The organism is Pseudomonas baetica (genome assembly GCF_019733355.1).
GTDB lineage: Bacteria > Pseudomonadota > Gammaproteobacteria > Pseudomonadales > Pseudomonadaceae > Aquipseudomonas > Aquipseudomonas baetica_A.
Genome location: NZ_JAIHLQ010000004.1, coordinates 57,672 through 173,014 on the forward strand (window position 1 = coordinate 57,672; position 115,343 = coordinate 173,014).

The 115,343-nt window shown below is 58.5% G+C and carries 99 protein-coding genes and 3 pseudogenes (2 of these 102 cut by a window edge); 48 read left to right on the forward strand and 54 right to left on the reverse strand.

What is annotated here, in order from left to right:
• Both ptsP and nagE read left to right on the forward strand, forming a co-directional pair.
• On the forward strand, positions 1-676 hold the 3' portion of the coding sequence (ptsP, locus tag K5E40_RS04960; protein ID WP_221729903.1) for a phosphoenolpyruvate--protein phosphotransferase. The gene continues 1,838 nt to the left of window position 1, outside the view; only the last 676 of its 2,514 coding nucleotides appear in the window; its start codon lies off the left edge, out of view; the stop codon is at positions 674-676.
• 36 nt (positions 677-712) lie between these two features.
• The gene (gene nagE, locus K5E40_RS04965) at positions 713-2,428 is read left to right on the forward strand and encodes an N-acetylglucosamine-specific PTS transporter subunit IIBC (RefSeq protein WP_221729904.1); all 1,716 of its coding nucleotides are present in this window, start codon (positions 713-715) and stop codon (positions 2,426-2,428) included.
• A 171-nt stretch (positions 2,429-2,599) separates the two neighbouring features.
• On the opposite strand, the gene K5E40_RS04970 is transcribed toward nagE, so the two are convergent.
• Positions 2,600-2,959 carry a DUF6124 family protein gene (locus K5E40_RS04970; protein ID WP_221729905.1) on the reverse strand — a complete coding sequence of 120 codons (360 nt, stop codon included), beginning with the start codon at positions 2,957-2,959 and terminating at the stop codon, positions 2,600-2,602.
• Positions 2,960-3,567: 608 nt separating this feature from the next.
• Between K5E40_RS04970 and K5E40_RS04975 the strand changes: the two genes are divergently transcribed.
• A complete protein-coding gene (locus tag K5E40_RS04975; protein ID WP_221729906.1) occupies positions 3,568-3,798 on the forward strand; it encodes a hypothetical protein in 231 nt (76 codons plus the stop codon).
• A 517-nt stretch (positions 3,799-4,315) separates the two neighbouring features.
• On the opposite strand, the gene K5E40_RS04980 is transcribed toward K5E40_RS04975, so the two are convergent.
• Positions 4,316-4,627, reverse strand: coding sequence for a YqfO family protein (locus tag K5E40_RS04980; protein WP_221729907.1), 312 nt, complete (start codon positions 4,625-4,627; stop codon positions 4,316-4,318).
• A gap of 5 nt (positions 4,628-4,632) precedes the next feature.
• The gene (gene purL / locus K5E40_RS04985) at positions 4,633-8,529 is read right to left on the reverse strand and encodes a phosphoribosylformylglycinamidine synthase (protein ID WP_221729908.1); all 3,897 of its coding nucleotides are present in this window, start codon (positions 8,527-8,529) and stop codon (positions 4,633-4,635) included.
• A 285-nt stretch (positions 8,530-8,814) separates the two neighbouring features.
• On the opposite strand from purL, the gene mltF reads away from it, so the two are divergent.
• Positions 8,815-10,275 carry a membrane-bound lytic murein transglycosylase MltF gene (gene mltF, locus K5E40_RS04990; RefSeq protein WP_221729909.1) on the forward strand — a complete coding sequence of 487 codons (1,461 nt, stop codon included), beginning with the start codon at positions 8,815-8,817 and terminating at the stop codon, positions 10,273-10,275.
• 66 nt (positions 10,276-10,341) lie between these two features.
• On the opposite strand, the gene pdxJ is transcribed toward mltF, so the two are convergent.
• From pdxJ to lptF, 8 genes are all read right to left on the reverse strand, one after another.
• Positions 10,342-11,085: a pyridoxine 5'-phosphate synthase gene (gene pdxJ, locus K5E40_RS04995; RefSeq protein ID WP_221729910.1), complete on the reverse strand. Its 744-nt coding sequence runs from the start codon at positions 11,083-11,085 to the stop codon at positions 10,342-10,344.
• 46 nt (positions 11,086-11,131) lie between these two features.
• Positions 11,132-11,821: a DNA repair protein RecO gene (recO, locus tag K5E40_RS05000; RefSeq protein WP_221729911.1), complete on the reverse strand. Its 690-nt coding sequence runs from the start codon at positions 11,819-11,821 to the stop codon at positions 11,132-11,134.
• 169 nt (positions 11,822-11,990) lie between these two features.
• A complete protein-coding gene (era, locus tag K5E40_RS05005; RefSeq protein WP_221729912.1) occupies positions 11,991-12,893 on the reverse strand; it encodes a GTPase Era in 903 nt (300 codons plus the stop codon).
• Positions 12,886-13,575: a ribonuclease III gene (rnc, locus tag K5E40_RS05010; RefSeq protein WP_221729913.1), complete on the reverse strand. Its 690-nt coding sequence runs from the start codon at positions 13,573-13,575 to the stop codon at positions 12,886-12,888. The genes era and rnc overlap by 8 nt, the downstream gene beginning before the upstream one ends.
• A 169-nt stretch (positions 13,576-13,744) precedes the next feature.
• Positions 13,745-14,599: a signal peptidase I gene (lepB, locus tag K5E40_RS05015; RefSeq protein ID WP_221729914.1), complete on the reverse strand. Its 855-nt coding sequence runs from the start codon at positions 14,597-14,599 to the stop codon at positions 13,745-13,747.
• Positions 14,600-14,608: 9 nt separating this feature from the next.
• Positions 14,609-16,405 carry a translation elongation factor 4 gene (gene lepA, locus K5E40_RS05020; RefSeq protein ID WP_221729915.1) on the reverse strand — a complete coding sequence of 599 codons (1,797 nt, stop codon included), beginning with the start codon at positions 16,403-16,405 and terminating at the stop codon, positions 14,609-14,611.
• 172 nt (positions 16,406-16,577) lie between these two features.
• Positions 16,578-17,639, reverse strand: a complete 1,062-nt coding sequence (gene lptG, locus K5E40_RS05025; protein WP_221729916.1) for an LPS export ABC transporter permease LptG — start codon at positions 17,637-17,639, stop codon at positions 16,578-16,580.
• Positions 17,632-18,753, reverse strand: a complete 1,122-nt coding sequence (lptF, locus tag K5E40_RS05030; RefSeq protein ID WP_221729917.1) for an LPS export ABC transporter permease LptF — start codon at positions 18,751-18,753, stop codon at positions 17,632-17,634. Before lptF ends, lptG begins: the two co-directional genes overlap by 8 nt.
• A 308-nt stretch (positions 18,754-19,061) precedes the next feature.
• Between lptF and K5E40_RS05035 the strand changes: the two genes are divergently transcribed.
• From K5E40_RS05035 to rlmF, 5 genes are all read left to right on the forward strand, one after another.
• Positions 19,062-20,552 carry a leucyl aminopeptidase gene (locus K5E40_RS05035; RefSeq protein ID WP_221729918.1) on the forward strand — a complete coding sequence of 497 codons (1,491 nt, stop codon included), beginning with the start codon at positions 19,062-19,064 and terminating at the stop codon, positions 20,550-20,552.
• Between the two features lie 60 nt (positions 20,553-20,612).
• Positions 20,613-21,041, forward strand: coding sequence for a DNA polymerase III subunit chi (locus tag K5E40_RS05040; RefSeq protein ID WP_221729919.1), 429 nt, complete (start codon positions 20,613-20,615; stop codon positions 21,039-21,041).
• A gap of 8 nt (positions 21,042-21,049) precedes the next feature.
• Positions 21,050-21,445 (forward strand): DNA polymerase III subunit chi, encoded by a 396-nt coding sequence (locus K5E40_RS05045; RefSeq protein WP_221729920.1) that lies wholly within the window; start codon positions 21,050-21,052, stop codon positions 21,443-21,445.
• 203 nt (positions 21,446-21,648) lie between these two features.
• Positions 21,649-24,495 carry a valine--tRNA ligase gene (locus K5E40_RS05050; RefSeq protein ID WP_221729921.1) on the forward strand — a complete coding sequence of 949 codons (2,847 nt, stop codon included), beginning with the start codon at positions 21,649-21,651 and terminating at the stop codon, positions 24,493-24,495.
• Between the two features lie 254 nt (positions 24,496-24,749).
• Positions 24,750-25,769, forward strand: a complete 1,020-nt coding sequence (gene rlmF, locus K5E40_RS05055; RefSeq protein WP_221729922.1) for a 23S rRNA (adenine(1618)-N(6))-methyltransferase RlmF — start codon at positions 24,750-24,752, stop codon at positions 25,767-25,769.
• 202 nt (positions 25,770-25,971) lie between these two features.
• Here the strand turns inward: rlmF and K5E40_RS05060 are convergent, their stop codons facing one another.
• Positions 25,972-26,253 carry an HU family DNA-binding protein gene (locus tag K5E40_RS05060; RefSeq protein WP_003221909.1) on the reverse strand — a complete coding sequence of 94 codons (282 nt, stop codon included), beginning with the start codon at positions 26,251-26,253 and terminating at the stop codon, positions 25,972-25,974.
• Between the two features lie 396 nt (positions 26,254-26,649).
• On the opposite strand from K5E40_RS05060, the gene yejK reads away from it, so the two are divergent.
• On the forward strand, positions 26,650-27,654 hold the full coding sequence (gene yejK / locus K5E40_RS05065; protein WP_221729923.1) for a nucleoid-associated protein YejK: 1,005 nt from the start codon (positions 26,650-26,652) through the stop codon (positions 27,652-27,654).
• Entirely contained in the window at positions 27,654-28,004 is a 351-nt protein-coding gene (locus K5E40_RS05070; protein ID WP_221729924.1) for a glutaredoxin family protein, read from the forward strand. The genes yejK and K5E40_RS05070 overlap by 1 nt, the downstream gene beginning before the upstream one ends.
• A gap of 48 nt (positions 28,005-28,052) precedes the next feature.
• Here the strand turns inward: K5E40_RS05070 and K5E40_RS05075 are convergent, their stop codons facing one another.
• From K5E40_RS05075 to K5E40_RS05095, 5 genes are all read right to left on the reverse strand, one after another.
• On the reverse strand, positions 28,053-28,988 hold the full coding sequence (locus K5E40_RS05075; protein ID WP_221729925.1) for a glutathione S-transferase family protein: 936 nt from the start codon (positions 28,986-28,988) through the stop codon (positions 28,053-28,055).
• Between the two features lie 84 nt (positions 28,989-29,072).
• The gene (locus K5E40_RS05080; RefSeq protein WP_221729926.1) at positions 29,073-29,375 is read right to left on the reverse strand and encodes a GIY-YIG nuclease family protein; all 303 of its coding nucleotides are present in this window, start codon (positions 29,373-29,375) and stop codon (positions 29,073-29,075) included.
• 39 nt (positions 29,376-29,414) lie between these two features.
• A complete protein-coding gene (locus K5E40_RS05085) occupies positions 29,415-29,885 on the reverse strand; it encodes a nuclear transport factor 2 family protein (RefSeq protein ID WP_221729927.1) in 471 nt (156 codons plus the stop codon).
• A 147-nt stretch (positions 29,886-30,032) separates the two neighbouring features.
• The gene (locus K5E40_RS05090) at positions 30,033-31,337 is read right to left on the reverse strand and encodes a CynX/NimT family MFS transporter (protein ID WP_221729928.1); all 1,305 of its coding nucleotides are present in this window, start codon (positions 31,335-31,337) and stop codon (positions 30,033-30,035) included.
• Positions 31,327-31,986, reverse strand: coding sequence for a FadR/GntR family transcriptional regulator (locus K5E40_RS05095; protein ID WP_221729929.1), 660 nt, complete (start codon positions 31,984-31,986; stop codon positions 31,327-31,329). The genes K5E40_RS05090 and K5E40_RS05095 overlap by 11 nt, the downstream gene beginning before the upstream one ends.
• Before the next feature lie 156 nt (positions 31,987-32,142).
• On the opposite strand from K5E40_RS05095, the gene K5E40_RS05100 reads away from it, so the two are divergent.
• Together K5E40_RS05100 and K5E40_RS05105 are read left to right on the forward strand one after the other, a co-directional pair.
• Entirely contained in the window at positions 32,143-32,409 is a 267-nt protein-coding gene (locus tag K5E40_RS05100; RefSeq protein WP_260455534.1) for a type II toxin-antitoxin system MqsR family toxin, read from the forward strand.
• On the forward strand, positions 32,406-32,891 hold the full coding sequence (locus K5E40_RS05105; protein ID WP_221729931.1) for a type II toxin-antitoxin system MqsA family antitoxin: 486 nt from the start codon (positions 32,406-32,408) through the stop codon (positions 32,889-32,891). Before K5E40_RS05100 ends, K5E40_RS05105 begins: the two co-directional genes overlap by 4 nt.
• Before the next feature lie 52 nt (positions 32,892-32,943).
• On the opposite strand, the gene K5E40_RS05110 is transcribed toward K5E40_RS05105, so the two are convergent.
• From K5E40_RS05110 to K5E40_RS05125, 4 genes are all read right to left on the reverse strand, one after another.
• Positions 32,944-33,708 (reverse strand): amino acid ABC transporter ATP-binding protein, encoded by a 765-nt coding sequence (locus K5E40_RS05110; RefSeq protein ID WP_221729932.1) that lies wholly within the window; start codon positions 33,706-33,708, stop codon positions 32,944-32,946.
• Between the two features lie 10 nt (positions 33,709-33,718).
• Positions 33,719-34,816, reverse strand: coding sequence for an amino acid ABC transporter permease (locus tag K5E40_RS05115; protein ID WP_221729933.1), 1,098 nt, complete (start codon positions 34,814-34,816; stop codon positions 33,719-33,721).
• A 10-nt stretch (positions 34,817-34,826) separates the two neighbouring features.
• Entirely contained in the window at positions 34,827-36,008 is a 1,182-nt protein-coding gene (locus K5E40_RS05120; protein ID WP_221729934.1) for an amino acid ABC transporter permease, read from the reverse strand.
• A gap of 65 nt (positions 36,009-36,073) precedes the next feature.
• Positions 36,074-37,105: an amino acid ABC transporter substrate-binding protein gene (locus K5E40_RS05125; protein WP_221729935.1), complete on the reverse strand. Its 1,032-nt coding sequence runs from the start codon at positions 37,103-37,105 to the stop codon at positions 36,074-36,076.
• 467 nt (positions 37,106-37,572) lie between these two features.
• On the opposite strand from K5E40_RS05125, the gene K5E40_RS05130 reads away from it, so the two are divergent.
• The 5 genes from K5E40_RS05130 (at position 37,573) to K5E40_RS05150 (ending at position 42,883) form a co-directional block, all read left to right on the forward strand.
• Entirely contained in the window at positions 37,573-38,229 is a 657-nt protein-coding gene (locus K5E40_RS05130; RefSeq protein ID WP_221729936.1) for an alpha/beta hydrolase, read from the forward strand.
• A 96-nt stretch (positions 38,230-38,325) separates the two neighbouring features.
• Positions 38,326-39,804 (forward strand): ATP-dependent RNA helicase RhlB, encoded by a 1,479-nt coding sequence (gene rhlB, locus K5E40_RS05135; protein WP_221729937.1) that lies wholly within the window; start codon positions 38,326-38,328, stop codon positions 39,802-39,804.
• A 138-nt stretch (positions 39,805-39,942) separates the two neighbouring features.
• Positions 39,943-40,887 carry an ornithine cyclodeaminase family protein gene (locus K5E40_RS05140; protein ID WP_221729938.1) on the forward strand — a complete coding sequence of 315 codons (945 nt, stop codon included), beginning with the start codon at positions 39,943-39,945 and terminating at the stop codon, positions 40,885-40,887.
• Between the two features lie 149 nt (positions 40,888-41,036).
• Positions 41,037-42,179, forward strand: coding sequence for an FAD-binding oxidoreductase (locus K5E40_RS05145; protein ID WP_221729939.1), 1,143 nt, complete (start codon positions 41,037-41,039; stop codon positions 42,177-42,179).
• A 77-nt stretch (positions 42,180-42,256) separates the two neighbouring features.
• Entirely contained in the window at positions 42,257-42,883 is a 627-nt protein-coding gene (locus K5E40_RS05150; RefSeq protein WP_221729940.1) for a transcriptional regulator, read from the forward strand.
• Between the two features lie 122 nt (positions 42,884-43,005).
• On the opposite strand, the gene K5E40_RS05155 is transcribed toward K5E40_RS05150, so the two are convergent.
• From K5E40_RS05155 to K5E40_RS05180, 6 genes are all read right to left on the reverse strand, one after another.
• The gene (locus tag K5E40_RS05155; protein ID WP_221729941.1) at positions 43,006-43,782 is read right to left on the reverse strand and encodes an ABC transporter substrate-binding protein; all 777 of its coding nucleotides are present in this window, start codon (positions 43,780-43,782) and stop codon (positions 43,006-43,008) included.
• Between the two features lie 277 nt (positions 43,783-44,059).
• On the reverse strand, positions 44,060-44,512 hold the full coding sequence (gene moaE / locus K5E40_RS05160) for a molybdopterin synthase catalytic subunit MoaE (protein ID WP_221729942.1): 453 nt from the start codon (positions 44,510-44,512) through the stop codon (positions 44,060-44,062).
• A gap of 3 nt (positions 44,513-44,515) precedes the next feature.
• A complete protein-coding gene (locus K5E40_RS05165) occupies positions 44,516-44,758 on the reverse strand; it encodes a MoaD/ThiS family protein (RefSeq protein ID WP_221729943.1) in 243 nt (80 codons plus the stop codon).
• Positions 44,755-45,228 (reverse strand): cyclic pyranopterin monophosphate synthase MoaC, encoded by a 474-nt coding sequence (gene moaC / locus K5E40_RS05170; RefSeq protein ID WP_221729944.1) that lies wholly within the window; start codon positions 45,226-45,228, stop codon positions 44,755-44,757. The genes K5E40_RS05165 and moaC overlap by 4 nt, the downstream gene beginning before the upstream one ends.
• Positions 45,229-45,469: 241 nt before the next feature.
• Entirely contained in the window at positions 45,470-46,864 is a 1,395-nt protein-coding gene (locus tag K5E40_RS05175) for a PhoH family protein (RefSeq protein ID WP_221729945.1), read from the reverse strand.
• Between the two features lie 348 nt (positions 46,865-47,212).
• Complete coding sequence (locus K5E40_RS05180) at positions 47,213-48,337, reverse strand: polysaccharide deacetylase family protein (RefSeq protein WP_221729946.1); 1,125 nt, start codon at positions 48,335-48,337, stop codon at positions 47,213-47,215.
• Positions 48,338-48,603: 266 nt separating this feature from the next.
• On the opposite strand from K5E40_RS05180, the gene yaaA reads away from it, so the two are divergent.
• From yaaA to K5E40_RS05245, 13 genes are all read left to right on the forward strand, one after another.
• Positions 48,604-49,383: a peroxide stress protein YaaA gene (gene yaaA, locus K5E40_RS05185; RefSeq protein ID WP_221729947.1), complete on the forward strand. Its 780-nt coding sequence runs from the start codon at positions 48,604-48,606 to the stop codon at positions 49,381-49,383.
• An 811-nt stretch (positions 49,384-50,194) separates the two neighbouring features.
• Positions 50,195-51,511: a nucleotide sugar dehydrogenase gene (locus K5E40_RS05190; RefSeq protein WP_221729948.1), complete on the forward strand. Its 1,317-nt coding sequence runs from the start codon at positions 50,195-50,197 to the stop codon at positions 51,509-51,511.
• 85 nt (positions 51,512-51,596) lie between these two features.
• Complete coding sequence (alg8, locus tag K5E40_RS05195; RefSeq protein WP_221729949.1) at positions 51,597-53,078, forward strand: mannuronan synthase; 1,482 nt, start codon at positions 51,597-51,599, stop codon at positions 53,076-53,078.
• Positions 53,079-53,113: 35 nt separating this feature from the next.
• Positions 53,114-54,283 (forward strand): alginate biosynthesis protein Alg44, encoded by a 1,170-nt coding sequence (locus K5E40_RS05200; RefSeq protein WP_221729950.1) that lies wholly within the window; start codon positions 53,114-53,116, stop codon positions 54,281-54,283.
• A 9-nt stretch (positions 54,284-54,292) separates the two neighbouring features.
• Positions 54,293-55,816, forward strand: coding sequence for an alginate biosynthesis TPR repeat lipoprotein AlgK (gene algK, locus K5E40_RS05205; protein WP_221729951.1), 1,524 nt, complete (start codon positions 54,293-54,295; stop codon positions 55,814-55,816).
• Positions 55,813-57,300: an alginate export family protein gene (locus tag K5E40_RS05210; protein ID WP_221729952.1), complete on the forward strand. Its 1,488-nt coding sequence runs from the start codon at positions 55,813-55,815 to the stop codon at positions 57,298-57,300. The genes algK and K5E40_RS05210 overlap by 4 nt, the downstream gene beginning before the upstream one ends.
• 26 nt (positions 57,301-57,326) lie before the next feature.
• A complete protein-coding gene (gene algG, locus K5E40_RS05215; protein WP_221729953.1) occupies positions 57,327-58,898 on the forward strand; it encodes a mannuronan 5-epimerase AlgG in 1,572 nt (523 codons plus the stop codon).
• Between the two features lie 10 nt (positions 58,899-58,908).
• Positions 58,909-60,369 carry an alginate O-acetyltransferase gene (locus K5E40_RS05220; RefSeq protein WP_221729954.1) on the forward strand — a complete coding sequence of 487 codons (1,461 nt, stop codon included), beginning with the start codon at positions 58,909-58,911 and terminating at the stop codon, positions 60,367-60,369.
• 8 nt (positions 60,370-60,377) lie between these two features.
• Entirely contained in the window at positions 60,378-61,502 is a 1,125-nt protein-coding gene (locus K5E40_RS05225; RefSeq protein WP_221729955.1) for a mannuronate-specific alginate lyase, read from the forward strand.
• Positions 61,503-61,696: 194 nt separating this feature from the next.
• Positions 61,697-63,262 (forward strand): MBOAT family protein, encoded by a 1,566-nt coding sequence (locus K5E40_RS05230; RefSeq protein WP_221729956.1) that lies wholly within the window; start codon positions 61,697-61,699, stop codon positions 63,260-63,262.
• A gap of 10 nt (positions 63,263-63,272) precedes the next feature.
• Complete coding sequence (locus K5E40_RS05235) at positions 63,273-64,448, forward strand: alginate O-acetyltransferase (protein ID WP_221729957.1); 1,176 nt, start codon at positions 63,273-63,275, stop codon at positions 64,446-64,448.
• Positions 64,449-64,462: 14 nt separating this feature from the next.
• Positions 64,463-65,119 carry an alginate O-acetyltransferase AlgF gene (locus tag K5E40_RS05240; protein ID WP_221729958.1) on the forward strand — a complete coding sequence of 219 codons (657 nt, stop codon included), beginning with the start codon at positions 64,463-64,465 and terminating at the stop codon, positions 65,117-65,119.
• 216 nt (positions 65,120-65,335) lie between these two features.
• Positions 65,336-66,787 carry a mannose-1-phosphate guanylyltransferase/mannose-6-phosphate isomerase gene (locus K5E40_RS05245; RefSeq protein WP_221729959.1) on the forward strand — a complete coding sequence of 484 codons (1,452 nt, stop codon included), beginning with the start codon at positions 65,336-65,338 and terminating at the stop codon, positions 66,785-66,787.
• A 100-nt stretch (positions 66,788-66,887) separates the two neighbouring features.
• Here K5E40_RS05245 and K5E40_RS05250 read toward each other — a convergent pair whose 3' ends face one another.
• The 3 genes from K5E40_RS05250 to K5E40_RS05255 all read right to left on the reverse strand — a co-directional run bounded on the left by K5E40_RS05250 (position 66,888) and on the right by K5E40_RS05255 (position 72,363).
• Positions 66,888-68,852 (reverse strand): RHS repeat-associated core domain-containing protein, encoded by a 1,965-nt coding sequence (locus K5E40_RS05250; protein WP_260455526.1) that lies wholly within the window; start codon positions 68,850-68,852, stop codon positions 66,888-66,890.
• 6 nt (positions 68,853-68,858) lie between these two features.
• Positions 68,859-69,554 (reverse strand): hypothetical protein, encoded by a 696-nt coding sequence (locus tag K5E40_RS34915; protein ID WP_260455527.1) that lies wholly within the window; start codon positions 69,552-69,554, stop codon positions 68,859-68,861.
• Positions 69,555-69,630: 76 nt separating this feature from the next.
• Entirely contained in the window at positions 69,631-72,363 is a 2,733-nt protein-coding gene (locus K5E40_RS05255; RefSeq protein ID WP_221730080.1) for an RHS repeat-associated core domain-containing protein, read from the reverse strand.
• A 178-nt stretch (positions 72,364-72,541) separates the two neighbouring features.
• Between K5E40_RS05255 and K5E40_RS05260 the strand changes: the two genes are divergently transcribed.
• The 3 genes from K5E40_RS05260 to K5E40_RS05270 all read left to right on the forward strand — a co-directional run bounded on the left by K5E40_RS05260 (position 72,542) and on the right by K5E40_RS05270 (position 75,116).
• Positions 72,542-73,006 carry a multidrug transporter gene (locus K5E40_RS05260; protein ID WP_221729960.1) on the forward strand — a complete coding sequence of 155 codons (465 nt, stop codon included), beginning with the start codon at positions 72,542-72,544 and terminating at the stop codon, positions 73,004-73,006.
• Between the two features lie 35 nt (positions 73,007-73,041).
• On the forward strand, positions 73,042-73,866 hold the full coding sequence (locus K5E40_RS05265; RefSeq protein ID WP_221729961.1) for an SDR family oxidoreductase: 825 nt from the start codon (positions 73,042-73,044) through the stop codon (positions 73,864-73,866).
• A 248-nt stretch (positions 73,867-74,114) separates the two neighbouring features.
• Positions 74,115-75,116, forward strand: a complete 1,002-nt coding sequence (locus K5E40_RS05270) for a sel1 repeat family protein (RefSeq protein ID WP_221729962.1) — start codon at positions 74,115-74,117, stop codon at positions 75,114-75,116.
• A 90-nt stretch (positions 75,117-75,206) separates the two neighbouring features.
• Here K5E40_RS05270 and K5E40_RS05275 read toward each other — a convergent pair whose 3' ends face one another.
• The 4 genes from K5E40_RS05275 to K5E40_RS05290 form a co-directional block, all read right to left on the reverse strand.
• Entirely contained in the window at positions 75,207-76,076 is an 870-nt protein-coding gene (locus K5E40_RS05275) for an HlyD family secretion protein (RefSeq protein ID WP_221729963.1), read from the reverse strand.
• Positions 76,077-76,101: 25 nt separating this feature from the next.
• Positions 76,102-76,302, reverse strand: a complete 201-nt coding sequence (locus tag K5E40_RS05280) for a DUF1656 domain-containing protein (protein WP_221729964.1) — start codon at positions 76,300-76,302, stop codon at positions 76,102-76,104.
• Positions 76,292-78,484 (reverse strand): FUSC family protein, encoded by a 2,193-nt coding sequence (locus tag K5E40_RS05285; protein ID WP_221729965.1) that lies wholly within the window; start codon positions 78,482-78,484, stop codon positions 76,292-76,294. The genes K5E40_RS05280 and K5E40_RS05285 overlap by 11 nt, the downstream gene beginning before the upstream one ends.
• A gap of 142 nt (positions 78,485-78,626) precedes the next feature.
• Entirely contained in the window at positions 78,627-80,126 is a 1,500-nt protein-coding gene (locus K5E40_RS05290; RefSeq protein WP_221729966.1) for an efflux transporter outer membrane subunit, read from the reverse strand.
• Between the two features lie 194 nt (positions 80,127-80,320).
• Between K5E40_RS05290 and K5E40_RS05295 the strand changes: the two genes are divergently transcribed.
• The 4 genes from K5E40_RS05295 (at position 80,321) to K5E40_RS05310 (ending at position 84,246) form a co-directional block, all read left to right on the forward strand.
• Positions 80,321-81,289, forward strand: coding sequence for a LysR family transcriptional regulator (locus tag K5E40_RS05295; RefSeq protein ID WP_221729967.1), 969 nt, complete (start codon positions 80,321-80,323; stop codon positions 81,287-81,289).
• Between the two features lie 406 nt (positions 81,290-81,695).
• The gene (locus K5E40_RS05300) at positions 81,696-82,064 is read left to right on the forward strand and encodes a DUF6124 family protein (protein ID WP_221729968.1); all 369 of its coding nucleotides are present in this window, start codon (positions 81,696-81,698) and stop codon (positions 82,062-82,064) included.
• A 553-nt stretch (positions 82,065-82,617) separates the two neighbouring features.
• Complete coding sequence (locus K5E40_RS05305; protein WP_221729969.1) at positions 82,618-83,592, forward strand: D-glycerate dehydrogenase; 975 nt, start codon at positions 82,618-82,620, stop codon at positions 83,590-83,592.
• Between the two features lie 144 nt (positions 83,593-83,736).
• On the forward strand, positions 83,737-84,246 hold the full coding sequence (locus K5E40_RS05310; protein ID WP_221729970.1) for a DUF2165 family protein: 510 nt from the start codon (positions 83,737-83,739) through the stop codon (positions 84,244-84,246).
• A 20-nt stretch (positions 84,247-84,266) separates the two neighbouring features.
• Here the strand turns inward: K5E40_RS05310 and K5E40_RS05315 are convergent, their stop codons facing one another.
• The gene (locus K5E40_RS05315; RefSeq protein ID WP_221729971.1) at positions 84,267-85,169 is read right to left on the reverse strand and encodes a DMT family transporter; all 903 of its coding nucleotides are present in this window, start codon (positions 85,167-85,169) and stop codon (positions 84,267-84,269) included.
• Positions 85,170-85,308: 139 nt separating this feature from the next.
• On the opposite strand from K5E40_RS05315, the gene K5E40_RS05320 reads away from it, so the two are divergent.
• Positions 85,309-86,184, forward strand: a complete 876-nt coding sequence (locus K5E40_RS05320; RefSeq protein WP_221729972.1) for an AraC family transcriptional regulator — start codon at positions 85,309-85,311, stop codon at positions 86,182-86,184.
• 242 nt (positions 86,185-86,426) lie between these two features.
• Here the strand turns inward: K5E40_RS05320 and K5E40_RS05325 are convergent, their stop codons facing one another.
• The 8 genes from K5E40_RS05325 to K5E40_RS05360 form a co-directional block, all read right to left on the reverse strand.
• Positions 86,427-88,856 carry a TonB-dependent receptor gene (locus K5E40_RS05325; protein ID WP_221729973.1) on the reverse strand — a complete coding sequence of 810 codons (2,430 nt, stop codon included), beginning with the start codon at positions 88,854-88,856 and terminating at the stop codon, positions 86,427-86,429.
• Positions 88,857-89,070: 214 nt separating this feature from the next.
• Positions 89,071-90,060: a FecR family protein gene (locus K5E40_RS05330; protein ID WP_221729974.1), complete on the reverse strand. Its 990-nt coding sequence runs from the start codon at positions 90,058-90,060 to the stop codon at positions 89,071-89,073.
• Entirely contained in the window at positions 90,057-90,623 is a 567-nt protein-coding gene (locus K5E40_RS05335; protein WP_221729975.1) for an RNA polymerase sigma factor, read from the reverse strand. Before K5E40_RS05335 ends, K5E40_RS05330 begins: the two co-directional genes overlap by 4 nt.
• 1 nt (position 90,624) lies before the next feature.
• Positions 90,625-90,951, reverse strand: a complete 327-nt coding sequence (locus K5E40_RS05340) for a DUF3325 domain-containing protein (protein WP_221729976.1) — start codon at positions 90,949-90,951, stop codon at positions 90,625-90,627.
• A complete protein-coding gene (locus K5E40_RS05345; RefSeq protein ID WP_221729977.1) occupies positions 90,951-92,537 on the reverse strand; it encodes a PepSY domain-containing protein in 1,587 nt (528 codons plus the stop codon). The genes K5E40_RS05340 and K5E40_RS05345 overlap by 1 nt, the downstream gene beginning before the upstream one ends.
• Entirely contained in the window at positions 92,534-92,839 is a 306-nt protein-coding gene (locus tag K5E40_RS05350) for a DUF3649 domain-containing protein (protein WP_221729978.1), read from the reverse strand. Before K5E40_RS05350 ends, K5E40_RS05345 begins: the two co-directional genes overlap by 4 nt.
• Before the next feature lie 226 nt (positions 92,840-93,065).
• A complete protein-coding gene (locus tag K5E40_RS05355) occupies positions 93,066-93,470 on the reverse strand; it encodes an HPF/RaiA family ribosome-associated protein (protein WP_221729979.1) in 405 nt (134 codons plus the stop codon).
• A 200-nt stretch (positions 93,471-93,670) separates the two neighbouring features.
• Entirely contained in the window at positions 93,671-94,618 is a 948-nt protein-coding gene (locus tag K5E40_RS05360; RefSeq protein ID WP_221729980.1) for a LysR substrate-binding domain-containing protein, read from the reverse strand.
• A gap of 135 nt (positions 94,619-94,753) precedes the next feature.
• On the opposite strand from K5E40_RS05360, the gene K5E40_RS05365 reads away from it, so the two are divergent.
• Complete coding sequence (locus tag K5E40_RS05365) at positions 94,754-96,130, forward strand: L-serine ammonia-lyase (RefSeq protein WP_221729981.1); 1,377 nt, start codon at positions 94,754-94,756, stop codon at positions 96,128-96,130.
• Between the two features lie 258 nt (positions 96,131-96,388).
• Positions 96,389-96,706 carry a DUF3509 domain-containing protein gene (locus tag K5E40_RS05370; protein WP_221729982.1) on the forward strand — a complete coding sequence of 106 codons (318 nt, stop codon included), beginning with the start codon at positions 96,389-96,391 and terminating at the stop codon, positions 96,704-96,706.
• Here K5E40_RS05370 and K5E40_RS05375 read toward each other — a convergent pair.
• Positions 96,703-96,966, reverse strand: a pseudogene (locus tag K5E40_RS05375) (phosphate-starvation-inducible PsiE family protein); the annotation flags it as partial. The gene K5E40_RS05370 and the pseudogene K5E40_RS05375 sit on opposite strands and share 4 nt — an antisense overlap.
• A gap of 165 nt (positions 96,967-97,131) precedes the next feature.
• On the opposite strand from K5E40_RS05375, the gene K5E40_RS05380 reads away from it, so the two are divergent.
• The 4 genes from K5E40_RS05380 to K5E40_RS05395 all read left to right on the forward strand — a co-directional run bounded on the left by K5E40_RS05380 (position 97,132) and on the right by K5E40_RS05395 (position 100,411).
• Positions 97,132-98,328 carry a hypothetical protein gene (locus K5E40_RS05380; RefSeq protein WP_221729983.1) on the forward strand — a complete coding sequence of 399 codons (1,197 nt, stop codon included), beginning with the start codon at positions 97,132-97,134 and terminating at the stop codon, positions 98,326-98,328.
• 128 nt (positions 98,329-98,456) lie between these two features.
• Positions 98,457-98,819, forward strand: a complete 363-nt coding sequence (locus K5E40_RS05385) for a hypothetical protein (protein ID WP_221729984.1) — start codon at positions 98,457-98,459, stop codon at positions 98,817-98,819.
• Between the two features lie 405 nt (positions 98,820-99,224).
• Positions 99,225-99,782, forward strand: a complete 558-nt coding sequence (locus tag K5E40_RS05390) for a DUF488 family protein (protein WP_198708895.1) — start codon at positions 99,225-99,227, stop codon at positions 99,780-99,782.
• A gap of 11 nt (positions 99,783-99,793) precedes the next feature.
• Complete coding sequence (locus tag K5E40_RS05395; RefSeq protein WP_221729985.1) at positions 99,794-100,411, forward strand: dual OB domain-containing protein; 618 nt, start codon at positions 99,794-99,796, stop codon at positions 100,409-100,411.
• Between the two features lie 377 nt (positions 100,412-100,788).
• On the opposite strand, the gene K5E40_RS05400 is transcribed toward K5E40_RS05395, so the two are convergent.
• Both K5E40_RS05400 and K5E40_RS05405 read right to left on the reverse strand, forming a co-directional pair.
• Entirely contained in the window at positions 100,789-101,253 is a 465-nt protein-coding gene (locus K5E40_RS05400) for a phosphate-starvation-inducible protein PsiE (RefSeq protein WP_221729986.1), read from the reverse strand.
• 94 nt (positions 101,254-101,347) lie between these two features.
• Positions 101,348-101,617: pseudogene (locus K5E40_RS05405) on the reverse strand (phosphate-starvation-inducible PsiE family protein); the annotation flags it as partial.
• A gap of 286 nt (positions 101,618-101,903) precedes the next feature.
• On the opposite strand from K5E40_RS05405, the pseudogene K5E40_RS05410 reads away from it, so the two are divergent.
• Positions 101,904-102,158, forward strand: a pseudogene (locus tag K5E40_RS05410) (YebG family protein); the annotation flags it as partial.
• 145 nt (positions 102,159-102,303) lie between these two features.
• Here K5E40_RS05410 and K5E40_RS05415 read toward each other — a convergent pair.
• Entirely contained in the window at positions 102,304-103,323 is a 1,020-nt protein-coding gene (locus K5E40_RS05415; protein ID WP_221729988.1) for a Glu/Leu/Phe/Val dehydrogenase dimerization domain-containing protein, read from the reverse strand.
• 185 nt (positions 103,324-103,508) lie between these two features.
• Here K5E40_RS05415 and K5E40_RS05420 point away from each other — a divergent pair, with 185 nt between their 5' ends.
• Positions 103,509-104,312: a SirB1 family protein gene (locus K5E40_RS05420; protein WP_221729989.1), complete on the forward strand. Its 804-nt coding sequence runs from the start codon at positions 103,509-103,511 to the stop codon at positions 104,310-104,312.
• Positions 104,313-104,411: 99 nt separating this feature from the next.
• Here K5E40_RS05420 and maiA read toward each other — a convergent pair whose 3' ends face one another.
• The 3 genes from maiA to hmgA are packed head-to-tail and all read right to left on the reverse strand — an operon-like array spanning position 104,412 to position 107,672.
• Positions 104,412-105,047: a maleylacetoacetate isomerase gene (gene maiA / locus K5E40_RS05425; protein ID WP_221729990.1), complete on the reverse strand. Its 636-nt coding sequence runs from the start codon at positions 105,045-105,047 to the stop codon at positions 104,412-104,414.
• Positions 105,048-105,059: 12 nt separating this feature from the next.
• Positions 105,060-106,364, reverse strand: coding sequence for a fumarylacetoacetase (fahA, locus tag K5E40_RS05430; protein WP_221729991.1), 1,305 nt, complete (start codon positions 106,362-106,364; stop codon positions 105,060-105,062).
• A 3-nt stretch (positions 106,365-106,367) separates the two neighbouring features.
• Positions 106,368-107,672 carry a homogentisate 1,2-dioxygenase gene (gene hmgA / locus K5E40_RS05435; protein WP_221729992.1) on the reverse strand — a complete coding sequence of 435 codons (1,305 nt, stop codon included), beginning with the start codon at positions 107,670-107,672 and terminating at the stop codon, positions 106,368-106,370.
• 163 nt (positions 107,673-107,835) lie between these two features.
• On the opposite strand from hmgA, the gene K5E40_RS05440 reads away from it, so the two are divergent.
• Complete coding sequence (locus tag K5E40_RS05440) at positions 107,836-108,633, forward strand: IclR family transcriptional regulator (RefSeq protein ID WP_221729993.1); 798 nt, start codon at positions 107,836-107,838, stop codon at positions 108,631-108,633.
• Between the two features lie 7 nt (positions 108,634-108,640).
• Here K5E40_RS05440 and K5E40_RS05445 read toward each other — a convergent pair whose 3' ends face one another.
• From K5E40_RS05445 to K5E40_RS05460, 4 genes are all read right to left on the reverse strand, one after another.
• Positions 108,641-111,034 (reverse strand): dermonecrotic toxin domain-containing protein, encoded by a 2,394-nt coding sequence (locus tag K5E40_RS05445; RefSeq protein ID WP_221729994.1) that lies wholly within the window; start codon positions 111,032-111,034, stop codon positions 108,641-108,643.
• 175 nt (positions 111,035-111,209) lie between these two features.
• On the reverse strand, positions 111,210-113,768 hold the full coding sequence (locus tag K5E40_RS05450; protein WP_221729995.1) for a LuxR C-terminal-related transcriptional regulator: 2,559 nt from the start codon (positions 113,766-113,768) through the stop codon (positions 111,210-111,212).
• A 139-nt stretch (positions 113,769-113,907) separates the two neighbouring features.
• Positions 113,908-115,275 (reverse strand): DUF1329 domain-containing protein, encoded by a 1,368-nt coding sequence (locus K5E40_RS05455; protein WP_221729996.1) that lies wholly within the window; start codon positions 115,273-115,275, stop codon positions 113,908-113,910.
• A 23-nt stretch (positions 115,276-115,298) separates the two neighbouring features.
• On the reverse strand, positions 115,299-115,343 hold the 3' portion of the coding sequence (locus K5E40_RS05460) for a DUF1302 domain-containing protein (RefSeq protein ID WP_221729997.1). The gene runs 1,749 nt beyond the window's last position; 45 of the gene's 1,794 nt are visible here — the last part of the coding sequence; the start codon falls outside the window, past its right edge; it ends in the stop codon at positions 115,299-115,301.

Consider the following 115,343-nt stretch of genomic DNA (forward strand, 5'->3'; position numbering starts at 1 on the left):
CTATCTGCCGCTGCCCGCCGAAGCCAACCCGGTGCTCGGTTTGCGCGGCATTCGTCTGGCCCAGGCCCGCCCGGAAATCCTCGATCAGCAACTGCGCGCGCTGCTGCAAGTCAGCCCGTTGCAGCGTTGCCGGATCCTGTTGCCGATGGTCACCGAAGTCGATGAGTTGCTGCATATCCGTCAGCGGGTCGATGCCTTGTGTCTGGAACTGAACATCACTCAACGCCCGGAAATCGGCGTGATGATCGAAGTCCCCGCCGCCGCATTGCAAGCCGAACAACTGGCCGAACACGCGGACTTCCTGTCCATCGGTACCAACGATCTCTCCCAATACACCTTGGCCATGGACCGCGACCACGCCGGCCTCGCCGCACGGGTCGATGCCTTGCACCCGGCGCTGCTGCGCCTGATCGCCATGACCTGCGAAGGCGCGGCGGTGCACAAACGTTGGGTCGGTGTGTGCGGCGCCCTCGCCTCGGACCCGTTAGCGACACCAGTGCTGATCGGCCTCGGCGTTACCGAACTCTCGGTGAGCCCGGTGCAGATCGGTGAAATCAAGGATCGCGTGCGCCAGTTGCACGAAGCCGAATGCCAACGCCTCGCCCGCGACTTGCTCAAGCTGAGCAGCGCCTCGGCCGTGCGTCACGCCTGTCATCAACATTGGCCTCTGCGCTAACAAAAAAGCTCTCTATAAAAGAGCAGGGAGAACCCCATGTACCAACTCTTCATCGAAGGCCTGCAACGCCTCGGCCGCGCGCTGATGTTGCCGATCGCGATCCTGCCGATTGCCGGGCTGCTGCTGCGCCTGGGTGATACCGACCTGCTGAACATCGCGATCATCCACGACGCCGGCCAGGTGATTTTCGCCAACCTGGCGATGATCTTCGCCATCGGCATCGCCGTCGGTTTCGCCAAGGACAACAACGGCACCGCTGGCCTGGCCGGGGTGATCGGTTATCTGGTGATGATCTCCACCCTCAAAGTGCTCGATGCGAGCATCAACATGGGCATGCTCGCCGGGATCGTCAGCGGCCTGATGGCCGGCGCGCTGTACAACCGCTTCAAGGACATCAAACTGCCGGAGTACCTGGCGTTCTTCGGTGGCCGGCGTTTCGTGCCGATTGTCACCGGGTTTGCGGCGGTTGGCCTGGGCGTGGTGTTCGGCTATATCTGGCCGCCGATCCAGCAAGGCATCAACAGCTTCGGCAGCCTGATGATGGAAAGCGGCAGCTTCGGCGCCTTCGTCTTCGGCGTGTTCAACCGCCTGCTGATCGTCACCGGCCTGCACCACATCCTCAACAACATGGCGTGGTTCGTGTTCGGCAACTTTACCGACCCCACTACTGGCGCACTGGTGACCGGCGATCTGTCGCGTTACTTCGCCGGCGATCCAAAGGGTGGCCAATTCATGACCGGCATGTTCCCGATGATGATCTTCGGCCTGCCCGCCGCGTGCCTGGCGATGTACCGCAACGCCCTGCCGGAACGGCGCAAGGTCATGGGCGGGATCTTCCTGTCGATGGCGCTGACGTCATTCCTGACAGGCGTGACCGAGCCGATTGAATTCGCCTTCATGTTTCTGGCGCCGTTGCTGTATCTGCTGCATGCGCTGCTGACCGGGTTGTCGATGGCAATCACCAATGCGCTGAACATCCATTTGGGCTTCACCTTCTCCGGCGGTTTTATCGACATGGTGCTGGGCTGGGGCCGGTCGACCAATGGCTGGTTGGTGGTTCCGGTCGGGCTGGCATATGCCGTCGTGTATTACGTGGTGTTTGATTTCTGCATTCGTCGTTTCAACCTGAAAACGCCGGGGCGTGAGGACGTGGCGACGGCTGAAAAAACCGTGTTAGCCGAAAACGAACGCGCCGGGGCTTACATCAAGGCACTCGGTGGTGCAGAGAACCTTGTGACTGTCGGTGCCTGCACGACCCGTCTGCGCTTGGAGATGGTGGATCGCAACAAAGCATCCGATGCCGATCTGAAAGCGTTGGGTGCGATGGCCGTTGTGCGCCCGGGCAAGGGTGGCAGTTTGCAAGTTGTCGTAGGGCCGATGGCCGACAGCATTGCTGATGAAATTCGACTGGCGATGCCGGCGTTGGGGCGTGCTCTGGTGGCGACGCCTGCGGTGGTTGCCGAAGAGCCGAAAGCGCTTGTGGTCGCGGGTTCGGAAGCTCAGCAGTGGCTGAATGCGCTGGGCGGCGGCGACAACGTGCTGCAACTCGATTGCATTGCCATGAGCCGAATTCGACTGCTGCTGGCCGATGGCAAGGCCCTGTCGGAGGCGCAGTTGAAAGAGCTGGGTTGTCAGGGTGTCAGCCAGTTGGAAGGCGGGGTCTGGCATTTGTTGGTGGGGGATAAAGCAGCGAGTTTGAGTGGAGCGCTTGAGGCGTTGGTCAATCGCAGTGAGGTCGGTGCAAAGGTTTAAATCTACAGCGTCTGAGCGGTCCTCTTCGCGAGCAAGCCCGCTCCCACAAGGTGATTGCATTCCAGATGGGGAGCTGGCTTGCCAGCGATGACGCCCGTCGAGCCTCTACTCAATCAAAACTGTGGGAGCGGGCTTGCTCGCGAAGAACGATGACACGGTAAACCTGATCAATCAGGTTTGCGGGTCTACCCGATCCAGTGCCCGGTTTACCGCCAGTTCGGCGAGCATGACGATTTGCTGGATGCCTAACGCCGTGCTGCGCTGCGAACCGCTTAGCTCATCGGCGAAGTGGCTGGCGGCAGTGCTTGCCGAGGCTAACGATTCGCAGGCGTGAGCGAGCAGGCTTTCGGTATCGACCTCTGGGCAGACCATGAACATGGTGCTCGGTCGGCGTGGCTTTGCGGGTTCGGGGCACAGGTAGAAGTCGAGGGCGCGTTTGATGGCTTCGCGGTTTCGGGCCAGGTCTTCAGCGCGGAGGGCTTCTTCGAGTGGGGTTTTGGTTTCGGGTGGGTCGGGTACGGGCTTGGTCATTGAAAAACTCCTTAATGATCGGAGCCATCCAATTGCCGTTTCTCACGCGGCGAAATGGTGGCAGCTATGTGCGGGGTGAGAAACCGGGCAAGGAGCAGAACTTCCGGCCAGACCGAAGTCTGCCCGCACACAGCCGCCATAAATTGATTGCAGGCAGCAATAAGCTGGCGGCGATTATGACGTACCGATGCTGGAATAACACTTCTTGCCCGGGTTCTCACACCCGATCACCGATTTGCGGTGACAGCCAAAGACTAGAGACCCGACGTCCGACGGACAACCTGAAAACCTTGTGGGAAGGTTCTGGCGATCTCACATCCGATTAAACAACGCCAATCGCCTCCCTCGTGTAGGCGCTGCCGAAGGCTGCGATCTTTTGACTTTGACGTTTCAACATCAAAAGCAGGATCAACAGATCGCAGCCTTCGGCAGCTACACACGTGAGCCGGTGCATTCAGGAATGAAATCGCCCCCACATTGCCGGCACTGTCAACTGTCAGGTCTGACAGTTGACCGCCTCGGTCGACCTTATTACGTTGACTGAATCAGGCCGTTTTATGTCGTAGCCTCGATAACTCAACGCTCAACTCATCAAGGATGGCTATGACATGACAGAGAAAATGACAGACGCAGAACAACGAGAACACCTGATCAAAACCTACAGAGACCTTGACGCAAACCAGGACGGAAGCGTTTCTCTCGAGGAATTCACAAAAGGCACCAAGGGCTACAGCAAGTTACTCAGAGAGACGGTTTGGGATGCATTCAACAGAGATCAGGATGATGGTTTAAGCCTGGAAGAGTACCTGGACAGCCAAAATGCGAAGCCTGCTGAATAGTTAACCGCCATCGCTGACAAACCACACAGAAAAGCAAAAGCAGCGCCCCCTCGCCCGCTTCGCCCCACACACTCAACAGGATGAGCGTTAGCTCGGCTGCAGCTCTTGATCTTGATCTTGATCTTGATCCACAGGCCCCGTCGGCAGGCTGAGCGCAGGGATTCATCCGGGGAGAACATCGAGAGGAGGTGCAGCGAAGCAAACCGGAGGCGATGCCCCGGATGGATCCCGGAGCGAAGGAACCCCGAGCCTTAGCGAGTGGGCCGAACGTTGGGGCAAGCCTTTTGGGTTACCTTTTCGGCGTTTGGAAAAGGTGACCCGCCGTAAGGGCGGAACCCTAAGCCGCCGTGACCACAGCAATGGATATGTACTCAGTCAGCCAGAACATCATTGCCTGAGCCGACGCCTTCGCGAGCAAGCCCGCTCCCACATAGGAACCCCATCGCGCAAAAAATCGGGGGCAACAAAAAACCCGCAGACAATCACTCATCTGCGGGTTTCTTGTAATAAGCGGCTATCAGAAATCTTCCAGCCGCCACACTTCATAAGCCGGTGTCTCGTACGGGTGGCTCAACTTCAAAGCCGCCACTACAGAGCGAATCAACTCATCCGCCACCACAAGCTCAACCTTCCATTCCTCAACCTGCTCGACCTGCCCTGCTTGCCCAATAAACGGCTGGCTGCCGTCCAAAGGTCGAAACTGGCCCAAACCGAGCACCTGCCAAGCACAGTGGTCATAGTCCCCGATCCGCCCACCACCGGCAGCGAATACGGCTTCCTTGACCACCTCGACATGACTGTCAGGAACAAAAAACGCCAGCTTGTACACGGACCTTAGTTAACCCACACACGAGCATTACGGAACATACGCATCCAAGGCGCGTCTTCGTTCCAGTCTTCCGAACGCCACGAGTTCTGCACTGCACGGAACACACGCTCCGGGTGCGGCATCATGATCGTCACGCGGCCATCACGGCTGGTGAGACCGGTAATCCCGCGCGGCGAACCGTTCGGGTTAGCCGGATAGCGCTCGGTGACCTTGCCATGGTTGTCGACAAAACGCATCGCCACACAACCCGACAGATCCGCTTCCAGCAGTGCTTCTTCGCTGGAAAACTCGGCGTGACCTTCACCGTGAGCAATGGCGATCGGCATACGCGAACCGGCCATGCCCTGCAGGAAGATCGAGTTCGACTCCTGAACCTGAACCATCGCCACGCGCGCTTCGAACTGCTCGGAGCGGTTGCGCACGAAGTGCGGCCAGAACTCGCTGCCCGGGATCAGTTCGTGCAGGTTGGACATCATCTGGCAACCGTTGCACACGCCGAGGGTGAAGCTGTCGTTGCGTTCGAAGAAGCCCTGGAACGCATCGCGGGCGCGGCTGTTGAACAGCGCCGACTTGGCCCAGCCTTCACCGGCACCCAGTACGTCGCCGTAGGAGAAACCACCGCACGCCACCAGACCTTTGAACTCGTTCAGGTCGACACGGCCGGCCAGAATGTCGCTCATGTGCACGTCGATCGCGTTGAAACCGGCGCGGTCGAACGCTGCCGCCATTTCAACCTGACCGTTGACGCCCTGCTCACGCAGTACGGCAACCTGTGGGCGGATGCCTTTTTTGATGTAAGGCGCGGCGACATCCTGGTTGACGTCGTAGCTCAGCTTGACGCTCAGGCCCGGGTTGTCTTCTTCCAGCAGCACGTCGAACTCTTGTTCGGCGCAGTCGGCGTTGTCACGCAGACGCTGGATCTGGTAGCTGGTCTCGGCCCACTGACGTTGCAGCAGACGACGCTGGCCTTCGAACACGGTGTCACCGTTGAAGGTGATGTTGATCTGGCCATTGTTGATCGGCTGACCGATCACCGAAACACAGTCGCCCAGACCGGCCGCGCTGAACTGCGCGAGGATGTCTGGCGTGGCGTCCTGACGAACCTGAATCACGGCACCCAGTTCTTCGTTGAACAGGATGGCGGCGATTTCAGCGGAGCTTTCGGCAACGCTGTCCAGGTTAAGACTCAGACCGCAGTGGCCAGCGAAGGCCATTTCCACCACAGAAGTCAGCAGACCACCGTCGGAACGGTCGTGGTAAGCCAGCAGGTGACCGTCGGCGTTGAGGCCCTGGATCACGGCGAAGAAGGCTTTCAGGTCTTCGGCGTCATCGACGTCCGGCGCGTGCTTGCCGAGCTTGCCGTGTACTTGCGCAAGGATCGAAGCACCCATGCGATTCTGCCCGCGACCGAGGTCGATCAGGATCAGGTCGGTGGTGCCCTTGTCCATGCGCAGTTCCGGGGTCAGGGTCTGACGGATGTCAGCCACTGGCGCGAAACCGGTCACGATCAGCGACATCGGCGAGGTCACGGTTTTTTCTTCGCCGTTGTCGTTCCAACGGGTGGCCATGGACATCGAGTCCTTGCCCACCGGAATGGTGATACCCAGCTCAGGGCACAGTTCCATACCGACCGCTTTCACGGTGTCGTACAGACGTGCGTCTTCACCCGGGTGACCGGCAGCGGACATCCAGTTCGCCGACAGTTTGATGTCGGAGAGCTTGTTGATGCGCGAAGCGGCAATGTTGGTCAGGGTTTCGCCGATGGCCATGCGGCCCGACGCCGGAGCGTCCAGCAGCGCCAGCGGAGTCCGCTCGCCCATCGCCATGGCTTCACCGGTGTAGACGTCGAAACTGGTGGCGGTAACGGCCACGTCGGCGACCGGAACCTGCCATGGACCGACCATTTGGTCACGGGCCACGAGGCCGGTGATGGTGCGGTCACCGATGGTGATCAGGAAGCTTTTGCTCGCCACGGCCGGGTGATGCAGAACACGTTCGATGGACTCGGTGATGTCGAGGTTCGACGGATCGAAGTCATCGCCCAGCTCGGCTTCACGCACCACCGAACGGTGCATGCGCGGGGCTTTGCCCAGCAACACTTCCAGTGGCATGTCCACCGGGTTATTGCCGAAGTGGCTATCCGTGACAGTAAGCTGCGGCTCGGCGGTGGCTTCACCGACTACCGCGAATGGGCAACGCTCGCGTTCGCAGATCGCCTGGAAGCGCTCGAAGTCTTCCGGGCCAACGGCCAGCACGTAGCGTTCCTGGGATTCATTACTCCAGATTTCGTGCGGGGCCATGCCCGGCTCGTCGTTTGGAATGTTGCGAAGTTCGAAACGGCCACCGCGGTCGCCGTCGTTGACCAGTTCCGGGAAGGCGTTGGACAGACCGCCCGCCCCCACGTCGTGGATGAAGCTGATCGGGTTCTTGTCGCCCAGTTGCCAGCAACGGTCGATGACTTCCTGGCAGCGACGCTCCATCTCAGGGTTTTCACGCTGTACGGAAGCGAAGTCCAGATCCGCCGAGCTGGTGCCCGTGGCCATGGAGGAAGCCGCACCGCCACCCAGACCGATCAGCATCGCTGGGCCGCCGAGTACGATCAGTTTGGAACCGACGACGATCTCGCCTTTCTTGACGTGTTCTTCGCGGATGTTGCCCATGCCGCCAGCGAGCATGATCGGCTTGTGGTAACCGCGAACTTCGTCACCGTGCGGGGTGGTGATCGCTTGTTCAAAGGTACGGAAATAACCGGTCAGGGCCGGACGACCGAATTCGTTGTTGAACGCGGCGCCGCCGAGCGGGCCTTCGATCATGATGTCCAGCGCGGTGACGATGCGCTCAGGCTTGCCGTACGGCACTTCCCACGGCTGTTCGAAGCCCGGGATTTGCAGGTTCGACACGGTGAAACCGGTCAGGCCAGCCTTAGGCTTGGCGCCACGACCGGTTGCACCTTCGTCACGGATCTCGCCACCGGAACCGGTGGATGCGCCCGGGAACGGGGCAATCGCGGTTGGGTGGTTGTGGGTTTCAACCTTCATCAGGATGTGCACCGGCTCCTGCACCGCGCCGTACTGGCGGGTCTCAGGGTTCGGAAAGAAACGGCCGGCAACGTTGCCGACGATCACCGAGGCGTTGTCCTTATAAGCCGACAGAACGCCTTCGCTGTGCATCACGTAGGTGTTCTTGATCATGCCGAACAGGCTTTTTTCCTGGCTCTGACCATCAATATCCCAACTGGCGTTGAAGATCTTGTGGCGGCAGTGCTCGGAGTTGGCCTGGGCGAACATCATCAGTTCGATGTCGTGCGGGTTGCGCTGCAAACCGTTGAAGGCGTCGACCAGGTAGTCGATCTCGTCTTCGGCCAAGGCCAGGCCCAGCTCGGTGTTGGCTTTTTCCAGCGCGGCGCGACCGCCGCCGAGGATGTCGATCGCGGTCAGCGGCTTCGGCTCGGCGTGGCTGAACAGGCCGGCAGCCTGTTCGAGGTTGGCCAGAACGATCTGGGTCATGCGGTCATGCAGGACATCGGCAATCTGCTGTGCTTGGGCGTCGCTGAACTGACCGGCCACGTAGAACGCGATGCCGCGCTCCAGGCGCTGGATCTTGCTCAGACCGCAGTTACGAGCGATGTCGCTGGCCTTGCTCGACCATGGCGAGATGGTGCCAAAACGCGGCAACACCAGGAACAGACGGCCGGTCGGCTCTTGAACCGGAACACTTGGACCGTACTTCAGAAGGCGCGCAAGCACCTGCTGTTCGTCGCCGGTCAGGACGCCGGTGACTTCGGCGAAGTGAGCGAATTCAGCATACAAGCCACTGACAGCCGGAACCTTCTGGCTCAGTTGCTCAAGGAGTTTGCTGTGGCGAAAGGCAGAAAGGGCAGGAGCGCCGCGCAGGATCAACATCTTCGGGACAGCCTCGGGAAGGGGTGTGCTTTGAGGCCGTGCATTCTAGCCTAAACCGCCCTCAACATCACCCGAAACGCTACGCACGGTTGCACCCGGACGTCGATCTGTGTTTCTGATTCGCAAGTCAAATTTACCCAGCCCGCGACAACGGCTTATTTTTGCTGTAACAAAATGCCCGGCAGGCCCGTTTCTGTGGGGTTTCGCTCGGTTTTGTGATCGCTAGCAGACAAGCCCTGCACTGTCGAGATATGGCGCCCGCGGTCCTTTGCGTATACTGCGCAAATGTTTTTCCCAAAGGCTTTGCGTCCGCGGTACGCCAAATGGCTGATCGCAACCGGACTCTTCCTGTTGCTCGGTGGCTGTGTTGATAAACCCAACACACTCGAGCGCGTAAAGGAGGATGGTGTGCTGCGGGTGATTACCCGAAACAGCCCCGCCACCTACTTTCAGGATCGCAGCGGTGAAACCGGCTTCGAATACGAGCTGGTGAAGCGCTTTGCCGAAGATTTGGGTGTCGAGCTTAAAATCGAGACTGCCGACAACCTTGACGACCTCTTCGACCAGATCGGCAAACCGAACGGCCCGGTCCTGGCTGCCGCCGGGCTGGTCAGCAGTGACCAGCGCAAGAAACAGGTGAGGTTTTCCCACGCCTACCTCGAAGTCACCCCACAGATCATCTATCGCAACGGCCAGTCACGGCCCACCGACGCCGGTGACCTGGTGGGCAAGAAGATCATGGTGCTCAAGGGCAGCACCCACGCCGAGCAACTGGCCGAACTGAAACAGAAATACCCCGCCATCGAATACGAAGAGTCCGACGCGGTTGAAGTGGTCGACCTGTTGCGCATGGTTGATGAAGGCCAGATCGACCTGACCCTGGTCGACTCCAACGAAGTGGCAATGAACCAGGTGTACTTCACCAACATCCGCGTGGCCTTCGACCTCGGCGATGCGCGCAGCCAGAGTTGGGCCGTCGCACCGGGAGAAGACAACAGCCTGCTCAACGAGATCAACAGCTATCTGGACAAGGTGCAGAAGAACGGCACCCTGCAACGCCTCAAAGACCGCTATTACGGGCATGTCGACGTCCTCGGCTACATGGGCGCCACCACGTTCGCCCAGCACTTGCAGCAACGCCTGCCCAAATACGAACAGCACTTCAAGACCTATGCCAAGAAAGAGAAAGTCGACTGGCGCCTGCTCGCGGCCATCGGTTATCAGGAATCACTGTGGCAACCGACGGTCACCTCGAAAACCGGCGTACGCGGGCTGATGATGCTGACCCAGAACACCGCTCAGGCCATGGGTGTGTCCAACCGACTCGATCCGAAGCAGAGCATCATGGGCGGCGCGAAGTACCTGGCTAACATGAAGGATCAGCTCGACGATTCGATTCAGGAGCCGGATCGCACCTGGTTTGCCCTGGCGGCGTACAACGTCGGCAGCGGTCATCTGGATGACGCCCGCAAACTGGCCTCCAAAGAAGGCCTGAACCCGAACAAGTGGCTGGATGTGAAGAAAATGCTGCCGCGCCTCGCGCAGAAGCAGTGGTACAGCAAGACCCGCTATGGCTACGCCCGGGGCGGCGAGCCGGTGCATTTTGTCGCAAACATTCGTCGCTACTACGACATCCTCACTTGGGTGACCCAGCCGCAGCTTGAAGGTGATCAGGTGGCTGAAGGCAACCTGCATGTACCGGGGATCGACAAGTCCAAACCGACTCAAGAGCCAGCCCCGCTCTAGCCCAGATACCTTCAATCAAATGTGGGAGCCAGCCTGCTGGCTCCCACATTGGTTTTGCGATGAGGCTTAAGCTTTTGCAGCCGCCAGAATCAGCGCTTTCATTTCAGAGACGGCAGACTTGAAGCCAACGAACAACGCATGCGCCACCAGCGCATGGCCGATGTTCAGCTCGTTGATGCCCTTGATCGCGGCCACGGCCTCAACGTTGTGGTAATGCAGACCATGACCGGCATTGACGATCAGCCCCTGAGCCAGACCAAACGCCACACCGTCCGCCACTCGCTTCAGTTCTTCAGCGACGTCGGTCGGGGTTTCGGCATCGGCATAACGCCCGGTGTGCAGCTCAATGGCCGGCGCACCGACGCGCTTGGAGGCCGCAATCTGACGCTCGTCGGCATCGATGAACAGCGACACCTCGCTGCCGATCTTCGACAGACGCTCAACCGCCGCTTTGATGCGTTCTTCCTGCCCTGCCACATCCAGACCGCCTTCGGTGGTCAGCTCCTGACGGGTTTCCGGGACCAGGCAGATGTGCGCAGGACGGATGCGTTCGGCAAACGCCATCATTTCTTCGGTGACGCCCATTTCGAAGTTCATGCGGGTTTGCAGCACGTCCTTGAGCAACAGTACGTCGCGCTCCTGAATGTGCCGACGGTCTTCGCGCAGATGCACCGTGATGCCATCGGCGCCCGCCTCTTCCGCGTCCAGCGCAGCCTTGACCGGATCCGGGTAACGCGTGCCACGGGCCTGACGCAGGGTGGCGACGTGGTCGATGTTCACGCCAAGAAGAATGCGATTGCTGGTGGTCACGGATGCGCTCCTGAATGGAAAGATTCGGCGCACAGCATACACGGGGCTAGGGCTTGCGAAACAGCTCGCGACTGACCAGAGGGCGACCGCCGAGGTGAACGGCCAAGGCCTGACGCATCAAACGCTTGGCGGCGGAGAGTGCGCCGGGAGCCGACCAGTCGGCTTCGGCCATGGCGAGTAATTCAACGCCGTTGAACAGGCCGGGTTGCAGCAAGTAAACGCGCTCAAGGCCGGCGTCCACTTGCAGACGGTAGAGACCATCGGGCGCAACAGGCTCGCCGTGAATATCGGTATTCATGGAAAAGCCGTAACCGAGGTCATCGAGCAGACGCCATTCGAAAGAGCGCAACAACGGTTCCAGCGGCCGGCCTTCGGCCAGAGCCAGCAGGGTTGCTGCGTAGTGATCGAACACCGCCGGGTGCGGATCTTCGGCAGGCAGCAGGCGGATCAATAGCTCGTTGAGGTAAAGACCGCTGAACAGCGCCTCGCCATTGAGCCAGGCGCAAGTGCCGGCACTTTCCATGCGCCCGACATTCTTCAACTCGCCCTTGCCGCGAAACTCGACTTCCAGCGCCACGAACGGCCGCGCCAACGTCCCGGCCTTGCCCCGCGCACTGCGCAGCACCGCTCGCAGCCGACCTTGCGGCGTGAGGAAGTCCACCAACGCGCTGGTTTCGCGGTAGGCGCGCGAATGCAGGACGTAGGCGCGTTGGGCAGGAGGTGGGGTTTGCGACATGGAATTCTCGATGAAGAAACGCGGTTTTACTCACAACCCAAAACTACTGTGGGAGCGGGCTTGCTCGCGAAAGCGGTGAATCAGTCGAAGTGTATGTCGACTGACACTGCGCATTCGCGAGCAAGCCCGCTCCCACAGGGGGGTTCTCTGGAGTATCAGAAAACCGGTATTACAGGTCGCCGTAACCCAGCGAACGCAGCGCACGCTCGTCGTCGGACCAGCCGCCCTTCACCTTGACCCACAGGTTGAGCATGATCTTGGAGTCGAACAACAACTCCATGTCCTTGCGCGCTTCGGTGCCGATGCGTTTGATGCGCTCGCCCTTGTCGCCAATGATGATCTTCTTCTGGCCGTCACGTTCGACGAGGATCAGCGCATGGATGTGCAGGGTCTTGCCCTGCTGCTTGAACTCTTCGATTTCGACGGTGATCTGGTATGGCAGCTCAGCGCCCATCTGGCGCATGATTTTCTCGCGCACCAGTTCAGCGGCAAGAAAACGGCTACTGCGGTCAGTGATCTGGTCTTCGGGGAAGAAGTGATCGTTTTCCGGCAGGTGATCGGCAATCACCTTTTCCAGCGCGTCGAGGTTATGCCCGTGCTGCGCCGAAATCGGGATGATCTGCGCGTTCGGCAGCTGTTCCTGCAACCAGCTCAGGTGCGGCATCAGCTCGGCTTTGTCTTCGATACGGTCGGTCTTGTTCAGTGCGACGATCAGCGGGCCGGTCACGTATTGCACACGCTCCAGCACCATCTGGTCTTCTTCGGTCCACTTGGTGCGATCGACCACGAAGATCACCACGTCGACGTCTTTCAACGCCGCCGAAGCGGTCTTGTTCATGTAACGGTTCAGCGCCTTTTCGCCACCCTTGTGCATGCCGGGGGTGTCGACGTAGATCGCCTGCACGCCACCCTCGGTCTTGATCCCGAGCATGTTGTGACGAGTGGTTTGTGGCTTGCGCGAGGTGATCGCCAGCTTCTGACCAAGAATGTGGTTCAGCAGCGTGGACTTGCCCACGTTGGGACGGCCGACGATGGCAACGTAGCCACAGCGAGTTGCGTTTGTATCAGTCATTGCCATTCTCCACGCCCAGGGCAATCAGTGCTGCGGCGGCCGCTACCTGTTCGGCAATACGACGGCTCACACCCTGACCTCGGCTTTTTTCATTCAGTAAGACAACTTCGCACTCGACGAAGAAGGTTCGGCAGTGCGGCTCGCCCTGGATATCCACCACCTCGTAACGAGGCAGGTCGCAACCGCGTGATTGCAGGAATTCCTGCAGGCGGGTCTTCGGATCCTTGTTGGTGTCGACCAGGGTCAGACCTTCGAACTCACCCGCCAGCCAGGCCAGTACGCGCTCGCGAGCCATGTCCATGCCGGCGTCGAGGTAAATCGCACCGATCAAGGCTTCGAGGGCATCGGCCAGAATCGATTCGCGACGGAAACCGCCACTTTTCAACTCGCCGGAACCCAGACGCAGATAATCACCCAGGTCGAAACCGCGAGCCAGCACGGCCAGCGTCTCACCTTTCACCAAGCGTGCGCGCAAACGCGATAACTGGCCTTCACGGGCGAGCGGGAAGCGATCGAACAGCGCCTCGCCCGCAACGAAGTTGAGGATGGCATCACCGAGGAATTCCAGGCGTTCGTTGTTACGCCCGGCGAAACTGCGGTGTGTGAGGGCCAGGAGCATCAGCTCCTGATCCTTGAAGGTGTAACCGAGCTGACGCTCGAGACGGCTTAATGAGGCGCTCACGGTTTACCCACGCTGAGATCAAAGCTGGATTCCACCGCCATCGCCGGGGTACGGCGCAGGCCTGGGACAATTAACGCTGTGTTCAAAAATTACATCCTGGCTATTGCGAAGCCGATTGTGTCGACTCCAGAAATGCATTCGGCGCTGTGGTCAACAGCGCCGTGTGTGATTACTTGATCAGGCCAACCCGCGAGAAATTCGGCAGGTGGCTGAGTTTCGGTTCCGGCCAGCTCATCCAGACTGCAAAGGCCTTGCCGACGATATTCTGGTCGGGAACCATGCCCAACATGTCCTTGGGAATGTTTGGATCATCCCAGTAGCGACTGTCGTTCGAGTTGTCGCGGTTGTCGCCCATCATGAAGTAGTGCCCGGCCGGCACGGTCCACGAATGATCCGGGGTCGCGCGGTAGCGGCTCATTTCCTTGCGGATCAAGTGCTCGGCGGCGCCGAGTTTTTCCTGATAGAGCTCAGCGCTGCCCAAGGTGCCCGGCTCGGAGCCGACCAACTGCTCGGCAATCGATTCGCCATTGACGAACAGACGCTTGTCAGCGGTGTAACGCACTGTGTCGCCCGGCAGGCCGACTACACGCTTGATGTAGTTGACGCTCGGGTCGCTTGGGTAGCGAAACACCATCACGTCGCCCCGCTGCGGATCACCGACTTCGATGATTTTCTTGTCGATCACCGGCAGGCGGATCCCGTAAGAAAACTTGTTCACCAGAATGAAGTCGCCGACATCCAGGGTCGGCTTCATCGAACCGGACGGGATCTGGAACGGCTCCACCAGGAACGAACGCAGCACCAGCACGATGAACAACACCGGGAAGAACGACTTGCCGTATTCCACCAGCAGCGGCTCTTTGTTCAGTTTCTCAACCACCACCACATCGGGTTGGCTGACACTGCCTTGATAAGAGGCAATGGCAGCGCGCCGACGCGGCGCGAGGATCAACAGATCAAGCAACGCCAACAGGCCGCAGACGAACACGGCGATGACCAGCAACAGCGGGAAATTTAGTGACATAGGACCTGACTATTCCAACCTGAGCACGGCGAGGAAGGCTTCTTGTGGAATTTCCACGTTGCCGACCTGCTTCATGCGTTTCTTACCGGCCTTTTGCTTCTCGAGCAGTTTCTTCTTACGGCTGACGTCACCACCGTAGCATTTGGCCAATACGTTCTTTCTGAGCGCCTTGACGGTTGTCCGTGCAACGATCTGACCGCCAATGGCGGCCTGGATGGCCACGTCGAACATCTGTCGCGGAATCAGTTCTTTCATCTTCTCGGTCAACTGGCGACCTTTGTAGTGCGAGTTGTCACGGTGCACGATCAACGCCAGAGCATCGACCTTGTCGCCGTTGATCAGCACGTCCAGTTTCACCAGATTAGCCGATTGGTAACGATCGAAATGGTAGTCCAGCGAAGCATAGCCGCGGCTGGTGGATTTGAGACGGTCGAAGAAGTCCAGTACCACTTCGTTCATCGGCAGGTCGTAAGTGACTTGCACCTGATTGCCGAGGAACAGCATGTCGACCTGTACGCCGCGTTTCTCGATGCACAGGGTGATGACGTTGCCCAGGTGTTCTTGCGGAACCAGGATGTTGGCACGCACGATCGGCTCGCGCATGTCTTCGATGGCCGAGACATCCGGAAGCTTGGACGGGTTGTCGACGTAAATCGTTTCGCCGGTTTTGAGCACCAGTTCGAAGATTACCGTCGGCGCCGTGGTGATCAGGTCCAGGTCGTATTCGCGCTCCAGGCGCTCCTGGATGATTTCCATGTGCAGCATGCCGAGGAAGCCGCAACGGAAGCCGAAGCCCAGTGCGTCGGAGCTTTCCGGGGTGTATTGCAGCGACGAGTCGTTGAGGGTCAGCTTCTGCAGCGCTTCGCGGAAATCTTCGAAATCGTCGGAGCTGACCGGGAACAGACCGGCGTAAACCTGTGGCTGGATGCGTTTGAAGCCCGGCAGTACCGGAACATCCGGGGTGGAGCTGAGGGTCAGGGTGTCACCGACCGGAGCACCGTGGATGTCCTTGATGCTGGCGATGATGAAGCCCACTTCACCGGCCTTCAGGTCAACCGTGGCGGTGTGTTTCGGATTGAACACGCCGACGCTGTCGACCAGGTGGATCTTGCCGGTGGATTTCACCAGGATCTTGTCGCCCTTCTTCACACGGCCGTGGCGCACGCGAACCAGGGAGACAACGCCCAGATAGTTGTCGAACCAGGAATCGATGATCAACGCTTGCAGCGGATCTTCGATGTTGCCGGTCGGCGCAGGAATAGTGTGCACCAGACGCTCGAGCACTTCGTCGACACCCAGGCCGGTCTTGGCGCTGCAGGTGACGGCGTCGGCGGCGTCGATGCCGATGATCTTCTCGATCTCGTCCTTGACGCGGTCCGGTTCGGCCTGCGGCAGGTCGATCTTGTTCAGGACCGGCATGACCTCAAGGCCCTGCTCGATCGCGGTGTAGCAGTTGGCCACGGACTGGGCTTCAACACCTTGACCGGCATCGACCACCAGCAAGGCACCTTCACACGCAGCCAGGGAACGGCTGACTTCATAGGTGAAGTCGACGTGGCCCGGGGTGTCAATGAAGTTCAGTTGGTAGGTGACGCCATCTTTGGCTTTGTAATAGAGGGTAACGCTGTGGGCCTTGATGGTGATCCCGCGTTCACGCTCCAGATCCATGGAATCCAGTACCTGGGCTTCCATTTCACGCTCGGCCAGGCCGCCGCACATCTGGATGAAGCGATCGGCCAGCGTCGACTTGCCATGGTCAATGTGGGCGATGATGGAGAAATTGCGGATATGACTCAAATCACTCACGGATCAACACTCAAAAAGGCTGCAGGCTTGGCCCGCCGAAAAATAGCCGGGAATTGTACCTGATACACGGCGCAAGCGTCACGTTCACCTGTCACCCGGATTGCATACAAAAACGCCCCGATCGGTTGATCGAGGCGTTTTCAGGGTTAAACGGCGGATGAAAGCTTGTTCATCAACCCGCTCGTCGCAGCAGCCAGACACCGGCCAGCGCACAGACTCCGGCCGGCACCAGCACCGCGAACAGCGGTGAGAAACCGAATACCAGGCTCGATGGGCCGAGCAAATCCTGAACGATGCGAAAGGTGAAGCCGACCAGCACGCCAGTGAAGACACGCTGACCCAAGGTCACCGAACGCAGCGGGCCGAAGATAAAGGAAATGGCCATCAATACCAGTGCGGCGGTGACCAATGGCTGCAACACCTTGACCCAAAATGCCAGCCAGTAACGGCCGTTGCTCAGGCCCTGCTCCGCCAGATAGTGGATGTAACCCCACAGGCCGGTGATTGACAGCGATTCCGGAGCCATGACCACTGTGCTCAGCAATTGCGGGCTCAGGGACACGTCCCAACGCTCAGTGGGCGTGTTTACAACCTCGGTGCTGCGGTCATGGAAAACGGTGGTTGCAACGTCGGTGAGTTCCCAGTGATCTTTATCGAACTCGGCCTTTTTGGCGAAGCTCGAACTCAGCAGATGGCGCTCTTTGTCAAAGCGATAGCGCGTCACGCCATACAACAGGCCATTGGGTTGAACGGCGTTGATGTGAATGAACTCTTCACCCTGGCGGTGCCACATACCGTGCTTGGCGCTTTGCGCGTCGCCACTGCCCTGAGCCAGCGAGCGGTTGGCCTGGGCCATGCTTTCGGTGGCAGGGGCAACGTACTCACCGATCAGCACGCCGGCCAGCATCAGCACCAGCATCGGCTTCATCACCGCCCAGACGATCCGGCCGATGGACACGCCGGCAGCGCGCATCACGGTCAGTTCACTGCTGCTGGCCAGACTGCCGAGGCCGATCAGGCAACCAATCAACGCTGCCATCGGCAGCATTTCATAGAGCCGGCGTGGCGCGGTCAGCAAAACGAACCCCAGGACATCAACCAGGGTGTAGGTATCGCTGACGTCGCCCATCTCATCGATAAAGGCGAACAGGGTCGCCAGACCGAGAATGATTGCCAGCACGGCGATGATCGCCATGAAGACGCTGCTGCCGATATAGCGGTCGAGTTTAACCACGGGCCACCTCCAGTGCAGCGGCGCGACGGCTGGCCATCTTCAGGCGCAGCGGCTCCCAGTACAGCAGGCCGATACCGATGAACAGGAAGATCGCATGCACCCACCACAGGCCGAGGGCGGGTGGAATCTTGCCTTTTTCAAGGGCGCCGCGGGCGGCAATCAGGATGGTCAGGTAAGCCATATAAAGAAGAATCGCCGGCAGCAACTTGAGGAAACGCCCTTGACGCGGATTGACTCGCGACAGCGGCACCGCCATCAGGGTCACGATAAACACCAGCAACGGCAGGGACAGACGCCATTGCAGTTCGGTTTTGGAGCGGATGTCATCATTGCCCAGCAAGGTCGATGTCGGCATCGCATCGCGGTCAGTGACTTCTTCGCTGACGTCCGGCTTGGGCAGCAAAACGCCATAGGTTTCGTAATGGATGGCGCGGTAATCGGCCAGCCCTGGGCTGCCGTCATAACGATAGCCGTCTTCGAGAATCAGATAGCGATTGCCGTCAGGACGAACTTCCTGACGCCCCTTCTCGGCCACCAGTACGGAAATCCCGCGATCCTTCTGATCGGCGCCGAGGTTCTTCTGCGAGATAAACACGCTGCCCAGATTGACGCGGTCATCGCTCAGCGTTTCGGTGTAGGTCACGCGGGTGCCATCACGCAGAGCCTGGAAGCGACCTGGCTCGAGCGTATCGAATTCGGTGAGCGCGTCCTGCTTGTTGAGCAGCAACTGGAACTGGTTGGCACCTTGCGGGGCCAGGCCCAGGCTCAGCCATGCCACGACCAGTGCAACCAGGGTGGCCGGAAACAGCGTGATGCGAAACAGCTTCTGCTGGCTCATGCCGGTGGCCGAGAGCACGGTCATTTCGCTTTCGAGGTACAGGCGACCGTAGGCCAGCAGGATCCCGAGGAACAGGCCCAGCGGCAGAATCAGTTGCATGAACCCCGGCAGACGATAGCCCATGATCAGGAACAGAGAACCCGGATCGAGCTGGCCGGCAGCGGCCTGAGCGAGGTATTTGATGAAGCGACCGCTCATGATGATGACCAGCAGCACAGCACTCACAGCGCTGAGGGTCAACAGGACTTCGCGGGACAGATAACGGAAGACGATCAAACCAGACACTCCAGGGTTGTCAGGCTAAGGCGGCCAAACAAGCAAACACATCAACCGGCCCGCAAGGCAGAGCCGTCGAAAAAAGATGCGGCATTATCCTGTGATTGAGGGCGCCTGTCACTGCGCACACTCATCCGTGGGTGCAATCGGTTGAAGATCGTACAACCGAGGGTTGTCAGGCGCGGTGAGCGAGGTTCAAACTGCGGCCCTTGTCGCAGGCCTTGGCCTGCGCCTCTTCTATCTATAAGCAGGCGACTGCGAACACCGTCGAACGCCTGTGTGTTGATCATTCATTCAGGGATCCGGACATGGAACTGGTTGTAAAAAGCGTTAGCCCAGAAACGTTGAAAACCGCCACCCTGGTGGTTGCCGTCGGTGAAGGCCGCAAGCTCGGCGTCGCCGCCAAGCAGCTCGATGAACTGAGCGGCGGCGCGATCAGCGCCGTACTCAAGCGTGGCGATCTGGCCGGCAAAGTCGGCCAAAGCCTGCTGCTGCACAGCCTGCCGAACCTCAAAGCCGAGCGCGTGCTGCTGGTCGGTGTGGGCAAGGATGAAGAACTGGGCGACCGCCCGCTGCGCAAAATCGTTGCCGGCATCCTCAACACGCTGAAGGGCCTGGGCGGCAGTGATGCCGTACTGGCGCTGGATGAAATCATTGTCAAAAACCGCGACAGCTACGGCAAAACCCGTCTGCTGGCAGAAACCCTGCTGGACGGCGAATACACCTTCGACCAGTTCAAGAGCCAGAAAGCCGAACCGCGCGCCCTGAAGAAAATCACCCTGCTGACCATCAAGGCTGCCCAGGCCGAAGTGCAGCGCGCCGTGACTCACGCGACTGCAATCGCGAACGGCATGGCCTTTACCCGTAATCTGGGCAACCTGCCGCCGAACATCTGCCACCCGACGTTCCTCGGCGAGCAAGCCAAGGATCTGGGCAAAGCGTTCAAGGATCTGAAAGTCGAAGTCCTCGACGAGAAGAAGATCAAGGCGCTGGGCATGGGTTCGTTCTACGCCGTCGGCCAGGGCAGCGCCCAACCGCCGCGCCTGATCGTCATGCAATACAACGGTGGCAAGAAATCCGAGAAGCCATACGCACTGGTCGGCAAAGGCATCACCTTCGACACCGGCGGTATCAGCCTGAAGCCGGGCGCCGGCATGGACGAAATGAAGTACGACATGGGCGGTGCTGCCAGCGTCTTCGGTACCGTGCGCGCCGTGCTCGAGTTGAAGCTGCCGATCAACCTGGTGTGCATCCTCGCCTGCGCCGAAAACATGCCGAGCGGCAATGCCTCGCGTCCGGGCGACATCGTCACCACCATGAGCGGCCAGACCGTGGAAATCCTCAACACCGACGCCGAAGGCCGTCTGGTGCTGTGCGACGCCCTGACCTACTCCGAGCGCTTCAAGCCGCAAGCGGTGATCGACATCGCCACCCTGACCGGCGCCTGCGTCGTGGCACTGGGTGCACACACTTCCGGCCTGCTGGGCAACAACGACGAACTGATCGAGCAACTGCTCAGCGCCGGCAAAACGGCCGACGACCGTGCCTGGCAACTGCCGCTGTTCGATGAGTATCAAGAGCAACTGGACAGCCCGTTCGCCGACATCGCCAACATTGGCGGCCCGAAGGCCGGCACCATCACAGCAGCTTGCTTCCTGTCGCGCTTCACCAAGAACCTCAACTGGGCGCACCTGGACATCGCCGGCACCGCATGGACCAGCGGCGGCAAGGACAAGGGCGCCACCGGCCGTCCGGTGCCACTGCTGACCCAGTACCTGCTCGATCGCGCCAAAGCCTGAAACCGCTGACGGGCGGCGGCGTCACTTTAGGGTGACGCCGTTTGCCGCTCTGGAACCGCAATGACCAAAGTCGACTTTTATATCCTGCCCAGCGCCGATCCCTCGGCACGCCTGGACTTTGCCTGCAAGCTCACTGAAAAAGCCTGGCGCATGGGCCACCGCATCTACCTGCATTGCAGCGATGCCGCTCAGCGTGACGATCTAGATGCTCGCTTGTGGGCGTTCAAGGGCGAAACCTTCGTGCCCCACGGCCCGGCCGACAGCGAACCAGACGGTTTGATCGTGCTGGGACTGGGCGCTGACTGCGGCGAGCATCAGGATCTGCTGGTCAACCTCGACCTGAAAGTCCCGACTTTCGCCAGCAAATTCGCCCGGGTGGCGGAAGTGGTGGTAGAAGATCCAACCATACGAGCGGCTGCGCGGGAGAGTTTCCGTTTCTACCGCGAACAGGGCTATCCTCTGCAAGATCACCGTTTACAGCGACTCTGAGCATTCCGATGGACACTCCGAAACCGCAGCAAAAGTCCGCACACTTGCTGGACGATCTTGAATCGATCCGCCAGTTGCTCGGCGATGACAACCTGCAACCGCCGCTGCTGACCGACACGGTCGACGACGGTGAACAGGAACAGATTCCGATGCTGTTCGACTCAGCCGGCACCGAGCCGCCAGCCGTCGAACCCCCACCCGCTCCCTCTGCGACACCTGCCGCGCAACCTTCGGCGACCATCGACAAAGGCCCGGATGCGCTGCTGCACCTGGACAGCGAACTGCGCGCCGCCGCACAGTTGATCATGCAAGACGTGATCGACGACTTCGCGCCCCACATCGAAACCGAAATCAAACGCCGCCTCGATGCACGGATGGAACGGTTGCTTAGCCAGTACGAATAACGCCCACCACCCCCTGAGGGAGCCAGCCTGCTGGCGATGGCAACACCGAGGTTTTCCCGCAGAACCGCAGTGATGCCATCGCCAGCAGGCTGGCTCCGACAGTTTAGATCTCCAGCGGCCCCTCCCCCCGCTCGCCCTCGGCCCCATGCCCCGCTATACTTCCCGGCTTTTCCTGAATAAATGCCAATAGGGTCCCGCCGCGCATGGATAAGACCTACCAGCCGCACGCCATTGAAACTTCCTGGTACAACACCTGGGAGTCCGAGAACTATTTCGCACCGCAAGGCGCGGGCGATTCCTACACCATCATGATCCCGCCGCCGAACGTCACCGGCAGCCTGCACATGGGGCACGGTTTCAACAACGCGATCATGGACGCCCTGATCCGTTTCCGCCGCATGCAGGGTCGCAACACCCTGTGGCAGCCGGGCACCGACCACGCCGGTATCGCCACGCAGATGCTGGTGGAGCGTCAACTTGAAGCCCAGGGCCAGAATCGCCACGATCTGGGCCGGGACAAATTCCTCGAGAAAGTCTGGGAGTGGAAGGATCAGTCGGGCGGCAACATCAGCCGTCAGATCCGCCGCCTCGGTTCATCCGTGGACTGGAGCCGTGAGCGCTTCACCATGGATGACGGCCTCTCGGAAGCCGTTAAAGAAGCCTTCGTACGCCTGCACGAAGACGGCTTGATCTATCGTGGCAAGCGTCTGGTCAACTGGGATACCAAGCTGCACACGGCGATTTCCGACCTCGAAGTGGAAAACCACGACGAGAAAGGTTTCCTGTGGAACCTCAAGTACCCGCTGGCCGACGGCGCGAAAACCGCTGAAGGCAACGATTTCCTGATCGTCGCGACCACCCGTCCGGAAACCATGCTCGGCGACTCCGCCGTGGCCGTAAACCCGAACGACGAACGCTACAAAGCCCTGATCGGCAAGTTTGTCGAGCTGCCACTGGTTGGCCGCCGTATCCCGATCATCGCCGACGATTACTGCGACCCTGAATTCGGCACCGGTTGCGTGAAAATCACCCCGGCTCACGATTTCAACGACTACGAAGTCGGCAAGCGCCACAACCTGCCGCTGCTGAACATCTTCGACAAGAACGCCGCCGTACTGCCGGCCTGTCAGGTGTTCAACCTCGACGGCACGCTGAACGACAGCATCGACGGCAAGATCCCGGCTGAATACGCCGGTCTCGACCGTTTCGAAGCGCGCAAACAAATCGTTGCTGCGTTCGACGCCGCCGGCCTGCTGGTCAGCGTCGACGACCACAACCTGAAAGTGCCGAAAGGCGACCGCTCCGGCACGATCATCGAGCCGTGGCTGACCGACCAGTGGTACGTCTCCACCAAACCTTTGGCTGAACCTGCGATTGCTGCCGTTGAAGACGGTCGCATCCAGTTCGTGCCGAAACAGTACGAAAACATGTACTTCTCCTGGATGCGCGACATCCAGGACTGGTGCATCAGCCGTCAGCTGTGGTGGGGCCACCGCATTCCAGCCTGGTACGACGAATCGGGCAAGGTCTACGTCGGCCGCGACGAAGCCGAAGTGCGCGCCAAGCACAACCTTGGCCCGGACGTGGCGTTGCAACAGGACAACGACGTGCTCGACACCTGGTTCAGTTCCGGTCTGTGGACGTTCTCCACGCTGGGCTGGCCTGAGCAGACCGAATTCCTGAAGAAATTCCACTCCACCGACGTACTGGTGACGGGCTTCGACATCATTTTCTTCTGGGTTGCCCGGATGATCATGATGACCATGCACTTGATGAAGAACGAGGACGGCACGCCGCAAGTGCCGTTCAAGACCGTTTATGTGCATGGTCTGGTGCGTGATGGCCAGGGCCAGAAGATGTCCAAGTCCAAGGGCAACGTCCTTGACCCGCTGGACATCATCGATGGCATCGACCTGGAAACGCTGGTGCAGAAACGCACCTCGGGCCTGATGCAGCCAAAACTGGCGAAGAAGATCGAGAAGCAGACCCGCGACGAGTTCGCCGACGGCATCGCCAGCTATGGCACCGACGCCCTGCGCTTCACCTTCTGCTCGCTGGCCTCGACCGGTCGAGACATCAAGTTCGACATGGGCCGCGTCGAAGGCTATCGCAACTTCTGCAACAAGATCTGGAACGCCGCGCGTTATGTTCTGGACAAGGGCGAAGACTGCGGCCAGAACGGCGAGGCCTACGAGCTGTCGCTGGCGGATCGCTGGATCATCTCGCAACTGCAACGCACCGAAGCCGAAGTCACCCGCCAACTGGATCAATTCCGTTTCGACCTCGCCGCGCAAGCGCTGTACGAGTTCATCTGGAACCAGTACTGCGACTGGTATCTGGAATTGTCCAAGCCTGTGCTGTGGGACGAAAACGCCCCGGTTGAACGTCAGCGCGGCACCCGTCGCACGCTGGTGCGCGTACTGGAAGTGGCGCTGCGTCTGGCGCACCCGTTCATGCCGTTCATCACTGAAGAAATCTGGCAGCGCATCGCACCGCTGGCCGGTATTCAGGGCAAGACGATCATGCTGCAACCTTGGCCAGTGGCCAATGAAGAGCGCATCGATCCGGCTGCCGAGAGCGACATCGAGTGGCTCAAGGAACTGATGCTCGGCACGCGTAACATCCGCGGCGAAATGAACATCGGCCCGGGCAAGCCACTGCCGATCTACCTGAAGAACGTCAGCGCCGAAGACCAGCGCCGTTTGACCGAGAACGAAGCGCTGCTGAAGAAGCTGGCGCGCCTGGAATCGATCACCGTCCTGGCCGCTGGCGAAGAAGCACCGCTGTCCGCCACCGCACTGGTCGGCGAGATGGAAGTGCTGGTGCCAATGGCCGGCCTGATCGACAAGGCTGCTGAACTGGCGCGCCTGGACAAGGAAATCCTGCGCCTGCAGGGCGAAGTCCAGCGGGTTGGCGGCAAGCTGTCAAACGCCGGTTTCGTCGACAAGGCCCCGGCCGAAGTCATCGAGAAGGAACGCGCCAAACTGGCCGAGGCCGAACAGGCCCTGGGCAAACTGGCCGAGCAACACGCGCGGATTGCCAGCCTGTAACGGCAAATCACAATGAAAAAGGGAGGCCACATTGGCCTCCCTTTTTTATTTCTGCAGCACGATACCCCCTCTGTGGGAGCGGTCTTGCTCGCGAAAGCAATTTCACATCCAACCTATTTATGGACTGACATACCGCCTTCGGGAGCAAGCCCCCTCCCACAGTTGATCGGCATTGTCCGCACTTTTGTCATCAATACCGAGCCGATGTGGGACAATAGCCGCCACTTTCAGCCATACCCGAATCGACCACGCCCATGAACGCCCCTCGCACCCCCAAACCTGCGCGCAAGAAGCCTGACTCCGCGACCCCGGCCAAAGCCGTTGAGCCGCGTGAAAAGGCCAGCCTGCACCCGCGCAATCGCCATCAGGGTCGTTACGACTTCCCGGCGCTGATCAAAACCACGCCGGAACTGGCGAAGTTCGTGATCATCAACCCGTACGGCAAGGAAAGCATCGACTTCGCCAATCCCGATGCGGTGCGCGTGTTCAACCGGGCGCTGCTCAAGTCGTTCTACGGCATCCAGCATTGGGACATTCCGGCGGACTACCTCTGCCCACCCGTGCCGGGCCGTGCCGATTACGTGCATTTTCTCGCTGACCTGCTGGCCAGCATGAACGACGGCAAAGTGCCGCGCGGTGCGATCGTCAACGTGCTGGACATCGGCATGGGCGCCAACTGCGTTTATCCGCTGATCGGCAATAGCGAATACCGCTGGCACTTCCTCGGCTCGGAGATCGACCCGACCGCCGTGGCCGCCGCCAGAGCCATTGTTCAGTCAAACGACCTGAACAAGGTGATCCAACTGCGTCAGCAGGAAAACCGCAAGCACATCCTGATTGGTCTGCTGGAGCCAGGTGAGCGCTTTGACCTGACCATGTGCAACCCGCCGTTCCACGCCTCAATGGATGAAGCGACCAAGGGCAGCGAGCGCAAATGGCGTGCGCTGGGCCGCGCTGATCCGAAACGCAAATTGCCGGTGCTGAACTTCGGCGGCCAGTCGGCGGAGTTGTGGTGTGAGGGCGGCGAAGCACGCTTCGTGACGCAACTGATCGCCGAGAGCGCGAACTTCCAGCACAAAGTGCTGTGGTTCAGCACGCTGGTGTCGAAAGCCTCGAACCTGCCCGCCATCGAAACCGCGCTGAAAAAGGCCGGTGTGCTGGAAAGCCAGGTGGTGGAGATGTCTCAGGGGCAGAAACAGAGCCGCTTCGTCGCCTGGACCTTCCAGACCAAGTCCGAGCAGCAGATCTGGCGCCGCGAGCGCTGGACGCGCTAAACATTGCATAGACCGACGCAGGTCAATTGTGGGAGCGAGCCTGCTCGCGAAGGCGGCGTGTCAGTTAACTTCAATATTGACTGGCACAGCGCTTTCGCGAGCAGGCTCGCTCCCACATTGGATTGCGTGGCGCCGCCAAATCGCAGACACAAAAAAACCGTGCCCGGATTGCTCCGGTGCACGGTTTTTTTATCGCTGCGTCTTACTTGTTCACAGCGTCGGTCAGGCCTTTGGCCACAACCAGCTTGATCACTTTCTTGGCAGGGATTTCGATGGCAGCGCCAGTCGAAGGGTTACGGCCAGTGCGGGCAGGACGCTCGGTCACTTTCAGCTTGCCGATACCTGGCAAGGTGATTTCGCCGCCGTTTTCCAGCTGATCAGCAACGATTTGGCCCAGCTGGTCCAGAGCGTTACGCGCGGTGGTTTTCGGCGCGTCGATAGCTTCAGCGATGTCGGCGATCAGTTGGTCTTTAGTAAGAGCCATGTAGTGTTCCTTCCCTATCAAATTCATATGGATTGCAGAGTGCAGTGTCAGCCATCGAGCCCGATCTTCTGGATCTGGCACCCTCGGCGATAACCACGACGAGTCGGGGTTATAGATACCGAAATCAGGGTTTGGTTCGACCTGACAAATGCTGAATGCACGCTTAACGCAGTGACTTCGCGTAAGACCGGGCAAAACTAGCACAGAGGCGGGGAAATATCCGCCTCTAGCTACCCATTTGGTCAGCTTTATTGCTCTAAATCGGTAAAAAACTGCATAAGCGCCTTCGAGCCCCCCGGTTTTGCCCTTCAACCCGCGCCAAAACCAGTGGTTGCGGTACACTGGGCGCTTTTTCGGGGGAGCCTGCCCTCCTCCCTTCCAACAGCCGAGAAGCCCATGCCGATCCGTCATTGCATCGTCCACCTGATCGACAAAAAACCCGACGGCACGCCCGCAGTTCTGCACGCCCGTGACTCTGAACTGGCTGAGTCCGCGGCCATCGAGAACATGCTCGCCGACCTCAACGAGAGCTATAACGCCAAACAGGGCAAAGCCTGGGGCCTGTTCCACCCGGAATCCGGTGCATTCCCGTTCAGCGGCTGGCTGAAGGAATACATGGAGGGCGCTCATGACTTCACCGCGTTCAGCAAAGTCGCGGTCGAGCATCTGCAAAAGCTGATGGAAGAGTCCAACCTGTCAGTCGGCGGCCACGTGCTGTTCGCCCACTACCAGCAAGGCATGACCGACTACCTGGCCATCGCCCTGCTGCACCACAGCGAAGGCGTGGCGGTGACCGATGAGCTGGACGTGACGCCGTCGCGCCACCTCGACCTCGGTCAACTGCACCTGGCGGCGCGGATCAACGTCTCCGAGTGGCAGAACAACAAACAGTCCAAGCAGTACATCTCGTTCATCAAAGGTAAAAACGGCAAGAAGGTATCGGAGTACTTCCGCGACTTCATTGGCTGCCAGGAAGGCGTCGATGGCCCGGGCGAAACCCGCACTCTGCTCAAGGCGTTCAGCGACTTCGTCGAGAGCGAAGACCTGCCGGAAGATTCCGCCCGGGAGAAAACCAAGACATTGGTGGATTACGCCAGCAGCCAGGCCAAGCTCGGCGAACCGATGGGCCTGGAAGAGTTGTCCGAACTGATCGACGAAGAGCGTCCGAAAGCCTTTTACGATCACATCCGCAACAAGGACTACGGCCTCTCGCCAGAGATTCCGGCAGACAAACGCACCTTGAATCAATTCCGCCGCTTCACCGGCCGCGCCGAGGGCCTGTCGATCAGTTTTGACGCGCACCTGCTGGGTTCGAAGATCGAATACGACGAGGAGGCCGGCACCTTGGTGATCAAAGGCCTGCCGACGTCGCTTACCGATCAGTTGAAGCGCCGCAACTGATGCTCGCCAATGTGCTGAAGAAGGTCGCGCTGGTACTGCTCGTGGTAGTGGTCTATCAGAACTGGGGCAAGATCGAGCGGGTGTTCAATCCGTCGCAGATGGTTTCCGAGCAGACCCGCGCGCAGGCCAGTGTCGTGCTATACGCGACCGACTGGTGCGGCTACTGCAAGCAGACCAAGCGCTTTCTCGACAGCAAGGGCATTCCTTTCAAGGAATTCGATATCGAGAAGGATGCCGAGGCGCGCAAGGCGTACGAGGCATTGGGCGGACGCGGGATTCCATTGATCGACGTGAATGGCACGTTGATTCGCGGGTTTGATCCGGATGAGATCCTCGCCGCCCTGAAATAAATGTGGGAGCTATCGCGCTCCCACGGGTTTTGCAGATGACCGGATTAATCAGCGTGCTTCGAGACGGAAACCGAAGCGTGGGAAGTGCACATGCACCACACCACCGCGTGGGTCTTCGCGACGAAGGATCAGCTCTTCACTGCCTGCAAACAACAATTCCCCAACCACTGGATCAACCCCGTAATCCGTCGCGGCAATTGCCACTTGCTGTCCGGCCTTGAAGCCGTTCGGATCTTCGAATTGCTCATTCGGCAACGCTTGCGGCGTCGAGCTACGTGCCACCTCCAGCGCCTCCTCGGCCGTCATCTCGCTCGCGGCGCCATGACCAAAGCCCAATACGCGGCCCACCCACGCAGACACAGCCGGATACTCATCCACCAGCGGCGCGGTGACAGGCGTCGCCTTGAGGAACCACATCGAGTGCGCCAGAGCGAAGTCGGCGATCGATGGCTCACCAAACAGATAGTCACCCTGCTCACGCTGCAACTGCTGCTCCAGGCGTGCCATGATCGTCGGCCATTGGTGTTTGGCCAGTTCGGTGGACAAACGCGTAGCACTGCCACCGCTGAACAACCCGGCGCGGTCGGCGAGGAAGGCCTTGATTGCTTCCGGCGGCAGTTTGCCGAAACGCACCGCTACCGATTCAGGTTGAAACACCAGGCTGACCGCATGTTGGAATACCACCGAATCCGCCCATGCAGCGAAACTGGCGGTAATCATTTCCTGACCTTCAGGGAAAAATGCCGGCAAGGCTTTTTCCTGCTCTAAACGGCGAGCAATCAGTGACGTGTCGCAGTAGATGTCGGCACCGATCTGCAACACCGGCGTTTTGCGGTAACCACCGGTCAGGGCGGTCAGGTCCGGCTTGGGCATCACCGGTGAAATATGCACAGAGCGCCACGACAAGCCTTTGAAACCCAACAGCAGGCGGGCCTTTTCAGCAAATGGTGAGGTCGGGTAATGATGCAGAATCAACTCGGGCATGCTCGGCTCCGCCGCTCAGATAGTGAGTCGGCAGCTTAGCGCGCATTGGCTTGGCAGCCTACAGATCTGGCTGATAGGAACCAATCAGTCAGATTGATAAGACGCCACCAGGCATTCCTTGGCGCTCTTTTTGAGTTTTTTGATCAACCGCTCCTGGCGCAGCGCATCGCTCTTGTCTCGGCAAAGTTCGGTGTAGACCAAGGCCATGGCCGGGCTGGAGAGGAAGAACCGCGCGCCCTTGCCACTTTGATGCTTGGCAAAACGGCGCACGGGATCATCGCTGATCCCGCAATACAGCGAACCGTTGGCCGCACGAACGAGGTAGACGAACCAGGACTTGCTCACCGGCTCGACAACATCGACAGATTTTTCGCTAAGGCTGGTCACTTCGGGATCAAGGCGTGTAGGAAACAGGCCGCAATCTTATCAGCGACCAGCCTGAAATACCTTCAGTCCCTTAAGGGCCTGAGCACGTACGGCATTGCTCACCAGCGGCGTCCAGCCCAGGAGCAAGCCTTTGAAACCCAAGGCCTGACGTGACCAGCGCCACAGGTCGAAATGATCGTGGTGTTCACAGATCTTGCCGTCGCGGAACACGAAGCGCGCCTGGATGTCATTGACCACGACATTGCCGGTCTGGCTGAACAGATAGGTCGCGACCCAGTGCGCGCCACCGCTGCGCTCATCGGCGCGGACATTATCGAAGGTCAGGGAGAAGTCCTTGGCCCGCGTGGTGAGCATGCGCCACATGTCGCCGGCATCGCGTCCGCGCAGCTCACCGAAGGCCGGATCGCTGAACACGACGTCATCGGTGTAACACGCGGCCATGGCGTCGGCATCAAGGTTCTGAAAGGCCTGGTAGAACCGGGTGATCAGCGCGGCGTGGGCTTCACTCATGGGCAAACTCCAAAAAATGGACAGATTGCCAGCACGATAATCCGCAAACCGCGCAAACACTATCGGCATTCGCAAACCGAATACCCGCAGCACACAAAACCTATGTGGGAGCGAGCCTGCTCGCTCCCACATCTGAAATCAGCGCATTCAGATTTTTTCGCTTGTGACCTGCACATACAACGCACGCCCTGCACCCAGGCCGGCGAGGATCGCGCCACAGCCGATGATGCCGAAAATCCAGCCCAGCGCATTCCAGCCACCGGTCAAGTCATGCACCACACCGACCGCGAACGGCCCCATCGACGCCAGCGTGTAGCCGAAGCCCTGGGACATGCTCGACAGATTCGCCGCTACATGAGCATCCCGCGAGCGCAACACGATCAAAGTCAAAGCCAGACTGAACGTACCGCCCTGCCCCAGCCCCAGCAGAATCGCCCAGCCCCACAGGCCTTCGATCGGCGCATAAAGGCAACCGAACAGACCGCCGAGGGTCAGCGCCATCACCACCACGATTGCCAGGCGCTGATCCTTGCCACGGGTCGCCAGCCACGGCGCGGCCAGCGAACTGGCGAGCTGGATGATCACCGAGCCAGACAGCACCAGGCCGGCCTGAGTCGGTGTCAGCCCACGACCAATGAGGATCGAAGGCAACCATCCGAAAACGATGTAGGCCAGCGACGATTGCAGGCCCATGTACAAAGTCACCTGCCAGGCCAGCGGGTCACGCAGCAAACCACGCACGCGGTAGGCGACGTTGTGCGCACCGTGTTTGCGCCCGACTTGCGGCAACCAGAAAACCGCCGCGACCAGCGCCGGAATCACCCAGAAGCCCAGGCCCATGGCCCAGCTGTGACCGAAGTGTTCGCTCAGCGGCACGCTCGAACCTGCCGCCATCGCTGCGCCCAGGCACAAGGCCATGGTATAGACACCGGTCATGGTTCCAGCGTGTTTGGCGAAGTCGCGTTTGACGATCCCGGGCAGCAAAACGCCGATGATGCCGATGCTCGCGCCACCCAAGACGCTGCCAGCGAACAGGCCGATCTCACCAAAGTTGCTGCGCAGGATAATGCCGGCCGCGAGCGTCAGCAGAATGCCCAGCACCACCCGTTCGGCACCAAACCGGCGCGCCAGAATCGGCGCCAACGGTGCGAACAAACCGAGGCAGAGCACCGGCAACGTTGTCAGCAAACCCGCCTGCGCCGCCGACAGCCCGAGGCTTTTGGAAACATCGCTGAGCAACGGCGCCATGCTCGACAGCGCCGGACGCAGGTTCAGCGCGACCAGAATCAGGCTCATCAGCAACAGCCACGGCCGACGTACCAAGGGGTGATTTTGTTGCACCTGCTCGTCATCGGCCTCGGCGTCGATCAGCAGTTCTTCAAGCTCTGCCGTGCGCTTGGAGGCTGTGGATATCTCACTGCGGGACATGGACTTCTCGGTTTCAAGGTTCATTGATCAACTGCCTGGACAAAGCTTTGGCCCGTTCCGGGTCGCGTTGTTCGACCGCATCGAGCAACTCGATGTGCAGGTCGAACACCTCCTGACGACGCGGGACGATGTTCAGGGTCTGGCGCAATTGCGCGCCGACGATGCTGGAAAAATAGCGATACAACTCGCTCAGAGTCGGGTTGTGCGCGGCGTCCACCAGCCGACGATGGAACACCAGGTCGCAGGCGATGTAGGTGTCGAGATCGCCGTGGTAATGGCTGCCGCTGGTGCCCAGCGCCTCGCGCAAAGCGACGAGGTCTTCGTCGGTGCGGCGCAGCGCCGCCAGACCAATGGCCTCGACCTCAAGGATGTGCCGGGTTTCCCGGGCCTGCTCCGGCGAGCAGCGCGACAGCGCCTTGAGCGTATCCAGCGGATCGACCACCGCGCGCAAATAACTGCCGTCACCCTGACGAATCTCGATCAGCCCGGAAAACGCCAGTACACGCATGGCTTCGCGCACGGTGTTGCGGCTGACGCCCAGTTCGGCGCACAGCTCAGGCTCGGTGGGCAGACGCTCGCCGACCTGCCAGACGCCGCTGTTGATACGCTGGCGAAGCTGATCCAGGGCCTGATCGACCAGGGATCGTTTGATGAGTGGAGAAATATCTGACATAGGATTCGCCCTTTCATCCAATCATAGGATGAATTTTCTGACATGTTAGTCAGACCCTTGTGGGACGGCAACCACCTAGGGTCAATCGGAGACACATGGAGCGGCATTTTCGATTGGTCAAAATTACCCTTTAAGGGTAATTTCAGGGACAGGGTTTTGGTCAGGAGACTCGGCTGGAGGGCATTCACGCACACGGCGAAAAAGACGGGGACTGCACTCGGACTGTCTCTTGAGGAGATGCAAGAAATCGTTCTCAAACTGCAGCGCAGCATGTTTTACAAATCAATGACGACTTATGACGATCACCGTATTTGGCAAGACGTCTATCACATCCAATCACATGGTTTGGAGATCTACATCAAGGTGTCATATCACTGCGACAGGCGCCCACCCGTGATCTCTTTCAAGGAGAACCATTCATGAACACGCAACAGTGTGTCAGTTGTGGCGCCCCTGAAGGCATGGTGCGTTTCAACGGTCGAGGCGAAACCGTGCGCGCTAAGGGAATGGAGCGGCGGATCGACGATTTGTCGGGCTGGGAGTGCCAGAAGTGCGGTGAGATCGAACTGGATAAAGAGTGCGGACAGCGATATTCAGACGCATGCGATGAACTCGTTATCGCCTGTCGAAAAATGGTAGGTAACGAAATGAAAAAAATCCGTCGTAAATTGCACCTGACGCAAAAGGAAACGGTGCAATTGCTTTCAGGGGGCGGACACAACGCTTTTTCACGATACGAGCGCGGCGAGGTACTTCCACCGAAAGCATTGATACTGCTCATGCGCCTGCTGGATCGCTATCCACACTTGCTCGCCGATGCGAGAATTTTGGCCCAAGGTACTGATTTGAGAGGCGCTTTCAAGTTCACTGAGCACAAAGAGCAGGAACCTCTCGCCGCATCCTGAGCCACAAAAAAACAACCCGGCACTAGGCCGGGTTGTTTTTACGCACAAACCATCAATGCAAAATCTGACTCAAGAACAACTTCGTCCGCTCATTCTGCGGATTATCGAAGAAGTCATTCGGCGCAGCCTGCTCTACGATCTCGCCCTTGTCCATGAAGATCACGCGATTGGCCACGGTGCGGGCGAAGCCCATTTCATGGGTCACGCAAAGCATGGTCATGCCGTCTTCAGCGAGCCCGATCATGGTGTCCAGAACCTCTTTCACCATCTCCGGATCGAGCGCCGAGGTCGGTTCGTCGAACAGCATGATTTTCGGCTTCATGCACAGCGCCCGGGCAATGGCCACACGCTGTTGCTGACCGCCGGACAGTTGCCCCGGAAATTTATGCGCCTGCTCCGGAATGCGTACGCGCTCCAGATAATGCATGGCGATTTCTTCGGCCTTGCGCTTGGGCATCTTGCGTACCCACATCGGCGCCAAGGTGCAGTTCTGCAAAATGGTCAGGTGCGGGAACAGGTTGAAGTGCTGGAACACCATGCCCACTTCACGGCGGATCGCTTCGATCTGCTTGAGGTCGTTGGTCAGCTCCACGCCATCGACAACGATGCGGCCCTGCTGGTGTTCTTCCAGGCGATTGAGGCAACGAATGGTGGTCGACTTGCCGGAACCCGACGGGCCGCACAGGACGATACGCTCGCCCTGCTTGACGTTGAGGTTGATGTCCTTGAGCACGTGGAACTGGCCGTACCACTTGTTGACGCCCTGCATCTGAATGATGCCTTCAGGGCTCACAGGCTTTTTGCTTGCTTCAGTCATTACACAACTCCTAACGCTTGTGGCCAGTGTCGAGCTTGCGTTCCAGATGCATGGAATAGCGCGACATACCAAAACAGAAAATCCAGAACACCAGGGCGGCGAACACGTAGCCTTCGGTGGCCATGCCCAGCCATTTTGGATCTGCAGCGGCTTGCTTGACGCTGTTGAGCAGGTCAAAGAGGCCGATGATGATCACAAGGCTGGTGTCCTTGAACAGCGCGATGAAGGTGTTGACGATGCCGGGAATCACCATTTTCAGGGCTTGGGGCAGGATCACCAGGCCCATCGCACGCCAATAACCGAGTCCCATCGCCGAAGCCGCTTCGTACTGACCTTTGGGGATCGCTTGCAGACCGCCGCGCACCACTTCAGCGACGTAGGCCGACTGGAACAGGATCACGCCGATCAGCGCCCGCAGCAGCTTGTCGAAGTTCATGCCTTCGGGCAGGAACAGCGGCAGCATCACCGAAGACATGAACAGCACCGTGATCAACGGCACGCCGCGCCAGAACTCGATGAAGGTCACGCAGACCACACGAATCGCCGGCATGTTCGAACGACGACCCAGTGCCAGAATGATCCCCAGCGGCAACGCACCGGCAATACCGACGGTGGCGATCACCAACGTCAGCATCAGACCACCCCACTTAGGCGTCGGGACGTTGGTCAGGCCGAAGAGCCCGCCGTGCAGCAGAAAGTAGGCAATGATCGGGTACAACACCAGAAAGCTCAGCCCGTACACCGCTTTACGCGGAAAACGCGAGATGAACAGCGGTGCCGCGCCAATGACCGCTAGCCACACCGTCAGATCCACCCGCCAGCGCAAGGCCGTCGGGTAATAGCCATACATGAACTGGCCAAAGCGCTGCTGAATGAACACCCAGCAGGCGCCATCCTTGGTGCAATCGGCGCGAGTGGTGCCGACCCAGTTGGCATCGAGAATCGCCCAACTGAGAATCGGAGGAACCACCAGATAGATCAGATAGAACGCAAACAGGGTCAGCAGGGTGTTGAGCCAGCTGGAGAACATGTTCGCGCGCATCCATGCAATCACACCGATGCTACTGCTCGGTGGAGGCATGTCGGGTTTGAAAGTATGAGTACTCATGCGCTTTTCCTTACCGCTCGATCAGCGCAATGCGCTTGTTGTACCAGTTCATCAGCAGGGAAATGCTGATACTGATCGCCAGGTACACGCTCATGGTGATGGCAATGACTTCGATCGCCTGACCGGTCTGGTTGAGCACGGTGCCGGCGAACAGCGAAACCATTTCCGGATAACCGATACCGGCCGCCAGCGAAGAGTTCTTCGCCAGGTTCAGGTATTGGCTGGTCAGCGGTGGAATGATCACGCGCAAAGCCTGCGGGATAATCACCTTGCGCAGGGTTGGGCCGTTTCGCAAACCCAGAGAGTGCGCCGCTTCGGTTTGCCCGTGGCTGACAGAGGCGATACCCGAACGCACGATCTCGGCAATAAACGCCGCCGTGTAGACCGTCAGGGCCAGGGTCAAGGCCAACAGCTCAGGAATAAGCACCCAGCCATCGACAAAGTTGAAACCTTGCAGGTGGGGGAATTCCCAACGCAGCGGCGCGCCGAAGATCAGTGCGCACAACGCAGGAATCACGACAAACAGCGCCACCCCGGTCCAGAACTTGTGGAACGGCACACCGGTCGCTTCGAAGCGCTTGTTGGCCCAGCGGCACATCAGCACGACAGCAACGATGGCCACGACGACGCTGACCACAAACGGCCAGAACCCGTCCGCCGCCAACGCCGCAGGCATATTCAAGCCGCGACTGCTGACAAAGAAGGTGTCACCGAAGTTATGACTGTTGCGCGGCCCTGGCATGGTCAGGAACACCGCGAAGTACCAGAACAGGATTTGCAGCAGAGGCGGGATGTTACGGAAAACCTCAACATAAACCGTCGCCAGTTTGTTGATGATCCAGTTCTTGGACAGCCGCGACACACCGACGATGAAGCCGAGGATCGTCGCCAGGATCACGCCGATGATGGTCACCAGCAAGGTGTTGAGCAGGCCGATGACAAAGACTCGGGCATAGCTGTCCGATTCTGTGTAGTCGATCAGGTGTTGTGCGATGCCGAACCCGGCACTGCGCTCCAGAAAGCTGAAACCGGAAGTAATGCCCCGGTGTTGAAGGTTGGTTTGCGTGTTATCGAACAGATACCAACCCATACTGACCACCGCGACAACCGTGATGATCTGAAACAGCCACGCACGCACACGTGGATCGCTGAGGCTGAACCTCTGCTTTGGTGCGCCGATTGAATTTTGCATGAAGTGCCCCGCAAAGAATGGAACAGAACATCACCCGGTGGTTGGCCCACCGGGTGATAGAACCATCAGCGCACTGGTGGTGCGTATTGAATGCCGCCGTTGGTCCACAGGGCGTTCAGGCCGCGGTCGATTTCCAGCGGAGTGCTCTTGCCGAGGTTTTTCTCGAAGATCTCGCCGTAGTTACCGACTTGCTTGACGATTTGCACAACCCAGTCTTTGGGCAGTTTCAGGTCTTTGCCGTATTCACCGTCAGCGCCCAGCAGACGAGCAACGTCCGGGTTCTTGGTGGATTTGGCTTCAGCTTCAACGTTTTTCGAAGTGATACCGGCTTCTTCGGCGTTGAGCATTGCATAGCCAACCCAACGAACGATGGCCAGCCATTCGTCGTCACCGTTACGCACGACCGGACCCAGAGGCTCTTTGGAAATGGTTTCCGGCAGAACCACGTAATCCTTCGGCGAGGCCAGCTTGGTGCGTTGTGCATACAGCTGCGATTTGTCGGAGGTCAGCACGTCGCAACGACCGGATTCCAGCGATTTGGCGCTTTCATCGGAGGTGTCGAAAGTGATCGGGGTGTACTTCAGGCCATTGCCACGGAAGTAATCGGAAACGTTCAGCTCGGTGGTGGTACCGGCTTGAATACAGATCGTCGCACCGTCCAGTTCCTTGGCACTTTTCACGCCCAGCTTCTTGTTAACCAAGAAGCCGACACCGTCGTAATAAGTGATGAAACCAGGAAACTTCAGACCCATGCCGGCGTCACGCGAGCTGGTCATGGTGGTGTTGCGCGACAGAACGTCGATCTCGCCGGATTGCAGCGCGGTGAAGCGCTCCTTGGCATTCAACTGACTGAACTTGACCTTGGTCGCGTCGCCGAATACGGCAGCGGCCACAGCACGGCAGACGTCAGCGTCGATCCCGAGGATCTTGCCGGTAGAGTCCGGCACCGAGAAGCCCGGCAGACCGTCACTCACGCCACACTGCACGAAACCTTTCTTCTGCACGGCATCCAGAGTTGCACCCGCCTGAGCGAACCCGCTGACGCCGAGAACTGTTGCTGCAGTCACGATCGCCAGAGTGGATTTCAACATCTTCATTCAAACCTCCAGTTTTGCTCTTGTTGTGTCGGAGCTTGAGTCCTGTCGCACCCTTTTGAGGCGTTGTTGACCCGTGTTGGCTTTTTTTAGGGTCAACCGACGTATGACCTTCGCTATGAGTCTAGTAGGAGAAAATCCACATCATGGACAACTCACTTCTCACCAGTCGGCCGAACGGGCTGTAGCCCTTTCACGTTCGCTAAGCCCGAAGCGGCCATTGGCGAACATCCATCACCGGATTCTTTGCTATCCCGTCATCAGGCGTTCACTGATAGTGTTACCGCCAGACGCGAGATCGATTGCACGACTACCTCAAAGCAAAGCCCGTACCACACCAGCCGCTGAAGCGATTGAGCGACAGGTCAATAGCAAAACTTGTAGCCTTGCGACATCTTCTTAACGGATCAACCGGGCGCGCACGCAAATCACGCACTCAATGAGAGCGCCCGCACACAATTGGAGCAGCCATGACCGAGCCCTTGATTCTTCAGCCTGTTAAGCCCGCAGATGCCTGCGTGATCTGGCTGCACGGCCTCGGCGCCGATCGCTACGACTTTCTGCCCGTGGCTGAAGCGCTGCAGGAAAGCCTCTTGAGCACGCGCTTCGTGCTGCCTCAGGCGCCGACCCGGCCAGTCACCATTAATGGTGGATATGCCATGCCGAGCTGGTACGACATCAAAGCCATGAGCCCGGCGCGAGCGATCGACCGCGATGAACTGGAAGCGTCCGCCGAACGCATCATCGAACTGATAGAAAACGAGCGAGCCAGCGGAATAGACGCCTCGCGGATTTTTCTTGCCGGTTTTTCCCAGGGCGGCGCCGTGGTTTTACACACCGCGTTTTTGAAATGGCAGGGACCATTGGGCGGGGTGCTGGCGCTGTCGACGTATGCGCCAACGTTCAGCGATGCACTGGAGTTGTCCGCCAGCCAGCAGCGCATTCCAGCGCTTTGCCTGCACGGTCAATTCGACGGTGTGGTGCAGAACTCGATGGGCCGTAGCGCGTTTGAGTATTTAAAGCAGCATGGTGTCACCGTGACATGGCAGGAATACCCAATGGAGCACGAAGTGTTACCCGAAGAAATTCGCGACATCGGCGTTTGGTTGAGTGAACGCCTGCGCTGATTTTGCGCGCCAGCCCCGCCCTTTGATCATCCCACTACGCCGCGCCCGATTCTTGCATTACACTGGCCGGCGTACATTCCTTAACCAATTGATGAGATGACCGTGCTCAAAGCACTCAAGAAAATGTTCGGTAAAAGCGAGGCTGAGCAGCTCGCGCCAGTTCCCAGTGCGCCCTCGAGCGCCCCCGGTCATCGCGCCGATGCGCCTGCGGCCGACCGCCATGCTTTTGTAGCGGCAGCCAAGCAAGCGTCAAAACCTGCCCCGACCGTACCCGTTGCCGCAACGCCGGCAATGAGCGAAACGCCGAAACCGGCCAAACCGCGTCGCGAGCCCAAGCCCAAGGCACCGGTCATCCCGTGGAAACTCGAAGACTTCGCCGTCGAGCCACAGGAAGGCAAAACCCGCTTCCACGATTTCAAGCTGTCCCCGGAACTGATGCACGCCATCCAGGACCTGGGCTTCCCGTATTGCACGCCGATTCAGGCGCAAGTGCTGGGCTTCACCCTCGCAGGCAAAGACGCCATCGGTCGCGCCCAGACCGGCACCGGCAAGACGGCCGCGTTTTTGATCTCGATCATCACTCAGCTGTTGCAGACGCCGCCGCCGAAAGAGCGCTACATGGGCGAACCCCGCGCGCTGATCATCGCGCCGACCCGCGAGCTGGTGGTGCAGATCGCCAAGGACGCCGCCGACCTGACCAAATACACCGGTCTGAACGTGATGACGTTTGTGGGCGGCATGGATTTCGACAAGCAACTCAAACACCTCGAAGCGCGCCATTGCGACATTCTCGTCGCCACACCGGGCCGTCTGCTTGACTTCAACCAGCGCGGCGACGTGCATCTGGACATGGTCGAAGTGATGGTGCTGGACGAAGCCGACCGCATGCTCGACATGGGCTTCATCCCGCAAGTACGCCAGATCATTCGCCAGACGCCACCGAAAAGCGAACGCCAGACGCTGCTGTTCTCCGCGACCTTCACCGAAGACGTGATGAACCTGGCCAAGCAGTGGACCACCGACCCGTCGATCGTCGAGATCGAGTCGCAGAACGTCGCCAACGAAAACGTCGAACAGCACATCTATGCGGTGGCTGGCGCCGACAAGTACAAACTGCTCTTCAACCTGGTCAACGATAACGGCTGGGAACGCGTGATCGTGTTTGCCAACCGCAAGGACGAAGTGCGGCGCATTGAAGAACGTCTGGTGCGAGACGGCATCAATGCCGCGCAACTGTCCGGCGACGTACCGCAACACAAACGCATCAAGACCCTGGAAGGCTTTCGCGAAGGCAAGATTCGCGTGCTGGTGGCCACCGATGTTGCCGGTCGCGGTATCCACATCGACGGTATCAGCCATGTGATCAACTTCACCCTGCCGGAAGTTCCAGACGACTACGTGCACCGTATCGGCCGTACCGGTCGCGCTGGCGCCGATGGTGTGTCGATCAGCTTCGCCGGCGAGGACGATTCCTACCAGTTGCCGTCCATCGAAGAAAAGCAGGGCCGCAAGATCAGTTGTGAAACGCCGCCAACACATCTGTTGCGCGCCGTTGAGCGCAAGCGTCCACAGTAAGCGACGCTATAAAGAGAAGCGCAGCCGGTAACGGACTGCGCTTTTTTTACGCCTGATTTTTTTCAACAGGCGCTTGCTCGACAAAACTAAAAGTCCATAATGGACAAATTAGTTTAAATTTTGTCTCCGGAGCCTGATATGTCCAGTACGCCTTACGTGATCGACCAAGCCCAGGCTCAGGAACTGCTGGCCCGCATCGATGTACCGCAGATTCTGCGCAAGCTGTTCCGCGATCTCGCTGCTGGCCATGCGGTGCAACCGCCGCAGCAACAGGTGGAATTCCCGCAGGGCGCCGGAGACTTCATCAACTATCTGGGCGTGCTGGCCGAGGACGGCGTGTACGGTGTGAAGACTTCGCCTTACATCGTTCGCGAGCAAGGCCCGCTGGTTACCGCGTGGACGCTGCTGATGTCGATGAAAACCGGTCAACCGTTGCTGCTTTGCGATGCCGGCGAACTGACCACCGCACGCACGGCCGCGACCACCGCCGTCGCCGTCGATGCGCTCGCCCCGCTGGATGCGCAGCGTCTGGCGATTATCGGCAGCGGCAAGGTCGCCCAGGCGCATCTGCATTACGTCAAATCGTTGCGCGACTGGCAGAGCATCAGCCTTTACTCGCCGAGCCTGCGTGAAGATCCTGAAACACAGGCAGTGTTGAAGGCCCTTGCCCCAACCCTGAAGATCGCCGACAACGTTGAAGCCGCCATCGCCGATGCGGATGTGATCATGCTCTGCACCTCGTCCGCTGGCCCCGTGATCGACCCGGCAACCTTGTGCAAGCCGGCACTCATCACCTCGATCAGCACCAACGCCCCGCGCGCCCACGAAATACCGCCGCAGAGCCTCAACGGTATGCAGGTGTTCTGCGACTATCGGCTGACGACGCCGGGTTCGGCGGGTGAGATGTTGATTGCCGCTGAACAGCATGGCTGGGACAAAAGCTCGATCATCGGCGATCTGGCAGATCTGCTCAGTGAAAAAGTGCAGCGTCCCGGTTACGAACGTCACGTATTTTTCCGTTCAATCGGCCTGGGTCTGGAAGACATCGCCCTGGCCAATGCGGTTTACCACCAGCAGCACTGACACCTCGCTCCCCTGTGGGAGCAGGCTTGCTCGCGAAGAGGGAGTATCAAACACCGTTGGTGTCGTCTGACACACCGCTTTCGCGAGCAAGCCCGATCCCACGGGGAAATCGTCGAACTTCCCGATATTGCGCCTTACTGGAGACATTCATGAGCCAGGCAGATTTCATCATCATCGGCGGCGGGATTGCCGGCGCCTCCACCGGTTTCTGGCTATCGCCGCACGCCAAAGTGATTGTGCTCGAACGTGAATCGCACCCGGCCTATCACTCCACCGGACGCTCCGCGGCACTGTTCACCGCCGCTTACGGCACGCCGCAAGTACGCGCACTGACGCAAGCCAGCCGCGCGTTTTTCGACCACCCGCCCGCCGGTTTCTGCGAGCATCCATTGCTCACGCCACGCGGCGAAATGACCGTTGATTTCACCGGTGACGCCGCCGAACTGAGCAACCAGTACCTCAGCGCAAAAGCTACAGTGCCGCAGATGCAACTGCTCAGCGCCGACGAAGCGTGTGCACGGCTGCCGATACTGCGCCGAGAAAAAGTCCACGGCGCGATCTACGATCCGAGCGCCAGCGACATCGATACTGACGCGCTGCATCAGGGCTATCTGCGCGGTATCCGCCGGAACAATGGCGAAGTGCTCACCGATTGCGAAGTGCTCAGTCTGAGCCGCGATGCCGACGGACTCTGGCAGGTGCAAACCAATGGTCAGACGTTCAGCGCGCCAGTGATCATCAACGCCGCCGGCGCCTGGGCCGACAAAATCGGCGCATTGGCCGGGGCAAAACCGCTGGGCCTGCAACCGAAGCGACGCGCCGCGTTCATCTTTGCCGGACCCGAAGGCGTCGACATTCATCACTGGCCCATGCTGGTCAGTCTCGACGAATCCTTCTACATGAAACCCGACGCCGGAATGTTTCTCGGGTCACCCGCCAACGCCGATCCGGTCGAAGCACACGACGTACAGCCGGAAGAACTGGACATCGCGATGGGCATCTACCAGATCGAAGAGGCGACCACCCTGACCATCCGCCGGCCGACTCGCACCTGGGCCGGTCTGCGCAGTTTCGTCGCGGACGGCGACCTGCTCAGCGGTTTCGATCAACATGTACCGGGGCTGTTCTGGGTCGCGGGACAGGGCGGTTACGGCATTCAGACGTCGCCGGCGATGGGGCAGGCCAGTGCGGCGCTGGTGCGCGGTCAGCCATTGCCCGAGCAACTGCATCAATTCGGTCTGAATAGCGCCATGCTCTCCCCTGCCCGGCTGTCTGAGCATCGCCCCGGATGACGCGCTCCACCGATTGCGGCAAACTCGCAGCGCCTCCTGTTTACGGGGGCGCTGACGCTGCCTGGAGCTCCACTGTCATGACCGCCACCGAACTCGACCCGGCACTGGATAACTTCCGTGCCATCGCCGACGCCATCGCCACCCTGTTCTTCCCGCACGCCGAGGTGGTGCTGCACGACCTGCGCACGCAGAAAGTCGACTACATCGCCAACAACCTGTCGAAACGGGAAATCGGCGACGACTCATCCCTGGAGGACATGCTCAGCGAGGAGGTCAGCGAGCGGAATATCGGCCCGTACGAAAAGTTAAATTGGGACGGTCAGAAGATTCGCAGCCTGAGCACCGTACTGCGTAACAGCGAAGGCCATCCGCTGGCGGTGCTGTGCATCAATCTGAATATTTCGCTGTTCGAGAACGCCAAGGCCGCGCTGGACCTTTTTCTGTCGCCGAGCAAACTGATCCCACAACCAGACTCACTGTTTCGCGATGACTGGCAGGAGCGCATCAACACCTTCCTGCATGCCTGGCTGCGCGAACGGCAACTGAGCCTGAATCTGCTGACCCGCGATCACAAACGCGAACTGGTGCTGGCGTTGCACGCCGAAGGCGCGTTCAAGGGCAAGAGCGCCTCGAACTATGTGGCCAATGTGCTGAACATGGGGCGGGCGACGGTGTACAAGCATTTGAAGGAATTAAAGGGCTAGAAATTTGCGGAGACACTAGCGGCCTTTTCGCAAGTTCAAGCTCGCTCCCACAGTGACCGAGCCGTACACCGGTTTCATGTACGACGCCATCACTGTGGGAGGGGGCTCCCTAAGGCGGATTATCAGTCGCCGTAGATATCGGACTTGAAATACTTCTCGGAAATCTTCTGGTACTCGCCACTTGCGCGAATCCCGTCGATGGCCGTATTCAACTGGCTGACCAACTCGCCGTTGCCCTTGCGCACTGCAATCCCCGCCCCCTCGCCCACATACTTCGGATCTTTCAGTTCCGGCCCGACAAACGCATAACCCTTGCCACGCGGCATCGACAGAAAGTCACTCAGCGGAATGGTGTCAGCAAAAATTGCGTCGAGGCGCCCGGCCGCCAGGTCCATGTAGATTTCTTCGTTGTTGCTGTAGCGCTTGACGTTGATGCCCTTGGGTTCAAACACCTCGGTCGCGTAACGGTCGGTGGTGGTTGCGCGCTGTACGCCGACGTTTTTGCCCTTGAGGCTTGCGTACTGGTCATCGACGGTGGCGCCGTCCTTCATCACCAGACGCGATGATGTGAAGTAGTACTTGTGGCTGAAATCCACCGATTTTTTGCGATCTTCGTTGATGGTCATGGAAGACAGCGCCATGTCGATTTTCTTCACCTTGAGGGAAGGAATCAGACCGTCGAACTCACCTTCAACCCACACGCACTTGGCCTTCATCTGCGCACACAGGGCGTTGCCGATGTCGTAGTCGAAACCAACGATTTCACCTTTGTCGGTTTTCGAGGCGAAGGGTGGGTAAGCGGCTTCGATGCCGATGCGCAGGGTTTTCTCGGCAGCGAATACGTTACTGCACGCCAGCAGGCTGAACGCCAGACCGGTGATGAGGGGGAGCTTCTTCATATTCGTTCTCTCGCGGGTTGTTGTTGGTTTGGCAAGACAGAAGAAAGAGTTGAAACAGGGGAATGCCTTTGTTGTACTTATAATTCCATACTGGACTTTAATGTATACAGCGTCAATCGGGTGTGTGCAGATCGTAGCGGCCGGTGGTCGGGTGATTCAGGATGTTTATGCGGTAAGACTGAGGGCCCTTTCGCGAGCAAGCCCGCTCCCACAAAGGAACGCATTCCAATGTGGGAGCGGGCTTGCTCGCGAAGACTGACTTGAGGGTGACGCCGGTTTAAACCTTCCAGCGACCTGCGGCGGCATGATCACTGTCACGCCCCTCAACCCAGCGCGAGCCATCACTGGTGTTTTCTTTCTTCCAGAATGGCGCACGGGTTTTCAGGTAATCCATGACGAAAGCGCAGGCGTCGAACGCCGCCTGGCGGTGGGCGCTGGCAGCGCCGACGAACACAATCGGCTCACCCGGCTCCAGTGCGCCAATGCGATGCAGCACCTCCAGCTTCAACAGCGGCCAGCGCTGTTCGGCTTCGACGGCAATTTTGCCAAGGGCCTTTTCGGTCATGCCGGGATAGTGTTCGAGGAACATGCCGGCGACATCGAGGCCATCATTGAAGTCGCGCACGTAGCCGACAAAACTCACCACCGCCCCCACGCCGACATTGGCCGCGTGCATCGCGTTGACTTCAGCACCCGGATCGAATGGCGTGGCCTGCACACGAATGGCCATGGCTCAGCCCCCGGTCACGGTGGGAAAAAAAGCTACTTCGTCGCCATCGACCACCGGTTCGTCGAGCTGGCAGAGGTCTTCGTTGCGCGCACACATCAGGTTCTGCTCGCCCAACACGTCGGCGCCGTGACGCTGGACCAACAACGCACGCACGTCATCGACCGTGGCGAAATCACCTTCGACCTGCAGCGAGTCCATACCCAGCGCTTCACGGTATCGGGCAAAAAACTTCACGGTCAGGTTCATGGCTGCTCCGCCTGGAAATGCCCGCTCTTGCCGCCGACTTTCTCCAGCAGGCGCACGCTTTCGATGGTCATGCCGCGATCCACCGCTTTGCACATGTCGTAGATGGTCAGGGCGGCGACGCTGGCAGCGGTCAGCGCTTCCATCTCGACACCAGTCTGGCCGGAGAGCTTGCAACGGGCAACGATGCGCACCGCGTCATCGCCTTCAGCGCTGAGCTCGACTTTGACGCCGGTCAGCATCAGCGGGTGGCAGAGGGGAATCAGATCGCTGGTTTTCTTCGCCGCCTGAATGCCGGCAATACGCGCCACGGCGAACACATCACCCTTGGGGTGACCGCCGCTGACGATCATTTGCAGGGTTTCGGGGAGCATGCGCACCAGCGCTTGGGCCGTTGCTTCACGGAACGTCACGGCTTTTTCGGTGACGTCGACCATGTTGGCGCGACCTTGGGAATCGAGATGAGTCAGCACGGGATTACTCCTGATCAGGAGCGGGGATTGTAAACCTGCGAGTCAAATTTCCGCACGCTTGATTACGGCTACGGCGCAAATCCCTTGTGGGAGCGAGCCTGCTCGCGAAAGCGGTGTGCCAGGCAACATTGATAGTGACTGATACAGCGCATTCGCGAGCAGGCTCGCTCCCACATTTGGTTTTGTGTTCAGGCGTAAAAAAACCGGGCGGCTGTTGGGCCGCCCGGTTTTGTTTGCAGGGTTACAGGTGCGATTCGGCGTATTCGGCCAGGATCGAGCGAGGCACCCCTTGCAGGGTGATGTGCACACCGTTGGGGAAGTCTTTGAAGCGTTCGGTCAGGTACGTCAGCCCGGAGCTGGTCGCGGACAGGTAAGGGGTGTCGATCTGTGCCAGGTTGCCCAGGCACACCACTTTGGAACCGGCGCCGGCTCGGGTGATGATGGTTTTCATCTGGTGCGGCGTGAGGTTCTGGCATTCGTCGATCAGGATCAGGCTTTGCTGGAAGCTGCGACCGCGAATGTAGTTAAGCGATTTGAATTGCAACGGCACTTTGCTGAGGATGTAGTCGACGCTGCCGTGGGTGTTTTCGTCATCCATGTGCAAGGCTTCGAGGTTGTCGGTGATGGCGCCCAGCCAAGGCTCCATTTTTTCCGCTTCGGTGCCGGGCAGGAAGCCGATTTCCTGATCCAGCCCTTGCACGCTGCGGGTCGCGATAATGCGGCGATAGCGCTTGCTGACCATGGTCTGCTCGATCGCAGCCGCCAGCGCCAGAATGGTTTTACCCGAACCGGCAGCCCCGGACAGGTTGACCAGATGAATGTCCGGATCCAGCAACGCATACAGCGCCAGACTCTGATAGATATCCCGTGGCTTGAGCCCCCAAGCCTCTTGATGGAGCAGCGGTTCCTGATGCAGGTCGAGGATCAGCAATTTGTCTTCCTGGATTTCCTTGATCCAGCCGACAAAGCCCTGTTCGTCAATGATGAACTCGTTGATGTGGACCGCCGGCAGGTTGTCGATCAGTTGCACCTGATGCCAGGTGCGGCCATGGTCCTGGCGGGTGTCGACCTTGCTCACGCGGTCCCAGAAAGAGCCGGTCATGTTGTGATAGCCGTTGGGCAGCAGGGAGACGTCATCGACCAGTTGGTCGGTGCTGTAGTCTTCGGCCGCAATCCCGCAGGCGCGCGCCTTGAGGCGCATGTTGATGTCTTTGGTGACCAGCACCACAGGTTTCTTCGGATCGCGCGCGTGCAGGTCGATCAACTGGTTGATGATTTTGTTGTCGTTCAGGTGCTCGGGCAGAATCAGATGCGGCTCGGCGTGCTTGCTCATCAGAATTGACAGCAAGCCCTTCGGCCCGCCCTTGCCGCGCTGGATCGGCACACCCAGTTCAACGTCTTCGGGGGAAGCATCGCCCAGGGTCTTGTCGATCAGCCGGATGGCCTGACGGCATTCGGCGGCCACGCTGTGATGCCCGCTCTTGAGCTTGTCGAGCTCTTCCAGCACGGTCATCGGGATGGCGACGTGATGTTCTTCGAAATTAAGCAGGGCATTTGGATCGTGAATCAATACGTTGGTATCGAGTACATAAAGGATTGGCTGGTTGGAAGAAGGGCTACGTCCGTGATCATCCATACTCGGTCACCTTTGTGGGAGCCATTCGACGCAATACCTGGGCGGTGCTGCGCCTCGAAGTGACTACCGAATTCACCTGCGAAGCTCTTGGTGAGGAGCAGATGAACTGCACACAAAATGGGTCTTGGAAGACGCCACCTGTGTTGCAGGTTTCGGCGGTCTGTCTTCGTAATACTCCAAAACCCATGACATAAAAAAGCACTTTGACGGTTTTTTTAAGTTTATTTTGCAAAGTGACGAAAAGCCCTTGGCGGACTCTGTCGACACCGTTAGAGTCGGAAGTCCGCCTGCATCGATTCCTCGAAAAAAATCACCCCAAGCCCAATATTTCCGGGCTTTTTCCATTTTTCAGCGAAACCCGTCCTGACAGTCTTCCCAACCAATGCCGCTTTGCGCGGTTTGCGTGATCAGCCACGGTAGCGAGGTCTTCACCGCATCCTGTTTCATGTTGAAATTGATCACCCCGTGCCGCCACAACAACATCAGGGTCAGCACTCGCTGCGCGCTTGGATTGCCCTTGAGCTTGCCCGCACCGTCCTGCGCATCGATGTCCCACAGTGCCACTTGCAGGCCCTGGCTATTGAAGAACCCTTGTGCATCGCTGCGACGCTGACCTTCCGGTGGACGGAACAGCGGCACGTAGTTTTCCGGCAATTTGTTCCTCACCAGATCGGCGCTGCGGCGCACCGAATCCTGCCAGTCCTGCCAGTAGCTATGGGAACGAAACTCCCAACCCTGCACGCCTACGCACTGTTGAGAGAACGCCGCTTGCAGGCTGCTCACCGAACGATCGGCCAGCCGCGCCTGAATATCCTTGCCGAGCATGAAGAAAGTACCGCTCAAGTTTGCCTTGCGCAGGTACTCGGTGAGCCAGTCGGTGTTGTCCGGTTGCACATTGGCAGCGCTGTCGAACGTCAGCAGAAACAGTCGGTCGTGCATCTCGTCGCCATTGCGCTCGTAGTCGCCAAAACGATCGAATTCGTTGCTGGTCTGCGGTGACAGCGCAGCCTTTCGCATCAACTCGTTCAGATACTGCAAATGGAAGATCCGGCTCGGCTCTGCCCACTTGGTGTAAAAGCTGTCGTCACTGACCACAAACTTGGCGGCCTGCTCGCGCAACGTCGGCAAGTCCTCAACGAGGAAGCAGAACGAGGCATCCTGATCGCAGCTTTGCTGGGCGTAGTTATAGCTGCTCAGCAAGCGTTGCCAGAGACGCTGGCGCAGGCTGTTGATCGCGTCGATATTGACCGTACGCAGTCCCAGGCGCTGAGCCAGTGCAGCTTCGTCCATAGACTCGGTGCCGAGCAAGCCGCGAGCGAACATAAGGATTTCCGCACGCGAAGCAACGTCGAACAGGGTCGGGCTGCTCAATTGCTCAGGCCAGGTGCTGCGATCCAGCGTCGCCGCATCTCCCGGCGCCGCGACGGCACCGAAGCTCAATAGCCACGCGGTGAATAAAAGAACAATACGCAAAGAGGTGTCTCCATAACAAAACCCGCGCGGCACTATAGCTGATCCCACACAGTTCCCTCAGCAACACCGCTCCCCTTGTGGGAGCGGGCTTGCTCGCGAATGCGGTGTGTCATCCAACAGATAGGTAGGCTGATACGGCCCCTTCGGGAGCAAGCCCCCTCCCACATGGAGATTGTGTCAGGCCGTCGATCACCTATGGACTTGATAGCTGGAGTCATCCGCCCCAACCCCCTAGAATCGCCCCCACGATTAAAGGAGACGACTTCATGCTGATGGTGATTTCCCCCGCCAAGACCCTCGATTACGAAACACCGCCGGCGACCCAACGCTTTACCCAGCCGCAATACCTCGACCATTCTCAGGAGCTGATCCAGCAGTTGCGCGAGTTGTCGCCAGCGCAAATCAGCGAGTTGATGCACGTCTCCGACAAGATCGGTGGCCTCAACGCCGCGCGCTTCGGCAGCTGGACGCCCGCCTTCACCCCGGAAAACGCCAAGCAAGCCCTACTCGCGTTCAAGGGCGACGTGTACACCGGTCTCGACGCGCAGTCCTTCAGCGAAGCCAACTTCGACTACGCGCAAAAGCATCTGCGCATGCTCTCCGGCCTTTATGGCCTGCTGCGCCCGCTGGACCTGATGCAACCGTATCGTCTGGAAATGGGCACCAAACTGGCCAATGCCCGTGGCAAGGACTTGTATGCCTTCTGGGGCACACGCATCAGCGAGTGGCTGAACGAGGCACTGGCCGATCAGGGTGACGACGTGCTGCTCAACCTGGCGTCCAACGAGTACTTCTCAGCGGTCAAACGCAGCGCCCTGAACGCGCGGATCATCAACACCGAGTTCAAGGACCAGAAGAACGGCCAGTACAAGATCATCAGCTTCTACGCGAAAAAGGCCCGAGGCCTGATGAGCCGCTTCGTGATCCAGGAACGCATCAACGACCCTGCCCTGCTCAAGCAATTCGATGTGCAGGGTTATCGCTACAGTACCGAGCAGTCGAAACCGGACACTCTGGTGTTCTTGCGCGACCACGCCCCCGAATAAAGCATGCTCAATGCACGACGCTTTCCATAAAGAGTCGTGCATTGAGCACGATGTCAAAAATCCCTCCCTCGATATCGCCATTTTAATGGCGCCATAAAATCAACACCCTCTTTTCTAATATTACTTTCACTCGACACTGATCATTTTTTTCAGTAGTGGCACGTAAATTTTTTCGCAGTAGTGGCACAAAACTATCTAACGTGATTATTCGCCTGTTAATAAAGGTCGAAAACGAAAGTGCTATCAAATTGAGACTAGTGCCATCTTTGACAATATTTCAAGAAATTTCAGATTTCGCGATGAGCGGGCTGGAACTATGTCCAAATGCATAGCTCATACCACCGGTAACCATTCTCGCCGAGTTTGTACGAGATAACTTACGCTAGGCAGATAGCCATGTAACCAAGTTGTCACAGCAACTTGCCTAGATGACTAACTAGTCTGAAAGCAACTTGATGGACAGGAGATAGGCACCATTAATATCCCCTACAAGGCCATGGCCGCGCCCCTATAAACGTGCTCGCCTGAGCACCCAACCGCTTGATACACAAGGCTTAAACCTGAGATCAAGCGCGTAAAAACGACTGCACCAAGATCTTCAAACATGAAGATTGGCTGCAAAACAGGGCACGTCATAACAACAAGGCCTGGTTGCGCACATCTTGAGTGCACTTATTTAGACACTCGAAACTTATTATGCCTGCACACGGCATTGTGGCGCCTGTATGCCGCACTTTCGAGTGCACTAATGAACGCTGAACACCATTAACTCCGGCCCTCTAACGGCCTGATATATACAGAGGTAATTGCGATGCGCATCAGCATATTTGGTTTGGGTTACGTTGGCGCAGTGTGTGCCGGTTGCCTGTCTGCACGGGGCCATGACGTGGTTGGCGTCGATGTTGCCAAAGACAAGATCGACATGATCAACGCTGGCAAATCCCCCATTGTTGAACCGGGCCTGGGCGAACTTCTGGCACAGGGTGTCCAGACCGGTCGTCTGCGTGGCACGACCAACTTCGCCGAGGCGATTCGTGACACCGATCTGTCGATGATTTGCGTCGGCACGCCGAGCAAGAAGAACGGCGATCTGGAACTGAACTACATCGAAGCGGTGTGCCGCGAGATCGGTTTTGTCCTGCGTGAAAAAACCACCCGCCACACCATCGTCGTGCGCAGCACCGTACTGCCGGGCACCGTTGCCAACGTGGTGATTCCGATCCTGGAAGACTGCTCCGGCAAGAAGGCCGGCGTTGATTTCGGCGTCGCGGTCAACCCTGAGTTCCTGCGTGAATCCACCGCCATCGCCGACTACGACCTGCCACCGATGACCGTCATCGGCGAGTTCGACAAGGCTTCGGGCGACGTTCTGCAAGCGCTGTATGAAGAACTCGACGCGCCAATCATCCGCAAGGACATCGCTGTCGCCGAGATGATCAAGTACACCTGCAACGTCTGGCACGCGACCAAAGTGACCTTCGCCAACGAGATCGGCAACATCGCCAAAGCCGTCGGCGTCGATGGCCGTGAAGTGATGGACGTGGTCTGCCAGGACAAGACCCTCAACCTGTCCCAGTACTACATGCGTCCGGGCTTCGCGTTCGGCGGCTCGTGCCTGCCAAAAGACGTCCGCGCGCTGACCTACCGTGCCGGTTCCCTGGACGTCGAAGCGCCGCTGCTCAACTCGCTGATGCGCAGTAACGAATCGCAAGTGCAAAACGCCTTCGACATTGTTGAAAGCCATGACAAACGCAAAGTCGCCCTCCTCGGTTTGAGCTTCAAGGCCGGCACCGACGACCTGCGCGAGAGCCCGCTGGTTGAGCTGGCAGAAATGCTGATCGGCAAGGGTTACGACCTGAGCATCTACGACAGCAACGTCGAGTACGCCCGTGTTCACGGCGCGAACAAGGACTACATCGAATCGAAAATCCCGCATGTGTCGTCCCTGCTCAACGCGGACTTCGATTCGGTGATCAACAACTCCGACGTGATCATCCTCGGCAACCGCGACGAGAAATTCCGCGCGCTGGCCCAGCAAGCACCGCACGGCAAACAGGTCATCGACCTGGTCGGCTTCATGGCCAAAGCCACCGACGCCGGTACGCGCACCGAAGGTATTTGCTGGTAACGCAGCGCCAAGCGACAAGCCTCGAGCTGCAGCTAGCAGCTCGAGGCTTGCAGCTCGAAGCCTCTAATACCTTCGGATGACGTTGATGACCAAGCTCAAACATTTTTTTCTGCAATCCGCCGGCTGGCTTTTCTATTTGAGCCTGCTGATGGGCCTGGCCTTGATGCTGCCCACGTCCACATTCGACTCCGAGTCGAAGGACTTCATTTTCCTGATTGGCGCCGTGGGTATCTGGCGCTACTCGATGGGTGCAACGCACTTTGTGCGCGGCATGATTTTTCTCTACATCGTCTATCCGCACCTGCGCCGTAAAGTGCGCAAGCTGGGTAAAGCAGCGGACCCCTCGCATGTGTTTCTGATGGTCACCAGTTTCCGTATCGACGCGCTCACCACCGCGCAGGTCTACAGCTCGGTGATCCGCGAAGCCATCGACTGCGAACTGCCGACCACTGTGGTCTGCTCGATCGTCGAAATGTCCGATGAGCTGTTGGTGAAAGCGTTGTGGGCGCGGATGAATCCGCCCGAACGCGTCAAGCTCGACTTCGTGCGCATTCCCGGCACCGGCAAACGTGATGGCCTGGCCTACGGTTTCCGCGCGATCTCCCGTCACCTGCCGGATGACCGCGCCGTGGTCGCCGTGATCGATGGCGACACCGTGCTCGGCGAAGGCACCGTGCGCAAGACCGTGCCGTGGTTCCAGTTGTTCGGCAACGTCGGCGGCCTGACCACCAACGAATTCTGCGAAGTGCGCGGCGGCTACATCATGAGCGAATGGCACAAGCTGCGCTTCGCCCAGCGTCACATCAACATGTGCTCGATGGCCCTGTCCAAGCGCGTGCTGACCATGACCGGGCGCATGTCGGTGTTCCGCGCCACCGTGGTGACCAACCCGGAATTCATCGCCGACGTGGAGAGCGACTCGCTGCAGCACTGGCGCCTGGGTCGTTTCAAGTTTTTGACCGGCGACGACAAGTCGAGCTGGTTCAGCCTGATGCGTCTGGGTTACGACACCTTTTACGTGCCTGACGCGGCGATCAACACCGTTGAACATCCGCCGGAAAAGAGCTTCATCAAGGCCAGCCGCAAACTGATGTTCCGCTGGTACGGAAACAACCTGCGGCAGAACTCCCGCGCGTTGGGTCTGGGTGTGAAACGCCTCGGCGCCTTCACGTCGGTGGTGCTGTTTGATCAGCGCGTATCGATGTGGACGTCCTTGCTCGGCCTGACCGTGGCGATCATCGCCAGCTTCAAGTACGGCACCGCATTCATTCTGGTTTACCTGCTGTGGATCGGCATCACCCGCCTGATTCTGACCTTGCTGTTGTCCTGCTCCGGTCACCGGATCGGCCCGGCCTACCCGGCGATTCTTTATTACAACCAGATCGTCGGTGCGCTGGTGAAGATCTACGTGTTCTTCCGCCTCGACCAACAGTCCTGGACTCGCCAGCCCACGTCCCTGACCCGTGATCTCGCCAGCTTTCAACGTTGGTTCAACACCTGGTCGTCTCGGACCATGACCTTCTCCGCCGGCAGCATTTTCGTCGCCGTGCTGCTGATGATGGTCTGACCCGCCCCTCTTGAATTAACAAGGAAATCGCCCCTATGAATACCGCCGTCAACGCCAATGTAGTGCATGAATCCGAAGCCCAGCGTCAGCACGCCCGCGTAAAAATCCCGGCCAAACTGCGTTTCTTCGGCCCTGACCGGGCGCCCGTTGAAACGCGGGTCCTGGACCTCTCGGCCGGCGGCCTGGCGTTCAACGCCGGGCAACTGCCGCTGACTCTCGGCGAGGTGTACAAGGCCCGCCTGCAATTTGTCATCGACAACCTCGGCCTGGCCATGGACGTCGAACTGCAGGTGCGCTCTTACGACCGCCCGAGTGGCCGCGTTGGCTGCCAGTTTCAGAACCTTGAGCCGCAGGATATTTCCACCCTGCGTCACTTGATCACTTCGCACCTGGCCGGCGACATCGTCAGCATGGGCGAAGTGCTGGCGACCCTGCAGCGCGACAACTTCACCAAGGCCCGCAAGGTCAAGGACGGCGGCCACGGCATGACGCCGTTCGGCCGTTTGAAGGCCGTGACGTTCAGCGCCGGTGTTTTTGTCGTCGGCCTGGTCGCCGCCGGTTTCATTTTCAAATCGGTGTACGGCATGTACTTCGTCAGCCACGCGCAGGCTGGCCTGGTCAGCGTACCGGGCATGAACATCACCATGCCGCGTGACGGCACCGTGCAGAGTCTGGTCAAGTCCGACGGCGTCGCCGCCAAAGGCGCACCGCTGGCGACCTTCAGCACCAGCATGCTCGACGTGCTCAAGGGTCATCTGGAAGAAGACCAACTGACCCCGGCCAAGGTCGAGGAACTGTTCGGCAAGCAAATGACCGGCACCCTGACTTCGCCGTGCGATTGCACCGTGGCTCAGCAACTGGTGGCCGACGGTCAATACGCGAGCAAGGGCGACGTGATCTTCCAACTGGTGCCGCGCAACACCCAGGCCACCGTTGATGCGCGGTTCTCCTATCGCCAGTTCGGCGACGTGCGTCCGGGCACCCCGGTGAGCTTCCAGATCGCCGGCGAAGACAAGGCCCGCACCGGCAAGATCGTCAGCAGCACCAGCCTGAAAAGCGCTGACCTGTCCTCCGACATCCGCGTGCAGATCCAGCCTGACGAGCCGCTCGACAGCCGCTTCGCCGGCCGCCCGGTGGAAGTGAACAGCGACCGTGGCCCGAACCTGAACTGGCTGATCGACAAAGCCATGGCTGCCGGTCTTTAAGTCGAGGACATGCCTGTGACTATCACCAGTCTTTTCAGAACGCCACGATCCCTGTGGGAGCTGGCTTGCCAGCGATCGGATCAATGTGGTCTTGCTGAAACACCGAGTCGGTCGAGCGCGACCCCGGCTAATCGCTGGCAAGCCAGCTCCCACAAAGGATCAGTGTGTGCCTTGGCATTGGCGGTCAGCCTGGCCGGTTGCGCCGGCCTGCCCGATCAGCGCCTGGCCAACGAAGCACTCAAGCGTGGCGACACCGCCACCGCTGCGCAGAACTATCAGCAACTGGCCGATCTGGGTTACAGCGAAGCGCAAGTGGGCCTGGCTGATATTCAAGTCGACAGCCACGACCCCGAGCAAATGAAGCAGGCCGAAGCGACTTACCGCGCCGCCGCCAGTGTTTCATCGCGAGCTCAGGCGCGACTCGGCCGCTTGCTGGTGGCCAAACCCGGTTCCACCGAAGCCGAGCGTCAGGAAGCCGAAAGCCTGCTGAAAAAGGCTGCCGCCCAAGGCGAAGGCAACACGTTGATCCCACTGGCGATGCTGTACCTGCAATACCCGCACAGTTTTCCGAACATCAACGCTCAGCAGCAGATCGATCAGTGGCGCCAATCCGGTTACCCGGAGGCGGGTCTGGCCCAAGTGCTGCTCTATCGCACCCAAGGCACTTACGACCAGCATCTGGATGACGTGGAAAGGATCTGCAAAGCCGCGCTCAACACCACCGACATCTGCTACGTCGAACTGGCCACGGTCTATCAGAAACGTGCCCAGCCTGAACAACAGGCCGAGCTGATCAAGCAGATGCAGGCCGGTTACAGCCGTGGCACCGTCACCGCTCAACGCGTCGATTCGGTCGCCCGTGTACTGGCCGATTCGACCCTGGGCAAGACCGACGAAAAAACCGCGCAGTCGTTGCTCGAACCGATTGCTCCGGGCTACCCGGCATCGTGGGTGACGCTTGCGCAATTGCTCTACGACTTCCCGGAACTGGGCGACATCGATCAGATGATGCAGTACCTGGATAACGGCCGCGCCGCCGACCAACCGCGTGCCGAACTGTTGCTGGGCAAGCTCTACTACGAAGGCAAAATGGTCCCGCCCGATGCGAAAGTCGCCGAGGAACATTTCCAGAAAGCCGTCGGCCGCGAAGTCGCCGCCGATTACTACCTCGGCCAGATCTATCGCCGTGGTTACCTGGGCAAGGTCTATCCGCAGAAGGCTCTCGACCACTTGCTGACCGCTGCGCGCAACGGCCAGAACAGTGCCGACTTCGCCATCGCCCAACTGTTCTCCCAAGGCAAAGGCACCCAGCCCGACCCGGTCAACGCCTATGTTTTCAGCCAATTGGCCAAGGCGCAAAACACCCCGCAAGCCAATGAACTGGCAGCCACCCTCGCGGCGCAATTGCCGCCCGAGCGTCTGGCCCAAGCCCAACGCCTGCTGCAGCAAGAGCAGGCCAGCCGTGGTGCCCTGAACACGAACACGCTGCAACTGCACGCCCTGCAAGAAGAAGACGGCGAGGAAAAACTATGAAGCTCAATCCATTCGTGAAGGCCGGCATTGGCCTCACTTTCGCGCTGATCTGGTCTTGCCCGACACTGGCAGCGATGACTGAAAGCAAAAACTTCGGCCTCGAAGTGAAAATCACCGGCCAGTCCGAAGACGACCGCGACCTCGGCACCGCCAGTGGCGGCGACGTCAACGGTGTCGGCCTCGACCTGCGTCCGTGGGTCTACGGCGAAAGCGGCGCGTGGAGCGCCTACGCCATGGGCCAGGCCGTGACCTCGACCGACATCATCGAGACCGACACCCTGCAGCAGTCCGGCAGCGAAGGTACGCAGACCACCGACAACAGTGACCGCAAGACCAAGAAAAACTACTTGGCGATGCGTGAATTCTGGGTCGGCTACAGCGGCCTCACCCCTTACCCGGGCGAGATGCTCAAGTTCGGTCGCCAGCGCCTGCGCAATGACGACGGCCAATGGCGCGACACCAACATCGAAGCGCTGAACTGGACCTTCGACACCACCCTGTTGCGTGCCAACGCCGGTGTTGCCGAACGCTTCAGCGAATACCGCACCGACCTCAAAGAGCTGGCGCCCAAAGACAAGGATCGCCTGCACGCCTACGCCGATGCCGCTTACCAGTGGACACCGGGGCAATGGGTCGGCATTCGCGGTCACCACACCCACGACGACGGCAAGCTCGATTACGCCGAACCGGGCGTGCCCCGCGACTCGCTGGACAAGAAAGAGAACGGCGACATCAGCTGGCTCGGCCTCACCGCCGACAGCGACGCCTACAACTGGCGCAACACCAACACCGTCAACTACTGGGGCAGCATCACCGGCATGAGCGGCGACCGCGACACGGTCAACGCGCTGAACGCTGATGGTTCGCGCCCGGCGCAAGCCAAACGCAGCGATGATGTGAATGGCTGGGCCACCGACGTCGGCGTGCGTCTGCGCCTCGATCCGCAGTGGCAGGTCGGCGCCGCCTATGCCCGCGCCAGCGCCGATTACGAACAGACCGGTCTGGAAAGCAACCGCTCGAACTACACCGGTACCCGTTCGCGCGTTCACCGTTTCGGCGAAGCCTTCCGTGGCGAAATGAACAACATGCAGACCGCCACCCTGTTCGGTTCATGGATGCTTAACGACGAGTACGACGCCAGCCTGATCTACCACAAGTTCTGGCGCGTCGACGGTAGCAAACCGGTCGGCAGCAACGGCATCAACGCCGTGGAAAACAACACCGACGACGTCACTGGCGCGATCCTTTCCAGCACCTCTTTGCCACTGCAGGACGGCAACAAGGATCTGGGTCAGGAGATGGATCTGGTCGTCACCAAGTACTTCAAGCAAGGCCTGTTGCCGGCGGCGTTGAGCCAGTCGATCGACGAGCCTTCGGCGCTGGTGCGTTTGCGTGGTGGCGTGTTCAAGCCGGGCGACGCCTACGGCAAGCAAGTTGATTCGTACATGCACCGCGCGTTCATCGACGTGATCTGGCGCTTCTGATGCAAACCGCGAAGGGAGTGCCCGACATGAATAACGCTAGGAAAGGCTCGCTCAGCCTATTGGCCGGCGCCATGCTGCTGGCCTCCGCTGGCGCCTTCGCCACCGGTGTGCCGGCAAAGCCTGTAACCGTTGCCAAAGAGTTGCAGCAAGCCAAGACCTATACCGTCAGCAGCGCGCCGACCGAGGAACTGGAACTGGCCAAGCCGACACTGCCCGACCTCTCCGGTTACACCGCCGAAGCCGCCGCCGCGAAAATCGTCCGTAGCAAACCGGGCAAGATCAGCGTGCGCCGGATGATGCAGGAAGACGCCCTGAAGGACTTCATCGGCGGCGACAACAAAATGGCTGAATGGGTGGTGCGTCAGCACGGCATCCCGCAGGCGATCTTCGTCGACGACGGCTACATGAACCTCAAAGAGTTGGCGCAGAAGCTGCCCAAGCAGTACTTCAGCGAAACCTCACCGGGTGTGTATCTGGCCAAATTGCCGATCGTGGTTGGCCGTAAAGGCATCCTCGAAATCGACGGCCAGACCCAAGAGCTGCGCCTGTCGCAAGAGGCCGGTTCGTTCCTGGTCAACGACGGTCAGTTGTTTGTGCGTGACACCAAAGTCACGGGCTGGCGCGAGAAGGACAACGGCCCGGCGACCTTCCGTTCGCCGAAGGAATTCCGGCCGTTCCTGCTCGCCTGGGGTGGCACCGAGACCTACATCGTCAACAGCAAAATGGCCAGTTTCGGCTACGCCAACAGTAAGTCGTACGGGGTGAGCATTTCCCAGTACACGCCGAACATGGCCAAGGTACTCAAGCGTCCCGAGCCCACCGGCTGGATCGTCGGTTCCGAGTTCTCGGACATGTGGTACGGCTTCTACTGCTACGAGACCCGCGACTTCGTGGTCAAGGGCAACACCTACAAAGACAACATCGTCTACGGCATCGACCCGCATGACCGCTCGCACGGCCTGATCATTGCCCAGAACACCGTTCACGGCACGAAGAAGAAGCACGGGATCATCATTTCCCGTGAGGTCAATGACAGCTTCATCTTCAACAACAAAAGCTACGACAACCACCTCTCGGGCCTGGTGATCGACCGTAACAGCGTCAACAACATCGTGGCCTACAACGAGATCTACAAGAACCACACCGACGGCATCACCCTCTACGAGTCCGCCGACAACCTGCTGTGGGGCAACAAGGTCATCAGCAACAAGCGCCACGGCATCCGCATTCGTAACAGCGTGAACATCCGCCTCTACGAAAACATCGCCATGGCCAACGGCCTGACCGGCGTCTACGGCCACATCAAAGACCTGACCGACACCGACCGTGACATCAAGCTCGACCCGTTCGACGCCCAGGTTTCGCTGATCGTGGTGGGCGGTGAACTCGCGGCCAACGGCAGCGGCCCGCTGTCGATCGATTCGCCCTTGAGTGTCGAGCTGTATCGCGTGTCGATGCTGGCGCCGACCAAATCCAGCGGCATCAGCTTCAACGGCATCCTCGGCGAGCGCCAGGATGAAATTCTCGACCTGCTGGTACGCCAGCAGAAAGCCGTGCTGATCGACCCTGTCGAACGCCAGACCGAACTGCAGGACTGAGGATAATTTTATGCACCCACACTTGATCAGATTACTCAGCCTGTCGGCCCTGACCGTGGGCATTCTGGCCGCCAGCAATGGCGCTCGCGCCGACGAGGCTGCCGGTGTCACCCCGCCCAAGTTCACCGCCGAGCCATGCTGCAACCTGTGCCCGGCCGCCCATGACGCGAAGAACTACACCACGCGCTATCAGCAGAACTTCACCACCCTGGTGCAGGCGCAGGGCGACTGGCTGTTCCGGACTCAGGAAGACCTGCGCACCGAATTCAACACCACCCCTGCCGGCTACAAACGCCTGCAACAGTTGCACGATGCGTTCAAGAGCAAAGGCGTGGAACTGGTGATCGTCTATCAACCGACCCGGGGCCTGGTGAACCGCAACAAACTCAACCCGCAGGAAAAAGCCGCGTTTGATTACGAGAAGGCTTTGGGCAACTACAAGACCATGCTCGGCCGTTTTGCGCAGATGGGCTACGTGGTGCCGGACCTGTCACCGCTGACCAACGAATCGCTGCCGGACACCCTGCCCGCCCACGATTTCTATTTCCGTGGCGACCAGCACTGGACTCCGTACGGCGCGCAGCGCACGGCAAAAATCGTCGCCGAGAAGGTCAAGCAGATCCCGGCCTTCGCCGACATTCCCAAGCGTGAGTTCGAGACCAAGCGGTCTGGTCGTATGGGCAAAACCGGCACTTTGCATAACATGGCCGGGCAACTGTGCGGCACCAGTTACGCGATCCAGTACATGGATCAGTTCACCACCGAACCGAAAGGCGAGGCCGCTGACGGCGATCTGTTCGGCGATTCCGGCAACCCGCAAATCACCTTGGTCGGTACGTCTCACAGCGGCAAGAACTACAACTTCGCCGGTTTCCTGCAAGAAGACATCGGTGCCGACATTCTCAACGTTGCCTTCCCCGGCGGCGGTCTGGAAGGTTCGATGTTGCAGTACCTGGGCAGCGACGAATTCCAGAAGAGCCCGCCGAAAATTCTCATTTGGGAGTTCTCGCCGCTGTATCGCCTCGATCAGGAAACCATCTACCGCCAGATGATGGCGCTGCTGGATAACGGCTGCGAAGGCAAAGACGCTCAGATGAGCGCCAGCACCACGCTGAAACCGGGCAGCAAACAAGAATTGCTGGTCAACAGCAAGAACATGAACCTGCAAAACAGCAGTCATCAGGTCGACATCCGTTTCGCCGACACCTCGGTGAAAACCCTGCAAGCCACCCTCTGGTACATGAACGGTCGCCACGAGGACATCAAGATCGAGAAACCGGAAACCTCCGACACCGACGGTCGTTTCGCCTTTGAGTTGCGCACCGACGAAGACTGGGGCTCGCAAAACCTGCTGGCAGTCGAAGTTCAGGGCCCGGAAGCGGGCACCGCGCCACAGAAAGTCGAAGCGAAAATCTGCAAACGCAACGTATTCCCGGGCGCTGGGCAACACACCGCTCAGGTCGGGCAATGAGGTCTGCTATGCGAAATCGAACGATCAAACACCTGCTTGCGCCATCCCTGCTCACCCTGGCGATGTTCGCCGGGGCGACTCAGGCCGCCGCGCCACTGCGTCCACCTCAGGGCTACTTCGCCCCTGTGGATAAATTCAAGACCAGCGACAAAAGCGAAGGCTGCGATGCGATGCCGACGCCGTACACCGGCCCGCTGCAATTTCGCAGCAAATACGAAGGCTCGGACAAGGCCCGCGCGACGCTCAATGTGCAATCGGAAAAGGCCTTCCGCGACACCACCAAAGACATCACCACGCTGGAGCGCGGCACCGCCAAACGCGTCATGCAGTTCATGCGTGATGGTCGCCCGGAGCAGCTCGATTGCACGCTGGACTGGTTGGCTGCGTGGGCCAAGTCCGACGCCTTGATGTCGAAAGACTTCAACCACACCGGCAAATCGATGCGCAAATGGGCGCTGGGCAGCATGGCCTCTTCGTACATTCGCCTGAAATTCTCCGACTCGCATCCACTGGCGGAGCATCAGCAGCAAGCGCAGGTGATCGAAGCCTGGTTCAGCAAAATGGCCGATCAGGTCGTCAGCGACTGGGACAATCTGCCGCTGGAAAAAACCAACAACCACTCTTACTGGGCGGCGTGGTCGGTGATGGCGACGTCGGTCGCGACCAACCGCCGCGACCTGTTCGATTGGGCAGTGAAGGAATACAAGGTCGGCGCCAATCAGATCGACGCCGACGGCTACCTGCCGAACGAACTCAAGCGCCAGCAACGCGCCCTCGCCTACCACAACTATGCCCTGCCGCCGCTGGCGATGATCGCCAGTTTCGCCCAGGTCAACGGTGTCGATCTGCGCCAGGAAAACAATGGCGCACTGAAACGCTTGGCTGATCGCGTGCTGTCCGGGGTGAAAAACCCGGATGAATTCGAGAAGAAGAACGGCAAAAAACAGGACATGACCGACCTGAAAGAGGACATGAAATTCGCCTGGCTCGAACCGTTCTGCACCCTCTACACCTGCTCGGCGGATGTGCTGGAGAAGAAGCACGGGATGCAACCATTCAAGACCTTCCGCCTGGGTGGCGACCTGACCAAGGTCTACGACCCGGCGCATGAAAAGGGCAACAAAGGCTCGTAAGAATGAATGCAATCCCCTGTGGGAGCGGGCTTGCTCGCGAATGCGGTCTGACATTCAAAAATAATGTCGACTGACACACCGCCTTCGCGAGCAAGCCCGCTCCCACAGTGAAGTGATGTCGCCCCCTGAATTTTCACGGGGGGTTTGGGGGGGCTTTGGCCCTTGACTGTTGGTTCAAACATGGAGAGATCGGGATGGTATTTTCATCCAACGTGTTCCTGTTTCTGTTCTTGCCGATCTTTCTCGGCTTGTACTACCTGAGCGGGCAACGCTATCGCAACCTGCTGCTGCTGATCGCCAGCTACGTGTTCTATGCCTGGTGGCGGGTGGACTTCCTCGCCCTGTTCGCAGCGGTAACGCTGTGGAACTACTGGATCGGCCTCAAGGTCGGTGCCGCTGGTGTGCGCACCAAACCGGCCCAGCGCTGGCTGCTGGCCGGCGTCGCGGTGGATCTGTGCATCCTCGGCTACTTCAAGTACGCCAACTTCGGCGTCGACAGCATCAACGCGATGATGACCTCGGTGGGTCTTGAGCCGTTCATCCTGACCCACGTACTGCTGCCGATCGGTATCTCGTTCTACATCTTCGAGTCGATCAGCTACATCATCGATGTGTATCGCGGCGACACCCCGGCCACCCGCAATCTGATCGACTTTGCCGCGTTCGTGGCGATCTTCCCGCACCTGATCGCCGGCCCGGTGTTGCGTTTTCGTGACCTGGCCGACCAGTTCAACAACCGCACCCACACCCTCGACAAATTCTCCGAGGGCTGCACGCGGTTCATGCAGGGTTTCATCAAGAAGGTCTTCATCGCCGACACCCTCGCGGTGGTGGCCGACCATTGCTTCGCCCTGCAAAACCCGACCACGGGCGATGCCTGGCTGGGTGCACTGGCCTACACCGCGCAGCTGTATTTCGACTTCTCCGGTTACAGCGACATGGCCATCGGTCTGGGCTTGATGATGGGTTTCCGCTTCATGGAAAACTTCAAGCAGCCGTACATCAGCCAGTCGATCACCGAGTTCTGGCGCCGCTGGCACATCAGCCTGTCGACGTGGCTGCGTGACTATCTCTACATCACGCTCGGCGGTAACCGTAAAGGCACGCTGATGACCTATCGCAACCTGTTCCTGACCATGCTTTTGGGCGGTCTGTGGCACGGCGCGAACATCACTTACATCGTTTGGGGCGCCTGGCACGGCATGTGGCTGGCGATTGAAAAAGCGCTGGGCCTGAATACCTCGCCGCGCAGCCTCAACCCGATCCGCTGGGCGCTGACCTTCCTGCTGGTGGTGATGGGCTGGGTGATCTTCCGTGCCGAGAACCTGCACGTTGCCGGGCGCATGTACGGCGCGATGTTCAGCTTCGGCGACTGGTCGCTGTCGGAACTCAATCAGGCCAGCCTCACCGGCCTGCAAGTGGCGACGCTGGTGGTGGCTTACGTGACGCTGGCGTTCTTCGGTCTGCGTGATCTGTACACCAACCAGCCTCCGGTCAAAACCAAGCCAGCGGTCAACGTCGAAACCGACGGCCCGGCCGCTGCGACCCCAGGAATGATCAAGGCCGCCCCCGGCGAAAACCCGGCGAGCATCCACGAGCCTGGCTACACCGTCGGCGTTGAAGCCCAGGTGCAAGCGGCCTACTGGACGGCGGACTGGTCACGCTACGTGATGCGCGGCTTGATCCTGCTGCTGTTCATCGCCTCGATTCTCAAACTCTCGGCGCAAAGCTTCTCGCCGTTCCTTTACTTCCAGTTCTGAGGGATCTGACATGACCCGCTCATTACGCATTTTCTACATCGCCCTGTTCCTGGTGACTCTGCTGGTGCTCGGTCTGTGTTCGGTGCGCAGCTTCTTCGGCTTCAGCACCAACGCCGACGCGACAGTGCTCAACGGCCGCTGGACCAAAGCCGTGGAAACCCACTACGACGACGCGTTTCCAATCAAGCGTCTGGGCACCAATCTCTGGGCCGCGCTGGATTTCAAACTGTTCAACGAAGGTCGTCCGGGCGTGGTGCTCGGTCGCGATCAGTGGTTGTACAGCGATGAGGAGTTCAACCCGATCGTCAACGAAGAGTTGAACCTGCAAGGCAACTACGCGCTGGTCGAAGGCGTGCGCCAGACCTTGAAAGCCAAAGGCGTGAAACTGGTGATGGCGATTGTGCCGGCCAAGGTTCGCCTGTACCCGGAGCACCTGGGTGAAGTGAAACCGGCGAGCATCCACGCCAACCTCTATGAGGATTTCCACGCCCGCGTGGCGGCGGACAAGATCCTCGCCCCTGACCTGCTCAAGCCATTGCAACAGGCCAAGCAGAACGGTCAGCAAGTGTTCCTGCGCACCGACACGCACTGGACGCCTGAGGGCGCCGAGGTTGCGGCCAACACCCTGGCGAAAACCATCGCCGACAAGTTCCCGCTCAGCGGCGAGCCGCAGCGCTTTGTCACCACGCCGGCCGAGAAGGTCACGCACAAGGGCGACCTGCGCCTGTTCCTGCCGCTGGACCCGCTGTTCGAAAACCTGATGCCGGCGCAAGAGCCGCTGCAAAAGCGCAACACCGTGGCCGCGGGTGATCAGCCGGCCGGTGACGACGCGCTGTTCGCCAACAGCGAAGTACCGGTGGCACTGATCGGCACCAGCTACAGCGCCAACCCCAACTGGAACTTCGTCGGTGCACTCAAACAAGCGCTGCACAGCGACGTGGTGAGCTACGCCGAAGACGGCCACGGCCCGATTCGACCGATGCTCAGCTACCTGAAAAGCGATGACTTCAAGAACAGCCCGCCACAGGTGCTGATCTGGGAGTTTCCTGAACGTTATCTGCCTGTGAACAACGAAATCGGCGACGCCGACCCGCAGTGGGTCGCAGAGCTTAAACAAGCCGGCGTGCGCCAACAAAACGTAGCTGTAAACACTCAATCCGAGACGCCCGACCGGGCGCAAAACTGAAAGAGAGGTACACCATGACTTTCACGACTACTCCTCGTCGTCTCGCAAAACGCATTGCACTGGTTGCGGGTTTGAGCGTGCTGTCGGTTCAGGCTTTCGCCGGTGGCGACGCTGCGCTCTACGGCCCGACCGCACCGAAAGGTTCGAGCTTCGTGCGCATCTATAACGCCAGCAACGCTGAAGTCAGCGCCACCGTTGGCAGCACCAACCTGAGCGACGTTGCGCCTCTGGCCAGCAGCGACTTCAGCTTCATGCCGGGCGGCGACTACAGCGCCAAGGTCGGCAGCCAGACCCTGCCGGTCAAACTCGCCGGTGACCACTACTACACCCTGGTCAACAACGCTTCCGGCGCGCCGCAACTGATCGAAGAACCGCCGTTCAAAAACAAGCAGAAATCCCTGGTGCGCGTGCAGAACCTCAGCGACAAACCGCTGACCCTGAAGACCGCCGACGGCAAGACCGAAGTGGTCAAGAGCGTCGCCGCCAAGGGCCGTGGCGAACGTGAAATCAACCCGGTGAAAGTCAGCCTGGCGCTGTTTGAGGGCGACAAAAAAGTCAGCGACGTGAAACCGGTCGCGCTGGAACGCGGTGAAGCCGCGGTGCTGTACGTCACCGGTAACGGCAGCAACCTGTCGCCAGTCTGGGTGAAACGCCCGGTGTCGACGCGCTAACAATTTTTCCTGCCTGACCCCGTCCCCACTGTGGGAGGGGGCTTGCTCCCGAAAGCGGTCTGACATTCAACCGATATGTCGACTGATACACCGCCTTCGGGAGCAAGCCCCCTCCCACCCTTTGAACGGGTTGTCAGTTCGGATACGAGACAAAAACAAGAGTGAAACGACACAGGTTCGTGGCTCTAACCCAATCGATTTTATGGAGTAAACAATATGATTCCGGTGATCTTGTCAGGTGGTAGCGGTTCACGTCTTTGGCCGCTTTCGCGTAAACAGTTCCCTAAGCAATTCCTCGCCCTGACCGGCGAACACACGCTGTTCCAGCAAACCCTGGAACGCCTGGTGTTCGAAGGCATGGACACGCCAATCGTGGTCTGCAACAAGGATCACCGCTTCATCGTCAACGAGCAGTTGAGCAACCGTAACCTGGAATGCCAACGCATCCTGATGGAACCGTTCGGCCGCAACACCGCGCCGGCCGTGGCGTTGACCGCGATGATGCTGGTCAATGAAGGTCGCGACGAACTGATGCTGGTGCTGCCGGCCGACCACGTTCTGGAAGATCAGAAAGCCCTGCAACGCGCACTGGCTCTGGCCACCGTCGCCGCCGAAAACGGTGAAATGGTGTTGTTCGGCGTACCCGCAACGAAACCGGAAACCGGTTACGGCTACATCAAGTCCACCAACGATTCGTTGTTGCCAGAAGGCGTCAGCCGCGTTTCGCACTTTGTCGAAAAACCCGATGTGAAACGCGCTACCGAGTACGTCGAGTCCGGCGGTTACTACTGGAACAGCGGCATGTTCCTGTTCCGCGCCAGCCGCTTCCTCGAAGAACTGAAAAAGCACGACCCGGACATCTACGACACCTGCCTGCTGACCCTTGAGCGCAGCGAGCAAGACGCCGACACCGTCACGCTGGACGAAGCCACCTTCGCCTGCTGCCCGGACAACTCCATCGACTACTCCGTCATGGAGAAAACCCAGCGCGCCTGCGTGGTGCCGCTGATGGCGGGCTGGAGCGATGTCGGTTGCTGGTCGTCGCTGTGGGAAGTCAACGAAAAGGACGCCAACGGCAACGTCAGCAAAGGCGACGTGGTCATTCAGGACAGCAAGAACTGCATGATCCACGGCAACGGCAAACTGGTGTCGGTGATCGGTCTGGAAAACATCGTCGTGGTCGAAACCAAGGACGCGATGATGATCGCCCACAAGGACAAGGTTCAGGGCGTCAAACAGATGGTCGCAACCCTCAACGAACAGGGCCGCAGCGAAACCCAGAACCACTGCGAGGTCTATCGTCCGTGGGGTTCTTACGACTCGGTGGACATGGGCGGGCGTTTCCAGGTCAAGCACATCTCGGTGAAACCGGGCGCGTGCCTGTCGCTGCAGATGCACCACCACCGCGCCGAGCACTGGATCGTGGTCAGCGGCACCGCCGAAGTGACCTGCGATGACAACGTGTTCCTGCTCTGCGAAAACCAGTCGACCTACATCCCGATTGCCTCGGTGCACCGCCTGCGCAACCCGGGCAAGATCCCGCTGGAGATCATCGAAGTGCAATCGGGCAGCTACCTGGGTGAAGACGACATCGAGCGTTTCGAAGATATCTACGGTCGCTCGACCCCGATCGAACGCGGCGTGTCGGTGAAAACCATCGCGCAGTGATCGACCTGCAATAAAAAGCCCTCGTCCAGCCCACTGCGTCCCCTATCCGCAGTGGGTTGGGCGGGGGCTTTTTTGCAGGTTTCTACATTCAGGCAGCCTTTCACCCAGAGGACTGGGCAGTCTTGACCGCTTGCTCTTCCCGCGCGGGTCTATAACGTTCCCACCCTGCACGATCGCTTCGCCAAGGAGAGTCAACAAGCGTGTTGTTTCGATAGAACAACACTTTATCTGCAAGTTTTTCGCGGTTTCTGAAGAGATAACGCAACTCCGATGAGGTTGCGGAGGGTCGCGTCTTCATCACGACTTGATCCATATCCAGTTCATCCAGCATGAAGTGAATGACGTCAGTGCTTTCAGAATTCAGTAGGGTTGCCAGTCCGGCTTTACTGGCTCGACTGATCAGCTTGTGAGGAAACTTGTCGTCTGCATCAAGGTACTTTTCAAACGTTTTGCGTACCGAGTAGCGACCGCCAGCCAGTTCAGTGGCATAGCGCTCTGAAAAACGCCTGTTAGCGGCCGTGGACTTCCAACCCGAATACCTGTTTCTTATTTTCTGGTAATAGGCCTCTTCCCTCATGAACACCAATTGCGCAATGGATGAGTACTGCCCTTCCCAGAATGTCGGTCGACTACCGGTGTTACCTGCCGGCAGGACGGGGTTCATGAATCGGCTTGCGTCACGAATAGAGCTGTAGCTTTGGCGCCTGACATCCAAGTCATTTTCCAGTTCAGCAATATCATCACCATTCAAATATTTTGCGAGGTAGTCTCCGCGATTGCTCAACACCGCCCACCAACCCAAATAGCCTTTTTCAAGGACCTTCGCCAAGCCGAAAATCAAGTCGCCCTGCTCAGGTTTGAACAAATCCTTGAAGTTGCTTTGTCTGCCGTCGCCATCCGTCAAACTCATGGGCCTGTTTCGGACCATGCCATATAAATTCAGACCATCGGCTGCGCCTGCCGGGTCAGGGTTCAACCACCGCTGCCATTCGGGTAAGTAGTAACGCAATCCATAGTAGTAAAACCCTGTCGCATCTCGCTCCTTGCCCGAATACCTGATCGTTTTATAACTGACCTGAACCGCATCGCCATCCGTCCATGCGGTGCCACCAAACGGGTAATAACATTCCCGGGTGATAACGCTGGCATCCTGATCCAGCTCCAGCGTGCTTGAACCCAGATGATCGCTCAGGCTGTAGCGCTGTTGATTGTTGGCAATGTCCTGCGGCCGACCTGCCTCCCAGTGCAATACCCGCACACTGGCGCGCCCGGTCTGGACGTCAATCACATGCAGTACTTCCCGCGTGCCGCTGTGGGTACGGATTTCCAGGCCTGGCAGATAACGGGTTTCGATGAGGTTGGTTTGCGCACGGGTTTGCAGCGAGCGGATCTTGCGCACACGCCTGCCATCGGCCCCGTAGACGTAGCACTCACTGTCCGCAGGCCCTTCGACGCGTTCGACAGGTCGCACCTCGCTCAGTTGATTGCGTAGATCCCAACTCAACAAACACCCGGGCTGCAGGCACCGCAAATTGCCATTGGCGTCGAAGCCTTTGCGAAAGTCCGCTTCGCCCGGCTCCACGCCTTCGCGCACGGATAGGCAGCGATTGCTACCGGCATCCGCGACCAGTCGGTGGCCAGGGTTCTCCACACCGACATGGGTCATTTCGAGCAAATTATTGCCGGCATCAAAACGATAGGTCTGACGATAGTTGGAGAGGGTTTTCAAACGTTCGGATGAAGGCGCATGCCTGATTGATCCTGACTCCCAACCCGTCGCCTCAGTCAGTTGCGACTGACTGTCATAGCGATAGCGGCTGATCGGCTCGATACGTTGATTGGCGAAATAGCGAATTGGCAGCGCCGCGTCTTCAATGCTCAATACGTTGCCGAGTGGATCGTAGGCATATTGCAAATCCTGCACTGGCGCCTGCTGCCCGAGGAGGGAAAACAAACGGCTCAGACGTCCATCTTCAACGTCGTACTCAAGCGTGGTAACCACACCATTGCCCGCTACTTCTTCTTCGATCTGACCTTGCGCGTTGTAACGGATGGCGCTGACCATCGGCAGCTATTGCGCGGTGCCGCTCAGACATAAATCCACGGCGCGCAGCCGTCCTTCAAGGGTGTGGCTGAAGCGCTGCACGTTAGCCCCGGCATCCGTGCGCGATTGCAGATCGCCTAGCGGCGTCAATCGTGATCGGGTGACGTAACCTGGAACCGGCTCACCGCTGAACCGTCGTTCTTCCTCCAGCACCGCGCCGGCCATACTGTAGTCGTTGAACAGGAGAATGCCCGCTGGATCATCATGACGAATCAATCGCCCACATTGATTGTGCTTGCTGGAGGCCTCGTTGCCATACGCAAGCTGCTCGATAGACGCCTCGTTCTCGATAATTTCCACCGGCCGCAGTTGATCGTCGTAACGGATCTGCCGCCGAGTGCCGCGGCCATCCCACTGCTCCAGCAACTGTTCGCCCTCACCCGACAGACTGACCCGCCATCCGGCATCGACACTGTTCGTGCCGATGACCCTGGCGGACAACGAATACGCCGTCACCAGATTCGCCTGCGCCGTATGCCACAAACGCGGGTCCCGTTGCGCGACCATTCGCCCCGCTGAATCATGGCTCATACGGTTGATCCGTGGCTGCGCAGGCTGGCTTCCATCACGCCAGTAACCCACGGTACGAACCGTCAGCCCACGCGGATCGAAAGCGGTCAGGCCTGGAGTATGAGCATGGACAGACAGTTCATCTGACGTCATTTATCCCTCCTTGTTTGAAGTCCGGTTACTGCCCCACAGCAGGCTGGACAACAGCGTGTTTTCTCTAGACCTGGCTTCAACCTCGACGAGACCAATTCAACTCCTGGTCTTCGGTCTCCAGATAGTCTGACGCCTGTGCAACTTGCGTAGGTGCCTGCACGAAGCCGGCATGAAACGCCTGCTGGACGAAAGAACTGGGCGCTGCCGATTGCTCTGTGAACAGTGAGCGCTGCACGCTGGCAGGGGTCTGCAGGAACGGCTGGAAAGACATCCTTGGTGTATTCGCAGCGGCTGACACTGGCACATTGACGGGCGCACTCAACAACTTGTATTGCACACGCGTCTGCGCCTCCGACGTTCGCATCACAGTGCCCATCGCCACCCCCACGGCCCCGACAATCTGTGCCGCTGGATGCGAGGCATGCATCAGGAGTTGCCCTCCGGTTTTAATCGACCAGGCCACGGCATCCCGGCGAGCCTCCAGCACCTTCGGGTCTTCGACAGGGCTGTTGAAGACATCCGACATCGGGCCCATGACCCGACTCGCAACCTTTTCGCCAAGAACCGTACTGAGTCCCGCTGAAAGCACTTCGCCGCCGTGATACATCACGGGGCCCGACGGCGGAGAAGTTTCGGTTATCACGGCGGCCCTGACGTGGGCCTCATGGGTATTGAGCAGCGCGCCGCTTTTGGCCCCCAGCTTTGCCAGTTCAACGGGAATTTGCCGTCGGTAGTCCTGCACTTTCGGGTCCGGATTGCTCTCAAAATAATTGCGCACCGGTTGCATGCCGGCAGCCTGGATCGGGTTGACCAGTTTTTTCTCGGCTAGAACGTGATAGACCCGATCATCGAGTTTCTTCTCTGGCTTGCGTCCGTCGCTGTCTCGATAGACCACAGGACTGTTGCGCATCGCCCGGTAGCGGTTATGGCCATCGATGGCCCCGGCGGGGTCCGGATTCAACCAGCGCTGCAACCACGGGATGTAATAGCGATGGCCGAAGTCATACAAACCGGTGGCATCGCGCTCCTTGCCCGAATAGCGAATGTTCTTGTAACGGGTCTCACCCTCTTCACACCAGGCCGTTTCACCGAAGGGATAAAAATGTTCGCGACTGACAATCCCGCCGTCAGCGGCCAACTCCAGACCAACCGAGCGCAGATGATCAGTGAAGCTGTAGCGATATTGGTCGTTGATACCGGCAGGCGGCGCGCTCTGCCAATGCAACACGCGCACACGGTTGAGTCCGGTCTGCACCGTGATGATCTGCAATTGCTCGCCGGTGCCACTGTCGCTGCGTAACTCCAGCCCCGGTAAATAACGCACCTCGGCGACCACCGTGCGAGCGTTGGTTTGCAACGAGCGCAACTTGCGCACCCGCCGGGCATTGCCGTCGCAGACATACACTTCCTGATCATGCAGCCCGGATGCACGCTGAACCGGGGTCACCGAGTGCAACTGATCACGCAGATTCCACATCAGCCGACGGCCCGGCTCCAGCTCCAACAAATTGCCTCTGGTATCGAATGCCAAGGCGATTTGCGCCTCATCGGGCGGCACGCCATTGCGCCAGGGCAGACAGCGATTGCTGTAGCGGGCGGCTTGCAGGTCATGGCCCGGGTTTTGTGCACCTACGTGAATCAATTTGAGCAGATTGCCGCCAGCGTCATACCGATAGCTTTGTGAGTAATTGGCGATCGCTGTCGGCCCGCCCTCCGCAGCGCCGGCCTCCCAGCCGCGGGCTTCACTCAACTGGTTCAGGCTGTCGTAGCTGAAACGGCTGATCGGCTCGATACGCTGGTTGGCGAAGTAACGCACGGGCAACGCCTGATCTTCGATGCTCAGCACGTTGCCCATCGGGTCATAGTCGTAGAGCAGACGCTGCAGGATCGTCGCGTCGGCCTTCTCGCTGTGGCGCAACCTCAGGCGATTGTCTTGCGGTCGATAGGCCAGTGTCGTGCGGACGCCGTTGCCCGCCAGTTCATGTTCGACCTGATCCGCGGCGTTGTAGCGAATTTCACTGACCAGTGTCTGTGCAGCGGTTTGATTTTCCAGTTGCAAGCAAGCCATGCGCAGGCGGCCATGAAGCGTCAACTCGAAGGTCTGTCGATTACCCCGTGCATCAACCTGTTCGAGCAAGGACTGCAACGCCGAGAAGCGCCATCGGGTCGTGGCGCCCGCTCCGGGCTCAAGCAGCACTTCGCGCTCCTCAAACGGCTCGGGCCAGTCAGGGTCGACGAGCGCCCGCAGGAAGCGCCGAGTGCCTGCGGTACATTGGCCACCGAGCGCGAATTCGTCGAACAGCTCGCTGCCCGCCGGGTCATCGTGACGGATCAACTGGCCGAACTGATTGAGCGCCGGGTCCCCGCTGTCGGGCTGGCCATAGGTCAAACGCTCGACACACTGCCGAGGCTGCGTCGCACCTGTTTCAAATAGCGCCACCGGGCGCAGCAGCAGGTCATAGGCCACCTCGCGAGACGTGCCGCGACCATCCCAGCCGCAGAGCACTTGCCCACCCAGACCGAGCAGCTCGATCTGCATTCCGGCATCGACACTGTCCGAGCGCAGTACGTTGTCGTTCAACGAATACACCGTGGTCAGATTGGCCGGCGCCAACGGATCAGTCATCTGCAGCGCCCACAGGCGCGGATCCCACTGCCTGACCGCGCGCCCGGCGGCGTCAAGCACGGTTCGTGTGATGCGGGGCTCGGCGGGGCGGGCTGTTTCGGCGCGCCAATACTCCACCGCACGAATCGCCAGCCCCCGCGAATCGGTGACCGAAAGCCTAGGTGTTTTACTGTGCATCCCCATCATTGAGCCCCGCGCCGCGACGGCATCCCTTTGCCTCGAACATCAGAGCAGCGGCTAGCGGCCCTGCCAACTGTCAGAAATTACAGTCCCGACCGACGGTGCCCGGTTTAACAGCCGAATGTCCATTCCCGCGCCCCTTCGGTAGGATGGTGAGCACGTGTTCAAGGAGCGTTCAAACATGTTCATCGGCATCTTGCTGATCATCACCTGGTTGATCCTGTTGTTGCGCTATCCGGCCAAGGCCCTGCCCGTCTCCGTAGCGGCGGCTATCGGCTTGGGGTTGGTGGCGATGGGGGTCGTGTGGCAGGACAACCGCGAGGTCAAGCAATTGGCTCGCCTGGAGATGCGCATCAGCTACGCACCGGAACAATGCCCCGCGGATCGGCCGTTGCAACTGAAGATGAACAACGGCAACGATGTGCCACTGACCGACCTGCGCTGGCGCATCGGTGCCTATGCACCCGGCGACACCGTGAATCTGGCCGACAATCAATACACCGCCCCGCGTTATCGCGGCCCCGGCGAGTTACAGGCCGGCGCTGATTGGGAAGACTGCCTGCCGATGCCGCCCCTGCGCTCCGGTTATCGCCCGCAAACCCTGGAGTTTCGCGCCGAGCGATTGCAGGGCAGTTTCTCCGACTGATCCCCTTCCCCACTTTTTTGCACAAGGAATGCGCCATGCCCGTTGCGTTGATTACCGGTTGTTCCAGCGGCATCGGCCGTGCCCTCGCCGATGCGTTCAAAAGCGCAGGTTTTGAAGTCTGGGCCACTGCACGCAAGCCTGAAGACATCGCCGCACTGGCGGCTGCCGGGTTTACCGCGATTCAACTGGACGTCAACGATGGCGCGGCACTGGAACAACTCGGCGAACGGATCAACCAGCAACACGGCAGCCTCGACGTACTCATCAACAACGCCGGGTACGGTGCCATGGGCCCGTTGCTCGACGGCGGTGTGCCCGCCATGCAGCGCCAGTTCGAAACCAATGTTTTCTCCATTATCGGTGTCACCCGCGCACTGTTCCCCGTCCTGCGCCGGGGCAACGGATTGGTGGTAAATATCGGCAGCGTTTCCGGTGTTTTGGTCACACCGTTCGCCGGCGCCTACTGCGCCTCGAAAGCGGCGGTGCATGCCTTGAGCGATGCGCTGCGCATGGAGTTGGCACCGTTGGGCATTCGCGTGATGGAAGTCCAGCCCGGCGCCATTCAATCGAGCTTCGCCAAAAACGCCGGGCATGAGGCTGAGCAGTTGATCAACGAGCAATCGCCATGGTTTCCCCTGCGTGAAGGCATTCGCGCGCGGGCCAAGGCCTCGCAGGACAAGCCGACACCGGCCAGTGAGTTTGCCGCCGGGGTCCTCAAGGCCGTGCAGCAGAGCAAGCCGCCACGCCTGATCCGTCTCGGCAATGGCAGCCGGGCGTTACCGTTGCTGGCAACGTTGTTGCCCAAGGGGTTGCTGGAGTCGGCGTTGATGAAGCGGTTCGGCTTGCGCGGAAACTTTTGATTACAACTGATGAAATGGCCAAACCGGTCGATCTACGTAGAATGCGCCGCGCATGAAGTGCCCGACGCTTCATGTGAACCCGAAACCCGATAGCGCATGGAGTCGCTGGGGCAAGCATCGAAGCAAGGGAATTGCTGAACACTGATCTCCCCCTCCCCGACTGTTTCCGCCCGAAGCGGTCGCTGCTTTGTTGACCTGCCTGACGCGAGCTCTGCTCACACGCTTCAATTCAGATCAGGAAACATCCCTTGAAACTCTTCAACGTATTGCCTCTGGCATTGTTCACGGTGCTGGCAGGCTGCGCGACCAAAGAACGGCCCCTCAATGACACGCTGCCCAAACTGACCCTGCAAAACGTGCTGCCGGTCGTGACCGCCAACGAGCATTGCAACGCGCAGATGGACAGCGACATTCTGTATGGCGTCGGCTACCGGTTGTACGAAAACGGAGAGTACAAGGACGCCAAAACCTGCATGGTCATGGCCGCCCCCAAGCACACTCGCGCGTTTTGCTACCTGTCGATGACCACCCGCTATGACTCAACCCTGACCGCCGACCAACGTAACACCGAAGCCTTCAACTACATGGCTTACGCAGCGACGCAGAACGACTGGTGCGCGGAATACGGTATGTACGAGAGCTACAAATACGGCAAAGTCGGGACCCAGCAAGATGCTGCGCTCGCCACTCGCTGGCTGGAGCGTTCCTCGCTGCATGGCTATGCCGAATCCCAGCAGATATTGATCGAGCAATACGAGGAGCTGGGTAACCTGAGCGCCGCCTACGCCTGGACCAGGATCATGGCCAAAGCCGAAGACACCACGGCGGGCGCTGACCTGAAAGCCAAGATGAACGCCGCTCAGATCGCTGAAGGCGACAAGCTTTACAGCGAACTTGTCACCCAGGTCACCAGCAAGAAAACATTGTTCGCTGAAGCACGCGAAGAAGACGTCGGACGTTACTCCGCCGATATCTATCAGAACTATCCGGACACCTTCAAGGGCATGTCATCTGTCGAGCGTTACGACTATGTGAAGCAAACCATGCGCACTGCTATCGAGCAGCCCTTCACCAAAAACCGTGGCGACGTTGTGGCCTACATCGTACTGAACCGCGCCGCTCAGTTGAAAAAGCCTGACGCGAATATCGCAACAGACCCGCGGATCGTCGCCCTCATGGAAGATCAAGCATTGTCGGTGGACGAAGCCATCGAGTCTGGACTGCGGGTAGTCAACACGTTCTACCGATAAGCTCAGTCGCGAGCAGGCTCACTCCCACACAGGTCTCTGTCACACCGAAGAACCTCTGTGGGAGCCTGCTGGCGATGGCAGCCACGCGGTCTATCCGTTATCCACAGCGTCCTGCTTCACCACCACCGTACAAGTCATCCCCGCCGCCAGCAGTACGCCCTCCGGGACCTCGTCAATGTGAATCCGTACCGGCACGCGCTGGGCCAGTCGCACCCAGTTGAAGGTCGGATTTACATCGGCAATCAGCTCGCGACTTTGCGGGTTGTCGCGGTCGTAGATGCCGCGCGAGATACTTTCCACATGCCCCTTCAATACCTCGCCGCTCATCAGTTGCATGTCGGCCTTATCGCCGACGCGTACGTGGGGAAGTTTGGTCTCTTCAAAGAAGCCGTAAACCCAGAACGAGTTCATGTCGACCACGGCCATTTTCGCCTCGCCGATGCGTGCGTAGTCGCCGCGATGAACGTTGAGGTTGGTCACATAGCCGTCCACCGCTGCGCGCACTTCGGTGCGTTTGAGGTTGAGTTCAGCGGCTTCCAGTTGCGCTTGGGCGTGTTGGTAGTCGGCCAGTGCAGCGTCGGCGATGTTGCTCGCGTCGTCGCGGTTTTCCTTGGAGATCACCAGGTTGTCGAGGTCGGCGCGGCGGTGGGCGTTGACCTTGCGCATCTCCCAGGTGGACTTGCGTGAAGCCACCAGCGACTGCGCCTGTTTCACCGCAATGCGGTAGTGCTCGGGATCGATCTGCATCAGCAAGTCGCCCTTCTTCACCAACTGATTGTCGCGCACCGGCACGTCGATCACTTCACCGGTGACATCGGCGGCGACGTTGATGATGTCCGCACGAACCCGCCCATCCCGCGTCCACGGCGTGTTCATGTAATGCACCCACAGGGTTCGGCCGATCCACAGCGCGACGGCCAGCACCAACAGGGTCGCGAGCAGACTGAAAAACTTTTTCATCAATGCCTTCTTCAGAGATAGAGAATCAACGGTAAACCGTCAGCGCCAAGGCGCCGAACAGACAGGTAAACAGACTCAGGCGCAGCAGCGCCGGGTGCCAAAAGAAGCGGTACAGATCGAACCCGGCGAGAAACCGATCCAGCGCCCAGGCCAGCGCTGCAGCGATGAAAAACATCAGGGTCATGGTCGGCATGTACACGCCGTGGAAAGCGATTTCACGGGGCATGGGCAAGTCCTTCAGGCTTGGCTTGCGTGAGCGCAGCAAGCGGTGATTGCGGGTCGAGCAATGAGGTGCGAATGAAGTGCAGATAGCTCTTCACCCGGCGCAGCGCGGAGGTGTCGAAGTGCGGTGCGAACGGCTCATCGGTGGCCGCGACCCGGCTGATCGCGTGATCGACCGCCACCAGTGCGCGCTCCAGATTGCTTGGGTTGGGCTGCAAGAACAGCCGCACCAACGCCCGGCCCATGACGCGGATCGCCTGACGCCACGGCTGCGATTCGGCATAGGCCGGATGCACCGGCAAAATCGCCTGTTCCTTGCGCAACTCAATGATCGCGTGACCGACTTCGAGCACCACGAACATCCAGCGCAACAGGTTCTTTTGCACGTTCGGCTGGCCCGCCGCCAGGCCATAGGCCTGATGCAACAAATCGCGGGTACGGCTCTCGAAACTCGACGCCAGGCCTTTGAGCTTGCCGCTGATCGCATAGACCACCTGGCCACGCAGATCCTGTTCCAGGCGCTGCCACAACCAGCGGCTGTTGGGCGGCAGGATAATCGCGCCAGCCGCCGCACAGACCAGCATGCCCATCACCATGGCGATGTAGTCGTTGATGAAGGTGTACGGGTTGTAGACGGTCAGGTTGTCCGGCACCGAACCGGTGCTGAAGAAGATCAACAGACCGAGACCGACACCGGCGTACTGCGGCCGCGAGGTGAGGAACGAGCCCAGCACGATCACCGGCGCGAGCATCACGCACAGCAACGGGAAACCGTCGATCCACGGGAAGATGAAAAACATTTCGACGAAGCCGATCAGCGCGCCAAGGAAGGTGCCGCAAGCCATTTGAAAAGCCATGCGTTTCGGGTTTGGCGTGGCAGCGGACAGGCCCACGGTGGCAGCGGCGATCAGCGTCATCGTCGCGCCACTCGGCCACGCAGTGGCGACCCAATAACTGCCCAGCACGATCAAAATAAACGAGGCGCGAATGCCCGACGCCGCCGCTGCCCACCAGTTGGTTTGCGGGGTGAACGGCTCGTCCCAGCGCTCGCGTTCGTGACTGTGATCGGCGAGCGAGGCGTGGGTCTGTGCATAACTGTGCAGGTCATCGACGAAGCGATAGAGCAACTCGTACGCGGTGTGAAAATCCAGTTGCTCGGCGTCGCTCGGCTCGCACTCCTGAAAGATTGCCCGCAAGCTGCGCACCCGCGCCGGCAAGCCTTCTTTGTAGATCGCCAGCGCCGCGACCAGCCGTGCCGCATCGGGGCTGGTCAAGGCACGGCCACTGAAGCCATCGAGCACTTCGGCCAGATCCTGCAAACCGGGTTTGATCGCCGCCACGACGTGTTCTTCGTCATTGCCACGCAAGCGTTCGAGCAACTGATGCAGCGCATTGAAACGGGTGGTAATACCCATGAATTCACTGTTCAAACGGCTCAGCCGACCATTGCGCCGACGCATGTGCGGGTCTTCGAACACAGTCACGCTGCGCAGCCCTTCCAGGCCCACCGCTTCGGCAATGAACCGTACGTTGCTGGCTTCGAAACCTTGCGCTTTGCTGCGCCCGCGCAGGCCATCGGTGACGAACAAGGCAAACACACCGAAACGCTGATATAACGCGTTGCGCATAGCGGCGCTGGCGGTCTGCGGCACAATCGCGGCGCTGATCACGGTCGAGCAGACAATCCCCAGGGAGATTTCCAGCACCCGCCATACTGCCGCCATGAACGCACCGTCCGGGTGCGCCAACGCCGGCAAACCGACCATCGCAGCGGTGTAGCCGGCCAGCACAAAACCGTAAGCACGGAAGTTACGGCAGCGTGCGGCACCGGCCGAGCAGATGCCCACCCAGATCGCCAGCGAACCGAGGAACAGTTCGGTGTTCTGCGCAAACAACGCAATCAGCGTGACCATCATCGCCGACCCGGCGAGGGTGCCGAGAAAGCGATAGAAACTCTTGGCAAATACATGACCGCTCTGCGGCTGCATGACGATGAACACCGTGATCATCGCCGTGCGCGGCTGCGGCAGCTCCAGACGCATCGCCAGCCACAAGGTCAGGAAGGCGGCGAGCAGCACCTTGAAGATGTAGACCCAGGTCACGCCATCGCTGCGCGCCCAGTCGAACAAACCCCGGCGCCATTCCAGGGAGTAGAGCCAGCGCAGCGGTGCGGGCAAGGGCGTCATTTATTTGTGCTCAATGAAATTCAGTCAGGTCGCAAAATCTGTGGGGGCTAGCCTGCTAGCGATAGCGCTGTAGCAGCCGACCAAAATGCCAACTGATGTGCCCTCATCGCGAGCAGGCTCGCTCCCGCAACAGGTGTTGGGCTCACCGCAAAAGGGCCGGGGTTTTCGGGGCTTGGGTTTGTTCGGCAGTGGGCACGTCATTGCCGGCGCCCAATCCGCCACCGAGCGCTGTGACCAACTCCGCATGCGCACTCAGCCGCGCCGCCTGCACCTGCTGTTGCACCTGCTGCTGTTTGAACAGCAGCGTCTGCGCGTTCAGCACGTTGAGGTAATCGGTGAGGCCCCGTTGATACGCGATCATCGCGATGTCGTACGTTTTCTGCGCAGCGGCCACCGACTCGGCGGCGAACCCTTGCTGCTTGTCCATCGACTCGCGGCGGATCAACTGATCGGAGATGTTCTTCAGCGCATTGATCAGCGTCTGGTTGTAGTGCGCCACGGCGATGTCGTAACCGGCCGACGCTTCTCCCAATTCGGCACGCAGTCGTCCTGCGTCGAAGATCGGTAAAGAGATCGCCGGGCCGACGTTGTAGTTGAGCTTCTTGCCGGTCAAGAACCCCAGCGCACTGCCGCCAGTGGCCATGTAACCGAGGCTGCCGACCAGGTCGACGTTGGGATAAAACCCGGCGTGCGCCACATCGATCCCCCGCGCCTGCGCCGCCACTTGCCAGCGACTGGCAACCACGTCCGGACGCTGACCCAGCAATTGGGCGGGCAGCGCGCTGGGCAATTTCAGTGCAGCGCCGAGGGACAAGGTCGGACGCTGCAACTGCGCGCCCTCGCCCGGCCCCTTGCCCGCCAATGCGGCCAGTTGATTGCGGCTCAGGGCAATTTCCTCGTCCAGTGCATCGAGTTGTCGATGGGTTTCCGGCAACGGCGTTTGGGCCTGACTGACTTCGAAGTGCGTGCCGATCCCACCGTCCAAACGCTTGTGCGCCAGATCGAGAATCTGCTGTTGCTGCTTGAGCGTGGCGACGACGATGTCGCGCTGGGCGTAATGCAGCGACATTTGGATGTAGGCGCGCACGATGTTGTTCTGCAACGCCAACTGCGCCAGTCGCGCCTCGGCGGCGCTCATGTGCGCCAGATCCACAGCACGCTCGCTGGCGTTACTCTCGCGGCCCCAGAGGTCGAGCGCGTAGCTGAAACCCAGCGCGGCGCTGTTGTCCCAAGTGGTCGAGTTGGCCAGATCACCGGGGCCGTAGAACTGATCGGTTGGCCAGTTGTGACGCTTGAGGGTCGACTCGCCATTGATCTGCAACGACTCGGCCGCTTGCGCGACACCGGCCAGGGCTTTGGCCTGACGCACCCGCGCAGCGGCCATGGCCATGCTCGGGCTACCCTGCACGGCGAGGTCGATCCAGCGATTGAGTTGCGGGTCGCCGTAGGCTTGCCACCATTGCGCGGTGGGCCAGTTGGCGTCACGGGCGGCGTGGGCGATGGCCTCGTCGGTGGCCAGCGTATTGGCCTCCAACGCTTCGCCCTGAGGGGCAATTCCTTCGGTACCGATGCAGCCGCCGAGAGTCAGGGAAAAAACCAGAACACTGAGCGGCAAAAGCGCTCTGTTGATGCGACGCGGCACAGCTGCGAATTCCTGAGAAAGGGATATGGCGGGGACGTGTGTAGGGAACGGCGCAATTCTAGGGGGGCGTCTTGACGGCGATAAGCTGGGATTCCTGTGAATCTTTGTTACCGTTAACGAGATAATCCGTTGGTCGGGGGTCTCAGCCCCCGAAACTTCGTGTCACAATTTGCCATCTCCCTTGAGAGCACCCCATGGACACTTTGCAAAACATGCGCGCCTTCAGTTGTGTGGCCGAAGCAGGCAGCTTCACCGCCGCCGCCGTGCAACTCGACACCACCACGGCCAACGTCTCGCGCGCGGTCTCCAACCTGGAAGCCCACCTGCAAACCCGCCTGCTCAACCGCACGACACGGCGCATCGCCCTGACCGAAGCCGGCAAGCGTTACCTGCTGCGCTGCGAGCAGATTCTGGCCTACGTCGAAGAGGCAGAGGCCGAAGCCAGCGAAGCCCACGCGCGCCCTGCCGGGCAGTTGAAAGTGCACACCATGACCGGCATCGGCCAGCACTTCGTCATCGACGCCATCGCCCGCTATCGTAAGACCCACCCAGACGTCACCTTCGACCTGACCATGGCCAACCGCGTGCCGGACCTGCTCGATGAAGGCTACGACGTCTCCATCGTGCTGGCCCGCGAGTTACCGGACTCCGGCTTCGTCTCGCAACGCCTGGGCATCACCTACAGCATCGTCTGCGCCTCACCGGCCTATGTGAAAGCCAACGGCTGCGCACAAAAGCCCAACGACCTGCTCAACCACGCCTGTCTGCGCCTGGTCAGCCCGGTAATCCCTCTGGAAAAATGGGCCTTCGACGGCCCCGAAGGCCAGGAAATGGTCACCATCAACAGCTCCCCGTTCCTGGTGAACTCCGCCGACGCCATGAAAACCGCGATCATCAGCGGCATGGGCCTGGGTGTTTTGCCGGTGTACGCCGCCATCGAAGGCTTGCGCAACGGCACACTGGTGCGGGTCATGCCGAACTACCGCTCGCAGGAACTGAACCTGTACGCGATCTACCCGTCGCGGCAATACCTGGATGCGAAGATCAAGACGTGGGTCGAATACCTGCGCGGCTCGTTGCCGGAAATCCTCGCTGCACACCAGGCAGAACTGGCCGCCTACGAACTCAGCGGCAGCCTCGCCGGCGCCCGCGTCGCCAACTGATTTTCAACACACCACGAAACCTGCAGGCGCTGCCGTAGGCTGCGATCTTTTGACCTTGATGTTTAAAAATCAAAAGATCGCAGCCTACGGCAGCGCCTACATTTCGGGCTTTTCGCGGAAGTTTCCGACGTGTTTTGCAGGTTGTCCGTCGCAAGTGCGGTGGATAGGCTTTGGGTGTCGCTGACGAATCAGCGACCGGGTCTGGAAAACCCGCAGGATCACAGCACATGACATAATGCCGCGCTTTTTCAACGCCGGTTTTTGAGTTATGGCGGCTGTACGTGGGAGACCTTCGGGTCTGCCGGGTTTGATCCTTTGCCGGTTTTTCCAGTCCGCGTACAGCTGCCACCCTTTCGCCTGGAAAACGAAACATGGCAGCTCCATTTCCATCTAAAGGATCTTTGTCATGAAAAAGCACAGCCCGAATCCGCCCGGAGCGGATAACACCTCTCCCTACGAATCGCCTGATTCGAAGAAATTCCACGAAGCCGCCGAGCGAGCGCTCGACCACTACCTCAAACCCAACGCCCTGACCCTGCGCTTCCACAAACCCAGCACCATGTTTCAGGTCGCGCCGGGCCAAGACAACGAAAGCCTCCTCGTCCACGCCTGCGAATCACTGGCGCAAGCCAGCCTCATGTCCAGCGACATCGCCGCCTACATCGACCTGCCGCAGCGCACTATCATTCTGGCGATCCAGCAAATCATCATGCTCGCGGAACTGGCGGTGAACCGCGTGCTGGATAACGTCGAACAACCTGCCGCCAACACCTAAGCCCCCTTGTGGGAGCGGGCTTGCTCGCGAAAGCGGTGCGTCAGCAAACATCATCGCCCAATGACACGCCGCCTTCGCGAGCAAGCCCGCTCCCACAGTTTGAACCGAGTACACCCACCACATCGCCACCCAACCAGCCCCCAGAAAAAAGGCAACCCCCACCACCACTCAACAGGATGAGCGCAAGCTCGGCTGCAGCTCTTGATCTTGATCTCAAGGCCCATCGGCAGGCTTCGTTCCGGGGTTCATCCGGGGGGAAACATCGAGAGGAGGTGCAGCGAAGCAAACCGAAGGCGATGCCCCGGATGAACCCCGGAACGAAGGAACCCCGAGCCCCAGCGAGCGGACCGAACGTCAGGGCACAGACCTTTGCTTCCTTTGGGGCGTTTGCCAAAGGGAGTCGCCGTCAGGGCGAAACCGCCAGCCGCCACACCCCAAAAAACGGATATACACCCCAAACCCCAAGAGCATGGTCGGCCCAGAGGCTGCCAAGACAACCCAAAACAGAAATGTTAGCGTGCTTGGCAATAAAGCCCGACGACGAGCCCCAAGCATGAAAAAAACAGTCCTGGCCTTCAGCCGCATCACACCGCCCATGATCGAACGCCTGCAACAAGACTTCGACGTCATCGTCCCCAACCCGAAAAACGGCGACATCAACACCCAATTCAACGAAGCCCTGCCACACGCCCACGGCCTCATCGGCGTCGGCCGCAAACTCGGCCGCGCCCAACTTGAAACCGCCGCCAAACTCGAAGTGGTCTCCAGCGTCTCCGTCGGCTACGACAACTACGACCTCGACTACTTCAACGAACGCGGGATCATGCTCACCAACACCCCCGACGTGCTCACTGAAAGCACCGCCGACCTCGCCTTCGCGTTGATCATGAGCAGCGCCCGCCGCGTCGCCGAACTCGACGCCTGGACCAAGGCCGGGCAATGGCAAGCCAGCGTCGGCGCCCCGCTGTTTGGCTGCGACGTGCATGGCAAAACCCTTGGCATCGTCGGCATGGGCAACATCGGCGCCGCTATCGCCCGCCGTGGCCGCTTCGGTTTCAACATGCCGATCCTCTACAGCGGCAACAGCCGCAAGAGCGAACTTGAACAAGCACTCGGCGCACAATTTCGCAGCCTCGATCAACTGCTGGCCGAAGCCGATTTCGTCTGCCTGGTCGTTCCGCTCAGTGACAAGACCCGCCACCTGATCAGCCATCGCGAACTGGGCCTGATGAAGCCAAGCGCGATTCTGGTCAACATCTCCCGTGGCCCGGTAGTCGACGAACCGGCACTGATCGAAGCCCTGCAAAACAACCGCATCCGGGGTGCCGGCCTGGACGTCTACGAGAAAGAACCGCTGGCCGAGTCGCCCCTGTTCCAATTGAAAAATGCCGTGACCCTGCCGCACATCGGCTCGGCAACGAATGAAACCCGCGAAGCCATGGCCAATCGCGCCTTGGCCAACTTGCGCAGCGCGTTGCTCGGCGAACGCCCGCAAGACCTGGTAAACCCGCAAGTTTGGTGCGGCTGAAAAAACGGGCAAGTGCGCCATGGCACTTGCCCGTTAGTTGGTTTAATACACAACTTGAAATTGAACAACAAACCTAATTAAACAACAAAATTATAAGCTCTCCGAATTGTCGAATAATCGACAATGCAATGGAGAGCTAAAACCTTGAACGCCCTGACCACCGACAGACTTATCCGTTACAGCAAAGTTATATTGATGGCTTACATCAGTTTCTTTGGCCTACTGGTGATGATTCACAACTTCACCGACTATGACTCAAACTACACTTACGTGGCGCATATCCTGAGCATGGACACCACCACTGCCAGTGAAACCATCAAGTATCGATCCATCGAGTCGCCGATGATTCATCACCGGATCTACTGGTTCATTATCACCCTGGAAGTCACGTATACAGTGTTGTGCCTGATAGGCACCTATCAGCTCTATCGCAATATCAACGCCTCCGCCGAAATATTCCACGAGGCAAAAAAGTTCTCGATCATGGGCATCCTCGCGGCAATATTCATTTATTACGTGTGCCTGCAAACCGTGGGGGTGGAATGGTTTGACATGGACACTTCGCAATCATGGAATGCCAAGGACTGGGCACGGCATATCGTTGACTTCATCTTCCCTGTCATGATTTACATCACCTTGAAAGTCGAGCGCTGAAGTTCAGCGCTCGTTTTATTTCAAACCAACTTTCCCGACATCGGCGGCGCCATCGCTTTCGGTTTGCGAAACACCAACACGTTGCCCAGCATCACTAACACCAGCCCGAACAGCGCCGGAGCCGTCCACTGATACCCTTCGGCAAATGCTGAGACATTCAGCGCCACCACCGGGAACAGCACCGTACAGTACGCGGCGCGCTCCGGCCCCATACGCCCGACCAGCGTCAGGTACGCGGTAAAGCCGATGACCGAACCCGGTATCACCAGATACAGCAGCGCCCCCACATAACGCGGCGACCCGTCCATGTTGAATGGAATGCCTTTGACCAGGCACCACACCGACAACATCGCCGCGCCATACGCCATGCCCCAGGCGTTGGTGGTCAGCGGTTTGAGACCGGCCTTTTGTTGCAGGCTCGACAGCATGTTACCCGCCGAAAAGCACAAGGTCCCACACAGCGCCAACCCCAGACCCAGCAAGGTTTGCGGGCTGGCGTGATGACCGGCCAACTCCGGCCAGAACAACATGCCCAACCCGAATAGGCCCAACGCACCGCCCATCAGTACGTTTCGGGCAATACGCTGACCGAAAAACACCCTTGCATTGAGCGCGTTCCATAGCGTGGCGGTAGAAAACACCACCGCCACCAAGCCGCTGGGAATCCACTGACTGGCGGTGAGAAAGCACATGAAATTGATGCAGAACAGACACAAGCCCTGGGCCACGCAGATCAGGTGGCCGCGCCGGTTCATGGGTTGCAGTCGACGACTCAACAGCAACAGCACGAACAACACCAGCGCGGCGAGTCCAAAACGGTAGACGATCGACACCGGGATAGCCACCACACCCAATTGCCATTTCAAGGCAATCCAGGTAGTGCCCCAGATCAGCACGGTCAGCAGATACAACGACAGGTTCATGGCAAACACTCCTAGACAGGCCTTGAGTGTCAGTTGCGGCAGGTGACCAGCGCTTGCATAAACTTGCGCTTTTGTCGGGCGGCCGGCTGGCAGCGAGACGGCTACGGAGTACGATGCAAGGCGTTGAAGAGAACCGATCATGTCCGCCATCGATAACCTGCAAGTCTTCCAGGCGCTTAAGCGCTCGCCGAACTCTCGCCTGGTGCACAGCGCCGAGCTCGGTGACGGCTTGTCTGCGGCCCTGTGGACCAATCACCACGACGCTCAGGAATACGAAGCACCGAGCCATCACACCCTGTCGTGCTATATCGCCGGCGGTACGGGCACGTTTCGACGCGGTCAGCCGGGGCACAAGGGTGGGCCGGACAAGTTGTGCATCCTGCCGGCCGATCACGAATCGGGCTGGGTCATCAACGGCGATATTCGCTTGGCACACTTGTATTTCAGCGCCGAACAATTTGCCCTTGGTTGCGTCACCTTGCTTGATCGCGAACCGCGACAGATGCAGTTGTGCGAGCAGACCTTTCTTGAAGACCCACAGCAGGCGCAGCGTTTCCGGCAGTTACTGACGCTGAACTGGGACGAACCCGCCGAACGTTTGCTGACCAGCAGCCTTGCCCATGAATTGATCAGCCACACCTTGCTCAGTCAGGTCGGTGTTCGTCAGGGCTTGCGCCTCAAGGGCGGGCTGGCGCCGCACCAGCGCCGACAATTGGTGGAGTTCATTGATGCGCAGTTGGCCGAGCCCATCAGCCTTGGGCAATTGGCCGGGTTGTGTGCCCTGTCGGAGTACCACTTTGCACGGATGTTTCGCGTGAGTTTCGGACTGCCGCCGCATCAGTACGTGTTGGCGCGACGTCTGAGCCGGGCGCGGGAATGGCTGCGCAGTACGACGTTGCCGTTGGGTGAGATTGCGCTGGCATGCGGGTTTGCCAGCGCCAGTCACTTCGCCAATCGGTTCAAGCAGGTTTTGGGCGGGACGCCCGGGGAGTATCGGCAGGCGTTTTTGCGTTAGTGCCGAGTTCTTTATCGACTGTCATGGCCCCTTCGCGAGCAAGCCCGCTCCCACAGTTAGAAAGCATTCCCCTGTGAAATCTGCCTTGCCCTCACATTTGGAAAGCATTCCCCTGTGAAATCTGGCTTGCCCTCACAGTTAGAAGGCATTCCCCTGTGAAATCTGCCTTGCCCTCACATTTGGAAGGCATTCCCTCCTGTGGGAGCGGGCTTGCTCGCGAAGAACGATGACGCGGTTTCAGGTCAGAACTGCAGGGTGCTCGACAACGATACCTGCCGCGAATCCCCCATCGACACAAAGAACCGGCTCGCCGCCGACGTGTAATACGTGCGATCAAACAGGTTCTTCACATTGAGTTGGAACTTGACCTTCTGCCCTTCCACTTTGGTGTCGTAAGTCGCGAAAGCATCGGCCACGGTGTAACTCGGCAGGTCGAAATCATTCACCGCGTTACCCGCTCGCTCGCCGACATAACGAGCCCCCGCCCCCACGCGCAACTGATCACCACCGATCACACTGCCGAAGTCATACACCGCCGACAATGAGCCGCTGTTTTTCGCCACGTTCTGCAGGCGTTTGCCCTTGTAGGTCGGGTCCTCGGTCACTTCAGCATCGGTGTAGGCATAGCTGCCGATCAAGCTCCAGCGGTCGCTGAGTTGGCCGGTCAAATCCATTTCAAGACCCCGCGAACGTACTTCACCGGCAGCGCTGTAAATCGTCGTCGGGCCTTCAGAGTTGGCGACCAGCACGTTGCGTTTTTTGATATCGAACAGCGCGATGTTGCCGGTGACGCGCCCCGGCATATCCAGCCGTGCGCCCAGCTCCCACGACTTGGCCTCTTCCGGCGCAATGCTGCCGTCGAGCACGGTGCTGCTGCCGCTCAGCGGGGCGATGGTCGAGTTGGGTTTGAACGATTCGGTGTAGCTGCCGTAGAACGACAGCTCATCGGTGTAGCGATACACCAGACCCGCACGCGGCACCCATTTCTGGCCATTGCTGTCGGTATTGGCCTTGAACGGCACGCCTTTGCCGGCGTACTGGTCGTACGCCTGAAAACGTGCGCCGGCGACCAGAATCCACTGGTCATCAAGGTGGATAGAGTCCTGCAAAAACACCGAGTCGCTGCGCAGCAGATCGGTCTGCGCGCTGTCCGCCGCGCTGACCGTGGTGCCTTCGACTTCACGGCCATACACCGGGTTGACGTAGCTGAAGGTGCTCAGGCTTTTCTGGCGGATCAGGTCGGCGCGGTAGATCTTGCGGTACTCGTCGTCGACGCCGAACACCAGGTCATGCTGCATGCCCCGCACGTTGACCTTGCCTTCAAGGCTGGCCGTGGTGAAACGGTCGGTGGTGATCGCGTTGCGCGTGCCATCCATGTTGCGGGTCAGCGTGCCTTTGTTGGTGTCGATCGCTGTGACGCGGACTTGGCTGGCGTCGTAGGTTTCGCGGTTCCAGCTGTAGCCAAAGTGGGCTTTCCAGTCGTCGTTGAGTTCGTGATCGGCTTCGAAGTGATACAAGTCCGAACGCCCTTCCATATCGTTGAACGGCTCGTCGAGACGCTCCTTGCGCGAGATGTTCAGCGGGTGGTTGGTGCGTGGATCGATGACCGTGCCACGATCGAACGGCGTGAGAAATTCACGATGCTCGTAGCCGAAGGACAGCTTGGTCCGTTCGCCGAACCAGGCGAGCGACGGGGCAATCAGGGTTTCGCGGTGGGTGCCGAAGTTGCGCCAGTAATCCTCGTCTTCGTGATCGATCACCAGACGATACGCCAGGCCGGACTCGCCCAGCGCACCCGTGCTGTCGAAGGTGCCGCCGCTGCCATTCTTGCCTTCGCCGTAGGTCGAGCCGCGCAGGGTCAGGGCGTTGTACTGAGTCAGCTCAGGCTTCTTGCTGACCATGTTGACCACACCGCCCGGGTCCTGAATCCCGTAGAGCAATGACGCCGGCCCCTTGAGCACTTCAACCCGGTCCACGGTGGCGTTCATGCCTCGGCCCTGCACCAACGGCATGCCGTCGCGCATGATCGAGCCGTTGCGGTTGTCACCGAAACCGCGGGTCATCACTGAGTCCTGAGTGCTGCCCAAGGTGTTGCCCTGGGTGATGCCACTGACGTTGGCCAGCGCATCGTCGAGATTGCGCGGCGCCTGATCGCGAATGACCTGGGCCGGGATGACGTTGACGGTCTGAGGGATTTCCTGAAGCGACGCCGAAGAACGCATCACCGAACTGGTTTGCGGCGGCTGGTAGCTCATCGACTCGTCGCGCACCGACGTGATCGTGGTGGCGCCGAGGTTCAACGCACCGGCAGTGGGTTGCGGTTCAAGCACCAGGGTGTGGCTGTCGGTGCGGCGCCAGTTCAAGCCGGAACCGGTGAGCATTTGCTGCAAGGCTTGCTCGGCACTCATCTGGCCGTTGACCGCCGGAGCGTTCAGGCCGTAGGGCGCTTCATCGGTGTAAACCACACTCTGCCCGGTGACACGGCTGAAATCGCTCAGGGCTTGCGGCAGCGGTTGGGCGGCCAGGGAGAAACTGAACTGCTTTTGCGCCTGACTGCTGGCGGTTTCAGCGGCGAGCGCCACGCTCATCGGCAACAACGCCAATGCCGAAAAACTCAACGCCGACGCACCGAACCACTGTTTGACCGAACCCGACTTTGCCCTGGACTTCATTGCTCAATGACCTGTGTAGAACCGCAACGGATGCGAATGACTCGCAGTTTCAGTCACTACACGAATGGGGCTCGGGTTTACCTCACCACAATTTTGAAAATATTTTTGGACGATGTGTTGTATGTGCCGACGCCCTCGGGAGCAAGCCCCTCCCACAAGGGCACCACATTTCAAATTGTGGGAAGGGGGCTTGCTCCCGAAGAGGCCAGTGACCTCAACGCAGAATGATCAGCTGCCCGAGCACCTGATGCTGCTCAAACCCCAACACCCCTTGCAGCGAACTCAGCACAGCCTGCGGATCCCGGCTCGGAAAACTGCCACTGACCTTGCGCGCCGCCAGCTCATCGTTGAGCAACACAATTCGTCCGGGGTAATAGCGACGCAGATCCGCCACCACATCGCCCAGCGTCGACTTGTAATAAGTCAGCCAGCCCTGACGCCAGGCAAGCTGCGCCTCGCTATCCACGGCGTGGCGTTTTTGCGCAGCACCTTCACCGTAAGCCACTTGCTGGCCGGCCGTAAGAATCTGCTGCTCGCCATCGCGATCTGCCGTCACCCCGACCCGCCCGGACAACACCGTGACCTGCGCGCCATGGGGTTGCAGACGCACTTCAAATTGCGTGCCGAGCACCCGCGCCTCGCCCTTCTGGGCCTCGACCACGAACGGCTCGCCAGTGTGCATGACGCTGAAAAAACCGGCGCCGCGACGCAATTGCACATGACGCTCGCCATGGCTGAAGTCCACCGCGATGGCGCTGTCGGCATCAAGGGTCACTTGCGATTGATCGGCCAGGGTCACGGTGCGAATCTCACCGGGCGCCGACACATAGTCAGCGCCCAGATCATCGATCCAGCGCTGCGGCTGCCACCCCGTACCGAGGCTCACCATCAACAGCAGGCACGCGGCCATCGCCAAAGCCCCGCCCCCACGCAAAAGCAGCGAACGGCGCGGGCGATCCATCGCATTGAGGTAGCCCTGTAGCGCCAACGCCTGCTCATCGGCCAATGTTCGCGCGGGCCCTTCGCTCAATTCCCAGACAATCTGTGCCTGCGCATAGGCCTCGGCGTGGGCGGGATCAGCGCGCAGCCATTGGCTGAAAGTGAGTTGATCGCCAGCGCTAGGCCGATCATGCAACAGGCTCAGCCAGGCAAACGCGGCCTGTTCCTGCGCAAGGGTCGGGATGACGGGGTCTGAAAGGTTCACGGTGCTTTCCCTGGCAGGCGTGGCGCGGGTTCGCGCAGGCTGGCCTTGCAGGCCTCGAGGGCGCGCATCATATGTTTTTCTACGGCACTTTGGGACAGGCCCATGGCCTTGGCGATTTGCGCGTACTTGCGCCCGTGAATGCGATTGAGCAAAAAGATTTGCCGGGTGCGCTCGGGCAAAGCGCGCAACGCCGCTTCGACATGACGCAGATCATTGCCCGCTTCTAGCGCGGCTTGCGGTTCGCTGCCCCGGCTGTCCGGCTCTTCAGGTTGCCAGCCCTCGTTGACGCGCACCCGCGTGCCTTCACTGCGCAGATGGTCAATGGCAATGTTGCCGGCGCAGCGCAACAGGTAGGTGCTGAGTTCTTCCACCTGCACCAGCGGACGCCGCCAGAAACGCAGAAACAGATCCTGAACCAGGTCGGCTGCCGTCGCCCGGCAACCGACACGGCGAGTGACCAGCGCTTCCATTTGCGAGCGCTGGGACAGGAACACTTGAAGAAAATGTGCACGCGCCCCACGCGGCTCGTCGTCGCGAGATTCCGGGGGCAGACCGATCAACACGTCAGCCCTGCGCCCATGCGGCAACCGGACTGGCCAACAGGCTCATCCCGGCCAGCGCCATTGCGAGTCGCGGTCGATACGGCAGCAACAGCACCAGCGTCAACGCACTGATCATCAACACCGCGACCCAGTCGACCAGACCGAAACTCCAGCCGTTGGCCGTCACCGCCGCCCATAGCGATACACACAACAGCAACCCTCCCGCCAGCATCAGGCCACGACGGCGTCGGGCAGAGGGTTTGTGGCCGAGCAGTTCATCGTGATGTCGAGGCATCGACAGGCAAAGCGCCGTGAACCCGGCGTAACACAGCAACAGCGCCAGCAGCATCAGTTCGCCCCTTGTTCAAGCGTGATAGGTCGAGACGTTTCGCGGCGTGTTTTTTTAACGCTGGCGGTGTTGCCGGCGCGCTGCATTTTCCATGCAGCCCAAGCCAGGAAGAAACCGGCGGCGAGACACGTCAGATCAAACCCGGCCATTGCCCAATCGCCCTGCCTCAGCGTTACGCCGAGATTCCACGGCGTGGTCAGCGCATTGATCAGCGGCACCGCCATAAACAGTGCAGCACCGAGCACGAGCTGATCGATCCATGCCTTGCGCCCGACACGCAATAACGCATGCGCCACGCTCAACCCCCAAGCGATGAAAAACGCATTCACTTCCCAATCTGCCCGCCCGGTCAGAGCCACTGGCAACAGCCGATTGGCCAGAAAGTACACCGCAACCGCCGTCAGCAACCCGGCCATGCTGGCAACGTTCAGCACTTCAACCAGCCGCAACTCGAACGGCATTACACCGCTTTTGGCGTGTTTGAGCTGGCGCTTGCCGAGCCAGATCACCAGCCCAGTGCCGATCATCGCCGTGCCGGCCAAACCACAAATGAAATACAGCCAGCGCAGCACCGGCCCGGCAAAATGGCCCATGTGCAAACCATAGAAAGTGCCGCTCACCTCCATCGCCATGGGTTGCGCCGGTGTGCGCCCGAGCATTTTTCCGGTAACGCCATTGAAGGTCACTGCGCTGCCGAAATCGTGCACCACTCGGTCACCGGCGCGCGAGAGCACCACAGAGGCATTCTCATCCCCTGGGTTACTCACCGTTAGCCGCGTGGTGCGGCCACCGGACCATTGCGCACTGGCCTTGGCCAACAAGGGTGCCAGCGGTGCCAGTGCAGCAGGGACATTGGCCCGTTCCGGCGCCTTCGAGGCGGGAAACACCTCATCGTAAAACGACCGCACGTCGCCGCCGTAAGAAGCCAGAATGCTCGCCGGCATGACCATCGACATGAAAATCACCAGGCTGCTGTAGGTGATCATCAAGTGAAACGGCAACACCAGCACGCCCACGGCGTTATGTCCGTCGAGCCAGGAACGCTGGCCCTTGCGCGGGCGAAACGTGAAGAAGTCCTTGAAAATTTTCTTGTGGGTGATGATCCCGGTGATCAACGCGACGAACATCACCATCGCGGCGATCGTCGCCAGCCAGCGGCCCCACGGGTATGGCATTTGTAGCTGGAAGTGGAAACGGTAGAAGAACTCGCCGCCCATGCTTTGGCGGCCCAGCACTTCGGTGCCGGTTTGCGCGTCGAGGGTTTTGGATTCGAAGCGGCCGCGCTCGCCAGGCTTCGCAGGTGCCTGCTGCCAGCGCACGGTCAAGCCGGGATCGCGAGCATCGGGCAAGTCGATCAGCCAACGTGAGGCACCCGCAGCGTGTTGTTGCAGATAATCCTGGGCCAGGCTCAGGCTTGCCTCGGCATTGATTGGCCGCGCGGGGATTTCCGGCTGCATCCAGTGACTGATTTCATCCTTGAAATAAGCCAGGGTTCCCGTCAGAAAAATCGCGAACAACAGCCAGCCGAACAGCAGTCCGGCCCACGTGTGCAGCCAGGCCATGGCCTGACGAAAACCCTCTTTCATGCAAAACCCAACCCGCGTGCCGCGCCGGAAATGGTCGCCAGAATCACGCTCGGCACCAGCAAGCCAACCCATGCCGACCACGCCGTGCGACAGGCAAAGCACCAGAGCACAGCGACCAGATAGACCAGAAACGAGAGGGTCATGCCGGTGACCACGGCTTCAGCACGGCTCAGTGGCAGCCACATCGTCAAGGTCACGCTGGCCAGCGCCGCAACCAGATAGCCACCGAACACCGCGGCCAACACCCGTGAGGTAACGGCCAGACGATAGGACATGGGGAGAGTGGCAAGTTTGCCTTTCATGTTTCGACCCTGAAACGGAAAACGCTCGGCCGACAAGCCGAACCAACAGGCGAGCAATACTAATGATAAATATTCTCATACGCAAAAGCATCTGATTGCCGGCGCAGGGTTTTACCCGTTCAATTGGCAAGCCGGGCCGTGGCTTGCCTTGGCAAAATGCGCTGAAAACAAAACGGGCCTGCTTTCGCAGGCCCGTTTTCTGGGGATGGCTTAAAAAATCAGCGTATCAACTGTTGATCGCTGCCTGTTCATTCTCAAGAAATTCTTCCTCCAGCAGTGCGTCATTCGCCTTGCTAAATGGCACCACAGCAGCGCGTGGTTTGCCCCGCAGTTTGCCGAAAAGGTGATCCAGCGCATGCTCCAGTTTTTCGGCTGCACCATCGATCGCTTGTTCCAGCGTATCGGCTTTATGGGTGACGGAAATCGGTTGATGGCCTTTTGGCCGCGCCTCCAGTTGGCAGCGCATGTCATGGGGACCAGGTTTGTCACCGTTCTCGTCGCTCAGATGGACTTCGACACGGGTCAGGTCTTCTTCATAACGGTCGAGCGTGCTCTCAATGGTTGTACGTACCCACTCCTCCAGTCGTTTACTGCTTTGAATATGGTTATCGCTGTTGACTTGGATTTGCATAGTTCATCCCTTATTTCAGCTAGCTCGCAAGAGGCCTTGATCAGGATTTCGTGACCCCTTGATTACAACAATCGGCCCGACTGACGAACATTTCAACCCCTGAAAAAAGAAAAATATTCATTCGCAAAAAAAGCCGGACAACCGAGTAAGTCACTGGTAATGTCGGGAGTTGGGTCGACTTGTCATCCTGCAAGATTTACTCACAATTGCCCGTCGTTCAACGGGTGCAAACTGCGAAAAATCCCCGCCTCCTCCACCAGCCAATCATGCACTGCACGCACGCCCGGATGGCTCAACGCCCCCGGCGCATACAGCAACATGTAACGTTTGTGATTGGGCACCGACAGCCCGAACGGCACCATCAACGTGCCCCGCTCCAGCTCATCGTTGAGCAGCGTGCGCCGGGCAATTGCCACCCCCATACCGGCGATAGCCGCTTCGATGGTCAGGTGGTTGCGATTGAAGGTATGCCCTCGTCGCACGTCCGCCCCCTCGAAGCCGATCGCGTTCAAATAAAACTCCCATTCCGCATATTCATAACTGCCGCGCCAGGCGGTGATGTCGTGCAGCAATGGAAAATGCACCAGATCCGCCGGCCCATGCAGCGGCGGACGCCCGCGCAGCAGGCTCGGCGCGCACACCGGGAAAATCTGCTCATCGAGCAAGGCTGTGGATAACAATCCCGGGTAACTGCCGTCGTTCAGATCGATCGCCAGATCGAAATCGCCCTCGTGCAGCGGCACACTGCTGTCCTCAGCCACCAGACGCAACTGGATGTCCGGGTATCGTTGCTGCAGCCGAGGTAGGCGCGGCGTCAGCCATTTGCTGAGGAACGACGGAATCGAACGCAGCCGCAAAACCCCACTGATCATCCCCGCATCCAGGCGCCGCAATTCGGCATCGATGCTGCCGTAGGCCTCGTTGACCGTCATCGCCAACCGCTGCCCTTCCGCGCTCAGTTCCACCCCTCGCGCACGACGATGAAACAGGCGAAAACCAAGACGCTCCTCCAGTTGACGAATTTGCTGGCTGACCGCCCCCGGCGTGATGTGCAGTTCTTCTGCACAGCGGGTGAAGGACAGGTGCCGCGCGGCACAGGAAAACACCTGCAGCCAGACGTAAGTCTGGGCATGCAATTGACGACTCATCGTTTAGTCCTGCTAAAGGCTGTCTTAGGAAATTTCGTTGGTCACACAAGACCGAGGTAGGCAGTATCGCCGACCTTGCGCTTGGCCTACAAAAAATGGCGGCGATTCCTACAGCATTGCTTGTAAGGCTTTAGCATGGCTATCAGTGTTTTCGATCTATTCAAAGTCGGCATCGGTCCGTCCAGTTCCCACACCGTCGGCCCGATGCGCGCTGCTGCAACCTTCACTCAAGCGCTGATCGACGAGCATTTGCTCAACGATGTGCAACGCGTGGAAATCCGCTTGTATGGTTCGTTGTCCGCCACAGGCGTCGGCCACGCCACCGACCGCGCCACGATCATGGGCCTGATGGGCGAGTGGCCGGACAGCATTGATCCGGCGACCATCGACCCACGCATCCAGCAACTGCGCGAGACCGGCCAACTGTCCCTCGCCGGACAGCGGTCAATTGCCTTCAACTGGCAACGCGATCTCCTGCTGCTCGACGAGAGCCTGCCCTACCATCCCAACGCCATGTCCCTGACAGCCTTTGGCGAAAGCGCTGCACTGTTTACGCAAACGTACTACTCGGTCGGTGGCGGTTTCATCATCGAAGCGGCAGAAGCCGAATCCGGCGTGGCGCCGGCCAGCGACGTGGTATTGCCGTACGACTTTTCCAGCGCCGCCGAACTGTTGTCGCTGTGCAAGCAGCACAAGCTGCGGGTTTGCGAGCTGATGATGGCCAATGAACGGGCCTGGCGCAGCGACACCGAAATTCGGCAGGGTCTGCTGCACATCTGGTCGGTGATGCGCGAGTGCGTCGAACAAGGCCTGCGCCACGAAGGCCTGTTGCCCGGCGGTCTCAATGTGCCGCGCCGCGCGGCAAAACTGCACCGTAGTCTGCTGGAAATCGGCAAACCGAATGTCATCAGCTCGACGCTGTCGGCGATGGAGTGGGTCAACCTATTCGCCCTCGCCGTCAACGAAGAAAACGCTGCGGGCGGGCGCATGGTCACCGCACCGACCAACGGCGCCGCCGGGATCATTCCTGCGGTTCTGCACTACTACATGAAATTCAATCCGGACGCGTCCGACGATGACGTCGTCGTTTTCTTCCTGAGCGCCGCCGCTGTCGGCATTCTGTGTAAGAAAAACGCCTCGATTTCCGGCGCCGAAGTCGGCTGTCAGGGCGAGGTCGGTTCCGCCTGCGCGATGGCCGCTGCCGGCCTGGCCGACGTGCTCGGCGCCACCCCGGAGCAACTGGAGAACGCCGCCGAGATCGGCCTCGAACACAACCTGGGCCTGACCTGCGATCCGGTCGGCGGGCTGGTGCAAGTGCCCTGTATCGAGCGCAACGCCATCGCCGCAGTGAAGGCGATCAACGCCACGCAAATGGCCCTGCGCGGTGACGGCAACCACTTCATTTCCCTCGACCGGGTGATCCGCACCATGCGCGATACCGGCGCCGACATGCACGACAAATACAAAGAGACTTCACGGGGCGGCCTGGCGGTGAACTGGGTGGAATGCTGATCAGCCTGATTGCACTGTCAGCGATCATCGACGCGTTCCTGCCCTGAAACAGGACGCAAATGAACAAGGCGAGCCAGTGGCTCGCCTTGTTTTTGTCCGTGTTCATTGTTCGACAATTATTCCGGCATAGCCCTTGCTACAGCACTTGCATAAAGCGATATGGCGATATGGCCACGGAATGGCCGGTGGTCTGGATGGGCGAACCAACCCGATCGCGGCCGGTCAACAACTGCACGTTCAATCAGGCGGTGACGCATCATGGACAATCCTTTTCAGATCATTACCGATGCCTTCGCGCCGGACTATCAGATCAACCTGAGCATTCAGGGCCTGGACGGCAGCATTATGCTGACCCTGTCCAACAGCGGCCGCATCGTGGCCAAACGCATGATCAGCACCGAACAGCGCAACGACCCCAAACGCCTCAAGCGTCTGGTGCAAAGCATCCAATTCGGCATCGCCATCGAACAAGGCCACAGTGCCATGGCGATCCTTGAAGCGATGACCAGCGGCGACGGCCTGACCCCGCCACCGCAGCGAATCAGCGGTGAGCCTCGGCAGGCTGCCGGGCTTTAAAGCTCGCCCTTCTCGATCTCAGGGTGTTCACCGGAACCTGCTCCGAGCTTGCGTTGCGGCTTGTCGATTTTCACCGAAGGAAATTGCGACGAGGCGTAACGCACCACCAGAATCGAAAACGCCAGCAGCAGAATCCCGCCGCACAGGTAGATGATGCCCATGTCCGGCGGGTTGTGGTGCGAGACGTTGGAGATCAGCAGACGGGTCAGCGCGGTGATAGCCACATAGATCAGGAAGCGCACTGGCATGTGGTTGGTCTTGACTGAAGCCGAGCCCAATCACTCAAAATTTCGTGAAAACCCAAGCCACATTGTCGGCCAATTGACATTCGTCTGCTTCGACCTATCATGGCTCAAGGCCATTAAAATATGCATTTCGCTAAATTTGCATTTGGGTTTAATTCATTCTTGTTTAGAGAGAAACGGATGTCATTTATTAAAAAAGATACAAACTATGGGTACTTAAATTTTTTTGAAATCACAGAAAGCGGTCTTTATAAAATTCAGAAAAAAACTCAAGGTGAAATAAAATCCGAAAGCTTTGGACTAGATACATCATCGGTCCTAAAAAGCATCAAAGACTGGGTTAACTCTAGACGTTTTAAGGAAACTTCACCTTGGGCTGAACATGGCGAGTCTGGTGACGCATCAGTAATGTGTTACTGCCGAGAAATTCATGAATTCGATAATGGCGATTTTCTTTTAACGCTATGGAAACATGACCCTAGTGATTCCAAGAGTTATCGGGGACTTCGATTAAATGAACAAGGAGAACCTATCGGATACATCAGTAACAACTCCATGGATACTGGGGATGATGTTGTCTGGGGGCATCCTTGTTACTACTGGATAATACCCAATTCAAATTTAGTAATTTCAGTAAAATTCGAAGACTCGAAATGCGACTCAGACCTAATGCAAAAATGGATTAACTACTGCGTAAGATATCGATTAAAAATAGCTAACCACAACAAACGTCAACCCGGCGAATCTGCGACAACCATTTATTTCAGCTCAAAAGACGCTCCAGAAGATTATAGCTTGCTATATAGATTTTCAAAAAAGATAAAAGAATTCAAGACAAGCGAAGCGTATCTGAAGAAAATTTGTGAAACAACCAAGCACGTACTTCTCAGAAATGAGGTTATTGTCAGCTCACAACCGGCCCAACAGGAGTCTCAAAAAACTCACAAATCAATGCTAACGTTGGATAAAGCAAATAGCGAAATTTTCGACTTTATCCAGAATATTATGGGGCGGTTTTTCGGACCAGAACTCTCTGACGAAGATGGCGATGATGGAAAAAGAAGAGTTGAAGTAAAGCTAGAGGCCACACCTACATATGAGCAAATGCAAGACTTCATGAAGTACTCTTCCGACTTCACGGAAGATGGTTGGGCTGACGTAATATTCATTGATGAAAACGACAACAAGACGTCCATAAAAAAACATAGGCTAGTCGAGCGAATCATGCTTCCTAAAAGCGGCGAAACCTATTCTGCAACTCAGCTATACAGCACCATAGCTGGTAACCGTTCAAATTATCTGGAAGTAATATCTCGCATCAACGAGAAGCCGTCAACAATCGAAGAAACCGAACTGTCAGATATAGCGATAGCCTAATGGTTATAATATTACTTTGCATTTTACCATCCATTGCATCAATATTTTTTGGATGGCATCTCAAAGCTGAAACAATACCAGCTACTCTAGGCCTACTAGTGGGCGTGTCAGGAGCTGTATTCACCATAATGAGTATTTGGATTGCCTTTCTATATCCTAATGTCCTGAGAGTATTAAAAGGCGAAAATCTTGTTAATGCGGATTTCAGTTCTAGTGGTGGCGACACCACAAGACTGAAAATTATTGTAGGGGTGATCATTCAATCCGCCTTATCTATGGCATTCGCTCTTTTAGGAATGTTATTTGTGAGTTTCTATGATGGGTTCGGCTTAAAAACTCAAGAACTCTCTCTAGCTGCGATGCAATTTCTGATTGTATTTTTTAGCGGACTACAAATATCTGCAATACTGAGCGTAATTCATATCAACTCCACCCTTATAAAAAATCTCGAAGGAAAAAACAAAGCTAGAGCACGCGACTGGGACACTTAGTTTACAAGCAACCTAACGCCCTGCTATATCCGCGTAAGTCTGGAAGTAGCGGGGCTGAACACTTATATATTTGGCACACGCAATATTTGAAAAGCAAACACAACAGGCTCATGTAAAAATGTCAGCAATTTATAAAAAACAATGACGCCATTGCTTAGTACCAATCTCCCCACATTTCAACTCATCAACTTATAATATGGAAAGTGCAAAAATCTCGACCAAACACGCTCACTCACTGAAACGTGAGGCTTCAAGCGATTTCCTCTCTGGATTTTAAATTAACATGCGACGGGTACTTTCAAAAATGGAAAAACTTAGAATTTAAGTCTATCGCCCACTTCAAACCCAATCTAAAAGCATGCTATAAACATCTTACGACAAAATTGGTACAGAGGTATCGCTAGCATGGGAAACTTTGCAATCTATAGCATCGGTCATGGGGGCAGAAGCATAGAAGAATTGATATCCCTCCTCAAAGACAATGAAATATCTTATGTCATTGACGTTCGGACAAAACCGAGATCAAGATTTCACCCTCAGTACAACAAAGAAAGACTAGATAATCACTTAAAAGCTGAAAATATACGCTATGTTTTCATGGGCGAAAATTTGGGCGGCCTTCCCAAAGATGAATCCTGCTATGACACGGATGGACATGTAAACTATGAAAAAACAAAACAGCAAGATTTTTTCAAAGAAGGCATAGCTCGAATTAAAACTGCTTACGAAAAAAAAATACGTATCGCATGTATGTGCAGTGAAATAGACCCTTGCGACTGTCATCGAAGTAAATTAATTGGCGAAGTACTAAAAGACATTGATATACCTATGATCCACATAGGCAAACATGGAGAACTGGAAGATCAGAGAAGCGTTATCAATAGAGCAATTAGCAATAGCTCGTCACATGACTTATTTTCAAATGAGAAGGCCCCACTGCGTTCAAGAAAACCATACCGATAAGGAGAATAGTTTTGGTTATTGAGTCCGATGTTGTAATTTTATCAAAAACAAGGATGTCTGGCTCCAATGTTTGCGTAGGTGGATACGACACTTCAAAACATCGGATGATAAGGCTACTTGACTCGCACGCTAAATCACTAAACGCTAACTATCCGTATGAAGTTGGCCAAGCATATAGAATAAATTACCAAACCCGCTACATAATTAGCCCTCCACACACAGAGGATGTCGCAGTATACAATTATCAGTTCATCGATTGGTGTAATATAGATTACTTCAACCAGCTAACGCTCTCCCTCTCATTAAAAAATGTTAGCCTCAGTGATTTATTTGATGGAAACCTTAACTGGGAAAACGATAGCGGCTACATAAGTGAAGAGAAAAATGTCAATTACAGTGTTCAAATTGCAACATTAAATAACAATCTAAAAAAAGAGAACGATTACTTCGTAGACAGTACAAATATCTTCAGCAGAAAACGCGTTAAATATGTGGGATTTAAAAACATAAACGAAATGCCAGACACAATACCGGCGGGAACTAAAATCCGCTTTTCCTTAGCAAGAATGTGGGACAAAAATAACGACGGAAACAGAAGATCATATCTACAGCTTTCCGGCATATATTAAAATGGTTACTTAACCTCACCTTGAATTAAAAAAAACATCAACCCGTTTTCACTTGTGAAAAATATCATAAACAAAAAAATATACACCGGCGACACAATTTTAAGTGCTAGGGGACAGGCTAACCTCCCCTAGCTCTCAAAGATCAATCTTCAATCACATTCAACACAAACCCTAGCATCACAAAACTTCAAAATAATCCAAAAACCACAATTAAAATACCACCTAAAAGTACAACTTCGCCTCAAGAAACCACTGGCAAAAAAAACACTAATTTAATATTACACTAATAATAAAATATTATTTTTACTCACAAAACCCTCTGCTTTCAAAACCACAAAAAAACAGAACATATTGCATTCAAGCAGCTAGTCTCTAGCTTAAGTTATCTCTTTCCCACTGGCGTCAATAGATTTCGTCGAAGGGTATTTATAGGATGCGAAGCGAACCACAAAAATAGAAAAAGCCAATAGTAGAATCCCACCACATACATACAACAAGCCAGCATCTGGTTCTTTATGATGTGATACATCGCCAATCAACAATCTTGTCAAAGCAGTAATAGCAACATAAAGAAGAAACCTGATTGGCATATGATTTGTTTTAAAATAAATACCTACCATTGCCCCTAACTCTAGGTAAATGAATAGCAAAAGAATGTCGTCAACGCTGATACTGCCCTCGCCTAGCATCCTAATAAAGGTGACAACTGCAGCGTAGGCGGTGATCGCTCCAATGCCAAATAAAGCTAGATAGTGGAAGGCCTCAACACACAAATTCCCCAGAGAGTCAGCCGAGCAATGAAGTTTTTTGCGGAGTTTATCAGCCCAATTCAGGTTATCCATTTTCTACCGCTCCAATCAGATGCAACATCAAGACGAGGAAACGCAAAGCACATAGTCAAGCATCCAAAAGCCCGTTATGGCTGGTTTTTGATTTTATTTCGAATGTTAGTATCGTGTGGTTGGTCTTGAAGTAAATCCCGACCATCGCGCCCAGTTCCAGATAGATGAACAGCAACAGAATGTCATCAATCTTGATATGCCCCTCTTCGAGCATCCCGAGAAACTCCATCACCGCCGCCCACGCCGTCACCGCACCGATGGCGAACAGCGCCAGGTAGTGGAAAGTTTCGACGAACAAATTGCCCAGGGACTCGGCCAGTTGATGCACGTTTTGCCGCAGTTTCTCGGCCCAGTTGATTTTCACGATGATGTTCCTTAGCCCGATTCGAGCGGATGATGCGTGTTGGACATGACGTTTTTCTGCATGCTTTGGGTTTCATGCAGAAAAGAGGCCACGCCATCATGGCGAGGTGCCACGAAGCGCGCGCCGTGGCGTTTCGTCGCAGTGCCTGCGCAAGGCTGACAAACCCTGAATCCGGTCTACATTGAAAAGCCACTACCCATAGCGCAGGGATTCGCTTATCCTTTTCGCTGTATATGGATACAGTAGTCGTGAAGACAACTTAACGTGAAGGCATGTGAGGTGGTGAATGGCCGTCGAAGTGGTATACCGCAGCAGCCGAGATCTGGAGCGCTTGTTCATGGATAAAGCCGAAGCTGACCGTCATGACAAAATGCTCGAACTGGCCGAATATCTGGCCGATGTGTTGCAAAAAGCCGTTCCGTCCATGACTGAGCAGCAAGTGGAAGAAGCCGGGATCTACATGGCGAAGAACCGCGATGTGTTCGCCCGGGCGTTCAAGAGCCAGCCTGATGCACTCTCGGAGCTGATCAATGCACCGGCTGAGCCGGTCGAGAAAGCCGAGGCCGAGGAATCTGCCGAAGCGCCCTTGAAACCGGCAAAAGCGGTGAAAGCTGCGAAGTAATCAATGCCCGAATTGAATAGGCCCTGAGTCGAATGGCTCAGGGCCTTTTTCATGCCGATGAAACTCAGCGATACAACACTTTCTCCGCCAACTCATCGGCCACCCTCGCCGGTGAGCGTTTTTCCGCCTGGGCATGGGCAAACACTTCAGTCAGCCGCGAGCTGATTTTCGACAGATGCGCAGTGATCGTCGGCAACTCTTCGCCGCGATGCTTCAGTGAAACGTAGATCAGGCCGCCGGCATTGATCACGTAATCGGGGGCATACAGAATCCCGCGCCGCTCCAGTTGATCCGCCACGTCCAGATGCGTCAGCTGATTATTCGCCGATCCCGCCACTGCCGAGCAACGCAGTTGCGTGACCGTGTGACTGTTGAGCACACCGCCCAGCCCACACGGCGCCAGAATGTCGCAAGGCGTGCAGAGCAGCGCATCGTTGGCGACTGGATGGGCGTTGAGTTGCTCCATCGCCAGTTGCACCTTGCCGTGGTCGATGTCGCTGACCAGCAGTTCGGCGCCCGCCGCGTGAAGCTGCTCGGCCAGTGCGTAACCGACATTGCCCAAGCCCTGAATCGCAACGCGCAGACCTTCGAGGTTATCGCAGCCCAATCGCGCCATGGCGGTGGCACGAATCCCGGCGAACACGCCCATTGCCGCGTGTGGCGCCGGGTCGCCGGCCGAGGTGGTGCTGGTGACGTGTTGGGTCTGCTGGGCGATGCAATCCATGTCCGCCACGCAAGTACCACTGTCGATGGCGGTGATGTAGCGACCGTCGAGTTGATCAATGCAGCGGCCGAAGGCTTCAAATAACGTCCCGCGATTTTCCACATGCACCGGGCGCACAATCACCGCCACACCACCGCCCTGCGGCAGCCCGGCCAGCGCAGCTTTGTAGCTCATGCCCTGAGCGAGACGAATGGCGTCTTCGACGGCTGATTCGTCATTGGGATAGGCAAGATAACGACATCCGCCAAGGGCCGGCCCGAGGCGACTGTTATGGATGGCAATGACCGCCTTCAACCCGGAGACCGGGTCAACGCTAAGGTGCAGCGATTCCAGGCGAGTGCTTTGCATGAGCGCAAACATCGTTGGGCTCCCGAATCACTTCTTGTAGAACGCCAGTATAGGCTTGCGCCCGAAAATTGCTGCAGCGCACCGGAATAAGCGCCCGTGCGGACAATGGGTTTGCGGCATATATCCAGACTGGCGCAGCCAGGCACTGGACGAATGGCATGGACGGGGCTAAAACGGGGCATTACCCGGAGATTCTGATGAGTGCGCGCCAACGTTTTTTCGAGTGTCTGCACCGTTCACCGCCTGCGCTGTTCGACGCCGCGCTGTGGATCGCGGCCGAGCACGATAAAACCGTCAATCCCGAGGCGCTTATGCAGGACTTCAAGGAATTGCAGCAGCGGGTCAGCTATGGCTTGCCGATGTTGCCGGTCAGCGAACTGGCGCAGCCGCTATTACGGCGGATGACGGAGCTCGGCTTCGCTCAGGACGACTTCCTCCCGCTGCGCCCACAGGCCGCGTTATTGCACAAAGTGCTGCAAACCCGTCGCGGCCAGCCTTTGGTGTTGGCGTTGATTGCGCTGGAACTGGCGCGCGCGCTGGAAATTCCACTGGTCGGGGTTAACTTCCCCGGGCACTTCCTGCTCCGGGTACCCGGTGCCGATCACTTGCTTGACCCCTGCGGTGGTCGACGCCTGTACCCCAACGACTGTCGAGAACTGTTGCAGCGCCAATACGGCCCGAACATGAAGCTCAACGCCGACCATCTGCTGACTGCCACGCCGGTGCAGATGCTTCAACGCCTGTCGCGCAACCTGCGCCAGTTGTACCTGTCCCACGATGACTTTATCGCGGCCCTGATCGACGCCGAACGCGTGCTTGAGCTGGGCGACGCCAACGCCGCCGATTACCTGGCGCGCGCCAGTCTTTATCAGCGGCTCGACTGCCCAAATGCCGAACGCTTCGATCTGGAGCATGCGCTACTGCTCAGTGATGACCCGATTCAGCGCTTGCGCCTGACGGAACGGCTTGGGCATCTCCCACCCAATTCCGTCGTCCACTGATCCCTTGTGGGAGCGGGATTGCTCGCGGATGCGGTGTATCAGTCAAAATCTCTGTGTCTGACACGGTGCTTTCGCGAGCAAGCCCGCTCCCACAGGAATTTACGGTGTATCTGGCTGGTTGGCGGGATGCGCCTTGATGAACGCCGGATGTTCAGCGGCCAATGCCGCCACGCGGCGAATCCGCGGATAAGCCTGCAGCGAAACATTGAACCGCTGCGCGGCATACAACTGCGGGATCAGGTAGACGTCCGCCACGCATGGCCACTCACCGAAACAGAAACCGCTGTCACCGATCAACTGTTCCACCGTCGCCAGCCCCTGCCCGATCCAGTGACTGATCCACTCCACCACTTGCGGCTCATCGTGCCCCAACTGACGTAGACGATTAAGCACGCTGACGTTGTGCAGCGGATGCACATCGCAGCCGATCACCGCCGCCACGCCGCGCACATGCGCACGGGTAGCAAGGTCTTCGGGCAAAAGAGGCCACTGTGGATAACGCTCTTCCAGATACTCGATGATCGCCGGCGACTGAATCAGCAGTTCGCCTTCGTCAGTACGCAACGCCGGCACCCGCCCCTGCGGATTGATCGCCAGATACGCCGCTTGCCGATGCTCGCCACCGGGCGGTGCAATCAGGTTGACCGGCAGTGCCTGATAGTCGAGCCCCTTGAGCGCCAGCGCGATCCGCACCCGATACGACGAGGTCGAACGGTAATAGGTATAGAGATCCATGAGCCGCTCCTGTCAGCGCGCCGGCAGCACTTTACCGCGGCATTCGCCGAAGCCGATGGAAGCAAAACCGTCACGGACGCAGCGCGCACGCAGGATGATTTCGTCGCCGTCCTCAAGAAATTTGCGCACTTCACCGGACGCCAGTTCTATCGGCTTTTTGCCGCCCTCGGTGATTTCCAGCAGGCTGCCGAACTGACCGTTTTCAGGACCGGACAAAGTGCCAGAGCCGAACAGGTCACCGGCCTGCAACTGGCAACCGTTGACGCTGTGGTGCGCAACCATTTGCGCGACGGTCCAGTACATGTAGCGGGTGTTGCTCAGTGTCAGGCGATGGGCCGGCAGGTTTTGCTCGCGCATGGCTTCGGTAAGCAGCAACACTTGCAGCTCGATGTCGAAGGCGCCAGCGTCCTGATCGCGTTTGTCGAGCAGGTAAGGCAGCGGCTGCGGATCACCTTGCGGGCGCGCAGGTTGCGCGGTGCGGAACGGCGCCAGCGCTTCGGCGGTCACCACCCACGGCGAGACGCTGGTGATGAAGCTCTTGGACAGGAACGGGCCCAGCGGCTGATATTCCCACGCCTGAATGTCGCGAGCCGACCAGTCGTTGAGCAGGCAGAAACCGGCGATGTGCTCAGCCGCATCACCGATGGCAATCGAATCGCCCATCTCATTGCCCTGACCGATCCAGATCCCCAGTTCCAGTTCATAGTCCAAGCGAGCGCACGGGCCAAAAGTCGGTTCGGTTTGACCGGCGGGCAGCGTCTGGCCTTTGGGGCGGCGCACGTCGGTGCCGGAGGCGCGCACCGTCGAGGCGCGACCGTGGTAGCCGATCGGTACGTGCTTGTAGTTGGGCAGCAGAGGGTTGTCGGGGCGGAACAGTTTGCCGACGTTCTGCGCGTGTTCGATGCCGACGTAGAAGTCGGTGTAGTCGCTGATGCGCGCCGGCAGATGCATCTGGCAGTCCACGGCCAAAGGCAGTAGTTTTGCCCCTTGGGCTTCGATATTGCCGCGCTCGGTGCTGCCTTCTTCAAACAATTCAAGCAGACGCTGGCGCAGCGCCGCGCGAGCCGGGCGACCGAGTTCGAAGAACGCATTGAGCAAACCGCCCTTCATGGCTTCGACGGCACTTCGCGCTGCACCGTCGAACAGACCGGCCTCAAGCGCCACTTGCAGATCGAAGACGTGATCGCCGATCGCGACGCCAGCGCGCGGCACCAAACCGTTGACACTGAACACGCCGAGCGGCAGGTTCTGCAGCGGAAAATCGGCGTGGCCGTTGGCCGAAGCAACCCAACTGCGGGTGATGGAATTCTGAGTCATGGGTTATCTCCGGGTCGGGTCGAACGTGGCGGGCAGTGTGGCCCAGCAGGCGTCGTAATTGGGTTGCAGTTGTGGGCAGTCGAGGGCGAAGCGGCTTGGGCGCAGCACCTGACTGGTCTCGAACATGAAGGCCATGGTGTTATCGATTTTCGCCGGTTTGAGTTCGGCGTTGATGGCCTTGGTGCAGGTCTCACCGTCCGGGCCGTGGGCGCTCATGCAACTGTGCAGCGAGGCGCCGCCAGGCACGAAGCCTTCAGCCTTGGCGTCGTATTCGCCCTGGATCAGGCCCATGAATTCATTCATCAGGTTGCGGTGGAACCACGGCGGACGGAAGGTGTTCTCGGCCACCATCCAGCGAGGCGGGAAGATCACGAAGTCGAGGTTGGCCAGACCGTGCACGCTGGTCGGCGAGGTCAGTACGGTGAAGATCGACGGATCGGGATGATCGAAACTGACCGTGCCGATGGTGTTGAAGCGGCGCAGATCGTATTTGTACGGCACGTTGTTACCGTGCCAGGCGACCACGTTCAGTGGCGAATGATTGAGTTCGGTGGCCCACAACTGCCCAAGAAATTTCTGCACCAGCGTGGTCGGTTGTTGCAGATTTTCGTAAGCAGCGACCGGGGTCAGGAAATCCCGTGGGTTGGCCAAGCCATTGCTACCGATTGGCCCCAGATCCGGCAGGCGCAGCGGCGCGCCGTGGTTCTCGGCGATGTAGCCGCGTGCTTGCGGGTCAAGCAGTTCGACGCGGAATTTCAGACCGCGTGGCAGCACGGCGATTTCCAGCGGCGCCACTTCCAGCACACCCAGTTCGGTTGCTATGCGCAGGCGACCGAGTTGCGGCACCAGCAGCAGTTCGCCGTCGGCGTTGAAGAACACACGCTCCATTGAGCGGTTGGCGGCGTAGTTGTAGATGCTGATGCCAGCGGGTTTATCGGCGCCGGCGTTGGCGGCCATGCTCACCAGACCGTCGATGAAATCGGTCGGTTCGCTCGGGATATCCAACGGGTTCCAGCGCAGACGATTGGGGGTCACCTCGCCTAACGGCCCACCAGCCAGTTGCCGTTCAAGTTTGACGAACGCCGGGTGATTGGCCGATGGCTGAATGCGGTACATCCAGGTACGCCGGGCTTCACTGCGGGTCATGGTGAACGCAGTACCGGAAAACAATTCGGTGTAGAGGCCGTAGGGGGCTTTTTGCGGGGAGTTCTGGCCGACGGGCAGCGCGCCGGGCAACGCTTGAGTGCTGAATTCGTTGCCGAAACCGGACTGATAAGCCAGCGTCGACGCGGTTGAATCGAGGTTCATGGAGCCTCCTGAACAGGGAGTCGGCATGGCCCATCGCTCTGGCTCAGAGGTTTCGGCACGCCGGGGTTGTTATTATCGTAATTCGATTACGCATAACGTAATTTGCTCGCTATCCAGCGTCAAGCTATAAAGACGCCCATTCGTTCCGGAACCCGGCAGCATCATGGAAAAAACCAGCGACAGTCACGGCAAACAGAAAGTCCGCTCCGCCGAAGTCGGCACCGACATCCTCAAGGCCCTGGCCGAGTTGTCGCCCGCCACTTCCTTGTCGCGCCTGGCCGAGCACGTACAAATGCCCGCAAGCAAGGTGCACCGCTACCTGCAAGCGTTGATCGCCTCGGGATTTGCCGAACAGAACCCCGCCACCAACCATTACGGCCTCGGCCGCGAAGCGCTGCGCGTGGGTCTGGCCGCACTCAACAGTATGGATGTGCTGAAAGTCGCGGCCCTGCCATTGGCCGAATTGCGCGACGAACTCAACGAAACCTGTTTCCTCGCGGTGTGGGGTAATCAGGGGGCCACCGTGGTGCACATCGAGCCGGCGGTGCGTGCGGTGACGGTGGTGACGCAATTGGGTTCAGTGCTGCCGCTGCTCAGCTCTTCAACGGGGTTGGTGTTCAGTGCCTATCTGCCCCACCGGGAAACCGATGAGTTGCGTGATCAGGAAGTGGCCGCTGTGGATCATCCACTGAAGGACGAAAAAACATACGCAACACTGTGCGAGCAGATCCGCGAACGTGGTCTGCATCATGTGCATGGCTTGCTGATGCCGGGGGTGGATGCGTTGTCCGCTCCGGTATTCAACGCTGTCGGACAGATCGCCGCCGTGATGACCATCGTCGGCCCGACCTCACTGTTTCACGCCGACGAAAACGGCCCGGCGGCGCAGCGGTTGTTGGCTGCGACGCGGGCCGTGAGTTGGCGGATGGGGTTCGACGCAGAGGCGCCGGCAATTCGCTAACAGGGTGTTACAGCAATACGGTTTTGCTGTCCCCCGCTGGCTCCTCCTGGAGAATTTCTTCAATTATCGCCAGAAGACGTTCATGGCCGAGGGTCTGGCCGGTCGCCGATCCAATCAGGCCGACGATTGCCTTGCCGTCACCCATGAGTTGAATCAGCGTCTTCTGCGCCTTGGTTGCTTCCTTGCCTCCAGGAATCAAAGACGCCAGGTCCAGTAGAGCCTCCTTGAAACTGTTGAAGGCCGTCTCTCGATCGCCATATCGGTAGGACTCGGCGCCTTCCAGTACGTTTTTGGTGATTTGCACCACGGAGAGTGCGAATCCAACGGGCGGGATTACCAAACTGACGACACTCGCAGCCAACGCCACCGAGTCATAGGCCAATTTGCCAATGATTTCGTTCAGACTGGTGGTTTGCGCGTTAATATCAGCAATGATCCGTTCGATACGTTCGTTATAACTCGCGCGCAACGACAGCACGCGGCTGTTGAGCTCAAGCACGGGAAGTTTTTCAGAAACATTGTTGAATTCAATGTTATTGATGAACGTCCCCATGATCCGTTGATCGACGTACTTGACCCGGTCGTAGAAGTACTGACCCAGCCCGTGTTCCTTGATCGCCTCGAAAAACCCGCTCAACGGTCGCAAGTAGACGCCGTCCGGCGCGTCAGGCGTATAAAGAATTTCACTGACTTTGCCGCCCTGTACCAGCCTGAAAACATACACACCCTCAACCAGACACCGTTTTACATGAAACTTGAAGACTGCACTGAACTGCACGGTCGAAGGCACTTCTCCGAAAGGCGGAAAAGAAGCAGGCGTCCCTTTATCGAAGTTCAGGATCAACGTGCGCAATTGCTCAGCCAACGTGAGGGTGATAGCACCGGCATAAAAACTCGACAACACCGAACGTTGCATTTCAGCCTGTCGGGACTTGAAGTGAACTTCTTTCTTTAATTCATAATCGGGGTGCTGTTTGTTTAAATAATCGGCACGCAGCATGGCGATGTACTTCTCTCCCGGGCGCAACGTTCTCGACCAACTGGCCAGTTGACGTATGTCCAGGTCGGGCAGTGCTGGATGCTTCGCGCCTACACGAAAGCGCGGATAAATCCCAATCACTTCGCCGCCACGATCATGGGCATAAAACTGCGTTTCCTTGATGATCAACTGGGTGAGCGTAATCGTCTCGTTTTCACTCAGATCAAGGAAGATCTCGTCCGGGTTTACCTGCACCGTTTTTCCGATGGTCTTTAAAAGATCTTCGATACGTTGCTTGATCAGGTCGTAACAGAAGCGCTCATAGGTCAGGATGCCCGCTTCGCGAGTGCCGATGGTGTAGAGCGCTTTCAACTCCGTATTCAAGCGGGCAAACGACTGGCGCATTTCATCAGGGGCGCTTCGATAGGCGGCAGGATGCGCGAGCGTTTCCTGTGCCAGGTCCCAGGCGATCTGATGGAAGATTGCCTCGACAAGAATGCCTTCCGGTGCGTCCGGCCATTCGGAAAACGTTACCCCTTTCCAGGCACTCGGAAGCTGCCGCAGCGTGGCCATGTATTTGGCCAGTGACGCCCTTTCCGCAGGTTGGGTTTGCGCCGCCAGATAGCTCTGCCCTTCGGCTGTTCTCACCCAGCCAGCCACATGAAATTCAAGTTCACGACTGTTGGGAAATTGATACCAGTCGCGCTCTTCCGGCGAGCCTGGGGCGTACAAGACGCAGTTGCCGTGGGGATTGGCCTTTTGCTGGAAAACCATCAGATCGCGGAAACCGAACCGGAAGCCATTCATCACGAAGGCCGATGCCGAAATACTCCGGTCTCCTTGCATAAAACGTTCGACCATCGCCATGTTTGGCTGATTGAGATGCCCCTGCACGGCAGCGCAAAAAGTGCTGTAGGCGATGCGCGCCCCCAAGACCTCCAGAAGCGCCATCTGCACGTCGTAATCGTTAAAGGCTTTACGGCGCGTGTCCCAGAAATCCGAGCGGATGTTGACAGACGCCAGCCAGTTTTCTACGCGCACAGGTGTCAAGCCGGAAGGAACCGGCCCTTCAAAAGCCATCTCGAAGCGTTGATTGCGATCATGTACGCCGAACAGCGCCAGTTCCACAAACGTGCGCTTGTCTTCCTGAACCAGGGTGCGCGCTCCGACCTTGATGGCATAGCGACAGGTGACCTTGATAGTTTCAGGATCAACCGAAACACCCAATGCACTGTTGATCCACTCTTTACTTCGTACAGCAGCATAGGCTTTCAGCGATGCTGCCTTATCCAGAAACTGATCACGCCGGGTTTCCTCAGCGCGCACTTGCTGTAGCAAATGGTCATGACGCTGCTTATTTTGTTCACTGGCACCTGACAGCCATGCGGGTCGAACTTCTGAAAAGCCATTGATAACGCTCATACCTAACTCCTTGGTCAACGATCAAGAAATGACACTGCGCCACTTCGATTGCGAGCAAGTTATCGAATATAAACAGCGAAAAAAATCCAACAGCCGTTACTGCAAGTTTTCAAACGTCATAAAACATCTCAGACAAACGCCAAAATAAATAATCCTCCACGTGGCTGTCACAAATTCAACTTAGATCGAGACCCAACAGCTTTGCACTTGCCACCGCTTGAGTTCTTCGTTCGACACCCAACTTTCCGTGTATACGCCTGGCATGAGTCTTTACGGTATGTAGCGAAATAAACAGTTCATCTGCAATCTGTTGATTGGAATAGCCTTTGGCAATCAGTCGTAAAACTTCAAGTTCTCGCTGGCTCAGCACGCCGTAGTTGCTTAATGTCTGCGTGGCTGCATCTTCAGCGATCTTGTTATTCAGTGCCTGCACCAGGTTCGGCTGGCGCAATTCCAGTTCACGCAACGCCTGGTGCAGGCCGTGATGAGCGACCCATTCAAGGCCCAGCTGCAAATAGTGTTGTGCGCCGGCCTGATCGCACTGCAGAAAGGCAACTTCGGCCAACGCCAGGAGCAAGTCAGTTTCGAGGGCGACCATTCTGCACTGCTTCGCGTCCGCCAATAACTGCTGAAGGCGGATGATCGGATTATTGGCGATGCGCAGACCTGTTTGCGCCAGGATCAGCAGGTATTCAACCCGTGGAATCAACTCGATGGTCGCCGGCGGTGCCTGCAATGCACCGGCCCCTTGATAGTGACGCAGCAGACGCGCCATCGCCTCGTTGGCCAGTTCGGCACGCCCTTGCTGAAGCCACAACAGACTGCTGATCTGCAACAACACCCCACGATAGACAGTCTCCGGAATCTGCCGCTGCTGCATCAGCCGCTGTGCATCGCGCAACCAGACAAATGCACCTTCAAAATCCGCCTGATTGGCCGCCAGTTGTGCCTGCCCCAGATAGCCATACAAGACCCGCTTGTCATGGTTACGCTTGCAATCGTCGAGGCCGGACTGAAAAAAAACGGCCGCCAGGGCATCCTGCCCCTGACTGAGGGCCAGACGCCCCCGACGCAGTGCAATCCTGCCCAATAGCGGCGTCGGTCGATCCGATCGTCTGCCGAGCAGAGCGTGCACTCCGGCCAACAGACATTCGGCCCGCGCCGCCGCGCCACGCTGCTCCAGTATTTGTGCATGATCGAGTTCAAGCAGCGCCTCGAAAACCAGCGAGTTTTGCGCCCGCGCCAGACACAGCGCCTGCCGATTGTGGGCGTAGGCCACATCCAGTTCCCCTCTCAAGAGCGCCTGTTGCGTCACCCCCGACAAACACATCACCCGCGCCATCCAGTGGTCGTCGTCGAGCGAATCCAGCGCCTCGGAAAAATGACTCTGAGCGCAAGTCATCTGCCCTTCCAGATGCAGCAGCCAGCCATTCAAGGTTTGCCAGCGCGCAATCAGTTGTCGTTCCAGCGCCGCCGAAGGTTGCGGCATGAACCTCGCCAGGTGCGCGATGCACTGCGTGGCCTGTTCGAACCGGCCGGCAAACAACAGCGCTGCGCTGATCAGCCCGACCAACTGCGGTGATCCCAAGGTCAATCCTTCGCCCTGAGATTCATGCAGGCGCAACAACAGCACCACAGTTTGCTCTTCAAAAAGATGCTCGAAGTTGAAATGCTGCAACAGGCTCACTGCCGTTTCGAATTCCTCGGCAAGCAACGCCTGCTCGAAAGCCGAACGCCAATCCCCGGTAGCGGCGAACCATTGGCAGGCCCGACGATGCCATGAACGGGACGCGGGCCAATGTTCATCGCGCATCACCTGCGCCAAAGGCGCGAAGATCTGTAGCCACTGCGACGATTCATTCCATGGCTCGATAAAGCAACCCAGCGTTTGCAGCGTTCGCAGGTAATCAGCCCCCTCACCGGCACCGAACAAGTGCTCACACAGTTCAGCGTTGAAACGCGGCAGATTCGCCAGTACCCGCCAGACTTCCGCCAGCTCCGGCGTCAAACCGCTGAACAGTTCGTGCTGCAGATAATCAAGCAAGGTTTCCACACGTTGCTGCGGTTGGGTGCTTTGCGACCAGTCGCATTTTTGCAGCAACGTCATTCGCACTCCGGCGCACCAGCCACCGGTGCGATGAACAATCCGTCCAGCCACATTGGCGGCCTGCTCGGCTGACAAATGTTTCAGTGCCTGGGCGATCTCGTCCTGGGTCAGCGCCAGCGTCGGGCTTTCGCATTCATACAATTCGTCGTCCAGCAGCAACCGCGGCCAGTTGCATTGCGGACGCCGGCGAGTGCCGATCCACCAGGTTAATGCCGGGCTGCTGATTGTCAGCAAACGGTCGAGCAAGGCATCAAGCGACGGATCCGGCAGACGGCAGTAATCGTCAATGAATAGCCAGGTCGGTGTCGCCCAGTGAGCCAATGCCGCGATCAAGCCTGACTCGTCTGTTTCGGCCAGTCCCAGCACCTGCGTCAGTCGCCGGCACAATTCGCCGGTACCGAGTTGCGCCCCGGCCAGCGGCAACCACAACACCGCATGGGCAGTGGGTGCCTGAAGCAGGCATTCGGTAAGCAGCGCGCTTTTGCCACTGCCGGCGGGCGCACAAATGAGCCTGACCCGCGCCATCGACTCAAGCAGTGGTTCGCTCAATCGCAAGCGTGGCTGGTGATGGGAAGACAGTCTGGGCAGGAAACCGGGGCGATCCAGACACGGCGTCATGGCGGTCATCGGGTGAGCCTTCTTATTGTTTTGCAGCCACCCTAGCCCTCTGCTGTCAGCTTGTTGATAAATATTCAGCGCGCTGATTGGCAGCCATAAAAAAGGCGACCGCGCGGTCGCCTTTTGTACAGCCGTTGTATCCCAAACGTTACCGCACACCCGCTGCGCGCAGGGCCGATGGCGTGTAGTCGGCAGCCTTGGCTTCGAAGCCGAATTCGAAACTGTGCTTTTCTTCGTTCTTCATCCCCAAGGCAATGTACCGGCCGGCAATGATGTCGTAGAGCGCTTCCAGGGTGTAGGCCTGTGCCTGGTGATCGTAGTAGTACTGAGCGTGCCCTTCGGCGACGCGCCACAGTTGGCCGCGACCGTCGTAGTGATCGACCAGCGCTACCTGCCAACTGTCCTCATCGATGTACATGTGACGCTTGGCGTAAATGTGCCGCTCGTTCGGTTTGACCGTACCGATCACCTCCCACACGCGATGCAGTTCATAGCGGGTCAGATCCTGATTGATGTGGCCTGCCTTGACGATGTCGTCGTACTTGAGTTTCGGCGAATCGAGTTTGTAGCTGTTGTACGGAATGTACATTTCCTTCTTGCCGACCAGTTTCCAGTCATAACGATCCGGAGCGCCGGAGAACATGTCGAAGTTGTCGGAGGTGCGCAGACCGTCCGCGGCGGTGCCCGGGCCGTCATAGGCCACTTGCGGCGCGCGGCGTACCCGGCGCTGGCCGGCGTTATAGACCCACGCCAGACGCGGTTCCTTCACCTGATCGAGCGTCTCGTGAACCAGCAGCACGTTGCCGGCCAGACGTGCCGGCGCGGTGACTGACTGCTTGAAAAAGGTCAGGACGTTGGCGGCTTTTTCCGGGTCGAGATCTTTCATCAGTTGCGGCACGGCGATCTCTTCTTCGAAGCGGATCGGCGTGTAGCTGCCGTTGGTTTGTGGTGTGACCTGAGTGATGATCCGACGCAGATTCCCGCCGTGGTAACGGGTGATGTGGTTCCACAACACTTCAACGCCGTTCTTCGGAATCGGGAAGGCGTAGTAGCGGTTGCCGGTGAAATTGGCCAGGCCGTTGCCGTCATTGATCGTGGTCACGTTCAGCGCACTGCGTTTGGCTGACTCATAGATCTCAGGCGGCACGGCGACGGTGCGGTGGGTCGGGTAAACCGGGATCTTGTAGGTTTGCGGGTAGCGTTTGAACATCGCCACCTGACCGTCGGAGAGTTTGTCCTTGTACTGGTCGACATTGGCGGCGGTGATGGTGAACAACGGTTTTTCATTGGCGAACGGGTCGGCCAGGAACCCTTTGCTGTCGACCGCCCCGGCGTTTTTCGGGATGCCACCGGTCCATGCCGGAATCGAGCCATCGGCGTTACCGGCCTTCTCGGCGCCCAGCGGCGTGAGGCTGGTGCCAAGCTTGTTGGCTTCTTGCGGTGACACTGCCGCCATCACGTTGGCCGTCAGCAGGCTCAGGGCCAGGACACCACATTGCAGAATCATTTTGCGCATTGCATTCATCCTTCTCGGGCAGATCAGAAGTTCACGCCGAAGCTCAGGGCGACGAAGTCACGGTCTTC

Bases quoted from the DNA above. Each gene is read 5' to 3' on its own strand.
- K5E40_RS05440 (WP_221729993.1), top strand. From the start codon at position 107,836: ATGGAAAAAACCAGCGACAGTCACGGCAAACAGAAAGTCCGCTCCGCC.
- K5E40_RS05210 (WP_221729952.1), top strand. From the start codon at position 55,813: ATGAAGCTCAATCCATTCGTGAAGGCCGGCATTGGCCTCACTTTCGCG.
- era (WP_221729912.1), bottom strand. From the start codon at position 12,893: ATGACTGATACAAACGCAACTCGCTGTGGCTACGTTGCCATCGTCGGC.
- K5E40_RS05385 (WP_221729984.1), top strand. From the start codon at position 98,457: ATGAGTATTTGGATTGCCTTTCTATATCCTAATGTCCTGAGAGTATTA.
- K5E40_RS05225 (WP_221729955.1), top strand. From the start codon at position 60,378: ATGCGAAATCGAACGATCAAACACCTGCTTGCGCCATCCCTGCTCACC.
- lepB (WP_221729914.1), bottom strand. From the start codon at position 14,599: ATGTCACTAAATTTCCCGCTGTTGCTGGTCATCGCCGTGTTCGTCTGC.
- K5E40_RS05140 (WP_221729938.1), top strand. From the start codon at position 39,943: ATGTCCAGTACGCCTTACGTGATCGACCAAGCCCAGGCTCAGGAACTG.
- K5E40_RS04970 (WP_221729905.1), bottom strand. From the start codon at position 2,959: ATGACCAAGCCCGTACCCGACCCACCCGAAACCAAAACCCCACTCGAA.
- K5E40_RS05085 (WP_221729927.1), bottom strand. From the start codon at position 29,885: ATGAGTGAAGCCCACGCCGCGCTGATCACCCGGTTCTACCAGGCCTTT.
- K5E40_RS05035 (WP_221729918.1), top strand. From the start codon at position 19,062: ATGGAACTGGTTGTAAAAAGCGTTAGCCCAGAAACGTTGAAAACCGCC.
- K5E40_RS05115 (WP_221729933.1), bottom strand. From the start codon at position 34,816: ATGAGTACTCATACTTTCAAACCCGACATGCCTCCACCGAGCAGTAGC.
- K5E40_RS04975 (WP_221729906.1), top strand. From the start codon at position 3,568: ATGACAGAGAAAATGACAGACGCAGAACAACGAGAACACCTGATCAAA.
- K5E40_RS05240 (WP_221729958.1), top strand. From the start codon at position 64,463: ATGACTTTCACGACTACTCCTCGTCGTCTCGCAAAACGCATTGCACTG.
- algG (WP_221729953.1), top strand. From the start codon at position 57,327: ATGAATAACGCTAGGAAAGGCTCGCTCAGCCTATTGGCCGGCGCCATG.
- K5E40_RS05380 (WP_221729983.1), top strand. From the start codon at position 97,132: ATGTCATTTATTAAAAAAGATACAAACTATGGGTACTTAAATTTTTTT.
- K5E40_RS05365 (WP_221729981.1), top strand. From the start codon at position 94,754: ATGGCTATCAGTGTTTTCGATCTATTCAAAGTCGGCATCGGTCCGTCC.
- alg8 (WP_221729949.1), top strand. From the start codon at position 51,597: ATGACCAAGCTCAAACATTTTTTTCTGCAATCCGCCGGCTGGCTTTTC.
- yaaA (WP_221729947.1), top strand. From the start codon at position 48,604: ATGCTGATGGTGATTTCCCCCGCCAAGACCCTCGATTACGAAACACCG.
- K5E40_RS05415 (WP_221729988.1), bottom strand. From the start codon at position 103,323: ATGTTTGCGCTCATGCAAAGCACTCGCCTGGAATCGCTGCACCTTAGC.
- K5E40_RS05450 (WP_221729995.1), bottom strand. From the start codon at position 113,768: ATGACCGCCATGACGCCGTGTCTGGATCGCCCCGGTTTCCTGCCCAGA.
- moaE (WP_221729942.1), bottom strand. From the start codon at position 44,512: ATGGCCATTCGTGTGCAGGCCACGCCATTCGATCCGGGTGCTGAAGTC.
- K5E40_RS05255 (WP_221730080.1), bottom strand. From the start codon at position 72,363: ATGGGGATGCACAGTAAAACACCTAGGCTTTCGGTCACCGATTCGCGG.
- K5E40_RS05060 (WP_003221909.1), bottom strand. From the start codon at position 26,253: ATGGCTCTTACTAAAGACCAACTGATCGCCGACATCGCTGAAGCTATC.
- K5E40_RS05250 (WP_260455526.1), bottom strand. From the start codon at position 68,852: ATGGTCAGCGCCATCCGTTACAACGCGCAAGGTCAGATCGAAGAAGAA.
- K5E40_RS05040 (WP_221729919.1), top strand. From the start codon at position 20,613: ATGACCAAAGTCGACTTTTATATCCTGCCCAGCGCCGATCCCTCGGCA.
- K5E40_RS05175 (WP_221729945.1), bottom strand. From the start codon at position 46,864: ATGGATGATCACGGACGTAGCCCTTCTTCCAACCAGCCAATCCTTTAT.
- K5E40_RS05200 (WP_221729950.1), top strand. From the start codon at position 53,114: ATGAATACCGCCGTCAACGCCAATGTAGTGCATGAATCCGAAGCCCAG.
- K5E40_RS05070 (WP_221729924.1), top strand. From the start codon at position 27,654: ATGCTCGCCAATGTGCTGAAGAAGGTCGCGCTGGTACTGCTCGTGGTA.
- K5E40_RS05455 (WP_221729996.1), bottom strand. From the start codon at position 115,275: ATGCGCAAAATGATTCTGCAATGTGGTGTCCTGGCCCTGAGCCTGCTG.
- K5E40_RS05105 (WP_221729931.1), top strand. From the start codon at position 32,406: ATGAACACGCAACAGTGTGTCAGTTGTGGCGCCCCTGAAGGCATGGTG.
- K5E40_RS05220 (WP_221729954.1), top strand. From the start codon at position 58,909: ATGCACCCACACTTGATCAGATTACTCAGCCTGTCGGCCCTGACCGTG.
- K5E40_RS05050 (WP_221729921.1), top strand. From the start codon at position 21,649: ATGGATAAGACCTACCAGCCGCACGCCATTGAAACTTCCTGGTACAAC.
- mltF (WP_221729909.1), top strand. From the start codon at position 8,815: ATGTTTTTCCCAAAGGCTTTGCGTCCGCGGTACGCCAAATGGCTGATC.
- K5E40_RS05165 (WP_221729943.1), bottom strand. From the start codon at position 44,758: ATGAACCTGACCGTGAAGTTTTTTGCCCGATACCGTGAAGCGCTGGGT.
- K5E40_RS05340 (WP_221729976.1), bottom strand. From the start codon at position 90,951: ATGCTGCTGGCGCTGTTGCTGTGTTACGCCGGGTTCACGGCGCTTTGC.
- K5E40_RS05190 (WP_221729948.1), top strand. From the start codon at position 50,195: ATGCGCATCAGCATATTTGGTTTGGGTTACGTTGGCGCAGTGTGTGCC.
- K5E40_RS05305 (WP_221729969.1), top strand. From the start codon at position 82,618: ATGAAAAAAACAGTCCTGGCCTTCAGCCGCATCACACCGCCCATGATC.
- K5E40_RS05110 (WP_221729932.1), bottom strand. From the start codon at position 33,708: ATGACTGAAGCAAGCAAAAAGCCTGTGAGCCCTGAAGGCATCATTCAG.
- K5E40_RS34915 (WP_260455527.1), bottom strand. From the start codon at position 69,554: ATGACGTCAGATGAACTGTCTGTCCATGCTCATACTCCAGGCCTGACC.
- K5E40_RS05420 (WP_221729989.1), top strand. From the start codon at position 103,509: ATGAGTGCGCGCCAACGTTTTTTCGAGTGTCTGCACCGTTCACCGCCT.
- yejK (WP_221729923.1), top strand. From the start codon at position 26,650: ATGCCGATCCGTCATTGCATCGTCCACCTGATCGACAAAAAACCCGAC.
- K5E40_RS05350 (WP_221729978.1), bottom strand. From the start codon at position 92,839: ATGAAAGGCAAACTTGCCACTCTCCCCATGTCCTATCGTCTGGCCGTT.
- K5E40_RS05095 (WP_221729929.1), bottom strand. From the start codon at position 31,986: ATGTCAGATATTTCTCCACTCATCAAACGATCCCTGGTCGATCAGGCC.
- K5E40_RS05295 (WP_221729967.1), top strand. From the start codon at position 80,321: ATGGACACTTTGCAAAACATGCGCGCCTTCAGTTGTGTGGCCGAAGCA.
- K5E40_RS05155 (WP_221729941.1), bottom strand. From the start codon at position 43,782: ATGAAGAAGCTCCCCCTCATCACCGGTCTGGCGTTCAGCCTGCTGGCG.
- K5E40_RS05235 (WP_221729957.1), top strand. From the start codon at position 63,273: ATGACCCGCTCATTACGCATTTTCTACATCGCCCTGTTCCTGGTGACT.
- K5E40_RS05355 (WP_221729979.1), bottom strand. From the start codon at position 93,470: ATGCAAATCCAAGTCAACAGCGATAACCATATTCAAAGCAGTAAACGA.
- K5E40_RS05360 (WP_221729980.1), bottom strand. From the start codon at position 94,618: ATGAGTCGTCAATTGCATGCCCAGACTTACGTCTGGCTGCAGGTGTTT.
- K5E40_RS05390 (WP_198708895.1), top strand. From the start codon at position 99,225: ATGGGAAACTTTGCAATCTATAGCATCGGTCATGGGGGCAGAAGCATA.
- K5E40_RS05370 (WP_221729982.1), top strand. From the start codon at position 96,389: ATGGACAATCCTTTTCAGATCATTACCGATGCCTTCGCGCCGGACTAT.
- K5E40_RS05245 (WP_221729959.1), top strand. From the start codon at position 65,336: ATGATTCCGGTGATCTTGTCAGGTGGTAGCGGTTCACGTCTTTGGCCG.
- K5E40_RS05445 (WP_221729994.1), bottom strand. From the start codon at position 111,034: ATGAGCGTTATCAATGGCTTTTCAGAAGTTCGACCCGCATGGCTGTCA.
- K5E40_RS05315 (WP_221729971.1), bottom strand. From the start codon at position 85,169: ATGAACCTGTCGTTGTATCTGCTGACCGTGCTGATCTGGGGCACTACC.
- K5E40_RS05090 (WP_221729928.1), bottom strand. From the start codon at position 31,337: ATGAACCTTGAAACCGAGAAGTCCATGTCCCGCAGTGAGATATCCACA.
- algK (WP_221729951.1), top strand. From the start codon at position 54,293: ATGCCTGTGACTATCACCAGTCTTTTCAGAACGCCACGATCCCTGTGG.
- maiA (WP_221729990.1), bottom strand. From the start codon at position 105,047: ATGGATCTCTATACCTATTACCGTTCGACCTCGTCGTATCGGGTGCGG.
- K5E40_RS05320 (WP_221729972.1), top strand. From the start codon at position 85,309: ATGTCCGCCATCGATAACCTGCAAGTCTTCCAGGCGCTTAAGCGCTCG.
- K5E40_RS05345 (WP_221729977.1), bottom strand. From the start codon at position 92,537: ATGAAAGAGGGTTTTCGTCAGGCCATGGCCTGGCTGCACACGTGGGCC.
- K5E40_RS05075 (WP_221729925.1), bottom strand. From the start codon at position 28,988: ATGCCCGAGTTGATTCTGCATCATTACCCGACCTCACCATTTGCTGAA.
- K5E40_RS05265 (WP_221729961.1), top strand. From the start codon at position 73,042: ATGCCCGTTGCGTTGATTACCGGTTGTTCCAGCGGCATCGGCCGTGCC.
- rlmF (WP_221729922.1), top strand. From the start codon at position 24,750: ATGAACGCCCCTCGCACCCCCAAACCTGCGCGCAAGAAGCCTGACTCC.
- K5E40_RS05230 (WP_221729956.1), top strand. From the start codon at position 61,697: ATGGTATTTTCATCCAACGTGTTCCTGTTTCTGTTCTTGCCGATCTTT.
- rhlB (WP_221729937.1), top strand. From the start codon at position 38,326: ATGACCGTGCTCAAAGCACTCAAGAAAATGTTCGGTAAAAGCGAGGCT.
- K5E40_RS05150 (WP_221729940.1), top strand. From the start codon at position 42,257: ATGACCGCCACCGAACTCGACCCGGCACTGGATAACTTCCGTGCCATC.
- K5E40_RS05125 (WP_221729935.1), bottom strand. From the start codon at position 37,105: ATGAAGATGTTGAAATCCACTCTGGCGATCGTGACTGCAGCAACAGTT.
- K5E40_RS05045 (WP_221729920.1), top strand. From the start codon at position 21,050: ATGGACACTCCGAAACCGCAGCAAAAGTCCGCACACTTGCTGGACGAT.
- nagE (WP_221729904.1), top strand. From the start codon at position 713: ATGTACCAACTCTTCATCGAAGGCCTGCAACGCCTCGGCCGCGCGCTG.
- K5E40_RS05280 (WP_221729964.1), bottom strand. From the start codon at position 76,302: ATGCCCCGTGAAATCGCTTTCCACGGCGTGTACATGCCGACCATGACC.
- K5E40_RS05130 (WP_221729936.1), top strand. From the start codon at position 37,573: ATGACCGAGCCCTTGATTCTTCAGCCTGTTAAGCCCGCAGATGCCTGC.
- K5E40_RS05285 (WP_221729965.1), bottom strand. From the start codon at position 78,484: ATGACGCCCTTGCCCGCACCGCTGCGCTGGCTCTACTCCCTGGAATGG.
- K5E40_RS05275 (WP_221729963.1), bottom strand. From the start codon at position 76,076: ATGAAAAAGTTTTTCAGTCTGCTCGCGACCCTGTTGGTGCTGGCCGTC.
- K5E40_RS05400 (WP_221729986.1), bottom strand. From the start codon at position 101,253: ATGGATAACCTGAATTGGGCTGATAAACTCCGCAAAAAACTTCATTGC.
- K5E40_RS05120 (WP_221729934.1), bottom strand. From the start codon at position 36,008: ATGCAAAATTCAATCGGCGCACCAAAGCAGAGGTTCAGCCTCAGCGAT.
- fahA (WP_221729991.1), bottom strand. From the start codon at position 106,364: ATGACTCAGAATTCCATCACCCGCAGTTGGGTTGCTTCGGCCAACGGC.
- K5E40_RS05260 (WP_221729960.1), top strand. From the start codon at position 72,542: ATGTTCATCGGCATCTTGCTGATCATCACCTGGTTGATCCTGTTGTTG.
- purL (WP_221729908.1), bottom strand. From the start codon at position 8,529: ATGTTGATCCTGCGCGGCGCTCCTGCCCTTTCTGCCTTTCGCCACAGC.
- K5E40_RS05325 (WP_221729973.1), bottom strand. From the start codon at position 88,856: ATGAAGTCCAGGGCAAAGTCGGGTTCGGTCAAACAGTGGTTCGGTGCG.
- recO (WP_221729911.1), bottom strand. From the start codon at position 11,821: ATGTCGCAAACCCCACCTCCTGCCCAACGCGCCTACGTCCTGCATTCG.
- hmgA (WP_221729992.1), bottom strand. From the start codon at position 107,672: ATGAACCTCGATTCAACCGCGTCGACGCTGGCTTATCAGTCCGGTTTC.
- K5E40_RS05145 (WP_221729939.1), top strand. From the start codon at position 41,037: ATGAGCCAGGCAGATTTCATCATCATCGGCGGCGGGATTGCCGGCGCC.
- K5E40_RS05300 (WP_221729968.1), top strand. From the start codon at position 81,696: ATGAAAAAGCACAGCCCGAATCCGCCCGGAGCGGATAACACCTCTCCC.